Below are 91,744 nucleotides of genomic sequence, written 5' to 3' on the forward strand. Positions count from 1 at the left end.
AATCACTCGACAAGCAGGTTCGGGGTAGGAACCAAGGAGGGGGAAAATGGCGCAGCGGACGGGACTCGAACCCGCGACCCCCGGCGTGACAGGCCGGTATTCTAACCGACTGAACTACCGCTGCGCGTAACTTGCGAGAGTGGTGGGTGATGACGGGATCGAACCGCCGACCCTCTGCTTGTAAGGCAGATGCTCTCCCAGCTGAGCTAATCACCCTTCGTCTCGAAGTGGGGCGCATTCTACAGCCGGCAGAACCTAAGTCAATGCCCTGATTGAATTTTTTTTCATTTGCCGCGAAAAAAGTTCGCGGCGCGGTTGGAGGCGTTGGTTCTGGGCAGGGTTCGCGAGCAAGCTCGCTCCTACACAAGAGCCGTTGTAGGAGCGAGCTTGCTCGCGAACAGCCCAATGCCGGACTCTCCGCCAAAGAAAAAGGGCGACCCGCGGGCCGCCCTCCTCTTCCACCCCCGACACTCAGTCGAGGTAGATCATCTTGCGTGTCATGCCGCCATCGATCACCAGCTCCTGACCGGTGACGAAGCCGGCGCTATCGCCGATCAGCCAGGCCACCGCAGACGCAACATCCTCTACCGTGCCGACGCGACCGACCAGGTGCTGATCGTGGTCCAGTTCGGTCAGCGGCTCGGCCTCGCGCTCGCGCAGGTCGCGGGCGTCGATCCAGCCGGGGGAAATCGCGTTGACGCGGATATCCGGGCCCAGGCTGCTGGCCAGGGCATGAGTCAGCGACAGCAACCCGCCCTTGCTCGCCGCGTAGGCTTCGGAATTCGGCTCGGACTGATGCGCACGGGTCGAGGCGATGTTGACGATGGCGCCGCTGTGCGCGCGTAGGTACGGCGCGCAGTGCTTGGCCAGCAGCATCGGGCCGGTGAGGTTCACCGCCAGGGTGCGGCTCCACTCGTTGAGGCCGAGGCTTTCCAGCGGCGTGTTGTGCGGCCGGGCGATGGCAGCGTTGCTCACCAGCGCATCGAGGCGACCGAACTGGCCGATCAGCTCGGCCACGGCCGCAGCGACCTGCCCTTCACTGGCCACGTCCAGCGCGATGAAGCTGGCGCGCTCACCGAGCGCCGCCGCTACCCTCGGGCCGCGCTCGCGGTCGATGTCCGCCAGCACTACCTGCCAGCCCTCGGCGACCAGCCAGGCGGCGACGCCCAGGCCGATGCCGTGTGCTGCACCGGTGACCAGCACCACCTGGCCGTTGCCCAGGGCGTCCATGACGCTCACAGCGCCGCCAGGCCTCGCGCCAGATCGGCCGTGATGTCGTCGACATCTTCCAGGCCCACGGCGACGCGGATCAGGTTGTCACGGATGCCGGCGTTCTCGCGCTCGGCCGGCGACAGGCGACCGTGGGAGGTGGTGGCCGGATGGGCGATGGTGGTCTTGGTGTCGCCCAGGTTGGTGGTGATGGAGATCATCCGGGTGGCATCGATGCAGCGCCAGGCTGCCGCCTTGTCACCCTTCACCTCGAAGCTCACCACCGCGCCGAAGCCCTTCTGCTGACGCTTGGCCAGCTCGTGCTGCGGATGGCTGGTCAGGCCTGTGTAGTAGACGCGCTCGACGCCCGGCTGCTGCTCCAGCCACTCGGCGACCAGTTGCGCCGAGGCGCTGTGGGCCTGCATGCGCACGCGCAGGGTTTCCAGGCCCTTGATGAAAATCCAGGCGTTGAACGGGCTGAGAGTCGGGCCAGCGGTACGCAGGAAGCCGACGACCGGCTCCATCTGCGCGCGGCGACCGGCGACCACGCCGCCCATGGTGCGGCCCTGGCCGTCGATGTACTTGGTCGCGGAGTGGATCACCACGTCCGCGCCGAGTTTCAACGGCTGTTGCAGCGCCGGGGTGCAGAAGCAGTTGTCCACCGCCAGCAGCGCGCCCTTGGCGTGGGCGATCTCGGCCAGCGCGGCAATGTCCACCAGCTCGGCCAGCGGGTTGGACGGCGACTCGACGAAGAACAGCTTGGTGTTCGGCTTGCAGGCCGCTTCCCAGGCTTTCAGGTCGCTCAGCGGCGGGTAGTCCACCTCGATGCCGAAGCGCTTGAAATACTTCTCGAACAGGCTGATGGTGGAGCCGAACACGCTGCGCGAGACCAGCACGTGGTCACCGGCGCTGCACAGGCTCATCACCAGGGAGAGGATCGCCGACATGCCGGTGGACGTGGCCACCGCCTGCTCGGCGCCTTCCAGCGCGGCGATGCGCTCCTCGAAGGTGCGTACCGTGGGGTTGGTGTAGCGCGAGTAGACGTTGCCCGGCACTTCACCGGCGAAACGCGCGGCCGCATCGGCGGCACTGCGGAACACGTAGCTGGAGGTGGTGAACAGGCCTTCGCCGTGTTCCGCCTCCGGGGTGCGGCGTTGCCCGGCGCGCACTGCGAGGGTGTCGAAACCGACACCCTCCAGGTCGCTGTCCAGCCGGCCGGCTTCCCAATCCTGAGCCATGCCTGCTCTCCTTAGTCGTTATAGAGATCGATGATGGCGCTGACCGCGGCACCCTTGGTCTTGGTCACGTCGTTGCGCGCCTGGTCGATCTTGTTCAGATAGGCTTCGTCGACGTCGCCGGTGACGTACTCACCGTTGAACACGGCGCAGTCGAAGTGGTCGATCTTGATCTTGCCGCCTTCGGTGGATTCGATCAGGTCCTGCAGGTCCTGATAGATCAGCCAGTCGGCGCCGATCAGCTCGCCGACTTCCTCGGTGCTGCGGTTGTGCGCGATCAGTTCGTGGGCACTCGGCATGTCGATGCCGTAGACGTTGGGGTAGCGCACCGCCGGGGCGGCGGAGCAGAAGTAGACGTTCTTCGCGCCGGCCTCGCGGGCCATCTGGATGATCTGCTTGCAGGTGGTACCGCGAACGATGGAGTCGTCCACCAGCATCACGTTCTTGCCGCGGAATTCCAGCTCGATGGCGTTGAGCTTCTGGCGTACCGATTTCTTCCGCGCGGCCTGGCCGGGCATGATGAAGGTACGGCCGATGTAGCGGTTCTTCACGAAGCCTTCGCGGAACTTCACGCCCAGGCGGTTGGCCAGTTCCAGCGCGGCGGTGCGGCTGGTGTCCGGGATCGGGATGACCACGTCGATGTCGTGGTCAGGGCGCTCGCGCAGGATCTTGTCGGCCAGCTTCTCGCCCATGCGCAGGCGCGCCTTGTAGACCGAGATGCCGTCGATGATCGAGTCCGGGCGGGCCAGGTAGACGTGCTCGAAGATGCACGGCGCATACTGCGGGTTGGCCGCGCACTGGCGGGTATAGAGCTTGCCGTCTTCGGTGATGTACACCGCTTCGCCCGGCGCGAGATCGCGGATCAGGGTGAAGCCGAGGACGTCCAGGGCAACGCTTTCCGAGGCGATCATGTATTCAACGCCGTTCTCGGTGTGACGCTGGCCGAAGACGATCGGGCGGATCGCATGGGGGTCGCGGAAACCGACGATGCCGTAGCCGGTGATCATCGCCACCACGGCGTAGCCACCGACGCAGCGGGCATGCACACCGGCAACCGCGGCGAACACGTCTTCCTCGGTGGGCTGCAGCTTGTTGCGCACCGCCAGCTCATGGGCGAACACGTTGAGCAGCACTTCCGAGTCGGAGTTGGTGTTCACGTGGCGCAGGTCGGATTCGTAGATTTCCTTGGCCAGCTGCTCGACGTTGGTCAGGTTGCCGTTGTGCGCCAGGGTGATGCCGTACGGCGAGTTGACGTAGAACGGCTGCGCCTCGGCGGAGCTGGAGCTGCCCGCGGTCGGGTAGCGCACGTGGCCGATGCCGATCTTGCCGACCAGGCGCTGCATGTGCCGCTGCTGGAAGACGTCACGGACCAGGCCGTTGTCCTTGCGCAGGTACAGGCGGTCGTCCTGACAGGTGACAATCCCCGCAGCGTCCTGGCCACGATGCTGGAGAACGGTGAGCGCGTCATAGAGCGCCTGATTCACGTTCGACTTGCCCACGATACCGACGATGCCACACATGCGACGCAACCCCTAGTTGGTGTTCAGGCTAAAACAATTCCGTATTCGGCAGTATCCACCGGACCTGCCGTAGCGGCGACGGCTACCCGTCGCCTCCGCCCGCCCGTCACTGGGCCGGCAGCAAGGACCCCACTCCGGATGGCGGAGTGATGGTCACGCCGGACATCCACTGCCCGGCAAAAGTCAGGATGAAGTTCTTCGACCAGTCGGCGACCATCAGGAAATGCGGCATCAGCACCGATTGCTGCCACCACGGGTCCTGTTGCACCGGCGCAAGGCTCAGCAGGCCAACCAGCAGAACCACCAGCAGCACGCCACGGGCGCCGCCGAACACCATGCCGAGCACGCGGTCGGTGCCGGACATGCCGGTCACCCGCACCAGCTCGCTGATGAGGAAATTGACGAGTGCGCCCAGCAGCAGCGTGACGACGAAAAGAATGGCGCAAGCAGCGATGACACGCCCCGAGGGCAGCTGGATATAGGGTGCGAGATGCTCGGCCAGGGCGCCGCCGAACATCCAGGCGACCGCACCGGCTACGATCCAGGTGACCAGCGACAGGGCTTCCTTGACGAAACCACGGCTCAAGCTGATCAGGCTGGAAATGACGATGATGCCGATCATCGTCCAATCGACCCAAGTAAATGCCACGTTGCGGCCCAGAAACGGAAAGGCCCCGCATTTTAGCAGAGCCCTTCGATTAAGCGGAGCCCCAGATTGCGCCGGGGCTGATTGATTGAAACTAACGAGACGATTCAGCCGCGCTCGGGCTGGAAGCGCACCACGAAGCCGTTGAGCTTCTGCTGCTTGCCGAGCTGATCGCGCAGGCGATCGGCCTCGGCGCGCTCGACCACCGGGCCGACGAACACCCGGTTCATGCCGTCGAAGCTGCGCACGTAGGCGTTGTAGCCCTGGCTGCGCAGGGACTTCTGCAGTTCATCGGCGCGGGCGCGGTTGGACAGGCTGGCCAATTGCACCGACCAGCTTACCGGCAGGTTGTCGGCATCCAGGCGCTGGGCCGGTTGCTGCGGCGCCGCGCTGGCCTGGGCCGGTGCGGGCTGCGCTGCCGGGGCAGGCTTGGGTGACGGAGCGGCAGGCTGTGCTGCCGGCGCCTTGGGTGGCTGCGCCTGGGCCTGGGTTTGTGCCGGCTGGGTAGGCAGGCTGGTGATCGGCGCGGAAGGCGCCTGGGTCTGGGCCTGCTGCTGGGGTTCGGCGTTGTCCGCGTCGCCGGCCTGCGGCTCGGGAACCTCGGTGGGCTGCACCTCGACCGCGGGCATGGCCGGCGGCTTGGGCATGACCGGAGCCTCGACCACCACCTGGCGCACATCATCCTCGCGGGAGAACAGCATCGGCAGGAAGATCACTGCCAGTGCCAGCAGCACCAGCGCTCCGACTACCCGCTGCCTGAGCCCCTTATCGAGCAACGCCATCCAACAACTCCCCTTGGGTCTACTTTATTGAGCAGCCTTGGCGAGCCACTCCAGGGCATCCGCCACGCTGTAGAACGAACCGAACACCAGTATCTCGTCGTCGGCCACTGCCGCGTCGCACTGCGCTTCCAGCGCCGAAGCGATATCGGCGTGGCAACTGACACTGGCGCCACGGGCCAGCAATGCCGCTTCCAGCTCCTGCGCCGGACGACTGCGCCCAGTGGGCAGCGGCGCGACGGCCCAATCCTGCACGAAGCCGAGCAAGGGTGCCAGTACGCCGTCGAGATCCTTGTCCGCCAGCAGGCCGAATACTGCACGGCGCACACCCTTGGGCGGCGCGGCGCGCAGGCGGCTGGCGAGGTATTGCGCAGCGTGCGGATTATGTCCGACATCCAGCAGCAGATGGCGTTCCTCGCCATGCCGCTGCAGGGTGCGACGGTCCAGACGCCCAGTGACGCGGGTGCGCAGCAGCGCGGCGACCAGTTGCTCGGGCTGCCAGGGCAGGTCCAGCTGGGCATAGACCTGCAGCGCCAGCGCGGCATTTTCCATGGGCAGGTCGAGCAGCGGCAGGTTGTGCAGGCTCAGCATCTCGCCGCTGGCGGAGCGGCCACGCCAGTGCCAGTCGCCCTCGCCCATCGCCAGGTCGAAATCACGACCGCGCAGGATCAGCGGCGAACCGAGCTTACGTGCCTGCTCGAGGATCGGCGCCGGCGGCTCCAGGTCGCCACACACGGCCGGCTTGCCGGCACGGAAGATACCGGCCTTCTCGAAGGCCACGCTTTCGCGGGTATCGCCCAGCCAGTCGGCGTGGTCGATGCCGATGCTGGTGACCACGGCGACGTCGGAGTCGATCAGGTTGACCGCATCCAGGCGCCCGCCCAGGCCGACCTCCAGCACCACGGCGTCGAGGCTGGCGCGCTCGAACAGCCAGAAGGCCGCGAGGGTGCCCATCTCGAAGTAGGTCAGGGAGATTTCGCCACGGGCCGCCTCAACGGCGGCGAAGGCCTCGCAGAGCGCTTCGTCACTGGCTTCGACGCCATCGATGAGCACGCGCTCGTTGTAACGCAGCAGGTGCGGCGAGCTATACACGCCGACGCGCAGGCCCTGCTCGCCGAGCATGGCGGCGAGGAAGGCGCAGGTGGAACCCTTGCCGTTGGTGCCGGTGACGGTCACCACGCGGGGCGCGGGGCGCCCCAGGCCAAGCCGGCCAGCTACTTCACGGGAGCGATCCAGCCCCATGTCGATTGCCGTGGGGTGGAGTTGTTCGAGATAGCTGAGCCAGTCGGCAAGGGTACGTTGGGTCATCCTGCGAGCGCGGTACTTGGGGTGTTGGTGAATTTGGCCAGCAGGCTGGCGAGCCGCTGACGCATTTCCGAGCGGTGGACGATCATGTCGATGGCGCCGTGCTCCAGCAGGAACTCGCTGCGCTGGAAGCCTTCGGGCAGCTTCTCGCGCACGGTCTGCTCGATCACCCGCGGACCGGCGAAGCCGATCAGGGCACGCGGCTCGCCGACGATCACGTCGCCGAGCATTGCCAGGCTGGCGGACACGCCGCCGTAGACCGGGTCGGTCAGCACGGAGATGAACGGGATGCCTTCTTCGCGCAGGCGCGCCAGCGCGGCGGAGGTCTTGGCCATCTGCATCAGGGAGATCAGCGCCTCTTGCATGCGCGCGCCACCCGAGGCGGAGAAGCAGACCATCGGGCAACGATTTTCCAGGGCGTAGTTGGCGGCGCGCACGAAGCGCTCGCCGACGATGGAGCCCATGGAGCCGCCCATGAAGGAGAACTCGAAGGCACTGACCACGACCGGCAGGCCCATCAGCTTGCCGCTCATGGAGATCAGTGCGTCCTTCTCGCCGGTGTCTTTCTGCGCGGCGGTCAGGCGGTCCTTGTACTTCTTGCTGTCGCGGAACTTCAGGCGGTCCACCGGCTCCAGCTCGGCGCCCAGCTCTTCGCGGCCTTCCTCATCGAGGAAGATATCGATGCGCGCGCGGGCGCCGATACGCATGTGGTGATCGCACTTGGGGCAGACGTCGAGGGTCTTTTCCAGCTCCGGACGGTACAGCACCGCCTCGCAGGACGGGCACTTGTGCCACAGGCCTTCCGGTACCGAGCTCTTCTTCGCCTCGGAACGCATGATGGAAGGGATCAGCTTGTCTACCAGCCAGTTGCTCATGCTCTCGTCTCCAGTGCAGTGACACGGCGCGATGGGCTGCGCGTGCCGCTGAGCAAATTCATCGTCGCGGTTCCGACCTCAAGGCCGGAACCCCTCGCAAACAAAGGCGCCGCCTGGGGCGTCGCCACGGATACAGCACTCGATGCGGGTCGCCGGCGGGCAGGCTTGCCCATTGCGACGACTCCCAGCGCCACCCACGGGTAGCGATTGGGTAGTGGACGGCGGCAGGCCGCTCGTCGTCACATGAAGATTCCGCGTCACGCCACCGACCGGCACTGCGCGATGAAGTCGCGGATCTTCTGCGCATCCTTGATGCCCTTGCTCGCCTCCACCCCGCCGCTCACGTCCACGGCATAGGGGCGTACCTGGGCTATGGCGTCGGCCACGTTGCCGGCCGTCAGGCCGCCAGCCAGGATCAGCGGACGCTGCACGTCTTTCGGTACCAGCGACCAATCGAAAGCCAGCCCGGTTCCACCGGGAATGCCTTCCACATAGGTGTCGAGGAGGAAGCCGCTGGCCTGTGGATACTTGGCGATCTGCGCCGCCACATCGTCGCCCGGCTTCACCCGCAGGGCCTTGATGTAGCGCTTGTGCCAGCCGGAGCAGGCCTCGGGGGTCTCGTCACCGTGAAACTGCAGGACGTCCAGCGGCACCGCATCGAGGATTTCCCCCAGTTCGCAGCGACTGGCATCGACGAACAAGCCGACGGTACTGACGAAGGGCGGCAGCGCGGCAACGATCGCCCGCGCCTGCTGGATGCTCACCGCGCGCGGGCTCTTGGCGTAGAACACCAGGCCGATGGCGTCGGCGCCCGCCTCGGCGGCGGCCAGGGCATCCTCGACTCGGGTAATACCGCAGATTTTGATGCGAACGGCGGACAAGATGCAGCAACCTTCAGGCAAGTGATCGATCGATGGTAGCAAATGACCCTGGCATCGTCAGCCAAAGGTATCCGGCAAACTTGAAAGGAAATGTGGCCCCAGGTACCGCTCGGGCAACACGAACTCCTCCGGGTATTCGACGCTGACCAGGTACAGCCCGTAGGGATGCGCGGTGATGCCGCTGGCACGTCGATCGCGGGCAGCCAGCGCCTCGGCCGCCCACTCCACCGGGCGCTCGCCGGCGCCGATGGTCATCAGCATCCCGGCGAAGTTGCGCACCATGTGATGCAGGAAGGCGTTGGCGCGAACATCCAGCACGATGAAGCGCCCATGCTCGATCACCTCCAGGTGATGCACGGTCTTCATCGCCGACTTGGCCTGGCACTGCACCGCGCGGAACGAGGTGAAGTCATGGGTGCCGACCAGTGCCTTGGCCGCTTCGCGCATGCGCGAGACATCCAGCGGACGGTGGTTCCAGGTGACCTCCTCGGCCATGTGCGCCGGGCGGATCTGGTCGTTGTAGATCACATAGCGATAGCGCCGCGCCATGGCGGTGAAACGCGCGTGGAAATGCGCCGGCATCACCTTGGCCCAAGTCACGCTGATGTCGTTGGGCAGGTTGGCGTTGGTGCCCATGACCCAGGCGATCAGCGAGCGCTCGGCCGTGGTATCGAAATGCACCACCTGCCCGCTCGCATGCACCAGGGCATCGGTGCGCCCTGCGCACATCAGCGAAACCGGGTGATCCGCTACTCGCGACAGGGCTTTTTCCAGCGCGCCCTGCACGGTCGGCACACCATTTTCCTGGCGCTGCCAACCGCGATAACGCGAGCCTTTGAATTCGACGCCCAGGGCAATCCTGGAAACGCCAACGGCGGCCGATTCGGCCGCCGCTGAGGGTATTGCTTCAATCATCTGTGGGTGAGCCTTCCGGCTCAGGCGATACGCCCGAGCAGTTCACGCGCTTCCTGCTGCTGGTTGTCATTACCCTCGGCGAGTACTTCGTCGAGGATGTCGCGGGCGCCTTCGGTGTCGCCCATGTCGATGTAGGCACGCGCCAGGTCGAGCTTGGTGGCGGCTTCGTCGGCGCCGGAGAGGAAGTCGAAGTCATCCTCGTCGTCGCCACCGTCAGCCGGCAGGGCCAGTTCGTCGGCACTGAAGCTGTCTTCCACCGGCGGCAGAACCGGAGCCTGCGGCTCTTCGTTCTGCGCCGACAGGCGATCCAGTTCGGCGCTGACTTCGTCCAGCTGGGCGGCGAAGCTGTCGTCGGCCTTGGCGGCCGGCGCGGGCTCCTCGTCCGCCAGGGACAGGTCGAAATCGTCGGGCAGATCATCGATCTGCGGCGCCTTGGTTTCGCTCTCCAGGCTGAACTCCTCAGGGCTGACGCCGGACAGCGAGGCGGTGTCGTCATCCAGGCCGAGCAGGAAGTCGTCTTCCGCCGAAGCCAGGGTGCTGTCGTCGCCCTTGTGCAGGTCCTTGTCGAGGTCCAGGGAGAAGTCGCTCAGGTCGTCCATCAGCGACGGGCTCTCGACCTTGGCGGCCGGCTCTTCCGGCAGGTCCAGGTCGAAGGCGAAATCGTCCTCGGTCTTGGCGCTCGGCGCCTCGGCCGGCGCTTTGTCCAGGCTCAGATCGTCGTCCAGGTCGAAGCTGCCGAAGGACAGTTCGTCGTGTTGTGCAGCGGCCGGAGCGGCGGGTTTTTCTTCGCCCAGGTCCAGATCATCCAGGGCCAGGTCGAAGGCGTCATCCAGGTCGTTGTGCGGCTTGGCAGCGGGCTCGGCGGCCGGCGGGGTCGGTTCGACCTCGAAGTCGTCCAGGCTGAAGCTGTCCAGGTCATCCTTCTCGGCTAGAGCAGCGGCGGCCAGGCCACCACCCACGGCAGCCAGGGCGACCATGCCCGGGTAACGGGACTTCAGCTGCTCGACCTGCGGCTCGGCGCCGCCGATCTCGCGCAGTTCGTTTTCCTGGCGGGCGAAACCTTCGCGGTCACCGATCTCGGCGTAGACCTCCATCAGCTTCAGGCGCAGGTCGGTGCGTTGCGGCTCGTCGTAGATGGCGCCCTGCAGCAGCTCGGCGGCCTGGTTGAAGCGGCCGTAGGCGATGTAGATGTCGGCCTCGCCCAGCGCATCGCTGGTCTGCGCGGCGACGCGCTCCGGAGCGGCCTGCGCCGGGGCAGCAACTTCGGCGGCCTGGGATACGTCGAGGGTATCCAGCTCGCTGCCGGCCAGGGTCAGGTCGTCGTCCAGTGTCGGTTCGTCGTCATCGGCGCGGGCAGCGAGGTCTTCCTGCTCCTTCGCGGCGCGACGGCGGGAGATGATCATCAGCAGGACCAGCAGGGCCAGCAGTGCGCTGCCACCGATGACGGCCAGCCACATCGGGTTGGCGAGGAGCTCGTCGATGAAGCTGGTGGGCGCCTGCTCGACCGGTGCAGCAGCAGGCGCAGGCGCCGGCTTGGGCTGTTCGGCGGCGGGAGCCGGGGCCGGAGTGACCGGAGCGGGAGCTGGCGCAGGCGCCGACTGGGCTTCCGGTGCAGCAGGAGCGGCCGGAGCCACAGGCGCTGCGGCATTCTCGGCGGGAGCGGCAGGCTGCGCTTCGGCAGCCGGTGCGGCAGGCTGTACTGGCGCGTCGGCAGCGGCGCCCGGAGCGGGAGCGGCACCTTGTGCGGCCTTGTCGCTGCCCAGTTCGCTCTGCAGCTTGGCCAGCTGGGCGTCCTTGAGCGCGATGAGTTTCTGCAGCTTGTCCATCTGCCCTTGCAGATCGGTCATGCGGCCGGTCAGCTCGTCGTTCTCACGACGGGTGCTGTCGAGGCTTTCCTTGGTGACGGCCAGCTTGTCGGCAGTGGCCTGGCCGTCCTTGCTGCCCTTGTCGCCGCCCTTGGCCTTGCCGTTCTCGCCGGAGAGCAGGCGCAGGCTGTCCTTGTTCTCGGCCTGGGCCGGGGCGTTACCGGCGTTGGCACGTGCGGTGGCGTCGAGTTGGCGAGCGCCGCCGGTGGGCAGGCTGCGACCCTCGCGCCAGGCGGTGTACTGCTGGTTGACCTCGGCGATGGCTTCGGGCTGGGTACGACCCTTGATCTGCTCGGCATCGGGCAGGCGCAGCACCTGACCGCTCTTCAGGCGGTTGATGTTGCCGCCGAGGAAGGCGTCGGGGTTCAGGTCCTGGATCGCCAGCATGGTCTGCTGCACGGAAACGCTGCCATCCGGGCGCGCACGGGCGGCGATTTCCCAGAGGGTGTCGTTCTTGCCGGTGCGGTATTCGTTGCCTTCCAGGCGGCGCGGGGCCGGAGCCGGGGCGGCTTGGCGCGCGGGCGCGGGAGCAGCAGCCGGACGCGGCGCAGCAGTCGCCGACGGACGCACCACCGGGGCCGGAACGGCCATCGGTGCGCGCGGCACTGCAGCAGCGGTCTGCGGGGAATAGAGTGGCGGGTCGAGCAGCACGGTGTACTCGCGCAGCAACCGACCGTTTGGCCAGAGGACTTCCACGAGGAAGTTCAGGTAGGGTTCCTGCACCGGCCGGTCAGAGGTCACGCGAATGACGCTCTTGCCGTTGGGCTTGACGATGGGGGTGAACTTCAACCCGGTCAGGAAGTACTGACGGTCAACGCCGGCCTTGCTGAAGTCTTCCGGGGAAGCCAGCTTGGGGATCACCTCGGCCGAGGACAGATCACGCACTTCGACCAGGTCGATCTCGGCATCCAGCGGCTGGTTCAGCGCCGAACGCAGGTGGATGTCTCCCAGGCCCAGCGCGTGCGCCATGCCAGAGGTCAATGCCGAAGCAGCTGCGATTGCCTGCACCAGTTTGCGAAGCCGGACCATATAGTAATCCCTTGTTTTAATAGCTTTTTTCTGGATTAGAACAACGTCTATCGGGCGCCACTGCCCACTTCACCAGCCGTTTTCACGGTGGTGCTCTCCCCTGTCAGCGGCGTTCCCGGCCAGTATTGCCAAGCTAGAATACTTCTTCAAATATTCGGTAAGTATCTTTTACAGATAGTGTTTTATCAACAATTCGGCCAAGTTCACAGCATTCAGCGCTGCGCCTTTTCGCACATTATCTGACGCAATCCACAAATTCAGTTCACATGGATCTGTCAGACCAGTCCGTAGGCGGCCGACGTAGACACTATCCTGCCCCTGTGCATCGCCGATGACAGTCGGGTAATCGTCTTCAACCAGTTCGATGCCTTCCGCCGCTTCCAGTGCCGCACTCACCGCCGCCAGGGAAACCGGCGCTGCCGCCTTGATCGACAGCATCAGCACATCACCGAAGAACACCGGCGCCAGGCTGCAGGTGACACTCAGGCCATCCTTCAGCTCCGGGAACAGGCCGGCGAGCTCCGCCGCCACGCGCCGCTCCACGACGGAGTAGCCCTGTTCGTCCACTCCACCCAGCTGCGCCAGCATGTTGAAGGCAAACTGACGGTCCACCAGACGTGGTTCCAGAGGACGGGCATTGAGCAGCTCGGCGGTCTGCCGCGCCAGCTCCTGCACGCCCTCGCGCCCCAGCGCCGAGGCGGACAGGCAGGCGGCCACATTGAGTTGACGAAGCTCCAGCGTATCGCGCAATGCAGCGAGAACCTCGGCCACTTCAGCGGCAGGCGCTGCCGGCGCCGCGATCACCGCGGGAATCTGCACCTGGTCAAGGGCATCACCGCTCAAGCAGGCCAGGGCCAGGCTGGCAGCAGCGTTGTTCAGCGCAGCGCCGCTGAGGTCGATGACGCTGCAGCCCGCGCCAATGGCAAGGGCGGAGCAGTCGGCAGCCGCTTCGGCGCCGACCGAGAGGAAGGCCAGGCGAGCCTTGGAGAAGTCGAACTCATCGAGCTTGCCGACCCGGATATTGCGCCCGCGGAAGCCGATCGACTTGCCGGCGGACTCGCCGCTGGCCAGCAGATACAGGTTGGCGACCGGAAAGTCGCGCTCCTCCAGCAGTTCGACCAAAGCCTCGCCGACAAGTCCAGTGGCGCCTACTACGGCGATGTCGATGGTTTCAGGCATCCGGTGTCTCGCATTCGGTGGGAAAAGTAGCGCAGCACTTTACCGGCCCCACCGGCGGCGAAGCAATCCGGGGCTCCGCCGCCTATCGCCGCACCTTAAGGGCGCGGTTCGCCTGCGGTCGCCTGGGCGGTCAGCGGCGTGCCGGCCTGGGCGATGCCTTGGGCGGCATTCGCGCTGCCGGCATCGACAGCGCCGGCCTGGGGATTGGCTGCCGGGGCGTTGGCCGCGGGCGCCGCAGCGCCCTGGGCCTTGGCGCGCTCCTGCTCGGCCAGGCGCGCGAGCAGCCCGGCGATCTGCGAATCCTTCAGCTCGATCAGCTTGTTGAGCTTCTGTGTCTGGCCTTCCAGGTCGGAAATCCGGCTGCGCAGTTCGTCACCCTCACGGTGCGCACTGTCCAGCCCTTCCTGGGCGACAGCCAACTGCTCGGCTTCTAGCTTGCGCTGGTCCTTGCCGAGCTGGCCGGAGACCAGGCGCAGGTTGTCGCGCTCTTCGGCCTTGGCCGGTGCAGCGCCCGCCTCGGCCTTGTGAGTGGCGTCCAACTGGCGTCCTGGCTGGGCCAGTTGCGGATTGCGCTTGGCCTTCCACTGGGAGTTCTGGGTTTCCACGTGCGCCACGGCCTGGGCGTGGCTCTGCTCGCGCACTTGCTGCTCGCTGGGCAGGCGCAGCACCTGGCCGACCTTGAGGCGGTTGATGTTGCCCTCGACGAAGGCATCCGGGTTCATCCGCTGGATCGCCGCCATGGTCTGCATGACCGAGACACCGCCGGCCGGGCGGTTGCGCGAGGCGATATCCCACAGCGCGTCATTGCGCTGGATGCGATAGGAGTCGGCAGGAGTCGCCGCGCTCGCCGACTGCACCAGCGGCTGGGCCTGCGGCGCACGGGCTGCAGTCAGCGGCGCAACCGCCGGCGGCGTCACCGGGCTGGCGACATAGCTGGGCGGATCGAGCAGCACGGTGAATTCGCGCACCAGCCGGCCCTGGGGCCAGACCACCTGCAGCACGAAGTTGAGGTAAGGCTCGCGCACCGGGCGCGAGGTCTTCACATGGATGACCCCGCGACCATTCCTGCCGATATCCGGAGTGAAGGTCAGGCCACTGGTGACCACGTTGCGGTCTACGCCCAGGCGCTCGAAGTCGTCCGCCGAGGCCAGGCTGACCAGCACGTCGTCGGAGCTCAGGTCAGCCACGCCGCCCAACTCGATGCTGGCGGAGAGGTTCTGCCCCAGGGGCGCCCGCGAGGAGATCTCGCCCAGCTCCAGCGCACCCGCGATGCCGGGCATGAAGGCGGCGGCCACCGCCGTCGCCAGCAACATTCTGTGTAACCGAGCCATCCTCTCCCCCGCTGCTTGCATTCGGCCGGCACGAAAAGGCGCGCCGAAACCTGTCCCCATGGACGGGCAGCGAGGATAGCGACTGGTTCCCGGTGGCTTTTGCGGGTGCGTCACAGAAACTGGCGCCAGACGACCGGCGCCGGTACCAATCGACGGTTTTGTGCGGCGGTTCACCTGGCGTGGCGGAACTTTCCGTGTCGCACAAAGCACGACGCCGGCACAGGGCCGGCGTCGTGGGTGTCACTCAGGGAGCAATCAACGCTCGAGCAGGATGCGCAGCATGCGGCGCAGCGGCTCGGCAGCGCCCCACAACAGCTGGTCGCCGACCGTGAAGGCGCCCAGGTACTGAGTGCCCATGTTGAGCTTGCGCAGACGGCCGACCGGAACGCTCAGGGTGCCGGTGACGGCCGCCGGAGTCAGTTCGCGCATGCTGATCTCGCGCTGGTTCGGGATCAGCTTCACCCAGGGGTTGTGCTGGCTGATCATGCCTTCGATGTCCGCGATGGGGACATCCTTGTTCAGCTTGATGGTCAGCGCCTGGCTGTGGCAGCGCATGGCGCCGATGCGCACGCAGATGCCGTCCACCGGGATCGGGTTCTTGAAGCGGCCGAGAATCTTGTTGGTCTCCGCCTGGCCTTTCCACTCTTCGCGGCTCTGGCCGTTGGGCAGTTCCTTGTCGATCCACGGGATCAGGCTGCCGGCCAGCGGCGCGCCGAAGTTCTCGGTGGGCATGGCGTCGCTGCGAATGGCCTCGGCGACCTTGCGGTCGATGTCGAGGATGGCGCTGGACGGGTTGGCCAGGTCATCGGCGACGGAAGCGTTGATGGCGCCCATCTGCTTGATCAGCTCGCGCATGTTCTGCGCGCCGGCGCCCGAGGCCGCCTGGTAGGTCATGGCGCTCATCCACTCGACCAGGCCGGCTTCGAACAGGCCGCCCAGGGCCATCAGCATCAGGCTGACGGTGCAGTTGCCGCCGATGTAGTTCTTGGTGCCGGCGTCCAGCGAGTTGTCGATGACCTTGCGGTTCACCGGGTCGAGGACGATGACCGCGTCATCCTGCATGCGCAGGCTGGAGGCGGCGTCGATCCAGTAGCCCTGCCAGCCGGCTTCGCGCAGCTTGGGGAAGACTTCGCTGGTGTAGTCGCCGCCCTGGCAGGTCAGGATGACGTCGAGGGTTTTCAGTTCCTCGATGCTGTAGGCGTCCTTCAGGGGGGCAATGTCCTTGCCAATGGACGGACCTTCGCCACCCACGTTGGAGGTGGTGAAGAACACCGGCTCGATCAGGTCGAAGTCCCGCTCTTCCAGCATCCGCTGCATGAGCACCGAACCCACCATGCCACGCCAACCGATCAGACCTACACGCTTCATCGCTACTACACCTTCAAATATTTAGAGGGCCGTCGTTCCCGCCTTCCTACAAGAGCGCGGGAACGAGCGAGCCGGACAGATTACAGATTCCGCAGTGCTGCGACTACCGCGTCGCCCATTTCGCGGGTACCGACCTTGGTGCAGCCTTCGGACCAGATGTCACCGGTACGCAGGCCCTGGTCGAGCACCAGGCTTACGGCCTTCTCGATGGCGTCGGCGGCGGTGCCTTCGTTGAAGGTGTAACGCAGCATCATCGAGACCGAGAGGATGGTCGCCAGCGGGTTGGCGATGCCCTTGCCGGCGATGTCCGGGGCGGAACCGTGGCACGGCTCGTACATGCCCTTGTTGTTCGAATCCAGCGAGGCAGAAGGCAGCATGCCGATGGAGCCGGTGAGCATGGAAGCCTCATCCGACAGGATGTCGCCGAACATGTTGTCGGTCACCATCACGTCGAACTGCTTGGGCGCACGCACCAGCTGCATGGCAGCGTTGTCGACGTACATGTGCGACAGTTCGATGTCCGGGTAGTCCTTGGCGACTTCCTCGACCACTTCGCGCCACAGCTGGCTGGAGGCCAGGACGTTGGCCTTGTCCACCGAGCACAGCTTCTTGCCGCGCACGCGGGCCATGTCGAAGCCGACACGGGCGATGCGGCGGATTTCGCTTTCGCTGTACGGCAGGGTGTCGTACGCCTGGCGTTCGCCGTTCTCCAGCACGCGCTGCTCGCGCGGTTGGCCGAAGTAGATGCCGCCGGTCAGCTCGCGGACGATGAGGATGTCCAGGCCGGCGACCACTTCGGGCTTCAGGCTGGAGGCATCGGCCAGCTGCGGGTAAAGGATGGCCGGACGCAGGTTGCCGAACAGGCCCAGTTGCGAGCGGATTTTCAGCAGGCCGCGCTCGGGGCGGATGTCACGCTCGATCTTGTCCCACTTCGGTCCGCCCACGGCGCCCAGCAGCACGGCGTCGGAGTTGCGCGCGCGCTCCAGGGTCTCGTCGGCCAGCGGTACGCCGTGCTTGTCGATGGCGGCACCGCCGATCACATCTTCGGTCAGCTCGAAGCCCAGGGCGAACTTGTCGTTGGCCAGCTCCAGCACCTTGACCGCTTCGGCCATGATTTCCGGGCCGATACCGTCGCCGGGGAGAACCAGAATCTGTTTGCTCATCGCTTGTTTCCTTCGGAAAAGTTTAAAAGCCGCAGGCTCCTGCCCGGAGCCTGCGGCTTGAAGCTTGCAGCCGTTATTTGATGGCCCAGAGCACCAGCACGTCGGTGCTGAAGGAACCCTCGGCGTCGATCTCGAAATACTCGCGCACCTCATCGCCCATCGAAAGCTGCAGGGCACGAATGGCCTGGCGCATCACTTCGGGGGTGCGCATGCGCTCGACCCAGGAAGTGAACTCCAGGCGCAGGCGCTGGCGTTTGGCGGCAGTCACCGCAAGGCCCGCCTCGCCGACCAGACGCGCCCACTCCGACGGGGAGTAGTCACGCACGTGGCTGGTGTCGCGCAGGACCTCGACAGTCTGCAGATAGGTGTCGAGCAGAGGCAAGCCCGGCGCGGCGACATCGATGAAGCAGGCCACACCGCCCGGCTTGAGCACCCGACGTACTTCCCGCAGCGCCTGGCCGACATCCCGCCAGTGGTGCGCGGAATAGCGGCTGAAGACGAAGTCGAACTCGCCGTCGTCGAACGGCAGCTGCTCGGCCGCGCCACAGCGCGTGGCGATGTTGCCCAGGCCGCGCTCGGCGGCGGCCGAGGCCACCACGTCGAGCATCTGCTGGGACAGGTCGTAAGCCACCACCTCGCCGGCCAGCGGCGCGACGTTGAAGCTCACGTGCCCTGCCCCGCAACCCAGGTCCAGCACGCGCGCACCGGTAGTCGCCGACAGTCGCTCGCGTAGCTGGGCGAATTCCTCACCCTGGGCGTGTACGGCGCTGGTCAGGTAAGCGTTGGCCTGGGCGCCGAACTGGCGCTGGACCACTTGCTCGTGGCGACTCTCGGTCATGGTGCTCTCCTTACAGAGTGATGCGGCGCCGGTCAGGCGTCGCGGAACAACCAGGGCTGGTTCTGCTTGTAACCGGTTTCGAAGCTGCGGATGGCGTCGGCGTCCTGCAGGGTCAGGCCGATGTCGTCCAGGCCGTTGAGCAGGCAGTGCTTGCGGAACGCGTCCACTTCGAAGCTGTACTGCTTGCCGTCCGGGCGGGTCACGGTCTGCGCGGCGAGGTCGACGGTCAGTTGGTAACCCTCGGTGGCTTCGCACTGCAGGAACAGCTCGTCGACTTCTTCATCCTTCAGGATGATCGGCAGCAGGCCGTTCTTGAAGCTGTTGTTGAAGAAGATGTCGGCGAAGCTCGGCGCGATCACGGTGCGGAAGCCGTACTCGTCCAGCGCCCACGGCGCGTGCTCGCGGGAGGAGCCGCAACCGAAGTTCTCGCGGGCCAGCAGCACGCTGGCGCCCTGGTAGCGTGGGAAGTTGAGGACGAAGTCCTTGTTCACCGGACGCTTGGAGTTGTCCTGGTTCGGCTGGCCGACGTCGTGGTAGCGCCACTCGTCGAACAGGTTCGGGCCGAAGCCGGTGCGCTTGATCGACTTGAGGAATTGCTTGGGAATGATCTGGTCGGTGTCGACGTTGGCGCGGTCGAGCGGCGCAACGAGACCGGTGTGCTGGGTAAAGGCTTTCATGTTCGGTCTCCTCAGGCCTGCATCAATTCACGTACGTCGATGAAACGACCGGTCACGGCAGCCGCGGCAGCCATCGCCGGGCTCACCAGGTGGGTACGACCACCGGCGCCCTGGCGGCCTTCGAAGTTGCGGTTGGAGGTGGAAGCGCAATGCTCGCCGCTCTCCAGGCGGTCCGGGTTCATCGCCAGGCACATGGAGCAGCCCGGTTCACGCCATTCGAAGCCGGCTTCGATGAAGATCTTGTCCAGGCCTTCCTGTTCGGCCTGGGCCTTAACCAGGCCCGAACCCGGCACGACCAGCGCTTGCTTGACGGTGGCTGCGACCTTGCGGCCCTTGGCCACGGCGGCAGCGGCGCGCAGGTCTTCGATGCGCGAGTTGGTGCAGGAGCCGATGAACACGCGGTCCAGCTGGATATCGGTGATCGCCTGGTTGGCGTTCAGGCCCATGTACTTCAGCGCACGGACGATGGAGTCACGCTTGACCGCATCGGCTTCGGCCGCCGGGTCCGGCACGTTCTGATCCACCGCGAGGACCATCTCCGGGGAAGTACCCCAGCTGACCTGCGGTTTGATGTCCTCGGCACGCAGCTCGACGATGGTGTCGAAGTGCGCATCGGCGTCGGAAACCAGGTCGCTCCAGGCTTCCACGGCCTTGGCCCAGTCGTCGCCTTGCGGCGAGAACGGACGGCCCTTCACGTATTCGACGGTCTTCTCGTCGCACGCCACCATGCCGACGCGAGCGCCCGCTTCGATGGACATGTTGCAGATGGTCATGCGGCCTTCCATGGACAGGTCGCGGATGGCGCTGCCGGCAAATTCCAGGGCATGGCCGTTGCCGCCGGCTGTGCCGATCTTGCCGATCACCGCGAGGACGATGTCCTTGGCGGTCACGCCGAAGGGCAATTTGCCTTCCACGCGAACCTGCATGTTCTTCATCTTCTTGGCGACCAGGCACTGGGTGGCGAGCACGTGCTCCACCTCGGAGGTGCCGATGCCGTGGGCCAGCGCACCGAACGCGCCGTGGGTCGAGGTGTGCGAGTCGCCGCAGACCACGGTCATGCCCGGCAGGGTCGCGCCCTGCTCCGGGCCGACCACGTGAACGATGCCCTGGCGGACGTCGTTCATCTTGAATTCGAGGATGCCGAAGTCATCGCAGTTCTCGTCCAGGGTCTGGACCTGGATGCGCGACACTTCGTCGGCGATGGCCGCCAGGCCGCCCTTGCGCTCGACCAGGGTGGTCGGCACGTTGTGGTCCGGGGTGGCGATGTTCGCATCGATGCGCCACGGCTTGCGGCTGGCCAGGCGCAGGCCTTCGAAAGCCTGCGGCGAGGTCACTTCGTGGAGGATGTGACGGTCGATGTAGATGAGCGACGAACCATCGTCACGGCGCTTCACCTCGTGCATTTCCCAGAGTTTGTCGTAGAGCGTCTTGCCGGCCATCAGAGAGTCCTCATCAGCGTCTTTCTATGCCCCTAGGGCTTGTGGGGATGATGCTATGGCTTGTCGTCAAATAACTCAAATTCATATTTTTTATCCAAAGGATTCCCACAAGGAATACGGTGCGTTATAAAAGTCGGGCGCCGCTTCCAGAGCGCAGGGAGTCGACATGGACCTGACCAGCCTCAACACCTTCCTCGCCATCGCCGAATCCGGCAGCTTCTCCGAAGCCGGCGAGCGCCTGCACCTGACGCAACCGGCGATCAGCAAGCGCATCGCCGCCCTGGAAAACCAGCTGGGTGTGCGCCTGTTCGACCGCGTCGGCCGCGAAGTGACGCTGACCGAGTCCGGCCGCGCCCTGCTGCCGCGCGCCTACCAGATCCTCAATGTGCTGGACGACACCCGCCGCGCCCTGACCAACCTCAACGGCGAGGTAAGCGGCCGGCTGGTCCTGGCCACCAGTCACCACATCGGCCTGCACCGCCTGCCGCCGCTGCTGCGTGCCTTCACCAAGGCGCACCCGCAGGTGGCGCTGGACATCCAGTTCTGCGACTCGGAAGTCGCCTACGAAGAGATTCTCCACGGCCGCGCCGAACTGGCCGTGATCACCCTAGCCCCGGAAACCGCCGAGCCGGTGCGCGCCGTGCCGGTGTGGGACGACCCGCTGGACTTCGTCGCCGCTCCCGAGCACCCGCTTTCGGTGCAGGGCCCGGTGTTCCTCGCCGACGTCGCCCGCCACCCGGCGGTATTCCCCGGCGGCAACACCTTCACCCACCACATCGTGCGGCGCATGTTCGAGGCCGAGGGCCTGACGCCGAACATCGGCATGAGCACCAACTATATGGAGACCATCAAGATGATGGTTTCCATCGGCCTGGCCTGGAGCGTGCTGCCGCGCACCATGCTCGACGACAGCGTGGTGCGCCTGCCGCTGCAGGACATCCAGCTCAGCCGCCAGCTCGGCTACATCCTGCATACCGAGCGCACGCTATCCAATGCCGCCCGGGCCTTCATGCGCCTGCTCGACGCCCAGGCGGGCGAGCTTGCGCCTGTCGCGGCCTAACCTCTATTGTTCTGACAGAACTAGAAGAAGGGGCCCGAATGCCCGTCCGTAAGTCACTTCGCGATTTCCGGCCTGATCTGGCCGGCGCCGGCAGAGAAAGGGGGAGCGACGCATGACCCGCGATCGACAAACGCCCCCGCTCGCCTCCGATGGCCAGGACAAGTTCGCCAAAGCCTTTCATACCGCGCCCGACGCCATGGTCATCACCGACCGGGACAGCGGAAAGTTCCTCGACCTCAATGCCAGTTTCGTCGCCCGCTTCGGCTGGAGCCGCGACGAAGCCCTCGGCCGCACCTCCGTTCAGCTCGGTCTCTGGCACAGCCTCGAAGAACGCCAGCGGATGCTCGACAAGATCACCGCCGAGCGGCAGATCGATGGCTTCGACGTCACCCTGATCACCCGCAATGGCGAAGTCCGCAGCGCCCGCGTCTATGGCTGCCAGATCGAACAGGACGGCCGCCCCTGCCTGGTGCTGACCGTTCGCGACATGACCCGCATGCGCGCCCAGGAACGCGCCCTGCGCGACAGCCAGGAGCGCCTGGACCTGGCGCTGGACTCCGCGCAACTGGGCATCTGGGACTGGCACATCCCCAGCGGCCTGCTCTACGGCTCGGCCCGCGCCGCCGTGCTGCACGAATTGCCTGACCGGGATTTCCATGGGCCCTTCGGCGAGTTCTTCGCCTGCGTCGACAAGACCGACCGCCAGCGCATGCGCCAGGCCTACGCCCGGCTCGCCCGCGGGCCGGAAAACGACTACCAGTTCACCTACCGCGCCCAGCTCGACTCCGGCGAAGTGCGCTACCTGGAAAGCCGCGCGCGGCTGTACCGGGACCCACAAGGCAAGCCGCTGCGCATGGCCGGCACCCTGCTCGACATCACCGAGCGCGTGCTGCGCGAGCGCAGCCTGGAAGCCTCGGAGGAGAAGTTCGCCAGCCTGTTCCAGGGCAGCCCCGATCCGATCTGCGTGTCGCGGGTGCGCGACGGCGAGTTCGTCGAGGTGAACCCGAGCTTCTGCAGCACCTTCGGCTGGACCGCCGAGGACGTCATCGGCCGCTCCTCGCACCAGATCACCTTCTGGGCCGACCACCACCAGCGCTCGCGGCTGTTCGAGCAACTGATGCGCGACCACTCGCTGCAGAACATCGAGGTGCAGTTCCTCACCCGCGACGGCCAGAGCCTCACCTGCATGGTCGCCAGCCGGCTGATCTGGGTCGACCGCCAGCTGTGCATCCTCTCCAGTTTCCGCGACGTCACCCGCCGGCTGCAGGCCGAGGCCGCGCTCAAGGCCAGCCAGGAGAAGTTCGCCAAGGCGTTCCACTCCAGCCCCGACGCCATCACCATCACCGAGCGCGATACCGGGCGCTACATCGAGGTCAACGAAGGCTTCCACCGCCTCACCGGCTACCGCACCGACGAGGTGATCGGACAGACCGCCATGGGCATCAACATCTGGGCCGACCCGGACGAGCGGCTGAACATGCTCGCCGCGCTGAACCGCGACGGTTTCGTCCACCACCTGGAAATGCGCGGCCGCCACCGCGACGGCACGATCAAGACCGTGGACGTGTCGGTGGAGCCGATCGAGCTGGGCGGGGTCGATTGCCTGCTGCTCACCGCCCGCGACACCAGCGAGCTGCGCGAGGCCGAGGCGCGCATCCAGCACCTGGCCTACCACGACGCCCTGACCGACCTGCCCAACCGCGCCCTGCTGATGGACCGCCTCAAGCAGCAGATCTCCCTGCTGCAACGCCACAACCTGCGCGGCGCGCTGCTGTTCCTCGACCTCGACCACTTCAAGCACATCAACGACTCCCTCGGCCATCCGGTGGGCGATTCGATCCTGCAGATGGTCACCGCACGCCTGGAAGCCAGCGTGCGCCAGGAAGACACCGTGGCGCGCCTGGGTGGCGACGAGTTCGTGGTGCTGATCACCGGCATCGAGGGCAGCCGCGTGGAGACCGCCCAGCAGGTGCGCCAACTGGCGGAAAAGCTCCGCGACCTGCTGGCCGAGCCGATGCTGCTGGACGGCCACCGCCTGCAGATCACCCCGAGCATCGGCATCGCGCTGATCCCCGACGACGGTGCAACGCCGGACGACCTGCTCAAGCGCGCCGACATCGCCATGTACCGCGCCAAGGATGCCGGACGTAATACCGTGCAGCTGTTCCACGAATCCATGCAGCAGGCCGCCAGCGAGCGCCTGCGCCTGGAGAACGGCCTGCGCATGGCCCTCGCCCGCCGCGAATTCAACCTGCATTACCAGCCGCAGGTGGACGCCCGCGGCTCGCGCATCGTCGGCGCCGAGGCGCTGCTGCGCTGGCGCCATCCCACGCGCGGCCCGCAATCGCCGGCCAGTTTCATCCGTGTACTGGAAGACAGCGGGCTGATCGTCGAAGTCGGCCACTGGGTCATCGAGGAAGCCTGCCGCACCGGCGCACGGCTGCTCGCCGAAGGCCGCATCGAGCTGGGAAACTTCAGCCTGAGCGTGAACATCAGCCCGCGGCAGTTCCGTCAGAGCGACTTCGTCGAACGCGTGCTCGCCCTGCTGCACAAGACCCGGCTGCCGCCCAGCCTGCTGAAGCTGGAGATCACCGAGGGCATCGTCATCCAGCAGCTGGACGACACCATCGCGCGCATGGAGCGCCTGCGCGAGGCCGGCGTGCAGTTCGCCATGGACGACTTCGGCACCGGCTATTCGTCGCTGACCTACCTCAAGCGCCTGCCGGTGGACAGTCTGAAGATCGACCAGAGCTTCGTGCGCGATGCACCCAATGACGGCAACGACGCGGAAATCGTCCGCGCCATCATCGCCATGGGCAAGAGCCTGGGCCTGGAGCTGATCGCCGAGGGCGTGGAAACCCCGGAGCAGCTGGCGCTGCTGGCCGAGCAGGGTTGCCACCTGTACCAGGGCTACCTGTTCAGCCGGCCGGTGCCGCTGGATGAGTTCATCGCCCTGCTGCCGGGCTGCGAACAGCAGGCGACCTGAAGCCCGTCACTCGGCGGGCCGCAGCTCCGACATCACCACCATCACCTGGGCCTCTTCGGCTTCGCCGTCGTTGAGGTAGAGGTGGCCGACGCTGCTGTCGAAGTAGGCCGTCTCGCGCGGCCCGATGCTGACCGACTCGCCCGTCTCGAACTGGATGCGCACGCGGCCGGCCACCACCATGGCGAACTCCTGGCCGGGGTGGCGGACGAAATCGTCGAACTCGCCGACCTCGCGGGCGAAGATGCGCGCGTACAGCGGCGTCATGCTGCGCTGCGGGAAATCTCCGGCGATGGGGTAGTACTCGTAGCCGCCGGTGTCGTAGCCGGCGGCATCATCGATGTCGGTCTTCACGAAAGTCTTCAGCCCCATCAGCCCGCCGACGGACGGCGACGGGCGGAACAGCTGGGCGATATCCACCTGCAGCGCGCGGGCGGCGGCGGCCAGCTTGTCGTAGCTCACCGCGACCTGCGCCAGCTCCATCTTCGACAGGGTGGAAACCGCCACGCCAGACAGGTCGGAGAGTTGTTTCAGGGTCAGCTTCTGTTGCTTGCGAACTGCCCGCAGGCGCGCACCGACTTCATCTCGATCCAGTTGCTGGGGCTTGGGTAGTGCCTGGGCGGTTTCGCTCATGGGACATCTCGTGAGGGGGCCGACGAAAGTTTACCGGGCCTTGCCTTGGGTGCAAAAATTCTCATATCTTAGATTTCTCACATACGAGAAAATCTGCAGAAGGCCCTTGCAGTGAGCCATTTCGATTTCGTCATCATCGGCGCCGGCATTGCCGGCGCCTCCCTCGCCTACCGCCTGAGCGAGACCCACACGGTGCTGGTGCTGGWGCGCGAAGAGCAGCCCGGCTACCACTCCACCGGGCGTTCCGCTGCCATGTTCATGGAGGCCTACGGCACACCGCAGATCCAGGCGCTGACCCGCGCCAGCCGGGCCTTTTACGAAAGCCCGCCGGCCGGCTTCAGCGAGCACCCGATCCTCACCCCGCGCGGCTGCCTGTACGTTGGCGGCCCGGAGCACGTCGCGCTGCTCAGGCAGGCCGAGTCCACACCCGGCGTCGAGCGCATCAGCACCGAGCAGGCGCTGGAGATGCTCCCGGTCCTGCGTACCGATGCCCTCATCGGCGCGCTCTACGAGCCCGACGCCCGCGACCTCGACGTGCACGCCCTGCACCAGGGCTACCTGCGCGCGCTGCGCCAGCGCGGCGGCGAGCTGCGCTGCAACCGCGAGCTGCTGTCGGCCGAATTTACCGATGGCGCGTGGACGCTCGAACTCAGCCAGGGCGAAACCGTGCAGGCCGCGCAACTGGTCAACGCCGCCGGTGCCTGGGCCGATCACGTGGCCGAGCGCTGCGGCATCCGCCCTGTCGGCCTGCAACCGTGCCGCCGCACCGCCTTCACCTTCCCGGTACCCGACGGCATGGACATCAGCCGCTGGCCGACGGTGATCGGCATCGACGAAAGCTTCTACTTCAAGCCGGATGCCGGCCAGTTGCTCGGCTCGCCCGCAAACGCCGACCCGGTTCAAGCGCAGGACGTGCAGCCGGAGGAGCTCGACATCGCTCTGGGCGTGTACCACATCGAAGAGCACACCACCCTGGCGATCCGCCGGCCGAACCACAGCTGGGCCGGCCTGCGCTCGTTCGTCGCCGACGGCGACCTGGTGATCGGCCAGGACGCACAAAACCCGGCGTTCTTCTGGCTGGCCGCCCAGGGCGGCTACGGCATCCAGTCCGCCGACGGCGTGTCGCGCCTGGCCCAGTCGCTGCTGCTCGGCCAGCCACTACCCGAATCCCTGCGCCAGCAAGGCGTCGATCCCCAGCGCCTGAGCCCGGCGCGCCTGCGTTGAATTCCCCCGGAGACCTTAGAATGAGCGATATCCAGCGTTACCCCAGCACCCTGCCCTTCCCCTTCTCCCGCGCCGTGAAGGCCGGCGGCTTCCTGTTCCTGTCCGGGCAGATCCCGATGACCGCGGACGGCCAGGTGGTCAAGGGCGACATCCAGACCCAGACCGAAGCGGTGATGACCCGCATCGCCGAGAGCCTGGAAGCCTGCGGCGCCAACTACTCGCAGGTGGTGAAAGCCACCGTGTGGCTGTCCGACATGGCGCACTTCGCCGGCTTCAACGAGGTGTACAAGCGCTACTTCGAACAGGGCCTGCCGGTGCGCTCCTGCGTGGCGTCGGCCCTGGCGCTGGGCGTGGACGTCGAGGTTGAAGTCCAGGCTTACGTCGGCCAGGCCTGACCCTTTCCGGCCCTGCCGTGAGCGGGGCCGCTCCCATAACAACAACAGAGTCTCGATCATGAAAACCAGTCTCAAGCTCGGCGGGGCGTACATCGGTCTGGTGGTGGGCGTCGGCTTCGCCTCGGGCCAGGAGATCCTCCAGTTCTTCGGCGGCTTCGGCCTCATGGGCCTGGCCGGCGCGCTGGTGGCGCTGGCGCTGTTCGCCTTCCTGCTGATGAACCTCTACCAGATCGGCAGCCGCCTGCAGACCCAGTCGCACAAGGAAGCCATGGAGTACATCTGTGGCAAGCCGCTGGGCCGCGTCGTCGACCTGATGCTGACCTTCTTCCTGTTCGGCACCATGGTGGTGATGTTCGCCGGCGCCAACTCGTCCTTCGAGCAGCAACTGGGCATCGGCCACTCCATCGGCGGCATCGTCCTCGGCGTGCTGACCATCATCACCGTGTGCCTGGGCCTGAAGCGGGTGATCACCCTGATGAGCCTGATCACTCCGGTGCTGATGGTTATCGTGGCGATCATCGCCATCTATGCGCTGACACATATCCACAAGCCGCTGGCAGAGCTGGAGCAGATCGCCCTGGCGGTGCCGCACCCGGCGCCCAACTGGCTGCTCGGCGCGCTGCTCTACGTTTCCTACAACGTCGCCGCCACCGCGGCAGCCGTGGTGGTGATGGGCGGCAGCGTGGCCAACCTGCGTACCGCGGCAATGGGCGGTGTGTTCGGTGGCATCGGCGTGGGCGTGCTGATCCTCGCCATGGCCCTGGTGATGCTGGTGCAGATCGACGTGATCGGCGGCAGCGCCATCCCCACCCTGCTGCTGAGCAACAACATCGCGCCGTGGTTCGGCGACGTGATGCTGGCCTTGCTGCTGGTGAAGCTGTACTGCACCACCAGCGGTTTCGCCTACACCCTGGCCGCGCGCTGCGCTGCCTACGGCGTGCCGTTCCGGGTGGCGACCGTGGTCGCCGTGGTGCTCGCCTTCATCGCCAGCCAGGTCGGCTTCGTCAAGCTGGTGGGTCTGGTCTACCCGGCCATGGGCTACCTGGGCTTCGTGCTGATGGCCGCCATCGTCATCGCCTGGTGGCGCAATCGCTCGGCGCCGCTGCCGGACCAGCAAAAGGCCTGATCGGCCACTGATCGAGGCACCAACGAAAACGCCCGTCTCTTGCGAGACGGGCGTTTTGCTTGGCGGCTACAGCCCGGAAAGTGCCGGGTTGCTGCTTAGCCTTCGATGGCCGGGTTCTGGCCGTTGATGGCGATCCGCTTGGGCTTGGCTTCTTCCGGAACGATGCGCACCAGCTCGACGCTGAGCAGGCCGTTCTTCAGCGATGCGCCCTGGACCTCGATATGGTCGGCGAGGCGGAACGACAGCTTGAAGGCGCGCTGGGCGATGCCCTGGTGCAGGTAGGTGACGCTCTCGGAAGCCTTTTCGCGCTTGCCGCCATTGACGGTCAGCACACCGCGCTCCACTTGCAGTTCCAGGTCTTCCTCCTGCAGGCCGGCGGCGGCGATGACGATGCGGTACTGGTCGTCACCATGCTTCTCGACGTTGTAGGGCGGGTAGGAACTGCCGCCTTCACTGCGCAGGGCGGATTCGAACAGATCGTTGAAACGATCGAAGCCGACGGACTGGCGGAACAGCGGGGCGAGGGAAAGGACGTTGCTCATGCGAATCTCCTGAAATTTTCAGCAAGGTATGATCTGGAGCCTGACATCAGAACTCCGCTGCGGGACCCGTCTTCGGCCTCCCGCAGGAACATAGATTGGGCTGCTCGTTTTCATTTCAAGCCCCCTTCGCCACAGGACGATTTTCCATGGACAAGGTCATGCTGATCACCGGCGCCAGTCGCGGCATCGGCGCCGCCACCGCCCTGCTCGCCGCCGAGCGCGGCTTCGCCGTGGCGCTCAACTACCGGCGCGAACGTGAAGCGGCCGAAGCGCTGGTCGCGCAGATCAGCGCAGCCGGCGGCCAGGCACGCGCCTTTGCCGCCGACGTGGCGAACGAGGAAAACGTGCTGCGGCTGTTCCGCGAAGTGGACGCAGCCTTCGGCCGCCTCGACGTGCTGGTGAACAACGCCGGCATCCTGGAGCGCCAGATGCGCCTGGAAGACATGGACGTGGCACGCCTGCAGCGAGTGTTCGCGGTGAACGTCACCGGCACCTTCCTCTGCTGCCGCGAGGCGGTGAAGCACATGGCGCGCAAGCATGGCGGCGATGGCGGAAGCATCGTCAACGTTTCGTCCATGGCTTCGCGCCTGGGTTCACCCAACGAGTACATCGACTACGCCACCGCCAAGGGCGCGGTGGACAGCCTGACCATCGGCCTGGCCAAGGAAGTGGCGGCGGAGGGCATCCGCGTGAACGCCGTACGACCGGGGCTGATCAGGACCGAAATCCACGCCAGCGGCGGCGAGCCGGGACGCGTGGAGCGCCTGCAATCGGCGATTCCGCTGGGGCGCGGTGGTGACGCGGAAGAAGTGGCGCGGGCGATCCTGTTCCTGGCCTCGGACGAGTCCAGCTACAGCACCGGCAGTTTCGTCGACGTCAGCGGCGGGCGCTGAATCGTGGCCCACGCTTTTGCAGGAGCGAGCTTGCTCGCGAACCGCCCAACGCCAGCGTATCGGGATGAACTGCGTTCGCGAGCAAGCTCGCTCCTACGAAGAGCAGATCAGGCAGCGACTTCGATCTCGACCTGCAGCATCCGATCCAGCACTTCGCAGTCGTGCTCGCGGCGCACCTGGGCAAACAGCTCCACGGCCTCGGGATAGCTGCGGGTCAGCATCCCCAGCCACTGCTTCAGGCGCCCCGGCGCATAACGCGGCGCCAGCTTGCGCCGGGCCTGGCGCCAGAAGTCGTCGAGCAGCACGCGCACTTCCGCCCAGGGCATCGGCAGCACTTCGCGGCCATCGCGCCAGGCGGCAATCTGCCGGGCCAGGTCCGGGCGGGAAACCAGCCCGCGGCCGAGCATGATGTCGGCCACGCCGCTGATGGAGCGGCAGCGGTGGTAGTCGTCCAGGGTCCAGACTTCGCCGTTGGCGAACACCGGCACCTTCACCGCATCGGCCACCTTGGCCACCCACTCCCAGTGCGCCGGCGGCTTGTAGCCGTCGGCCTTGGTCCGCGCGTGTACCACCACATGGGCGGAACCGCCGTCAGCCAGGGCGCGAGCGCAGTCGATGGCGCCGTCCGGGCTGTCGTAGCCCAGGCGCATCTTCGAGGTCACCGGAATATGTGCAGGCACCGCGCGGCGCACCGCCTCGATGATGCTGAACATCAGCTCGGGTTCCTTCAGCAGCACAGCGCCGCCACGGGAGCGGTTCACCGTCTTGGCCGGGCAGCCGAAGTTCAGGTCGATCACCGGGGCGCCCAGTTCGCAGGCCTGCACGGCGTTTTCCGCCAATAGCTGCGGGTCGGAGCCGAGCAGTTGCACGCGCATCGGCACGCCGGCGCGGGTGCGGCTGCCGTGGGCCAGTTCCGGGGCGAGCGCCAGGAACGACGACGGCGGCAGCAGCCGGTCGTTGATGCGGATGAATTCGGTGACGCACCAGTCGATGCCGCCGACGCGGGTCAGCACATCGCGGAGGATGTCATCTACCAGCCCCTCCATCGGGGCCAGGGCGATCTGCACGGGGGAATCTCGGGCTATGGCGAAGGCCGCGGATTGTAGGGAATGCGCCGCGCCGGGAAAAGCGCGGCGCGACGGATCACGCGCCGGCGGCCACGGTTTCCGGGGAGAGCAGCGCGCGGCCATAGCCTTCGATGAACTCCACCGGCATGCGCTTGGGCTTGCCGCTGGACAGCTCGATGCAGACGAAGGTGGTCTGCGCGCGCAGCAGGGTCAGGGCATCCGCCGGACGCACCAGCTGGAAATGGCGGGTCATCTTCAGGCGCTGGTCGGACTGGACGATCCAGGTCGCCAGTTGCAGTTGTTCGCCTTCGTAGGCGGCAGCCAGGTAGTCCACCTCGTGGCGCACCACGGCCATGGCGCGATCCAGCCGGCGGTATTCGGCCAGGTCCAACCCCAGGCTCTGTGAATGACGCCAGGCGCAGCGCTCCAGCCAGCTGACGTAGACGGCGTTATTGGCGTGGCCGAGGCCGTCGATGTCCTCGGACTTGACCTCGATATCGATGACGAACGGATCGGGCAACTGCCAACTCATGAAGCGTGCTCCAGGCTTGCGGCCAGCGCGATCGCCTCGGCGGCCAGTTGGGTGATCTGGTCCCAGGCGCGGGCACGGACCAGGCTCGGCGGCGCAATCCAGGTACCGCCGACGCAGGCGACGTTGGGCAGGCGCAGGACGTTGAGCAGGTTTTCCTGGGTGATGCCGCCGGTCGGGCAGAAGCGGATGCCAGCGAAGGGCGCCTTCAGGCTCTTGAGCATCTTGATCGCGGCATTGCCATCAGCGGGGAACAGCTTCAGCGAGCGGTAGCCGTACTCCAGCGCCACCAGCACCTCGGAGGGAGTCATCACGCCCGGCAGGAACGGCAGCCTGGCATCGTCGGCAGCGGCCACCAGGCGTGGCGTGCATCCGGGGCTGACGGCGAACTGCGCGCCGGCGTCGCGGGCTTCCTGGAACTGCTCGGTGTGGATCAGCGTACCGGCGCCGACCACCATGTCCGGCAGTTCGCGGCGGATTTCGGCCACCGCTTCCAGCGCCTGCGGCGTGCGCAGGGTCACTTCCAGCACCCGCACGCCACCGTCGTACAGGGCACGAGCCAGGTCACCGGCCAGCGCCACGTCATCGATCACCAACACCGGCATGACCGGGCGCGCCTTCTGCAGCACCCAATCCAGCGACAGATTCATGCAATTCCCCCAATCGACCACCCGCGTGCGCAAGACCTCGCGCCCAGGCCGGGGCGGCCGGAAATGCCCGAAAGTCTACGCCAGCAAGCCCGGCCTGACGACCCGCAACGGGCCATCATGGAACGAAAACGGCGGCTTGTAGCCGCCGTTATCAGACTGGTGAATGACTCAGGAGGCCAACGCCAGGGGCTGTCGCCCTTCCACCTCTTCCAGCAGGGCCAGGATGGCCTCGTTGACCGTCGCATCGGCGAGAACGCGGTGGTGCCCGCCCTCCTTCAGGCGCAGAAGCCGGCTGCGTGGCCAGGCCTCATGGATGGTCGCGGACTCGCTCGCCCGCACGTAGCGGTCGTCCTCGGCGTGTACCACCAGGCCGGGGAAGTCCAGTTGATAGCGCGCAACATCCAGCTGCTTGGCGGCGATGCCGGTGCGCCCTTCGATCAGACGGATAAAGCGCGAACGCGCCACGGGCGACAGGCCGACCATCCGCGAGAAACCGCGCAGCACGCCCAGCACATTGCTCGGCGCGCCGATGGTCACCAGCGCCTCGGTGCGCAAGCCCAGCTGGGTCGCCAGCAAGGCGCTGGCACCACCCATGGAGTGACCGATCACGGCACGCAGCGGCGGCAGTTCGTCAGCCGCTTCCAGCAGGGCGCGGGCGAACAACACGAGGTCCGCCTCCTGCCCCGGCGAGCGACCATGCCCTGGCCCGTCGAGGGCGATCACCCCGTAGCCGGCGCCCACCAGTTTCTCGATCAGCGTGGCGAACTGCGTGGGGCGCCCTTCCCAGCCGTGCATCAGCAGCACCGCCGGGCCTTCACCCCAACGTAGAGCAGAGAGACCGAAGCGCAGAGTGACGCGCTCGGAACTGGCCAGCAGCGGCAGCTCCCAGTCACGCGGCGCGTATTGGTTGGGCGTCACGAACAGCTGACGCATGCGCTGCGCCGCCCATTTTGGCGCAACACGGCCCAGGGTGGCGTTGATTCCTCGAACCCAGCTCAGACTGTTCATTTGCCGTACCTCCTCAGATCACCGCTTTCTTCGCGGCGCGCAGGACACGATCGGACAGGTCGCCGGTGCCCAAAGCACGGGCCAGAGCCAGTCCGCCAATCATCAGGGCCATGTCGCTGAGCACGGTGTCGATTTCCTCGGGGCGGCCGGCCAGCGCCGCCACCATCAGCTCCACGTGCTCTTCCAGGGTCTGGCGGAAAGCTTCCGGCAGATCGGCGATCTCGTTCAGCGAACTGGGGATCGGGCAGCCCTCCTCCTCGGTATCGCGATGCTTGCGCGACAGGTAGTACTGCGCCGTCAGCGCGCGGCGCTCGGCAAAGCTCAGTTGCGGGTCGAAGCGCTTGAGCCCTTGGCGGCGCTTGGCGAGCAGCTCGCGGAAGGCTTCCAGCATCAGCGCGTCCTTGCTCTCGAAGTGCGAATAGAAGCCGCCCACCGTCAGCCCCGCCGCGGACATCACCTCGCCCACACTGGGGCCGACCGGCCCGTGCTGCAGCAATGCGCTGGTGGCGGCGGACAGGATGCGTTCGCGGGTCTGGGCTTTCTTGTCGCTCATGGCGGACCTCGGGCTCGATAAATATTATGAGGAGAATATTATTCTCATAATAAAAATCAGCAAGCAGAAAGCGTGACCGCTGGTCGGGGGAAATTTTTCGGAAGAGGAAAAAACAAAAGGGCCACTGAAAGTCTCAGTGGCCCTATAGGCATCGCAGAGCGATAAAAATGGCGTCCCCTAGGGGACTCGAACCCCTGTTACCGCCGTGAAAGGGCGGTGTCCTAGGCCACTAGACGAAGGGGACATGTCCTTCGAAGAAACCCACCTCAAGGTGGATTCTGGCTTCATCCCGTATGGGAATTTGGTGGAGCTAGACGGGATCGAACCGTCGACCTCTTGCATGCCATGCAAGCGCTCTCCCAGCTGAGCTATAGCCCCAGATGACTCTGGCAGACGACGCGAACGCATCGTCGCTGGATAAGTGGCGTCCCCTAGGGGACTCGAACCCCTGTTACCGCCGTGAAAGGGCGGTGTCCTAGGCCACTAGACGAAGGGGACGCAAAACCTTCGATTTCAGCCTTGCCAGGACAGACAAGACCTACTGGTAATTTGGTGGAGCTAGACGGGATCGAACCGTCGACCTCTTGCATGCCATGCAAGCGCTCTCCCAGCTGAGCTATAGCCCCAAAGTACCGCTGGATCTACCGTTCCGCTTCGCCCTGTCATTTCAGTTCGTCGCTGGAACGGGGCGCATCTTAGGGGTGAGGCGAACCCCTGTCAACAACATTTTTTCAGATTTCTTATTTTTTTCTCCCACAGAACAATCACTTATGTGACCGCCCGGATTTCCGCCCGGCGAAATCCGCGGCTCGCCCGCCCTCCTCCGGCTTGTCTGCCAAGCATGGCGCGAGCATGAAAAAGGCCGGGCGCCTCACAGCGACCGGCCTTTTTCAGTGTAGGAAAGTTCTCAGGAGCCGATGGCGTCGCGAATCTTTTCCCACTCCTTGGCTTCTTTCTTCGACGCACCGCCCAGCAGCTCCAGGGCCTGGCGCAGGCGATAGCGCGACAGGTCGGCGCCGAGGATTTCCATGGCGTCGAGCACCGATACCGAGCTGGCCTGGCCGGTGATGGCCGGGAACATCAGCGGCATCACGTCACGCAGCTTGAGGCCCAGGTGCTCGGCCACGGCCTGGATGGTCGCGGTGATGCGGTCCTTTTCCCACTGACGCAGCGCTTCGAGCTTCCACAGCACCAGTTGCAGCACCTGGCGCACCTGGGTGGCGTCGAGCTTCTTGTGTTCGAACAGCTTGGCGTCCAACTGCACGCCGCCACTGAAGAAGAAGCCGGCCAGCGGAGCGATCTGGCTGAAGTTCTCCACACGGCCTTGCACGTGCGGGGCGATCTTCATCAGGTACTCGGGGTTGAGTGCCCACTTCTGCACTTCCTTGGCGAAGTCCTCGACGGACAACTCGCGAATCCACTGGCCGTTCAGCCAGGAGAGCTTCTCGATGTCGAAGATCGGGCCGCCCAGCGATACGCGGGACAGGTCGAAGTGCTCGATCATCTCCGCCAGGCTGAACTTCTCGCGCTCGTCAGGCATGGACCAGCCCATGCGGCCAAGGTAGTTCAGCAGCGCCTGGGGCAGCAGGCCCATGCGCTCGTAGAAGGTGATCGAGGTGGGGTTCTTGCGCTTGGACAGCTTGCTCTTGTCCGGATTGCGCAGCAGCGGCATGTAGCAGAGCACCGGCTGTTCCCAGCCGAAATACTCGTACAGCTTGATCAGCTTGGGCGCCGAGGGTAGCCACTCTTCGCCGCGCAGGACGTGGGTGATGCCCATCAGGTGGTCGTCGACCACGTTGGCGAGGAAGTAGGTGGGCAGGCCGTCGGCCTTCATCAACACCTGCATGTCCATGCGGTCCCACGGGATTTCCACATCGCCACGGAGCATGTCCGGCACCACGCAGACGCCCTCGGTCGGCACCTTCATGCGCACCACGTGGGATTCGCCGGCGGCGATGCGCTTGGCCGATTCCTCTTTCGCCAGGTGCATGCAGTGGCCGTCGTAGCGCGGGGTTTCCTTGCGCGCCTGCTGTTCGGCGCGCAGCGCGTCGAGGCGCTCGGACGAGCAGAAGCAGGGGAAGGCGTGGCCTTTCTCGACCAGCTCGTCGCTGTACTGCTTATAGATGGCGCCCCGCTCGCTCTGCCGGTACGGGCCGTGCGGGCCGCCGACGTCCGGGCCCTCGTCCCACTCGATACCCAGCCAGCGCAGCGCGTCGAAGATCTGCTGTTCCGATTCGCGGGTCGAGCGCACCTGGTCGGTGTCTTCGATGCGCAGAATGAACTGACCGCCGTGCTGGCGGGCGAAGCAGAGGTTGAACAGCGCGATATACGCGGTGCCGACGTGCGGGTCGCCGGTGGGAGACGGCGCGATACGGGTGCGGACTGTGGTCATGAAGGCTCTCGTGTGCAGCAATTCTTCGTGTGAGGCGGACAGCGCGCGACGGCGCGCGCGCTCATGGGTGCGATGGTATCAGGCGGGCCGCCTTCGGCTCCAGCCAGCGACCGGGATCGATGGGCAGGTTGTTGATCAGGAAGTCGAGGAAGGCCTTCACCTTCATCGCCTGGAAGCGCCGTGACGGATAGACCGCGTAGAGCTCGCCGACCGGCAGCTGGATCTGCGGCAACACCCGCACCAGGCGGCCGCTGGCCAGTTGCTCGTCGACGATCAACTCGGGCAATGAGGCGATCCCCACCCCGGCCAGCGCGGCTTCGCGGGCAAAGGTGATGTTGTTGCAGGACAGCACCCGGTGGCACGGCACGGTTTCCCCACGCAGCGGCCAGTAGCGCTGGGAGTCGGCCTGCAGCAGCACGGCACGGTGGCCGGCCAGCTCCTCGACGGTTTCCGGGCGACCGTGGCGTTGCAGATATTCCGGGCTGGCACACAGGCAGCGATTGGTGACCAGCATGCGCCGGGCGATCAGGGTCGAATCCTCCGGCTGGCCGACCATGATGACGATATCCACGCCCTCCTCCAGCGGATCGACTGCGCGCGAGGTCAGCTCGACCTCGGCGGTGATCTGTGGATAAAGGTTCATGAAGTCGCCCAGCACCTTGGCCAGGTACATCTGGCCGAACTCGATGGGTGCGCTGATTCGCAGCAATCCCGAAGGCGCCTGCTGCAGCTGCATCACCGCCTGCTCGGCTTCGGCAAAGTCGTGCATGATCTGCCGGCAGCGGTCGTAGTAGGCCTGGCCCACTTCGGTCAGGCGCAGCTTGCGGGTGGTGCGGTTGATCAGGCGTACGCCCAGGCGCTCTTCCAGCAGCGCGATGCGTCGACTCACCGTGGACTTCTGCATCCCCAGGCTCTGCGCCGCCTGGGTGAAGCTGTGCAGTTCCACCACGCGAGTGAAGATCAGCGCATCATCCAGCCCCATGATTGTTCCCTATAAGCAACAAAGTTTCCGAAGTGTAGCGGCTACGTGCCGCCACGGAACACTGTTACATTGGCAAACATTTTTTCGGCCAACCAAACGCTCGTTTACCTATGCCCGCACAATTACAACGTCGTCTGACCGTTTTCCTCGTCATCCTTGCCGTGGTCGCCCTCGCCTTCCTGGCGCGCTGGTACTTCGTCGGCCGCTTCGTCGAGTCCACCGACAATGCCTACGTGCAGGGTGAAATCACCCGCATCGCCAGCCAGCTCGGCGCCCGCGTCGACGAGGTGCTGGTGCAGGACAACCAGCACGTGGAGAAGGGCCAGCTGCTGGTGAAGCTCGAAGCTGCCGATTTCCAGCTCGCCCTGGACCGCGCCAAGGCCACCCTGGCTACCCGCGAGGCGGAACTGGAGCAGGCGCGCAGCAAGCTCAAGGGCCAGACCAGCATGATCGCCGCCAGCGCGGCGGACGTGAATGCCAGCCAGGCTACCCTCGGCCGCACCGAGGTCGACCTCGGCCGCGCCCAGGCGCTGCGCAAGCCCGGCTACGTGTCGGAAGAACGCGTGACCACCCTGGCCGCCGACTCCAACGTCGCCCGCTCGCAAGTGGCCAAGGCCCAGGCCGATCTGCAAGCCCAGCGCGTGCAACGCGAAACCCTGGGCACCGATGTGCAGCGTCTGCAGGCGCAGATCGAAAGCGCCCGCGCTGACATCACCCAGGCCGAGATCAATCTGGCGCGCACCGAAATCCATGCACCGGTCAGCGGCCTGGTCGGCCAGCGTGGCGCCCGTGTCGGCCAGTACGTGCAGGTCGGCAGCCAGCTGCTGTCACTGGTGCCGGACGACGGCATCTGGGTCCAGGCCAACTTCAAGGAAACCCAGATCGGCAAGATGCGCCCCGGCCAGACCGTCCGCCTGGTGTTCGACTCCTTCCCCGACCAGCCCATCGAAGGCCAGCTGCAGAGCCTGTTCGCCGCTTCCGGCGCACAGTTCAGCCTGCTGCCGCCGGACAACGCCACCGGCAACTTCACCAAGGTGGTGCAGCGCATTCCGGTCAAGATCACCTTCGCCAACGACACCCCACTGCAAGGGCTGATCCGCCCGGGCATGTCCGTCGAGGCCGAGGTCGAGCTGCGTGGCCGGTGACCAGCTGATCCGGCCGGTCGGGGAACCGACCCGGCGCGACTGGATCGCCGTGTTCAGCGCCATGCTCGGCGCGTTCATGGCGGTGCTCGACATCCAGATCACCAACTCTTCGCTCAAGGACATCCAGGGTGCGCTGGCCGCTACCCTGGAGGAAGGCTCGTGGATTTCCACCTCCTACCTGGTGGCCGAGATCATCATGATCCCGCTCACCGCCTGGCTGGTGCAGCTGCTCTCGGCGCGCCGGCTGGCCTGGATGATCTCCGTCGGCTTCCTGTTCTCCTCGCTGCTCTGCTCGTTCGCCTGGAACCTGGAGAGCATGATCGTGTTCCGCGCCATGCAGGGCTTCACCGGCGGCGCGCTGATCCCCCTGGCCTTCACCCTGGCGCTGATCAAGCTGCCGGAGCACCACCGCCCCAAGGGCATGGCGCTGTTCGCCATCACCGCCACCTTCGCGCCCTCCATCGGCCCGACCCTGGGCGGCTGGCTGACGGAGAACTTCGGCTGGGAGTACATCTTCTACATCAACATCCCGCCGGGCCTGCTTATGATCGCCGGCCTGCTCTACGGCCTGGAGAAAAAGCCGCCGCACTGGGAACTGCTGAAAAGCACTGACTACGCCGGCATCGTCACCATGGCCATCGGCCTGGGCTGCCTGCAGGTGTTCCTCGAAGAGGGCCATCGCAAGGACTGGCTGGAGTCGAACCTGATCGTCAGCCTGGGCAGCATCGCCCTGGTCAGCCTGATCCTCTTCGTCATCCTGCAGACCTCGCGGCCCAACCCGCTGATCAACCTGGGGATTCTGCGCAACCGCAACTTCGGCCTGTCGAGCATTTCCAGCATCGGCCTGGGGATGGGACTGTACGGCTCGATCTACGTGCTGCCGCTGTACCTGGCGCAGATCCAGGGCTACAACGCCATGCAGATCGGCGAAGTAATCATGTGGATGGGCGTGCCGCAGTTGTTCCTCATCCCGCTGATTCCCAAGCTGATGAAGATCATCGAGCCGCGCCTGCTGTGTGCCATGGGCTTCGGCCTGTTCGGCATGGCGAGCTTCTTCTCCGGCGTGCTCAACCCGGACTTCGCCGGCCCGCAGTTCAACCAGATCCAGCTGCTGCGCGCCCTCGGCCAGCCGATGGTGATGGTCACCATCTCGCTGATCGCCACTGTCTACCTGCAGCCGCAGGACGCCGGCTCGGCCTCCAGCCTGTTCAACATCCTGCGCAATCTCGGCGGCGCCATCGGCATCGCCCTGCTGGCAACGCTGCTGGATAGCCGCGCCAAGGTCTACTACGACTACCTGCGTGAAGCGGTGGTGCCGGTGAACGGCGCGGTGGACGAGCGCCTGGCGCAGCTGACTTCGCAGCTGGGGACGCAGCAGGCGGCGCTGGGCAAGATCAGCGAGATCGTTCACCAGCAGGCGGCGATCATGGCGTACAACGATGCCTTCCACGCCATCGGCATCGTGCTGGCGATCAGCATGGTGGCGGTGCTGCTGACCCGCCGGTTGCCGGCAGGCATGGGCGCCGGGCCGGGTGCCGGCGCGCACTGAGCACGACCTTGTAGGAGCGAGCTTGCTCGCGAACCCCGCATCACACCGGTACATCCGAGTGCGGTGATGTTCGCGAGCAAGCTCGCTCCTACGAAAAGCCAGCCAAAGCCGGCCCGTCCTGCGTTCACCCCATCGACACCATGCGATCACGCAGCTTGCCGATCTCGTCGCGCACCCCGGCCGCGGCCTCGAACTCCAGGTCGCGGGCCAGCTGGTACATGCGCTCTTCCAGCTGCTTGATGCGTTTGCCGACCTCCTCCGGCGTGCGCAGCTCGTTCTCGTAGCGGCCGCTCTCCTCCGCCACTTTCGCCAGGCTGCGGCGCTTGCCCTTGGCGCCCGGCACCACGGCGCCTTCGAGGATGTCCTTGATGTCCTTCTTCACGCCCTGGGGCACGATGCCGTGCCTGGCGTTGAACTCCAGCTGCTTGGTGCGGCGGCGGTCGGTCTCGTTGATCGCCCGCTCCATCGAGCCGGTGATCTTGTCGGCGTAGAGGATCGCCTTGCCGTGCAGGTTCCGCGCGGCGCGGCCGATGGTCTGGATCAGCGAGCGTTCGGAGCGCAGGAAGCCTTCCTTGTCCGCATCGAGGATCGCCACCAGCGCCACCTCGGGCATGTCCAGGCCCTCGCGCAGCAGGTTGATACCCACCAGCACGTCGAACTTGCCCAGGCGCAGGTCGCGGATGATCTCCACCCGTTCCACTGTGTCGATGTCCGAGTGCAGGTAGCGCACGCGCACGTCGTGGTCACCCAGGTAGTCAGTGAGGTCCTCGGCCATGCGCTTGGTCAGGGTGGTCACCAGTACGCGCTGGTCCACTGCTACGCGCTTGCCGATTTCCGAAAGCAGGTCGTCCACCTGGGTAGTCGCCGGGCGGATTTCCACCTCCGGGTCGACCAGGCCGGTGGGGCGCACCACCTGCTCGATCACCCGGCCGGCGTGCTGTTCTTCGTAGGGGCCGGGGGTCGCCGAGACGAAGATGGTCTGCGGGCTGATCGCCTCCCACTCCTCGAAGCGCAACGGCCGGTTGTCCAGTGCCGAGGGCAGGCGGAAGCCGTATTCCACCAGGGTTTCCTTGCGCGAGCGGTCGCCTTTGTACATGGCACCGACCTGGGGAACGCTGACGTGGGATTCGTCGATCACCAGCAGGGCGTTGTCCGGCAGGTAGTCGTATAGGGTCGGCGGCGGCTCGCCGGGGCCGCGCCCGGAGAGGTAGCGCGAGTAGTTCTCGATGCCGTTGCAGTAACCCAGTTCAAGGATCATCTCGAGGTCGAAGCGGGTGCGCTGCTCCAGGCGCTGGGCTTCCACCAGCTTGTTGTTGGTGCGCAGGTAGTCCAGGCGCTGCTTGAGCTCGGCCTTGATGTGCTCCACCGCCTCCAGCAGCGTCTCCCGCGGGGTGACATAGTGGCTCTTGGGGTAGAAGGTGAAGCGCGGCAGCTTGGTCAGCACCTCGCCGGTCAGCGGGTCGAAGGCAGCAATGTTCTCCACTTCGTCGTCGAACAGTTCGATACGGATGGCTTCCAGGTCCGATTCCGCCGGGAAGACATCGATGACATCACCGCGCACGCGGAAGGTCGCGCGGGCGAAATCCATGTCGTTGCGGGTGTACTGCAGGCTGGTCAGGCGGCGCAGCAGCTCGCGCTGGTCCATCTTGTCGCCACGGTCCAGGTGCAGGACCATCTTCAGGTACGACGCCGGGTCACCCAGGCCGTAGATCGACGACACGGTGCAGACGATGATGGCGTCCTTGCGCTCCAGCAGCGCCTTGGTCGCCGACAGCCGCATCTGCTCGATGTGGTCGTTGATCGAGGAGTCCTTCTCGATGTACGTGTCCGAGGACGGCACGTAGGCCTCGGGCTGGTAGTAGTCGTAGTAGGAGACGAAGTACTCCACCGCGTTGTTCGGGAAGAAGGTCTTGAACTCGCCATAGAGCTGCGCGGCCAGCGTCTTGTTCGGCGCCAGCACCATGGTCGGGCGCTGCATCTGCGAAATGACGTTGGCGATGCTGAAGGTCTTGCCGGAACCGGTCACCCCCAGCAGCGTCTGGTGCGACAGGCCCGCCTCCAGCCCCTCGACCATCTGTCGGATGGCTTCTGGCTGGTCGCCGGCGGGCTGGAATCGCGAATCCAGTTGAAAAATCGACATGGGAACCTCGCATTGGCGTGTGACGCTTCGGTCGCCAAAGCGTCATACCAGTCGAAAAGCACGCGCGACAACTCGCCGCCTGCTGTAGAGGCCTATATAATACCGGCCCGTCGACGCAACCCCCAGCGCCGTGTGCGGGTGGGTTGCAATTGCACTTCACTCCCGCCTTAGAGCTGCTGCCAAAATGAGTCTGTTCTCCGCTGTCGAAATGGCCCCCCGCGACCCGATCCTGGGCCTGAACGAAGCTTTCAACGCCGATACCCGCCCGGGCAAGATCAACCTGGGCGTAGGCGTTTACTACAACGAGGAAGGCCGTCTCCCGTTGCTGCGTGCCGTGCAGGCCGCGGAGAAAGCCCGCATCGAGGCCCACGCCCCGCGTGGCTACCTGCCGATCGAAGGCATCGCTGCCTACGACTCGGGCGTGCAGAAGCTGCTGTTCGGTGCTGACTCCGAGCTGCTGGCCGAAGGCCGCGTGGTCACCACCCAGGCCGTCGGCGGTACCGGCGCGCTGAAGACCGGCGCCGACTTCCTCAAGCGCCTGCTGCCCAACGCCACCGTCGCCATCAGCGACCCGAGCTGGGAAAACCACCGCGCGCTGTTCGAAGCTGCCGGCTTCCCGGTGCAGAACTACCGCTACTACGACGCCGCCACCCAAGGCGTGAACCGTGCGGGCCTGCTGGAAGACCTCAACGCCCTGCCCTCGCAGTCCATCGTCGTGCTGCACGCCTGCTGCCACAACCCGACCGGCGTCGACCTGACCATGGACGACTGGAAGCAGGTCCTCGACGTGCTCAAGGCCAAGGGCCACGTGCCGTTCCTCGACATCGCCTACCAGGGCTTCGGTGACGGCATCGACGAAGACGCCTCCGCCGTGCGCCTGTTCGCCAAGTCGGGCCTGAACTTCTTCGTGTCCAGCTCCTTCTCCAAGTCGTTCTCGCTGTACGGCGAACGCGTTGGCGCCCTGTCGGTGGTGACCGACAGCCGCGAGGAGTCGACCCGCGTGCTGTCCCAGGTCAAGCGCGTGATCCGCACCAACTACTCCAACCCGCCGACCCACGGCGCCAGCGTCGTCGCCGCGGTGCTGAACAGCCCGGAACTGCGTGCGGTCTGGGAAGAAGAACTGGGCGAAATGCGCACCCGCATCCGCGCCATGCGTGAAGCCATGGTCGCCCAGCTGGCCGCCCWGGGCGCCAAGCGCGACTTCGGCTTCGTTGCCCAGCAGCGCGGCATGTTCTCCTACTCCGGCCTGACCGCCGAGCAGGTCGAGCGCCTGAAGAACGAGTTCGGCATCTACGCCGTCGGCACCGGCCGCATCTGCGTCGCCGCGCTGAACAACGGCAACCTGGACACCGTGACCCGCGCCATCGTCCAGGTGCTGTAACAAATTAAGGGGAAGTCGTCGGCACGATGTTGACTTCCCCTTTTTAATCAGTAAGATACGCCCCGTTGTTCCGCGATAGCTCAGTCGGTAGAGCAAATGACTGTTAATCATTGGGTCCCTGGTTCGAGTCCAGGTCGCGGAGCCAAATTCAAAGCCCTCGGCACATGCCGGGGGCTTTTTTATTGGGCGCTGGACTCTCTCCAGGGACTGCGTCCCAGGTGATTCCCCCTTCGGAGCCGCGCTGAAGCGCGTTCGGCTGACGCCGTCGAGTCCAGGTCGCGGAGCCAAAATTCAAAGCCCTCGGCACACGCCGGGGGCTTTTTTATTGGGCTTCTGGACTCTCTCCAGGGACTGCGTCCCAGGTGATTCCCCCTTCGGGGCCGCGCTGAAGCGCGTTCGGCTGACGCCGTCGAGTCCAGGTCGCGGAGCCAGAATTCAAAGCCCTCGGCACACGCCGGGGGCTTTTTTATTAGGGCACGAAAAAGCCGGTCATCGACCGGCTTTTTCATTTCCAAGAGCGAAGATTCAGAGCGAAACCCTGTCGCGGTTCTTGTCCAGGGTACCCTTGCCGATTCCCTTCACTTCCAGCAGCTGGTCGACCGTGGTGAACGGGCCGTGCGCAGTACGGTAGTCGACGATGGCCTGCGCCTTGACCTTGCCGATGCCCTTCATCGACTTCTGCAGCTCCTCGACAGACGCCGTATTGATGTTCACTGCATCGACCGACGAGACCGGCGCCTTGGCCGCTGGTGCTGGTGCCGACGCCTGGGTGACGGGCTGGGCCGCCGGTTCGGTTTTCGTGGCGGCCTGGGCGGCACCACCGAAGGAGAGACTCGCCAGCAGGAGCATGCTTGCAACGGAAAGCAGATGTCTTTTCATGAATCGTTTCCAGCCCTATGGGTTTCAAGGCAGGCGTCATCGCGCTGCCGGGAAACCATATCGCTGGAAACAGGCTTGAAAACGCCGGTTTAGAGAGTCGGCAGCAGTTTCCGCCGCCGCTGACAGGGCGCAGGGAATGGGCTGACAATGCTCACGGATGCGCCCGCGGGAATCCCTGCTAGCAGCCCCGGATCAGGGCTCCATGCGCCGCTGCTGGTGGATGAGGTCAACGATATCGCCTTCCGGGCAATAGCCGCTGACGGTTTCCCGCAGCAATTGCCGCACTCGAGCGTAGTTGCCTTGATCCACGGCCTTGAGCAGGTCAGCCAGCACCGGCTTGAAGCCCTCCCAGGGCATCAGTTCCTCGTTGGCCTTCATGATCATCGGGTGCTCGGTGGCGCTGACGTTGTCGCCGATCAGCAGCTCTTCGTAGAGCTTCTCACCAGGCCGCAGCCCGCTGAACTCGATGGAAATGTCGCCCTGTGGATTACGCTCGGATCGCACGCTCAGGCCGGACAGGTGAACCATCCGCTCGGCCAGTTCGAGGATCTTCACCGGCTGCCCCATGTCCAGCACGAACACGTCACCGCCGCGCCCCATGGAGCCTGCCTGGATCACCAACTGGGCGGCTTCGGGGATGGTCATGAAGTAACGGGTGATGCCCGGATGAGTCACCGTCACCGGACCGCCGCGGCGAATCTGCTCGCGGAACAGAGGAATCACCGAGCCGGACGAGCCCAGCACGTTGCCGAAGCGGACCATGGTGAAGCGGGTCTTGTTGACCTGGTGCACGCCCGACTTGTCGCCGAACAGCACCGGCGCCGACTCCTGGCTCAGGGCCTGCAGGATCATTTCCGCCAGGCGCTTGGTGCTGCCCATGACGTTGGTCGGCCGCACCGCCTTGTCAGTGGAGATCAGCACGAAATGCTCGACGCCGGCCTGCACCGCCACCTGCGCGGTATACAGCGTGCCCATCACGTTGTTGAGCACGCCTTCGGAAATGTTGTGCTCGACGATGGGCACATGCTTGTACGCCGCCGCGTGGTAGACCGTGGCAACCTTCCAGGTGCGCATCACGTCCAGCAGGCGCTCGGGATTGCGCACCGAGCCGAGGATAGGCACCAACTGCACCGCCAGGGACTCGCGCTTGATGCGGTTCTCCAGCTCCTGATGCACGCGGTACAGGTTGTATTCGCTGTGCTCGAAGAGCACGACCACGGTCGGGCTCGAACCGAGTATCTGCCGGCACAGCTCCGAACCGATGGAGCCGCCGGCGCCCGTCACCATCACCACTTCGCCGCGGATGCAGTGCTCGAACAACTCCTTGCGCGGAGCGACCGGGTCACGCCCGAGCAGGTCGGCGATGTCCACCTCCTGGATATCGTCCACCCGCACCCGGCCGTTGGCCAGCTCGATGAAGCCCGGAACGCTTCGCACGTGGACCGGATAGGGCTCCAGCAGGCCGAGGATTTCGCGACGACGCGAGCGCGTGGCAGACGGAATGGCCAGCAGCACTTCCTGGGCGCCGGTCTCGTCGATCATCTGCTGCAGGTGCTTGGGCTTGAACACACGCAAGCCGGCGATCACCCGGTTAGCGATTTCGTCGTCGTCGTCGATGAACGCCACTGGCCGCATCGCCCGCCCCAGGCGCAGCGCTGCAACCAACTGGTTACCCGCGGAACCAGCGCCATAAATGGCGACCTTGGGCAGGCCATCCTGCTGTTTGAGGAAAGGCATTGCCTGCACTGTGCTGTACCAGTCGCCCATGAAGTACTGACGCATGGCCAGGCGCAGACCACCGATCATCAGCAGGCTGAGCCACCAGTAGTTGAGCACCAGCGAACGCGGCACCGCCTCGGTGACCGAGCGATTCCAGTAGACCACCAGCGAGAGCAGCAGGGCCGAGACCGTGACCGCCTTCCAGATGGCGATCAGCGCGTCGTTGCCCAGGTAGCGCATGACTGCGCGGTACATGCCGAAACGGATGAACAGCGGGATGGCCACCAGCGGGGCGGCGACGAACAGCCAGCCATGCACGCGCAGCGGATAATCGAGATCGTCCGTGCCCAGGCGCACGATGAACGCGAGCCAGAGTGAGAACCACACCAGAGTGATGTCGGTCGCGACCTGCAGCAGCCGCTTGTATCGTCTCGGAAGCCTCAGCAGGCGTTCTCGAAGCATTAGCGCTTGTCCTTATCCTGAGCGGGAAAACGGAGCCTCCCGCTACATTGACCACCAAATCCGCTGGAGTTCAGCTCACTTCCTGATCATCCGGACGACCAGCACCCAGATGAGCTACGACAAGCACCAAGGGAGCATAGGCCACAATCAGTGCGAACAGACCGGAAACTTTCCCCAGGCCAGCCAGGGCCGCCCAGGGCAACAACCACAACAGATTGATCGCGGTGACCGCCAGCGACACCTTGAGATGGCTGCCATAACGCCGCGAAGCGCGCTGGTAGGCATGGCTGCGATGCGCCTCGTAGACGCGTTCACCCCGCAACAGGCGATGGATCAGGGTGAAGCTGGCGTCGACCACGAAGACACCGAGCAGGATCAGCCAGCTCCAGATCAACTGTGGCGCCACCGCGCCTGCCTGCAATGCCAGGCCACCGAGCATCAGCCCTAGGAAGCCACTGCCGGCATCGCCCATGAAGATTCGCGCCGGAGGGAAATTCCATATCAGGAACCCGGCCGACGCCATGCCCAGGATCAATGGCAGCCATGCCAGTTGCGCCATTCCCGACAGCCAGCAGCACAGCGCAGCGCCAGCGCAGACGCTGATGGCTTCCAGGCCAGCGATGCCATCGATGCCGTCCATGAAGTTGTACAGGTTGAGCAGCCAGACCAGGAACACCAGGGCCAGCAGGTCGCCGAACAATCCCAGGTCGAGCACGCCCCAGGGCACTGGCAAAGCCGGCAAGCCACCCAGCCAGTAGAGCAGCCAGCCAGCGGCAACAAAATGTCCCAGCAGCCGCCAGCGCGCGGGAATATGCCGATGATCGTCGAGGAAACCAATGGCCGCGACCAACGTGCCAGCGGGCAGCAGGGCCAACAGGCTGCGACTGTCTATCGCCCCCAGGATTCCGGCCACCGGCAGAAAGATCAGGAAACCGAGTACGATGGCGACGCCACCACCGCGCGGGGTTGGAATCTGGTGCGAGCTGCGCGCGTTGGGAATGTCCATGATGCTGCGCGCCAGGGCATAGCGCCGCACGCCGGCCGTCATGGCCCAGGACGCCAGCAATACGAGAAGCAGGAGAGCCCCCATGCTCATTGGCCTCTCCCTGCCTGGAAAGCCACAGCGGTCTCGCGCAGCGCTCGCTCAACGCTCACCGGCGGAGTCCAGCCCAGGCGCTTGCGCGCTGCCGAGATATCCACCTGCAAGGAACCCAACAGGCGCTGGATCTGCTGACTGCGGCCAGTCAGACGACCTAGCAGGTGCAGCGCCCAGGCCGGTACCGGCAGCAGGCGCGGGCGAACGCCCAGCGCCAGGCTCAGGCGATTGCACAGTTGCGCCGTCGACAGATCTTCACCGTCGCTGGCCAGGAACACCTGGCCAGCCGCCTGCGGATGACGCGCGCAGAGCAGCAGCAGATCGACCAGATTGTCCCGTGCCACCAGGCTGCGGCGATTATCGATAGAAGCGAATGGCAGCGGCAGGCGCCGCTGCAGGGCGCCCATCAGGCTGGCGAAATTGGCTTTCACACCGGGCCCGTAGACCAGTGGCGGACGCACCACCACCACTTCCAGGCCGGTTTTCCCGGCGATTTCGAACAGTGCCTGTTCGGCTTCCAGCTTCGACTGGCCGTAAGGGTCCTGGGGATTCGGCTGCGCATCGACCGTATAGGGATGTCCTGCCTCGGTCTCCTCGCCATTGACCTTGACCGAGCTGACGAACACCAGCCGCTTCACTCCCGCCTCGGCTGCCTGCTGCGCCAGATGGCGGGTCGCCTCGACATTCACTGCTCGGAATTCGGCCAGCGGATCGGCAGACTGCTCGTCCATCACATGGACCCGAGCCGCCGCGTGAATCACCACGTCGACGCCGCGCAAGGCCTCAACCCAGGACTGCGCCGCGGTCAACCCATCGATGCGCACGACTTCGACCTGCTCCGGCAACTCGCTGGCGGTGGCGCGAACGGCGGCGCGCACCTGCACGCCCTCCTCCTGGCACAAGCGCGCCAGCAAGCCTCGTCCGACGAAACCCGTCGCGCCCGTCAATAGAACCTTCAATCCAGTACCTGCAGAACCTGACGCCAGCGGCGTCTTCCATGTTTGAGCCCAGTCGCTAGAGCGGCGAGATCACCGGCCGCAGCGCATTCCAGGCGTGGCAGCTGGGACACTGCCAGTGCAGCTCGCGCCCGGCGAAGCCGCACTTGCCGCAGCGATAACGCGGCATTGTCTTATATAAGCCGATGATTATTGGAGCGATTTTTCCCGTAGCCGAACCTTTGTCACATTTGCCTTCGACCACTTCGAGGTATTCGCCCACGCCCTGCCAGGAAGGATGGCGCTCGACGCGCTCCAGCAGGCTGTCGCACCAGGCCGAATCCGCCGGCAGGCCGCTCTCGGCGAGCATGGCGAGGATCGCCGGTGGCACCTCTTCGCTGCCGGCCAGCTCGCGCAGGCAGGCCAGTATCTCGGGTTGGGCCAGTCCGTCATGGCGGCGCAGCACCGGAACTACCTCGCCGACGAAGGCCTTGGCATCGCGGGCCAGCTCACCAATGGTGGCGACCGCTGCGGCCTGATCCTTGCGCCACAATTCGCAGTCCAGGCGCATCAGCAGCGCGCGCACGCAGCGCTTGTCCACGCGGCGCGCTTCACGCAGCAATTCCTGCATGGCGCTGCGATCGCCGCTCTTGCGTTTTTCCTGGGCCAGCTCGCAGTAGTAGTTGGCCAGCGCCGCGCTCAGCTCCGGGCGGCTCGGCACCAGGCGGGCAGCCAGTTCGATGGCGCGCGACCAGTTCTTTTCGCGCTCGCAGATCAGCCGCTGCTCGTCCAGGGCCTCCAGGGAAATCGGCTCATCGCTCTGCTGGGTCAGTTCATCCAGCAGTTCCTCGGCGCTGCCCAGCAGGCCGCCGGCGATGTAGTCGCGGGCCAGCTCCAGGCGCACCTGGGCGACCAGTGAGCCGTCCTCGCCTGCGCGCCCGAGCAGGTCCTGATGGATGTGGATAGCCTTCTCGATATCGCCGCGGCGACGGAACAGGTTGCCGACATGCAGGTGGCTTTCGAGGGTCTCGGGGCTGACCACCAACCCCTGGGACAGGCTTTCCAGGGCATCGTCGGAATGGCGTTCCAGCAGGTTGTGCATGCTGTGGACGCGCGCCCGCAGGGTTTCTTGCGGCGCCGCCAGCGGCCGCGCAAGCGAACGGCGCCCCAGCCACCATCCGATGGCCAGGGCGCAGAAGAAGAACAGCGTGGCGATGACGCTAGGCATGATCCGTCAGCGACTTTTCACGCAGCGCGTCATTCTCCTTGCGGAAGCGGGTGACTTCGGAGCGCAGGCCGCTCATGCGGGCGTGCGTCTTGGCGCGGAAGGGAATGCTCAGCAGCAGGCCGATCACGCCGCCCAGGATGAAGGCAAGGGAAATGAAGACCACCAGCGGCCACTGCGGCGACTGCCAGCCAAGGAAGGTCAGTTGGGTCGATTGCAGGTTTTCCAGGACGAAAACCACGACGACGGCGGCCAGGACGACCAGCACCAGAATCAGCAGGAAACGCTTTGCCCGAAGCATGGACACTCCTTCTTGAAGACGGATACCCCGGGATCACTCGGGCTCGTTGACGCGGTCGCGCAGCTCCTTGCCGGGCTTGAAGTGCGGGACGAACTTGCCGTCCAGGCGCACGGATTCGCCGGTTTTCGGATTGCGGCCGGTGCGCGGCGCACGGTAATGCAACGAGAAGCTACCGAAACCCCGGATTTCGATGCGATCCCCAGTGGCCAGAGCCTGGGACATTTGCTCAAGCATGGTCTTGATCGCCAGCTCCACGTCCTTCGCGGAAAGCTGCCCCTGATGGGTGACGATTCTCTCGATCAACTCCGACTTGGTCATGGTTTTCCCTTCTTTTTCAAGCGGCTAGATCAGCTCTAGGTTCTTTTAGCATGCTGGTCATGCTTTGAACAGCCCGAACCGGAAGGATGTGTTTTCGTGCGGTCAAGTAGTTGGCAAATAAAAAATGGCCGATCCCCGGGGAAGGAATCGGCCACGGTCGCGTCCAGGAGCGGAAGGACGCGCAAACAGGAAACGGATCAGGCGATGGCGGCGAGCTGCGCCTTGGCCTTGGCCAGGCCCTTCTCGGCGAACTCGCCGCCCATGTTCAGGCCTTCGGCATGAATGAAGGTGACGTCATGGATGCCGACGAAGCCCAGCGCCTGGCGCAGGTAGGGTTCCTGGTGATCCAGCGCACCGCCGGCATAGACGCCGCCGCGGCTGGTCAGTACGAAGGCGCGCTTGCCGGTGAGCAGGCCCTGCGGGCCGGTCTCGGTGTACTTGAAGGTGACGCCAGCACGCAGCACATGGTCGAGCCAGGACTTCAGGGTGCTGGGGATGGCGAAGTTGTACATCGGCGCGGCCAGCACCAGGACATCGGCGGCCTGCAGTTCGGCGGTCAACTGGTTGGAGCGCTCCAGCGCGGCGCGCTCGATGTCGCTGTGCTCCTGCGCCGGCTTCATCCAGCCGCCCAGCAGGTTGGCATCCAGGTGTGGCACCTGCTCGATGGCCAGGTCGCGAATCTGGACCTGGTCAGCCGGGTGCGCGGCCTGCCACTGGGCGATGAACTCGCGGGTCAGCTGGCGGGAGACGGAACCTTCCTGACGGGCACTGCTTTCGATTACCAGGACGCGGGACATGGACTGGACCTCCATCGGTCATTGACTGTGTCGATGGAGGCCATCCTAGAGATGACTAAATCGATTAAAAAGCGGAAATAATCGCTACTAATTATCGAATTAATTGATTTCTAGCCGCGTAACTTCTAGTCTTTGGCGGTATAGAGACTCAGCCCGGCACACAGGTCAGCTTGATCCGCAGCTTGATCACCGCGCGGCTGAAGCTGGAGGTCAGGTTGGCCTGCTTGCCCGGCGCGATGCTGGCCTTGCGCACATGCGGGGTTTCCGGGCCGTTGACGAAGACCGCGGTGCAGGTCGCCTGCTCCTGGCCATTGTTGCGCAGCAGGATGGCGCCCATCTGGTCGCCGATGTCCTGGGTCTCGTAGTCCACCTGGGTGCCCTTGACGGACTTCTCCACTTCGATGGGATAGGCCAGGGCAGTCAGGGGCAACAATGCCAGAACGGCGCAACAGAATTTTTTCATGGCGGTCTCTTGTTGGTCTTGTCGAGACCGCCAGATTAGACAAGAGGAAGCGAGGATGAAAGCGCCCCGCGTTACCCTGGATCAGTGGAGAACCCTGCAGGCCGTGGTCGATCACGGCGGCTTCGCCCAGGCGGCGGAAGCCCTGCACCGTTCGCAGTCGTCGATCAGCTATACCGTGGCGCGCATGCAGGAGCAGCTCGGCGTGCCGCTGCTGCGCATCGACGGGCGCAAGGCCGTGCTCACCGAGGCCGGCGAAGTGCTGCTGCGGCGCTCACGGCAGCTGGTGAAATCCGCCGGCCAGCTGGAAGAGCTGGCCCATCACATGGAACAGGGCTGGGAGCCGGAAGTGCGTCTGGTGGTCGACGCCGCCTACCCCACCGTGCGCCTGGTTCGCTCGCTGTCTGCCTTCATGCCGCAGAGCCGCGGCTGTCGCGTGCTGCTGCGCGAAGAGGTGCTTTCCGGTGTCGAGGAAGCGCTGGTGCAGGGCCATGCCGACCTCGCCATCAGCGGCCTGAACATCCCCGGCCACCTGGGCGCCGACCTGTCCATCGTCGACTTCGTCGCTGTCGCCCACCCCGATCACGCCCTGCACCGCCTGCAACGCGAAGTAACTCACCAGGACCTGGAAACCCAGATGCAGGTGGTGATCCGCGACTCCGGCCGCCTGCAACCGCGCGATGTCGGCTGGCTCGGCGCCGAGCAACGCTGGACGGTAGGCAGCCTGGCCACCGCCGCCACTTTCGTCAGCAATGGCCTGGGCTTCGCCTGGCTGCCGCGGCACATGATCGAGCGCGAGCTGCGCGACGGCCAGCTCAAGCCGCTACTGATGAAACAGGGCGGCGTGCGCGAGAGCCGCTTCTATCTTTACCCGAACAAGGAAAAGCCGCTGGGCCCGGCCACGCAGATTCTCGTCGAGCTGCTGACCACCTTCGCCAACGTGCCCCTCGACGCCCACTTCGCCGCCCCGGAAAGCCCGGCCTGAATCGCCAGTCCTGAATAGCCAGGCTGCAAGGAAAAGGAGCCCGACATGCCGTTCTTCGACCACGCCGGTCACCGCCTGCACTACGAGGAAAGTGGCTTCGGCACGCCGGTGCTGCTGGTGCACGGGCTCGGCTCCAGCACCCGCGACTGGGAGTACCAGGTGCCGGAGCTGGAGAAGCGCCACCGGGTGATCGCCCTCGACGTACGCGGCCACGGCCAGTCGGACAAACCACGCCAGCGCTACAGCATCGCCGCCTTCGCCGAGGACGTGGTCGCCCTGCTCGATCACCTGAGCCTGGGCCGCGTGCATCTGGTCGGCATCAGCATGGGCGGCATGATCGGTTTCGAGCTGGCCACCCGCTGGCCGGAGCGGCTGAACAGCCTGACCATCGTCAACAGCGCCCCGGAAGTGAAACCACGCAGCTTGCGCGAGTACCTGGAAGTGGCGCGCCGGCTGTTCCTCGCCCACGTGCTGGGCCTGGACACGGTGGGCAAGGCACTGGGCAGGATGTTGTTCCCCAAGCCCGAACAGAGCGACCTGCGCCGCAAGATTCAGCAGCGCTGGCCGCAGAACGACAAGCGCGCCTACCTCTCCAGCCTGCACGCCATCATCGGCTGGGGTGTGCAGGAACGCCTGGCGCGCATAACCTGTCCAACCCTGGTGATCAGCGCCGACCGCGACTACACCCCGGTTTCGCTCAAGCAGGCCTATGTCGGGCGCATGCCCAACGCGCGCCTGGTGGTGATCGAGGACTCGCGCCACGCGACGCCGCTGGACCAGCCGGAAAGATTCAATACCACCCTGCTCGACTTCATCGAGCAGGTCGACCATCCCTAGAACCTTCAGGAAACATCCGCCAAATGACCCTGTTCAAACGCTTCCTGCTCGCTGCCTGCTCCCTGGTCCTGGCCGGCTCGGTATTCGCCGCCGACGCCAACAAGCCGCACGTGCTGATCTCCACCACCTCCGGTGAAATCGAAATCGAGCTGTACGCCGACAAGGCGCCGATTTCCGTGAAGAACTACCTGTCCTACGTCGACAGTGGCTTCTACAACGGCACCATCTTCCACCGCGTGATTCCCAACTTCATGATCCAGGGCGGCGGTTTCACCGAAGCCATGAAGGAGAAGGACACCCAGGCGCCGATCAAGAACGAGGCCGACAACGGCCTGCTCAACGAACGCGGCACCCTGGCCATGGCGCGCACCAGCGACGTCAACTCCGCCACCAGCCAGTTCTTCATCAACCTGAACGACAACGGCTTCCTCGACCACGGCGCCCGCGACTTCGGCTATGCCGTGTTCGGCAAGGTCGTTCGCGGCATGGGCGTGGTCGACCAGATCGCCGGGGTGAAGACCGACAACAAGGGCATGTTCCAGGACGTACCGACCACCTCGGTGGTCATCCTCTCCGCCAAGCGCCTGTGATTCTGCGCAACCACGGCTGACGGAGGCCATTCAAGGCGAGCCCGGGACGGGCTCGCCGACACAACCCGAGAGCCATCATGCTTTACCGTCGTTTCGAACGTCTGATCGATCCCTTCCGCGACGCCCCCGAGCGCATGCCGCCCTCCGACGTCGTGCGCTTCTACGTCTACTACCTGCGCCAGGTCTGGCCGGTCTTCCTCGCCCTGCTCTTCGTCGGCCTGATCGTCGCGCTGATCGAAGTGGCGCTGTTCAGCTATCTCGGGCGCATCGTCGACCTCGCCCAGGGTACCGCCCCCGCCGACTTCTTCACCGTGCACGGCCGCGAGCTGATCTGGATGGCCGTGGTGGCGCTGGTCCTGCGCCCGGTGTTCAACGGCCTGCACGACATGCTGGTGCACCAGAGCATCAACCCCAGCATGACCAACCTGATCCGCTGGCAGAACCACCGCTACGTGCTCAAGCAGAGCCTGGGCTTCTTCCAGAACGACTTCGCCGGGCGCATCGCCCAGCGCATCATGCAGACCGGCAACTCCCTGCGCGATTCCGCCGTGCAGGTGGTCGACGCCATCTGGCACGTGGTGATCTATACCGTCAGCGCCCTGGTGCTGTTCGCCGAAGCCGACTGGCGCCTGATGATCCCGCTGCTGCTCTGGGTGATCGGCTACGTCGGCGCGCTGGGCTACTTCATCCCGCAGGTGAAGCACCGCTCGGTGGTCGCCTCGGATTCGCGCTCCAAGCTCATGGGCCGGATCGTCGACGGCTACACCAACATCACTACCCTCAAGCTGTTCGCCCACACGCGCCAGGAAGAGGACTACGCCCGCGAAGCCATCGACGACCAGACCCGCAAGGCCCAGCGCGCCGGGCGCGTGGTGACCTCGATGGACGTCACCATCACCATCTTCAACGGCCTGCTGATCGCCGGCACCACGGGCCTGGCCCTGTGGCTGTGGACCCAGTCGCTGATCTCGGTGGGCGCCATCGCCCTGGCCACCGGCCTGGTCATCCGCATCAACAACATGTCCGGCTGGATCATGTGGGTGGTCGGCGGCATCTTCGAGAACGTCGGCCAGGTGCAGGACGGCATGCAGACCATCGCCCTGCCCCGCCAGGTGATCGACGCCCCCGACGCCAAGCCGCTGGTGGTCAAGCACGGCGAAGTGCGATTCGACCAGGTGAACTTCAGCTACGGCAAGGGTGGCGGCCTGATCAGCGGGCTCGACCTGACCGTGCGCCCCGGCGAGAAGATCGGCCTGGTCGGCCCCTCCGGCGCCGGCAAGTCGACCCTGGTGAACCTTCTGCTGCGCCTGTACGACCTGGAAGGCGGACGCATCCTGATCGACGGCCAGGACATCGCCCACGTGACCCAGGAGAGCCTGCGCGCGCAGATCGGCATGGTCACCCAGGACACCTCGCTGCTGCACCGTTCGATCCGCGACAACCTGCTCTATGGCCGCCCGGATGCCGGTGAGGCAGAACTGCAGGACGCGATCCAGAAAGCCCGAGCCTCGGAGTTCATCCCGCAACTGAGCGACGCCGAGGGCCGCTTCGGCCTCGACGCCCATGTCGGCGAGCGCGGCGTTAAGCTCTCCGGCGGCCAGCGCCAGCGCATCGCGATCACCCGCGTACTGCTCAAGGATGCGCCGATCCTTATCCTCGACGAAGCCACCTCGGCGCTCGACTCGGAAGTGGAAGCGGCGATCCAGGAAAGCCTGGAGACCCTGATGCAGGGCAAGACGGTGATCGCCATCGCCCACCGGCTCTCCACCATCGCGCGCATGGATCGCCTGGTGGTGCTGGAGCACGGCCGCGTGGTCGAGAGCGGCAGCCATGCAGAGCTGCTCGCCCATGGCGGGCTGTATGCGCGGCTGTGGCGGCACCAGACCGGTGGGTTCGTCGGGGTGGATTGATCCCCACCCTTCCCTGTAGGAGCGGAGCTTCTCCGCGATCATCGCGATAGCGGTGCCATCCCCAGGCACCGGCCTATCGGCCGGTTCGCGGATAAGATCCGCTCCTACAAAAAGCCGCAAGCGCCTGGCGGCTCAGGCCCTCACCCCGATCTCCACGTTGCCTGTAGGAGCGAGCTTGCTCGCGAACAAGCTTCCCGGCAGCTCCGATGCTCGGGCTGTTCGCGAGCAAGCTCGCTCCTACGAAAAACACTTCAAACGCGCATAAAAAAGCCCGGCACTGAGGCCGGGCATGTCCAGATCAGGACAGCTCAGTGTGTATCCAGCAACGCCAGCGCCTCGCGGCTCAGGCGTTCGACCGTGGCCCAGTCGCCACTGTCGATGGCGGCCTTGGGCAGCATCCAGCTGCCGCCCACGCACATCACGTTGGCCAGCCGGTAGTAGTCGTTGAGGTTGTCCGGGCCGACGCCGCCGGTGGGGCAGAAACGCACCTCCGGGAACGGCCCGCCGAACGCCTTGAGCGCCTCCACGCCGCCGGCGACCTTGGCCGGGAACAGCTTGAAGCGACGCAGGCCGTGGCGGTACGCCGCCATGATCTCCGACGCAGTGGCCACGCCGGGCAGCAGCGGCACCGGGCGCGTCACTGCGTACTGCAGCAGCTCGTCGGTGCAGCCGGGAGTGACGATGAACTTCGCCCCCGCCGCTTCCGCCTGGGCGAAGGTTTCCGCGTCGAGCACGGTGCCGGCGCCGATGATCAGTTGCGGGCGCTGCTCGCTCAGCTGGCGAATCGCGGTGAGGCCCAGCGACGTCCGCAAGGTCACTTCCAGAACGGTGATGCCGCCGGCTGCCAGAGCATCCGCCATGGGCAGGATGTCCGCCTCGCGGTCGATGGTGATCACCGGCAGGATGCGAGCACGCTGCGCGAGGGCATCGATCTGCTGGATGTGTTGTTCAGACATTGCGGTAACTCCGTGCCTCAGGGGCACCAGTGGATCGAAAGAGGTGCGCGCAGGAACGCGTTGACCGGCATGCGCTGGTCATCGTTGTCGCCGAGCGCCTGGCTCAGGGTGGCCAGCTTGGATTCGCCCTGGATCGCCAGGATCTGCACTCGCGCGCCTTGCAGCACGGAGCGCGTCAGGGTCAGGCGCTGATGCGGCACGGTCGGCGCCCACATCGGCAGGCAACGGCGCGTGCCGGCCGGATCGAGTGCCAGGGCCAGGTTGGCGCTGCCAGGGAACAGCGAGGCCGTGTGGCCGTCATCGCCCATACCCAGCACCAGCACATCGATCGGCAGCGTCAGCTCTTGCAGGTAGCGGTCGGCCTTGTCGGCCGCCTCTTCCAGGCTGGTCGCCGGTTGATAGATGCCGATGAACTGCGCCTTGGCCGCCGCCCCCTTGAACAGGTGACGACGCAGCAGCCCGGCGTTGCTGTCGGGATGCGACTCGGGCACCCAGCGTTCATCGGCCAGGCTGACGGCCACCTTCGACCAGTCCAGCACCGCGCCACTCAGGGCTTCGAGGAACGCCACCGGGCTGCGCCCGCCAGACACCACCAGCAGCGCGTGGCCACGCTCGATCAGCGCCTCGCGCAGCGCGTCGGCCACCGCGTCAGCCAGGCCGCGAGCCTGCTCGGCGGCGTTGTTCCAGGTCTTCCAGGCCATGCCTTCTTTCAGAGTCGGTTCAAAGATCGCCATACCAGTCCCTCCCGTCGCGTGCGATCAGGGCAACAGCCGCCTGCGGACCCCAGCTGCCGGCCGGATAGGGCTTGGGCTCCTCGCCCAGGCGCCCCCAGCCGTCGATCAGGCCGTCGCACCATGTCCAGGCGGCCTCGATCTCATCCTTGCGGACGAACAGGTTCTGGTTGCCTTGCGTGACTTCCAGCAACAGTCGCTCGTAGGCATCCGGCGTGCGGGCGGTCTGGAAGGTTTCGGAGAAATTCAGTTGCAGCGGGCCGGTGCGCAGTTGCATGCCCTTGCCCAGGCCCTGGTCCTTGGTCATCACCTGCAGGGAAATACCCTCGTCCGGCTGCAGGCGGATGATCAGGCGGTTGCTGATCAGCGAGCGCTGCTCCGGGGCGAAGATGTAGTGCGGCGGTTCCTTGAAGTGGATGACGATCTGCGACAGCTTCTGCGGCATGCGCTTGCCGGTGCGCAGGTAGAACGGCACGCCGGACCAGCGCCAGTTGCGGATATCCACGCGCAGGGCGACGAAGGTCTCGGCATCGCTGTTGGGGTTGGCGTTTTCCTCGGCGAGGTAGCCGGGCACCGCCTTGCCGTCGATGTAGCCGGCGGTGTACTGGCCGCGCACCACGCGGGTCGCCAGTTGTTCCGGAGCGATCGGCTCCAGCGCGCGCAGCACCTTCACCTTCTCGTCGCGGATGCTGTCGGCGGTGAGGTTGGCCGGCGGGTCCATGGCGATCAGGCAGAGCAGTTGCAGCAAGTGGTTCTGCACCATGTCGCGCAGCTGGCCGGCCTTGTCGAAGTAGCCCCAGCGGCCTTCGATGCCGACCTTCTCGGCCACGGTGATCTCCACGTGGGAGATGTGATTCTGGTTCCACTGGGTCTCGAACAGGCTGTTGGCGAAGCGCAGCGCGATGAGGTTCTGCACCGTCTCCTTGCCCAGGTAATGATCGATCCGGTAGATGCGGTTTTMCGGGAAGAAGCGCGCTACGGCGTCGTTCACCGCGCGGGACGACTCCAGGTCGTGGCCGATGGGCTTTTCCAGTACCACCCGGGTGCGTTCGGCGAGGCCGACGGCGGCGAGGTTCTCGCAGATGCCGCCGAACACCGAGGCGGCGGTGGCGAAGTAGGCCACCAGGGTCTGCTCGTCACCGACCAGTTCGGCCAGCGCCTGGTAGGAACCGGCGTCGAGGAAATCCATGCTCAGATGGTGCAGGCGCGCCTGGAAGCGGGCCCAGACAGCTTCGTCCCACTCCTTCGCCGGCACGAACTGGCGCAGGCGCTGCTCGATGGTCGCCAGCGGCTCCTCGCTGGCGCCGTCGTCGCGGGCCAGGGCGAGAATGCGGGTATCGCGGTGCAGCAGGTCTTCACGGTCGAGCTGATAGAGCGCCGGCAGCAGCTTGCGCAGCGCGAGATCACCCAGGGCGCCGAACAGCGCGAGGGTGCAGGGCAGAACGCGGACTTCAGGCATTTGTTGTTACCAACCAAATTTTGAACGATAGTAAGCCTTCCACGCCGGCATTAAGACAAATATGTAGTAATTAAACAACATATTTTTGCCGCTTCGCGCGGCTGTTGGTCGCTGCCGGCCTGAAAGTTAGGATAGCGCCGCTGACCGGCTCTACCCGGTCAACCGTCGATTACCCAAGGAGCACGGATGAAAAACCTGCTGGAGCAGATCCAGAGCCGTCTGGAACAGCTGAACAAGGCCGAGCGCAAGGTCGCCGAGGTGATCCTGCGCGACCCGCAGCAGGCCACGCGCTTCAGCATCGCCGCGCTGGCCCAGGCGTCCAGCGTCAGCGAGCCGACGGTGAACCGCTTCTGCCGCTCCTTCGGCATGAGCGGCTACCCGGAGCTGAAGATCCAGCTGGCCCAGAGCCTGGCCAGCGGCGCGGCCTTCGTGACCCAGGCGGTCGCCGCCGACGACGGCCCCGAGGCCTACACGCGGAAGATCTTCAGCAGCACCATCGCCTCGCTCGACAGCGCCCACAAGGTGCTCGACCCGAAGCTGATCGACCGCGCGGTCGACCTGCTGATCCAGGCCCGGCAGATCCACTTCTTCGGCCTCGGCGCTTCAAGCTCGGTGGCACTGGACGCGCAGCACAAGTTCTTCCGCTTCAACCTCGCGGTGTCGGCGCAGAGCGACGTGCTGATGCAACGGATGATCGCTTCGGTGGCGCACACCGGCGACCTGTTCGTGGTGATTTCCTATACCGGGCGCACCCGCGAGCTGGTGGACGTGGCGCACCTGGCGCGGCAGAACGGCGCCTCGGTGCTCGGCCTGACCGCCGCCGACTCGCCGCTGGCCCGCGCCAGCACCCTGAGCCTGGACATTCCGCTACCGGAAGACACTGACATCTATATGCCGATGACTTCGCGGATCATCCAGCTGACGGTGCTCGACGTGCTCGCCACCGGCGTGACCCTGCGCCGCGGCGTGGACTTCCAGCCGCACCTGCGCAAGATCAAGGAGAGCCTGGTGCCGACGCGCTACCAGCTCGATGAGGAAGACTGAGGGGCTTGCAATGGGCTCCGTGATGGCCCTCAGCGGCGCTGGGCCTATCGCGGACAGAGTCCGCTCCTACGTGAAGTTCTGCGCGGGGGCAGCCCTCTCCCCCCACCCTGGCTGCGCGCCCCGCTCCGAAGGGAGAGGGAGCTGTCCGTACCGGCTGACGCTTTGGTTTCAACCTGCGCCATACGGTCCCCTCTCCCTTCAGGGAGAGGGTTAGGGAGAGGGGAAACTCCGAGCGCGGATTATCAGAGAAAGACTGTTGCTCCTACGAGCGCCTCAGCAGAGGAGCAGACTTGCAGGAGCGAGCTTGCTCGCTCCTGCAGCCCGGCCAGCCAGTGGCGGTCAGCCGATCAGACCAACCCGGCCCGCAGGTTCAGCAGCATCCGCTCGCCCTGGCCGAGGATCAGCCCGCCAGCGCGATAACCGGCGGCGCCGATGCACAGGAAGCGCTCCGCTTCGCCCGGCTCGACCTGCTCCACCGCGCGGCTGCCGGGGTGCCAGATGACGCTGCCGGCACTGGTGTTCTTGTCGATGCGCAGGCGGCGCTGCCAGCCGGCGTCTTCCAGCACCAGCGAGCCGGTGTTGTAGAGCACCTGTTTGACCGCGCCACGGGGTGCCCAGGTGTTGGGCAGGTTGCTGGCCTTGCCGTCCAGCTCCATCCCGTGGACCACCGAGCGACGCAGCGAGCCCACGCGCCAGTAAGGCTGCAGGGCGAAGCTGAAGAGGCAGTCGCTGTCATCCTCGTGATAGCTGGAGAGCTCCATGTCCAGCTCCTGGCCCAGGCGCGCTTCCAGGCGCACGTGCCAGTCCTCGATGTCCAGCTGCCAGCTGACCACCACCTTCTGGTCGTCCGCCCAGGCGTCGAGCATGCGCCACTCGCGCTGGCGCGCCCAACCGTGCTGCGGCCAGTCGGCCTCAGTGGGGTGGCTGCCGAACCAGGGCCAGCAGACCGGGATGCCGCCACGAATCGGCGCCGTGCTCAGGCTCGGCCACTGGCTGGAGCACCACAGCAACGGGCGCGCGCCGCGCGGCTGGAAGTGCAGCAGTTGCGCGCCCTGGCGGCTGAACACCGCCTGGCATTGCGGGTGATCGATGAGCAGCAGGTCGCGACGCTGGAAGCGCACCCAGTCGAAGGGGCGCTTGCCCCGCATGGAATGAAAAAAGCGCTGCAGCGGATGCTCGAGCATTGTCCGGATGTCCTGATCCAATCCCTGCCCGGACATTCCGGGGCGTGAAGATCTCTGTAGTTTCACTACATCTTACAGAAAAGGCCGCGATTCTAACCGCAAAGCCTAGTCACGCGCAGCGCCCGCGCCAATGAAAAAAGGCCCGTCGCAAGGACGGGCCAGGTTCGCACCGGGGAGCAATCAGAAGCTGGACTGGATCTTCAGGCCGGCCACCACGGCGTTGTTGACCTCGTCCACGCCGCCGGGATGGCGGATGTACTGCAGGTTCGGCCGTACGGTGAGCCAATTGGTCACATGCACGCCGTAATACAGCTCGGCGTTGTACTCGGTGTCCTGGATGGGCTGGAACAGCGGGTTGTCGTAGTCGTCGATGCCATTGACCTGGTTCACCAGGCGCTGGCGATCCTGCACATCGTCGTTGACGTGGATGCGCGCCACGCCGAAGCCGATGTCGTCCTTGGGCCGCGCATCGAACGGGCCCTTGTAGACCACGCCCAGCTGCTGGTAGTTGTCGACGGTGTTGGTGGCCTTGTCGTGCACGGTGAAGTTGGCGAACAGGCTCAGACCGCGCGAGGTGTCGCCGTCATGGGCGGTGACCTGCTGCTGCGCCACTACCCACCAGCCGTGCTTGCCGCTGTGGGTCTTGGGCGCTTCGCCGGTGAGCGCCTGCGGGTTGCCGTTGACGTCGTCGTACACGTCGTCGGCCTCGGCCGTGCTGTAGTAGTAGCCCAGACGGTATTCGCCGGGCAGTTGCTGGGCGCCGACCTTGGGCATCCACACCAGCTCCACCGGCAGGATGGTGCCCTTGGTGCCGCTGCCGTTGAGCTTGAAGCCGTTGCCGGTTTCCAGGTTCGACGGGTTCTGGTTGTACGCGCCGACCTGGGCGTACCACTGGTCGTTGAAGTTCCACTTCACCCGCGCCGCCCACTGGCTGACCGGCCAGTTGTACCAGATGCCGCCGACCCAGTTGCCCACCTGCGAGCCGCAGAAGGCCAGGTTCTGGAAGTCGCAGGGGAAGCTGTTGAAGTCCTCGCCCTCGCCGAAGCGGCCGACCTTCACGTCCAGCGCACCGTCGAGATACTGCTGCTTGATCCACATCTGCGTCAGGCGCCAGGTCTGGCCACGGCCCCAGACTTCCTGCACGGAGCTGAACTGCCCGGCGCGCGGGTCGCTTATGCGGTCGTTGGAGAGGTTGCGGCCGCTACGCTCGGTGACCGTCAGCTGGAACTCGGTGGCGTCCCAGCCGAGGATCTTCTGCAGGTCCAGGTGGGTGCCGAGGGCGAACTGGTCGGAGTAGCGCGCCGTGGTGTGCTGGTCGTAGCCGCCGCCCAGGTTGCTGGCCGCTTCGCCGACGTAGTCGAGCTTGAAGTCGTAGCCCTTCTCCAGCAGTTCGGTGCGCTTGCCGCCCCAGTCACCCAGGCCCCATTTGGACTCGGATGAGAAGGCATCGGCGGCGTGGGCGACGTTGCCCGCGCAGCCCAGTGCGAGCAGGCAGCCCAGGGTTCGTGCGGCAGGCCGGTTGTTGTTGTTCTTGTGCATCTCCAGCGTCCTCGTTGTCTTGGTTTCTAGCGTAGTTACAGGCAGGGGTGTTTCAGGAATGCTTCTGGCGGGCCAGTGGTGTCACCTTGTTCGCGCCGTCGCCACGCGGCTCGGCGCGCAGGCGCTCGCCGCTCTGCGCATCGAACAGCAGCGCGCGAGCAGGATCGAAGCGCAGCTGCAGGGACGAGCCCGGCAGCGGTGTCTGGTCCGGCGCCAGGCGGCAGCAGACCTTGGCGCCATTGAGCGTGACGAAGGCCAGGGTGTCCGGGCCGGTGGGTTCGACCACCTCGACTTCGGCGCGCAGGTCGCTCGGGCCGTTGCCGCCCTCGCTGGCCAACTGCACCTGCTCCGGGCGCACGCCGAGGATCAGCTCGCGACCTTCCACCAGCCCGGCGTCCAGTTGCAGCGGCAGCTCGCAACGGTCCTGGCCGCTGTCCAGCAGGCCAACCAGCCGACCGCCCTGCTGCTGCACCTTGAGCGGGATGAAGTTCATCGGCGGCGAGCCGATGAAGCTGGCGACGAACAGGTTCGCCGGATCGTTGTAGATCTGCTGCGGGGTGCCGAACTGCTGGACGATGCCGTCTTTCATCACCGCCACCTTGTCGCCCAGGGTCATGGCCTCGATCTGGTCGTGGGTCACGTACACCGTGGTGGTCTTCAGGCGCTGGTGCATCAGCTTGATCTCGGTGCGCATCTCCACGCGCAGCTTGGCGTCGAGGTTCGACAGCGGTTCGTCGAACAGGTAGATCTTCGGCCGCCGCGCCAGCGCCCGACCCATGGCCACGCGCTGCTGCTGGCCGCCGGAGAGCTGCGAGGGCTTGCGTTCGAGCAGGTGCTCGATCTGCAGCAGCTTGGCCACGCGGGCCACCTCGGCGTCGATCTCGGTTTTCGGCAGCTTGCGGATCTTCAGGCCGAAGGCGATGTTCTCGCGCACGCTCATGGTCGGGTACAGCGCGTAGGACTGGAACACCATGGCGATGTCGCGATCCTTCGGGCTCATGCCGCTGATGTCCTGGCCGTCCACCAGGATGGCGCCACCGGTGAGGTTCTCCAGCCCGGCGATGCAGTTCATCAGGGTGGATTTGCCGCAGCCGGAGGGGCCGACCAGGATCAGGAATTCGCCCGAATCGATCGACAGGTTGATCGATTTAAGGGTGTCCGCCAGGCCCGCGCCGTAGGACTTGTGCAGGTTGTGCAGTTCAAGGGTGGACATCGGTGCTTACCTCAACCTTTGACGGCGCCGGCGGTGAGGCCGCGCACGAAGTACTTGCCGGCCAGTACGTAGACCACCAGCGTGGGCAGCGCGGCGATCATCGCCGCGGCCATGTCGACGTTGTATTCCTTCACCCCGGTGCTGATGTTCACCAGGTTGTTCAGCGCCACGGTGATCGGCTGGGCGTCGCCGCTGGCGAACACCACGCCGAACAGGAAGTCGTTCCAGATCTGGGTGAACTGCCAGATCAGGCAGACCATCACGATGGGCGTGGACATCGGCAGCAGGATGCGCAGAAAGATGGTGAAGAACCCCGCGCCGTCGAGGCGCGCGGCCTTCACCAGCGCATCCGGGATGGCCACGAAGTAGTTGCGGAAGAACAGCGTGGTGAAGGCCAGGCCGTAGATGCAGTGCACCATCACCAGGCCCGCGGTGGTATTGGCCAGGCCGAGCTTGCCGAGGGTGAAGGACATCGGCAGGAGGATCACCTGGAACGGCAGGAAGCAGCCGAACAGCAGCGCGCCGAAGAACAGCTGCGAGCCGCGGAAGCGCCACATCGACAGCACGTAGCCGTTCATGGCGCCGATGAAGGTGGAGATCAGCACCCCCGGCACGGTGATCTTCACCGAGTTCCAGAAGTAGTCGCCCACCGCGGCCCAGGCCTTCACCCAGCCAACGGCGGTGAACACGTCGGGCAGCGCCAGCAGGTTGCTGTTACGGATGTCCTCGGGCGACTTGAAGCTGGTCAGCAGCATCACCAGCAGCGGGATCACATAGAGCGCCACGGCGCCCCAGAGGGTCGCGTGCACCGCCAGGCGGCTCAGGCTGAACGACGGTTTCAGGGTCGAGTCATGCATGGCGCTTGCCCCGCAGTTCCGAGTACAGGTACGGCACGACGATGGCCAGCACGGCGCCCAGCATCAGCATCGCGCTGGCCGCGCCGAGGCCCATCTGGCCGCGAGTGAAGGTGTGGGCGTACATGAACATCGCCGGCAGGTCGGAGGAGTAGCCGGGGCCGCCGGCGGTCATCGCCGCGACCAGATCGAAGCTCTTGATGGCGATGTGCGCGAGGATCATCAGCGCGCTGAAGAACACCGGGCGCAGGCTTGGCAGGACGATGCGCAGGTAGATGGTCGGCAGGCTCGCGCCGTCCACCTGGGCGGCGCGCACGATGGCCGGATCGACCCCGCGCAGGCCGGCGAGGAACAGCGCCATGACGAAGCCCGAGGCCTGCCATACCGCAGCGATCACCAGGCAGTAGACGACCCGTTCCGGGTCCACCAGCCAGTCGAAGCGAAAGCCGGTCCAGCCCCAGTCGCGCAGCAGCTTGTCCAGGCCCAGGCCGGGGTTGAGCAGCCACTTCCAGGCGGTGCCGGTGACGATCATGGAAAGCGCCATGGGGTACAGGTACACCGTGCGGATGAAGCCTTCGCGGCGGATGCGCTGGTCCAGCAGCACCGCGAGGAACACACCGAGCGCCAGGCAGACGCCGATGAACAGGCCGCCGAACAGCAGCAGGTTCTTGCTCGCCACCCACCAGCGGTCGTTGTCCCACAGGCGCAGGTACTGGCTCAGCCCGGCCCAGCTGTAGGCCGGCATGAAGCGCGAATTGGTGAAGGACAGCAGCAGCGTCCAGCCGATATAGCCATACACGCAGACCAGCACCACGAGCATGCTCGGGGCCAGCACCAGCTTCGGCAGCCAGGCCTGCAGGCCATCGAGCAGCGAAGCGCGGGGCGCGGCGGCAGGAGTGAAAGTCGGAGATCGGGTCGCCATCTGCTTTCTCTTCGGATGAGTGAGCCCACCCGGGCTGCCAAGGCGGCCCGGAGTCGTTCTGTCAGGGGAAAGGCCGGCTCCGCTGCGGAGCCGGCGAGCGCCTTACTGCGCGGCGGCCTGGATGGCGGCGCCCAGTTGCTGCGCGGCCTTCTGCGGGTCGGCGGCGGGGTCGTTGAAGAAGTTGGTGACCACATCGAAGATCGCGCCCTGCACATAGCTGGAGGCAGCCATGCTGTGGGCCATGCTCGGCACCAGGTTGTTGCTGGCGGAGGCGGCCTTGAAGTCCTTCATCGACTGCTGGGCGCAGCTGTCGAAGGGCTTCATGTCGACGTCCAGGCGTACGGGGATCGAGCCCTTGTTCAGGCTGAAGTCCTTCTGGAACGACGGGTCGAGCACCGCGCGCGCCAGGTCTTCCTGGGCCTTGCGGTTCTCCGCGTTGCTCAGCTTGAACATCACCAGGGAGTCGATGTTGTAGTCGAAGGCCTGCTGCGTACCGGGGAACGGCAGGCACTGGTAGTCCTTGCCCGCCACCTTGCCGGCGGCGGTGAACTCGCTCTTGGCCCAGTCGCCCATGATCTGCATGCCAGCCTTGCCGTTGATGACCATGCCGGTGGCGACGTTCCACTCGCGGCCGGCGGCGTCGGCATCGACGTAGCTGTGCAGCTTCTTCAGCGCGGCGAAGACGTCAGCCATCTGCGCGCCGGTGAGGGTTTCCTTGTCCAGCTCGACGAAGGCCTTGCGGTAGCCCTCCGGGCCCATCTTGCTGAGCACCAGGTTCTCGAACAGGGTGCCGTCCTGCCACGGCTGGCTGCCGTGGGCCAGCGGCGTGAAGCCGGCGGCCTTGAGCTTGTCGGCGGCCGCGAACAGTTCATCGAGGGTGGTCGGCGGCGTGGCGCCAGCCTTCTTGAAGACTTCCGGGTTGATGTACAGCCAGTTCACCCGGTGCACGTTGACCGGCACGGCCACGTAGTCGCCCTTGTACTTCATGATCTGCGCCACCTGCGGCGGCAGCAGCTGGTCCCACTTGCCTTCGGCGGCGACATCGTTGAGGTCGGCGAGCAGGCCCAGTTCGCCCCACTCCTGGATGTCCGGCCCCTTGATCTGCGCGGCGGCCGGCGGGTTGCCGGAAACGGCGCGGGTCTTCAGCACGGTCATGGCCGCCTCGCCACCGCCACCGGCGACAGCGAAGTCCTTCCAGGTGTGGCCCTTGGCTTCGACGAGTTTCTTCAGGGTTTCGGCGGCGCGCTTCTCACCGGGGGACGTCCACCAGTGCAGCACTTCGACTTCACCGGCATGGGCCAGCAGGGGGGAGAGACAGAAAGAGGAAAGACAGATGGCGGCCGACAGGCGACGGATCGCATTCATGGGGAGCACCTTGTTCTTGTTATTGGAGGCAAGTCTGCGCTTGCGATGGTCCGAGTCTATCCAAGGCATTCCGTTCTCCGGGTAACGAAGCGATCTTCGATTGTCACTGGCCAGTGACATTTGGCGAATGTTCATGGGGAAAAATGACGGGAGCAGGAATCGCCCTACTCCACTTCCAGACGCGGCAACCTCAACGTCACCCGCAATCCGCCCTCGCGGCGGTTCTGCAGGGTCACTTCGCCACCGTGGGTGTGAGCGATGTTGCGCGCGATGCCTAGACCAAGGCCGTAGCCCTGGCCGCGCTCGGAAAGGCGGAAGCGCGGCTCGAAGACTTTCTCCAGGCGCTGTTCCGGCACGCCGGGGCCTTGGTCGTCGACGTGCAGGACCACCGCGTCGGCATCGTCCTCGATGCTCAGCTGGGCGCGGCCACCGTACTTCAGGGCGTTGTCCAGCAGGTTGCCGATGCAGCGCTTGAGCGCCAGCGGCTTGCCCGGATAGGGCTCCAGCGCTGCGCCCAGAACCTCGACGCGGCCGTCGGCGATGTAGGGGCCGGCGACGTATTGCAGCAGCTGGTTGAGGTCCACCGGTTCGACGTTCTCGTGGATGTCAGTGTCCTTCACGCACTGCAGCGCGCCCTTCACCAGCAGTTCCAGTTCGTCGAGGTCGTGGCTGAACTTGTCCTGTGCCTGCTCATCCTCCAGCAGCTCCACGCGCAGGCGCAGGCGGGTGATGGGCGTGCGCAGGTCGTGGGAAATGCCGCTGAACAATTGCGCACGTTCATTGACGTAGCGGTCGATGCGCTCGCGCATGGTGTTGAAGGCGCGGGACACTTCCACCAGTTCGCTCGCCCCGCTCTCTTCCAGCGGCTGCTCCTCGCCGCCCAGGGCGATGTCGCGGGCGGCGCGGGCCAGGCGCTTGAGCGGACGGCTCTGCCAGTGCACCAGCAGGCCGGTGAACAGCAGCAGCAGGAGGCTGGTGAAGACGATGGAGATGACCTGCTGCGGTGGCAGGCCTTCGGGCTCCAGGGTGACGTAGGGCGCCGGCATCAGGCTGGCGATGTACAGCCACTCGCTTTCACCGATGCGGATCTGCGTGACCAGCACCGGCGGGTTCACCGGTTCCAGAGTCAGCGCGTAGTGCGCCCAGGAGCGCGGCAGTTCCTCCAGCTTCAGCTCGCCGTTGAACAGCCGCAGGTCGTCCGGACTGACGAACTCCACCTGCAGCTCGACGTCCTTGCCCAGCTTCTGCTGCAGCACGTCCTGCACGATGTCGATCACCGCCTGCTTATTGGTGGTATCCGGCAGCGCGCGCAGGTTCAGTGGGCGCTCGTTGAGCGAGACGAAGAAGCGCGTGCCGCCCATGCTGCGCAACTGGTCGAGCACCAGCGGGCGATAGCCGATGGGCAGCGAGCGGAAGTAGCTGACGCTGGCGGCCATGGAGTAGGCCAGGCTGCGCGAGCTGGTGAGCAGGCCGTCACGCTGGCTGGTGCGCAGGTGGGAAATCCAGAACAGGCTCGACAGCCCCTGGGCGATCAGCACCGCCAGCAGGGTGAGCAGCAGCATGCGACCGAGCAGCGAGCGCGGCACCAGGGCCCAGCGGCGGCGCTCACTCATGGCCGGCGAGGTGCGGGCGAACCTGGGCGGCCAGCAGGTAGCCGCTGCCGCGCACGGTCTGGATCAGCCGCGCCGGTTTGTCGGTGTCGCGCAGGCGCTGGCGCAGGCGCGAGACGGCCATGTCGACGATGCGCTCCAGCGGCATCACCTCGCGGCCACGGGTGGCACTGGCGATGGTGTCGCGGTCGAGAATCTGCCGGGGGTTGTCGAGGAACAGCTTGAGCAGGGCGAAGTCGGCGCCGCTGAGGAAGTGTTCCTCGCCGTCTTCGTGGAACAGCCGGTGGCTGATGGTATCCAGCCGCCAGTCGTCGAAGGCGATGACCTCGCCGCCGCGCACCTGGGTGAACTGCGCACGGCGCAGCAGCGCCTTGATCCGCGCCAGCAGTTCGCGGGGGCTGAAGGGCTTGCCGAGGTAGTCGTCGGCGCCCAGCTCCAGGCCCACCACGCGGTCAGCCTCGTCGGAGCTGGCGGTGAGCATGATCACCGGCATGCAGGCGTGGCGCTGGTGCGAGCGAATCCAGCGGCACAGGCTGAAGCCGTCCTCGTCGGGCAGCATCACGTCGAGGATCGCCAGGGCGGCGTCCTCGTCGCACAGCGCGCGGCGGAAGCTCTCGCCATCGGCGACGCTGCGCACCTGGAAGCCGGCACGGCTGAGGTAGGTTTCCAGCAGCTCGCGGATTTCCTGGTCGTCGTCCACCAGCAGGATGGATTTGGCAGGCTGGTTCACTTCGGGCGTCCTTTCTTTTTGTTTTTAGGGATGGAGCAGTGAATCAGCCTTCGTTGCGCAGCGCCTGCTCCAGGGCGACGCCGGCGCCGAACAGGCCCGGATGGTCCGCCGTCATGACCCACACCGGCACCGGTTCCAGGTACGGCCCGCTGGTCTTGCCGCGGGTGCAGAAGGCTTCGGCAAAACCGCTGCGCTGGAAGCGTTCGAGGAAGCGCGGAACGATGCCGCCGGTGATGTACACGCCACCCAGCGCGCCCACCGTCAGCACGGCGTTGCCGGCGACCCGCGCCAGCCAGACGAAGAAGTGTTCCAGCACCGCGTCGGCGTAAGCATCGCCGGCCATGGCGCGCTCGCCGATCTCGGCGGCGGTGGTGCATTGCGGCTCCACGCCATCGAGCTGGCAGCTCATGCGATAGAGGTTTTCCAGGCCGCTGCCGGAGAGCACGCGCTCGGCCGAGACGTGGCCGTACTTCTCGCGCAGCAGTTGCCAGAGGGCGAAGTCGCGCTCGGAGGTTACCGGCAGGTCAACGTGGCCGCCTTCGCAGGGCAGCACTTCCCAGCCGCCATTCGGCAACGGCATCAGGCTGCCGACACCCAGGCCGGTGCCCGGGCCGATGATCAGCTTGGCGCGGCCTTCCAGCACTTTGCCGGGGCGTACCTGCACCAAATGTTCTTCGGAGAGACGCGAAGCCGCCCAGGCCATGGTGCTGAAGTCATTCACCAGCAGCAGGTGGCTCAGGCCCAGCTCGGCGCGGAAGGCGTCGCGCTTGATCACCCAGTGGTTGTTGGTGAACTTGAAATCACCGGCGCCGACCGGGCCAGCGCAGGCCAGGCAGACGTTGTCGACGGCCGACAGCGGCTGGCCGACGCGCTGCAGGTAGTCGCGCACGGCATCTTCCGGGCGCGGGTAATCGGCGCAGGCCAGGACCTGGATGGATTCGAGGACTTCACCCCGCCACAGGGCGAAGCGCGCGTTGGTGCCGCCGATGTCGCCGACCAGGGCGAAACCGTTCGAGGCGTGCTGAGCGTTGTTGGAATTCATTGCGGGCTCGGGCCTGGAAGTGGGGGAAAAGGTTCAGCGTAGGACAGCAGCGCGGAGCTCCCGTGCGGCGGACAGGCAGTCATGCCGCGCGGGAGGTTCCATCAGGCGCGCATTCAGCGCAAGCCGTCGAGCTCGGCGGTGAAGCTGCAGGCGCCCTGCTCGGCCGAACTGAAGGCGTTGCGCATGAAGGCGAACAGCTCGCGGCCCATGCCGATGTTATCCAGCACCGGGGTTTCCACGAGCGGACGGGCTTCCCATTCTGCCGCATCCACCAGCACGCGCAGCTCGCCGGTGGTGCCGTCGACACGCACCACGTCGCCGTCGCGCAGCTTGGCCAGCGGGCCGCCGTTGAGCGCCTCCGGGGAGACGTGGATCGCCGCCGGCACCTTGCCGGAAGCGCCGGACATGCGCCCGTCGGTGACCAGCGCCACCTTGAAGCCACGGTCCTGCAGCACGCCGAGGAACGGCGTGAGCTTGTGCAGCTCGGGCATGCCGTTGGCCCGCGGGCCCTGGAAGCGCACCACGGCCACCAGGTCGCGCTCCAGCTCGCCGGCCTTGAAGGCTGCAGCCAGGCTCGGCTGGTCGTGGAAGATGCGCACCGGGGCTTCGACTATCTGGTGCTCCAGCGCCACGGCGGAGACCTTCATCACGCCGCGGCCCAGATTACCTTCCATCAGGCGCAGGCCGCCTTCGGCGGAGAACGGCTTGTCGATGGGGCGCAGGATGTTCTCGTCCAAACTCGCCGCCGGGCCTTCGCGCCAGACCAGCTTGCCGCCGTCGAGGAAGGGTTCCTGCAGGTAGCGGCGCAGGCCCTTGCCGACCACGGTCTGCACGTCTTCATGCAGCAGGCCACCATCGAGCAGCTGGCGGATCAGGAAGGACATGCCGMCCGCCGCCTGGAAGTGGTTGATGTCGGCCTGACCGTTGGGATAGATGCGCGCCAGCATCGGCACGACTTCGGAGAGGTCGGCCATGTCCTGCCAGGTCAGCTGGATGCCAGCGGCCTGGGCGATGGCCAGCAGGTGCAGGGTGTGGTTGGTCGAGCCGCCGGTGGCCAGCAGCGCCACCACCGAGTTGACCATTGCCTTTTCGTCGACGATCTCCGCCATGGGCACGAACTGGCCGTTCTCCGGCGCCAGGCGCGCGGCCTGGCGGGCGGCTTCGCGGGTCAGCTCGTCGCGCAGCGGGGTGTTCGGGTTGACGAAGGAGGCGCCCGGCAGGTGCAGGCCCATCACTTCCACCAGCAGCTGGTTGGTGTTGGCGGTGCCATAGAAGGTACAGGTACCCGGCGCATGGTAGGAGGCCATCTCCGAGGTCAGCAGTTCCTCGCGGGTGGCCTTGCCTTCGGCGAACAGCTGGCGCACCGCGGCCTTCTCCTTGTTGGAGATACCGGTGGGCATCGGGCCGGCGGGCACGAACACCACCGGCAGGTGGCCGAAGCGCAGCGAGCCGATCAGCAGGCCGGGGACGATCTTGTCGCACACGCCCAGGCACAGCGCGGCGTCGAACATGTTATGCGACAGCGCGATGGCGGTGCCCATGGCGATCACGTCGCGGCTGGCCAGGGACAGTTCCATCCCCGGCTCGCCCTGGGTCACGCCGTCGCACATGGCCGGCACGCCGCCGGCGAACTGGCCGACCGAACCGATCTGCCGCAGGGCGTCCTTGATCAGCTCCGGGAAGCGTTCCAGCGGCTGGTGCGCGGAGAGCATGTCGTTGTACGCGGAGACGATGGCGACGTTGGCCTGGTTCATCAGCCGCAGCGCCTGTTTGTCGGATTCACCACAAGCCGCGACGCCGTGGGCGAGGTTGCCGCAGGGCAGCGTGCCGCGGTGCGGGCCCTTGGTGGCGGCTGCCTTGACCAGATCGAGGTAGCGCTGGCGGGTGGCCGCGCTGCGGGCCTGGATGCGCTGGGTGACTTCAAGCACACGAGGGTGCATGGCAGCATTCTCCTACAGACTATCGGTTGTTGTTTTTACAACATTATCGTTGATTACTCGGTGTTTACTTTTCTTCAACGTGGAAATTTAATGGTTTTTACCACAACAAAAGAAAAGAGACGACCTCAATGACTATACGCCTGGCAATCAACGGATTTGGCCGCATCGGTCGGAACGTGCTCCGTGCGCTCTACTCGGGGCCGTACCGCCAGCACCTGAAAGTGGTGGCGATCAACGACCTGGGCGACGCCGCGATCAACGCCCACCTGTTCCAGTACGACAGCGTGCATGGGCGCTTCGCCGGCCGTGTCGAACACGATGCCGAAAGCCTCAGGGTAGAGGGCGACCGCATTGCCGTCACGGCGATCCGCAACCCGGCTGAGTTGCCATGGGAAGCCCTGGGGGTGGATATCGTGCTGGAGTGCACCGGCCTGTTCACCTCCCGCGACAAGGCCGCCGCGCACCTGCAGGCCGGCGCGCGCCAGGTGCTGATCTCCGCCCCTGGCCAGGACGTGGACGCCACGGTGGTGTTCGGCGTCAACGAAGGCATCCTGCGCGCGGAGCACCGCATCGTCTCCAACGCTTCCTGCACCACCAACTGCCTGGCTCCGGTGGCTCAGGTACTGCACCGCGAGCTGGGCATCGAGCACGGGCTGATGACCACCATCCACGCCTACACCAACGACCAGAATCTTTCCGACGTCTACCACAGCGACCCGTACCGCGCGCGCTCGGCCACCCAGTCGATGATCCCGACCAAAACCGGCGCCGCCGAAGCCGTGGGCCTGGTGCTGCCGGAACTGGCCGGCAAGCTGACCGGCCTGGCGGTGCGCGTGCCGGTGATCAACGTGTCGCTGGTCGACCTCACGCTGCAGGTCGCCCGCGACACCAGCGCCCAGGAGGTCAACGAACTGCTGGAGCGCACCAGCGAGACTTCGACGATCCTCGGCTTCAACCGCCAGCCACTGGTCTCGGTGGACTTCAACCACGACCCGCGCTCGGCCATCTTCGACGCCAGTCATACGCGGGTGAACGGCCGGCTGGTGAAGGTGATGGCCTGGTACGACAACGAGTGGGGGTTCTCCAACCGCATGCTGGATACGGCGCGGGCGATGGTTCTGGCGCGGGGTTGAACTGGGTTCGCGAGCAAGCTCGCTCCTACGAAGAGCCCGTACTCTGCACCTGTAGGAGCGAGGGGGACGCCATCGTTATTGCTCGCGAACGGCCACCACGCCGACGTCTCACTCAGCGCTGTAGGGCGCATAACGCGCCAGCGTTATCCGCCATAGAAGATGCGGCGGATAACCCGTTCCGGGTTATTCGCCCTACGCTTGCTGCGTAGGGCCGACCATCGCAAGAACCCCTCACCCTAACCCTCTCCCAGAGGGAGAGGGGACTGTCCGGTGCAGGAATAAACGATGGTGTCAGCCGGCACGATCTGCCCCCTCTCCCTACGGGAGAGGGCTGGGTGAGGGCAAACCGCGGCGCGATGCCCCAGGAAACGTCGTTCAGCGATAAAGCCTTTTCCCCTGCGCCTCCAGCACCAGCAGGCGCATGTCCGCCTCGGCCAGGATCGCCTCCTGGCCCAGGTGGTCGACGCGCTTCCACGCCTTGATTTCCTCGCGACTGCGACCGCAGCCCAGGCAGATGCCCTCTTCGAACTCGCAGATCTTGATGCACGGACTCTTCACGGACTTCCTCGCAACTCATGGATGAATGTCGGTGGGCCTGCACAATGGACACCCGCGCGGCGCCAAGGTCCAACTCGATTTCCCCATCGGCGTCATCGACGCGGGCAATCGATGCGGGCCATTGAAGCCGGCGCGCCTTGCTAGAATCCGCCGTCCACGCTGTCCGACTGCGCCCATGCTCGCCCTCAAGCTCACCCTGGTTCCGCTGTTCCTGCTGCTGGTGTCCCTCTCCGGGCGCTGGTGGGGACCGGCCGTCGCCGGCTGCCTGGCCGCCCTGCCCGCCATCGCCGGCCCGATCCTCTACCTGATCACCGTGGAGCACGGCCGCGACTTTGGCGCCCAGGCCGCGCTGCTGGCGCTGGCGGCGATCTTCGCTGCGGAAGCATTCAACTTCGCCTATGCCTGGCTGTGCCGGAAGTACCGTTGGCCGCTGGCTCTGAGCGGCGCGATGCTGGCCTGGCTGGTGGCAGCCTGGGCCTTGACGCAACTCCCTGCCTCGCCCTTCTGGGCACTGATCGCCGCAGCACTGGGCGCACTGACCAGCCAGCTGTTCATGCCTCGCGCCGAACCGTCAGGCAGCATCGCCGCCCTCAGCCACTTCGAGCTGGGCCTGCGCATGCTCGCTGGCGCGCTGCTGACCCTGGCCGTCACGGCCCTCGCCGGCTGGGCCGGGCCGAGTTGGAGCGGCCTGCTGGCGGTGTTCCCGCTGCTCTCCATCGTGCTCTGCGTGTCGTCGCAGCGGCTGCATGGCGCCAGCTTCGTCATCGCCCTGCTGCGCGGCATGGTCAGCGGGCGCCCGGCCTTCGCGGCGTTCTGCCTGTGGCTGGCGTTGCGTCTGCCAGGCAACGAGACGCTGCCGAGCTTCGCCGAGGCGGCGCTGCTGGCCGTGCTGGTGCAAGGCGCGGTGCGCTGGCTGATCGGGCTCCGCTCCCGCAAGGCTGCCAGAGCCGCCTGAATGAAAAACGCCACGGCTGGATCAGCCGTGGCGTTTGCGTTTGCAGCAGCGAGTGACGCTTAGAGCAGCGTGAAGCTCTGCTCCTTCACGTTGTCCGAGTCCAGGCCAACGTAGACCTTGAACTCGCCGGGCTCCGAGGCGTAGCGCAGCTGGCTGTCGTAGAAGCGCAGGTCTTCCTCGCGGATCGGGAATTGCACCACCTTCGACTCGCCCGGCTGCAGCAGGATCTTGCTGAAGCCCTTGAGCTCCTTGACCGGGCGACTGATGGACGCGGCAACGTCGCGCAGGTAGAGCTGCACGGTGGTCTCGCCGGCAACCTTGCCGGTGTTCTTCACGGTCACGCTGGCGGTCAGCTGGTCACCCTTCTTCAGCTTGCTGCCGGACATCTTCACGTCCGAGACGCTGAAGTCGGTGTAGCTCAGGCCGTAGCCGAAGGGGTACAGCGGGCCGTTCTCCGAGTCGAAGTAGCGCGAGGTGTACTTGTTCGGGTGCTCGTGGTCGAACGGGCGGCCGGTGTTCAGGTGGTTGTAGTAGATCGGCACCTGGCCCACCGAGCGCGGGAAGGTCATGGTCAGCTTGCCCGACGGGTTGTAGTCGCCGAACAGCACATCGGCGATGGCGTTGCCGCCCTCGGTGCCGCTGAACCAGGTTTCCAGCACTGCGTCGGCGTTGGCGCTTTCCCAGCGCAGGTCCATCGGCCGGCCGTTCATCAGCACCAGCACCAGCGGCTTGCCGGTGGCCTTGAGGGCCTTGAGCAGCTCGATCTGGCTCTGCGCAATGTGCAGGTTGGTCTTGCTCGACGCCTCGTGGGCCATGCCCTGGGATTCGCCGACCACGGCCACGACCACGTCGGCCATCTTCGCCTTCTCGACGGCTTCGTCGATCATCGCCTGCGGGCTGCGCGAATCGACTTTCACGTCGTCGCTGTACTCGTTGAGGTATTTGACGATCTCCGGATCGTCGGTGACGTTGGCGCCCTTGGCGTAGAGCAGCGCGGCGTGGCCACGGGTGGCGGTGCCCATGCCTTCGAGCACGGTCACGGCCTGGAACGCCTTGCCGGCGGCGGACCAGCTGCCCATCACGTCGCGCTTGCTGTCGGCCAGCGGGCCGATCAGGGCGATCACGCCGTCACGCTTGAGCGGCAGCACGCCGCCCTGGTTCTTCAGCAGGACCATGCCCTTGCGCGCGATCTCGCGGGCGTCGGCACGGTGCAGGCGGTCCTCGGCGTCGGTGTCGACCGGGTCCGTGCCCTGCAGGTAGCGGTACGGGTCCTGGAACAGGCCCATGTCCCACTTGGCGGCGAGCACGTCGCGGCAGGCGCGGTCGATCTCGTCCTGGCTGATCAGCCCGGCCTTGAGCAGCTCGGGCATGTGCTTGCCGTAGAGGTCGTCGTTCATGTTCATTTCGACGCCGGCGTTGATCGCCGCCTGGGTGGCGTCGCGCTCGGTGGCGGCCACGCCGTGCTTGATCAGCTCCAGCACCGCGCCGTGGTCGCTCAGGGTCAGGCCCTTGTAGCCCCACTGGCCGCGCAGCAGATCCTGCAGCAGCCACTTGTTGGCGGTGGCCGGCACGCCGTTGATGCTGTTCAGCGAGACCATCACCGCGCCGGCGCCGGCGTCGATGGCCGCGCGGTACGGCGGCAGGTAGTCCTGGAACATGCGCTGCGGGCTCATGTCCACGGTGTTGTAGTCGCGGCCGCCTTCGCCGGCGCCGTACAGGGCGAAGTGCTTGACCCCGGCCATGATGGTTTCCGGCTGGTTCAGGCCCTTGCCCTGGTAGCCCTTGACCACCGCGGCGGCGACCTTGCTGGTCAGCCAGGCGTCTTCGCCGAAGCCTTCGGAGACACGACCCCAACGCGGATCGCGGGCGATGTCGACGGTGGGCGAATAGGTCAGGTTGAGGCCGTCGGCGCTGGCCTCGATGGCCGAGACACGGGCGCTGCGCTCGATGGCGGCCAGGTCCCAGCTCGCCGCCAGGCCCAGGCCGATGGGGAACACGGTGCGGTGGCCGTGGACCACGTCGTAGGCGAAGAACAGCGGGATCTTCAGCCGGCTCTTCATGGCCGCGTCCTGCAGGTCGCGGATGCCCGGACGGACCACGGTGTTGAACACCGCGCCGGTGGTGCCCTCGGCGATTTCCTTCAGCAGTACCGGCTTGGGATGGTCCGGGCCGACGCTGACCAGGCGCAACTGGCCGATCTTCTCTTCCAGCGTCATGCGCTGCATCAGGCTGTCGATGAAGGCGTCCTTCGACTGGCCGGCCAACGGCACGGCGGGTGCGCCAGCAGGCGCCTGGGCGGCGGAAAGCGAAGCGCTGCTCAGGCCCAGCAGGAGGCCGAGCCAGCAGATACGGCTGATTGGAGTTCTTTTCATTTGGGTACTCAGCCGCCTGCGCGAGGCGCCAGGCCGCTGTGGATTGTTGTCGAGGATCGTCGAAGGGACGGGGATTCCGGCTGCTCCCCCGGGTGTAGCGGCCGGCGCCTTTCGAACGCGGCACATAAGGTCGTCGCGCGGGGCGCGGAAGTCAATCACCGAACGGCTGGAAATCTCCGAGGATCGCGGCTCAATGGTCGCGATTGCGCGCGTTGAATTCCATTTCCTCGAGCATGGCTTCGCGCAGGGCGCGCTCCTCGTCCCACTCGTCCTCAGCGGGCGCGGCCGGTTCGGGGGCAGGCGGCGTAGCAGCGGGGGCCTCTACTGCGGTTTCGTCCTCAGTCGGAGCCTGTGCTTCATTCTGCGGCTCGACCTCGGGCAATGCATGGACGCCGCTGAAGTCGGCATCCACGCCGGTATCCTCGTCGTCGCTCGGCGGGCGGTCGATCAGGTCGTCGAAGTCGGTCTTCAGGCCCTGCTCCATCTCGTCCAGCTCGGCGAGCAGGCTGCGGAAGCTGGTCTCTTCCTTCGGCTCCTCCGGCGGCGCGGGCTCCGGCTCCTCGCCGGCATCGCGCACGGCCTGGTCGGCCAGGGCCTGCAGCGACGGCGGCACATAGTCCTCGTCGTATTCCTCGGGGCTCGGCAGGCTGGCCACCGGCGCCATGTCTTCGAGGATCGGCTGCGGCTCGGGCTCCATCAATTTCAGCTCGGCCAGCGGCGGCAGGTCTTCCAGGCTCTTCAGGTTGAAGTAGTCGAGGAAGGTGCGGGTGGTGGCGAGCATCGCCGGGCGACCAGGGACTTCGCGGTAGCCGACGATGCGGATCCACTCGCGTTCCATCAGCGTCTTGACGATCTGGGTGTTCACCGCGACGCCACGGATTTCCTCGATCTCGCCACGGGTGATGGGCTGGCGGTAGGCGATCAGCGCCAGGGTCTCCAGCAGCGCACGGGAATAGCGCTGCGGGCGCTCTTCCCAGAGCCGGCCGACCCAGGAGGCGAACTTCTCGCGCACCTGCAGGCGGTAGCCGGTGGCGACCTCCTTCAGCTCGAAGGCCCGCCCGGAGCAGGACAGGCTCAGCACCGCCAGCGCATCGCGGAACTGCTGCGGCTCGGGCCGCTCGGCCTCCTCGAACAGCTCGCCGAGGCGCTCCAGCGACATGGGCTTGCCGGCAGCCAGGAGGATGCCTTCGAGCAGGGTCGCCAGTTCTTGCGGGTCGGAGAGATTCATCAGGGGCTCGGGTCGGGGTTGAAGGTTTCGCCGTTCAGGCGGGAAAACTACTCAAAGCGCGGCGCCAGGGCAACGCTGGCGGATCAGAGCGGCTCGTCTTCCGGCTCGCCGTCCAGTGCCTGGTCGAGCGCTGCCTCGCCTTCCGGGCCGTCGAAGTGGCCGTCCTCGAAGGTCAGTTCGGCTGGCGGCTCCTCGCGTGGCTCGAAGACGTCTTCGTCGCCCTCTTCCAGCACTTCTTCCGATGTTTCCCCGAAGCGCGCGGCGCCTTCCTGCACTTCCGTGCGGGCGCGGACGTGGATAGGCGCGAAGGCTTCGTTCTGCACCAGTTCCACCAGCTGCTCCTTGACCAGCTCCAGCACCGCCATGAAGGTCACTACCACGCCCAGCTTGCCTTCCTCGACGCGGAACAGCGTGATGAAGGGCACGAAGCCCTCGCCTTTCAGGCGTTCGAGAATCTCGGTCATGCGCTCGCGGGTGGAGAGCATCTCGCGGGTGACCTGGTGGCTTTCGAACAGGTCGGCGCGGCGCAGCACCTCGGCCATGCACAGCATCAGCTCCTGCATGTCCACTTCCGGCAGCAGCCGGCGCGCCCGCGCATCGGGCGCAGCGACAGTGGGCACCACGTAGTCGCGGCCCAGGCGCGGCAGGTCGTCGAGGTCCTCGGCGGCCTTCTTGAAGCGCTCGTACTCCTGCAGGCGGCGGATCAGCTCGGCGCGCGGGTCTTCCTCTTCCTCCTCGGCCTCGGCCGAGCGCGGCAGCAGCATGCGCGACTTGATCTCGGCGAGCATGGCGGCCATCACCAGGTACTCGGCGGCCAGTTCCAGGCGCACCGACTTCATCAGCTCGACGTAGCCCATGTACTGGCGGGTGATCTCCGCCACGGGGATGTCGAGGATGTTGATGTTCTGTTTGCGGATCAGGTAGAGCAGCAGGTCGAGCGGGCCTTCGAAGGCTTCGAGGAACACCTCCAGGGCGTCCGGCGGGATGTACAGGTCCTGCGGCATCTCCGTCAGGGCCTCGCCGTAGACGAGCGCCAGCTGCACCGGCACCTGGTATTCAGGGGCGGCGGGGGCTTCCGGCTCGGTCAGGTCACTCATCGGCCACTCGTCAGGCGCTGGGGTTGGAAGGCGGCATTATCCCTGCTTTTGCCGGCGGCGCGAGGGGCTTTTGGCGGAATCACGCTGCGTAGCTTGCCTGTGCGTAGGAGCGGACTCTGTCCGCGATAGGCCCGCATCGCGCCGGAGACCAATCGCGGACGAAGTCCGCTCCTACGCACCCGGCAGATCCGCGTTCAGCGGTACGACAACCCCATGGCATGCCGCACTTCCGCCAGCGTCTCCCGCGCGGCCTCGCGGGCGCGTTCGGCGCCTTCAGCGAGGATGCTGCGCACCAGCTCGGGGTTGTCCTCGTAGTCCAGCGCGCGCTCCTGGATCGGCGCCAGTTCGTGGAGGATCGACTCGATCAGCGGTCGCTTGCAGTCCAGGCAGCCGATCCCGCCGCTGCGGCAGCCTTCCTGCACCCACTGCCGGCAGCCGTCGTCGGAGTAGATCAGGTGCCACTGCCACACCGGGCAGCGTTCCGGCTCCCCCGGATCGCGACGGTGGACGCGCGCAGGATCAGTGGGCATGCGCGCGATCTTCTCTTCGATCACTTCCGGGCTATCGCGCAGGGCGATGGCGTTGTGGTGCGACTTGGACATCTTCTGCCCATCCAGCCCCGGCATCTTCGGCGCATGGCTGGTGAGGGTCTGCGGCTCGGGCAGCAGCACGCGGCTGGTGCCTTCGAGGTAGCCGAACAGCCGATCGCGGTCGCCGAGGGTCAGGCTCTGCTGCTCCATAAGCAGCGCGCGGGCGGTTTCCAGCGCCTCGGCGTCGCCCTGCTCCTGCCAGGCGCGGCGCAGGTTGCTGTAGAGCTTGCCGGTCTTCTTGCCCAGGCGGGCGATGGCGGTCTGGGCGCGGTCCTCGAAGTCATCCTCGCCGCCGTAAAGATGGTTGAAGCGGCGGGCGATCTCGCGGGTGAATTCGACGTGGGCGAACTGGTCCGAGCCCACCGGCACCAGGCCCGCGCGGTAGATCAGGATGTCCGCAGCCTGCAGCAGCGGGTAGCCGAGGAAGCCGAAGGTGGAGAGGTCCTTGTGGACCATCCGCTCCTGCAACTCCTTGTAGGTCGGCACCCGTTCCAGCCAGGACAGCGGGCAGATCATCGACAACAGCAGCTGCAGCTCGGCGTGCTCGGGGACGTGGGACTGCACGAACAGCGTCGCGGCGCTGGGGCTGACGCCCACCGCCAGCCAGTCGATGGCCATGTCGCGCACATGCTGGCGGATGTTGGCGGTCTCGTCGTACTCGGTGGTCAGGGCATGCCAGTCGACGATGGAGAAATAGCATTCGTACTCGTGCTGCAGCTTCACCCAGTTCTGCAGCACACCGTGGTAATGGCCCAGGTGCAGGCGCCCGGTGGGGCGCATGCCGGACAGCACACGGCGCAGGGATTCGACGCTGGTCAAGCGGTCAACCTCGCGGGTTCGGCGATAGGACGAGGGAGTATAGCCAGCACGCCGGACGTGTTCAGGCGTTGACCATGAAGGGTTCCGGATCACCGCAGCCGACGCGCACCACCACCGGGTCTTCGTCGGTCAGGGCGATCACCGTGGACGCTTCGCCGCCGCCAAAACCGCCGTCGATGATCAGATCCACCAGATGCTCCAGCGAGTCGCGCATCTCGTACGGATCGTTCAGCGGCTCGGTCGCGCCGGGCAGGATCAGGCTCACGCTCATCAGCGGCTCACCCAGCTCCTCCAGCAGCGCCAGGGCGATCGGGCAGGCCGGCACGCGCAGGCCGATGGTGCGGCGCTTGGGGTGCAGCAGCATGCGCGGCACTTCGCGGGTGGCGTTGAGGATGAAGGTGTAGGGGCCGGGCGTGTGCGCCTTGAGCAGGCGGAACAGGCCGGTGTCGACCTTGGCGTACAGCCCCAGCTCGGACAGGTCGCGGCACACCAGGGTGAAGTTGTGCTTGTCGTCCAGCCGGCGGATGTGGCGGATGCGCTCCACCGCGGACTTCTCACCGATGCGGCAGCCCAGGGCGTAGGAGGAGTCGGTGGGATAGGCGATCACCCCACCCTGGCGAATGATCTCCACGGCCTGCTTGATCAGCCGCGCCTGGGGATTTTCCGGGTGGATCTGGAAGAACTGGCTCATGGTGTCTCCTGGGTCCCGAGGGCGTTCTCGGCACTGGCGAAACGCGGCCAGAGCGGCGCCAGGTCTTCCGGCACGCTCCGGTAAAGGCCCAGCTCCGACCAGTCGCTGGGGCCATGGAAGTCGCTGCCGGCGGTGACCATCAGGCCGAACTCGCGGGCGAGGATGCTCAGCACGCCGACCTGCTCGGCCGGCTGCGGGCCGTTGCAGACTTCCAGCGCATGACCGCCGGCGGCGATGAAATCGGCCACCAGCTTGCGCCGCTTGGTACGGGTGAAATCATAGTGGTACGGATGCGCCAGGCTGATCCAGGCACCCGCCGCGCGCAGGGTGCCGACGGCATCGGCAAGGCTCGGCCAGTGCTGCTTGACGTCGCCCAGCTTGCCGGCGCCCAGCCACTTGCGGAAGGCTTCGCCGCGATCCTTGACGTGGCCCTGGCGCACCAGGAACTCGGCGAAGTGCGGGCGCGCCGGGGCGTTCTCGCTGTCGCCCAGCTCCGCCTGGATCGCCCGTGCGCCGTCGAAGGCACCGGGCATGCCCTTGGCCTCCAGGCGCCGGCCGATCTCTTCGGCACGGGTCCAGCGGGCGCGGTGCAGGTCGCCCAGCGCCTTCACCAGCGGCTCAGCGGTGGCATCGAAGCCATAGCCCAGCACATGAATGGTCGCGCCACCCCAGGTACAGGACACCTCGACGCCATCCACCAGCTGCATGCCCAGCGCCTGCGCGGCGCGGCGCGCCTCGGGCAGGCCGTCGAGGGTGTCGTGGTCGGTCAGTGCCAGCACGCGCACGCCGCGCCCGTGGGCGCGCTCGACCAGGGCCGTCGGGCTGAGCTGTCCGTCGGACGCGGTGCTGTGGCAGTGCAGATCGACTCGCATGGGGCTTCCAGGGGCAATGCAGGGATAACGTTCTGTATAGACGTTTATGGGCCAACGCTCCCGCGGCAATGGGTTGAAACCATGATCTGCCGCAGCGTTGGGCGGATGACGCTTTCAGTTCACCCGCAGCTTGGTATTATGCCGGCTCTACTGGGCTGTGGCTGCCGTAATGAAGCAATTCATCGATTTCATTCCCCTGATTCTCTTCTTCATCGTCTACAAGCTCGACCCGCGCAACGTCGAACTCGCCGGCCAGAGCTTCTCGCTCGGCGGGATCTACAGCGCTACGGCCGTGCTGATCGCGGCTTCCGTGGTGGTCTACGGCATCCTCCTGATCAAGCAGCGCAAGCTCGACAAGGGCCAGTGGGTGACCCTCGCCGCCTGCCTGGTATTCGGCGGCATGACCCTGGCCTTCCATAGCGAAACCTTCCTCAAGTGGAAGGCACCGGTGGTGAACTGGCTGTTCGCCCTGGCCTTCGCCGGCAGTCACTTCATCGGTGGCCAGCCGCTGATCCAGCGGATCATGGGCCACGCGGTGCACCTCACCGATTCCCTCTGGGCGAAGCTGAACATCGCCTGGGTGCTGTTCTTCCTGATCTGCGGCTGTGTCCAGCTGTTCGTCGCCTTCACCTTCCAGAGCTACTGGGTGGACTTCAAGGTGTTCGGCAGCCTGGGCATGACCCTGCTGTTCCTGATCGGCCAGGGCGTGTTCCTGGCCCGCCACATGCACGATGAGCCTACCGGCGAAAAACCCAAGGACTGACATGCTCTACGCGATCATTGCCCGTGATATCACCGCTTCCCAAGAACGCCGCCTGGCCGCCCGTCCGGCGCACATCGCCCGCCTGGAGCAGCTGAAGGAAGAAGGCCGCCTGGTGCTGGCCGGTCCGCACCCGGCCATCGACAGCAACGACCCGGGCGCCGCCGGCTTCACCGGCAGCCTGATCGTCGCCGAGTTCGACTCCCTGGCCGCCGCCCAGACCTGGGCCGACGCCGATCCGTACCGCGCCGCCGGCGTCTACGCCGAAGTCGTGGTCAAGCCGTTCAAGAAAGTCCTGCCCTAACCCGCTCGCGCGCTGCACCCCGCGGCACGGAGCGCCACGGGGGTTCGCAGCCGGACACCGCCTCGGACGGCCGTGCACGGCGGATCATCATCGAACAAGGAGTCACGATGCGCCGCCTGCCCCTGCTTGCCTGCCTGATCCTGCCCCTGACTGCGCTGGCCGAAGATTCCACCCTGGAACCAACCGCGCCGGCGCTGTCCAATGCCGCAACGGCCGCCGAGCCCGCCAACGCCCCCAGCGCCGAGGCGGACGCAGTCATGGAAGCCGASCGCCGGATCAAGGAGCTGGAGAACCAGCTGGGGCTGAGCGAACAGCAGCGCCAGGCTCTCTCCGCGCAGTTGTCCAACCCCGACAACAGCCAGGACGAAGCGCGCATCGCCCGCCTGACCCAGGAAAACCAGCGACTGAAGCTGCAACTGCGCGAGGCCCAGGCCAACCAGCCGCCACGCCTGCTCAGCGAACAGCAGACCTGGTACGTGACCGGCGCAGGCACTGCCGTGCTGGCCTTCCTGCTCGGTGCGCTCAGCCGTGGCCGACGCCGCTCGCGCCGCGAATGGATCAATTGAAGAAGCGTCTGAATGAGTGAATTGCTGCTGATCGACGACGACGTCGAACTCTGCGAACTGCTGACCACCTGGCTGACCCAGGAAGGCTTCAGCATCCGCGCCGCCCACGATGGCGCCCAGGCCCGCGCCGCGCTGGGCAGTCGCGCACCGGATGCGGTCGTGCTCGACGTCATGCTGCCCGATGGCAGCGGCCTGGAGCTGCTCAAGTCGCTGCGCAGCGACCATCCGGACCTGCCGGTGCTGATGCTCTCTGCCCGCGGCGAGCCGCTGGACCGCATCCTCGGCCTGGAACTGGGCGCCGACGACTACCTGGCCAAACCCTGCGACCCCCGCGAGCTGACCGCCCGCCTGCGCGCCGTGCTGCGCCGCAGCCACCCGGCACAACCCACTGCGCAGCTGGAGCTGGGCGATCTGGCGCTGAACCTGTCCCGTGGCATCGTCGCCATCGGCAGCGAAGAGATCAGCCTGACCCTCTCCGAGAGCCGCATCCTCGAAGCCCTGCTGCGACAGCCGGGCGAACCGCTGGACAAGCAGGCCCTGGCGCAGCTCGCCCTGGGCCGCAAGCTGACCCTGTACGACCGCAGCCTGGACATGCACGTCAGCAACCTGCGCAAGAAGCTCGGCGGCCACCCCGACGGCCGCCCGCGCATCCTCGCCCTGCGCGGGCGCGGTTACTTCTACGCACCCTGAGCACAGGCCACGGGCCGCTCTGGCCCGGGCCTGGTAAAGATTCCAGGCAACACCTAACGCAATCTTTACCGAAGCTTTACGTGGGACTGACGGCTCTTGACCTTGCCGACCCTAGACTGGGCACATCCGGTAACGACCGGTCCCTGAAAGGAGAAACACCATGCGCAAGACCCTGACCGCCCTGCTGATCGCTGCCGCCCTGCCGACCGTCGCGCTGGCGGCCACTCCGGCGCCGACCGACGCTCCGCCACCCGCCCCGTTCATGAAAGACCATGGTCCGGGCATGCACGGCCCGCGTGGCGAACACGGCGGCATGTTCCGCGAACTGAACTTGACCCAGGACCAGCGCCAGCAAGTCGGCAAGCTGATGGGCGACTCGATGAAGGATCGCCGCGCGATCACCGAGAAGTACTGGAACAAGCTGCCCGAATCCGACCGCAAGGCCATGCAGGAAGAACTCAAGGCCAACCGCGAGAAGTCCGAGGCCAGCATCCGCGGCATCCTCACTCCCGAACAGCAGAAGAAGTTCGACGAGCTGAAGAAGCAGCGTGAACAACGCAAGGCCGAGTGGGCTGAATTCCAGACCTGGAAGGCCCAGAAAGACGGCACCAAGACCAACTGATCGCTCCAGCAAGAGCAGGCGCCGGGTTATCCCGGCGTCTTGCCGTGGGGCCCTGACAACGGATAGACCATGCGGCTGAACAGGAAGACCATGCGTTCACTCTTCTGGCGGATCCTCGCCGCCTTCTGGCTCGCCCTGCTGCTGGTGGCCGGACTGTCGATCCTGCTGGGCCGCGCCCTGAACCAGGACACTTGGGTGATCGCCCGTTATCCCGGCCTGCATGACATCGCCAAGCAATGGACCCTGCTCTACGAGACCCAGGGCCCGGCCGCCGCGCAACAGCTGCTGGAAAGCCGCCGGCAGCAATACGAACTCTCGGTGCAGGTGCTCGACGAGACCGGCCAGCGCCTGGTCAACGGCACCTACCTGCCACGCCCGCCGCGTCCGCGCGACAGCAATTTCGACCGCCAGGACCTGCCGCGCTTCCCCTGGCGCCAGCTGAGCCAGGAATACACCAGCAGCCGCACCGACCAGACCTACCTGTTCATCTACCGCATTCCGCACCCGACGCTGCAGGCCTGGCACCGCAGCAGCCTGCTCTGGCCGCTGAGCGCGCTGGGCATCGCGCTGGTGGTGCTGACCGTGTTCAGCCTGCTGCTGACGCTGTCCATCACCCGCCCGCTGAATCGCTTGCGCCGCGCCGTGCACGACCTCGGCCAGACCAGTTATCAACAGGACAGCCTCGCCCGCCTCTCCCGCCGCGGCGACGAACTGGGCGTGCTGGCCCGCGACTTCAACCGCATGGGCGCGCGCCTGCAGGGGCTGATCGGCAGCCAGCGCCAGTTGCTGCGCGATGTCTCCCACGAGCTGCGCTCACCACTGGCGCGCCTGCGCATCGCCCTGGCCCTGGCCGAACGCGCCGAGCCCGAACAGCGCGCCGCCATGTGGCCGCGCCTGGAGCAGGAATGCGATCGCCTGGAAGCGCTGATCAGCGAAATCCTCGCCCTCGCCCGCCTCGACGCCGAGCCCGGCCCGACCAGCCGCATCGACCTGCTGCCGCTGTTCGAACGCCTGCGCAACGACGCGCACCTGCTGCACCCGGAACAGAACATCCAGCTCGACGTCGCGCCGCAACTGGCCGTCGACGGCTGGCCCGACATGCTCGAACGCGCCCTCGACAACCTGCTGCGCAACGCCTCGCGCTTCAACCCGGCCGAGCAGCCGCTGCAAGTCCAGGCACGGATCGACGACGAACGCCTGCACATCAGCATCCGTGACCACGGCCCCGGCATCGCCGAGGAACACCTGGCGCAATTGGGTGAACCCTTCTTCCGCGCGCCCAACCAGAGCAGCCCCGGCCACGGCCTGGGCCTGGCCATCGCCCGCCGCGCCATCGAGCGTCATCACGGACGGTTGCGCCTGAGCAACCATCCCGACGGCGGTTTCCTGGCCAGCATCGACCTGCCGCTGCGCCGCCAGGCCGCCTGAACCGCGCGCACCTTCGGAGAGCAACCATGAGCCTACCCGCCTTCGCTACCCCGATCCCCGCCCTGCAACGGCCGCTGCCGCCGGCAGCGCTGCTGCGCAGCGAACCCTACGACGACCCGCAGTACCTGGTGCTGGCGGTGGAACTGGCGCGCCTCGCGACGCAGTGGCGCAAGCGCTGGCCCGGCCTGCGCCTGAGCCTGCCGCAGAGCGGCACCTGGCCGCTGGAAAGCTGGCCGGATGCGCTGGGCGATGCGCTGGATTCGTTGCTGGAAGCGGCGCTGACGCGCCAACCGTACGCGGCGCTGGAGCTGTCGCTCGGTTCAGCGCACGGTGAATTGCGCCTGGACCTGCAAGGCCATGACCCGCAGGCGCGGGCCTGGCTGCCGGCAGCCCTGCCGCCGGCGCGACGTCTGGCTGCCTGGCAGGGCGGCCAGCTGATCTGGCACGCCCCCCGGCTGAACAATCATGGCGGTGCCTGGCATGGCGGCGCCTGGAAGGTCCGCCTGGAACTGCCGCTCAGCCCCGCCAGGCGCTGACGAACTCGGCCGGGTCCAGCGGCGCCGGGCGGCGCAGCTCGCCAATCGGCGTGCCGAGGTAGATGAAGCCGACGATGCGCTCGCTCTCGGCCAGGCCCAGGCCTTCACGCACCAGCGGATCGAACGCCATGGCGCCGGTGCGCCACATCGCTCCCAGCCCCTCCACATATGCCGCCTGGACGATGCCATGGGCGGCGCAACCAGCTGCCAGCCACTGCTCGATCTCCGGCACCTTGGGGTGATCCTGCAGACGCGCTACCGCCACCACCAGCATCGGTGCGCGCAGCGGCATGGCACGGGCCTTGTCCAGTGCCTCGGGCTTGCCGTCCGGCTCGTTGGCCGCCACGGCGCGGGCGAACAGTTCACCCAGCTCCTTGCGAGCCTCGCCTTCCACCGTGAGGAAACGCCAGGGGCGCAGCTGCCCGTGGTCGGGGGCGCGCAGAGCCGAGCGGAACATGCGGTCCAGCTGCTCGGCGGACGGTGCCGGCTCGCYCAGGCGGGCGTGGGACACACGGTTGAGCAACGCGTCGAGAGCCTCCATGGGCTGCCTCCAGTCAATCTCGAAAGGCGCCATTGTAGACGCAAAGGGTTCGCATTTGCCCAGCGCCTGCGCGCAGCTCGCAGTCAGCGCTGTTTGTGCCGACGAACGTAGGCAGCTTCCAACCAACCGCTGCACGGGCCTGGCCAGATATCCACTTGGTTTACAGGCAACGGCCTACAGGTAAAATGGCCGATTCCCAGTAGATTCAGACTTCAGCGCATGGCCCTGCCGACACTACGCACCCTCGGATTCATCATCGGCATCTTTGTGATCACGCTGGCAGTCGCCATGCTGGTCCCCATGGCCACGCTGCTCTACTACGGCCGCGCCAACGAACTGCACCCCTTCATCTGGTCGGCGATCATCACCTTCACCTGCGGGCTGGGCATGGTCATTCCCGGGCGCCCGGAGCACGTGCACCTGCGCCCGCGAGACATGTACATGCTCACCGTGTCGAGCTGGGTGATCGTCTGCTTCTTCTCGTCCCTGCCCTTCATGTTCGCCCGGCACATCAGCTTCACCGACGCGATCTTCGAGAGCATGTCGGGGATCACCGCCACCGGCTCGACCATCCTCAGCGGGCTGGACAAGATGTCGCCGGGCATCCTCATCTGGCGCTCGCTGCTGCACTGGCTGGGCGGTATCGGCTTCATCGCCATGGCGGTAGCGATCCTGCCGATGCTGCGCATCGGCGGCATGCGCCTGTTCCAGACCGAATCCTCGGACCGCTCCGACAAGGTCATGCCGCGCTCACACATGGTGGCCAAGTACATAGTCGGGGTGTACGTCAGCATCACCATCCTCGGCACCCTGGCCTTCTGGTGGGCCGGCATGGGCCTGTTCGACTCGCTCAACCACGCCATGTCGGCGATCTCCACCGGCGGCTTCTCCACCTCCGACCAGTCCCTGGCCAAGTGGCACCAGCCGGCGGTGCACTGGGTCGCGGTGGTGGTGATGATCCTGGGCAGCATCCCCTTCGTGCTCTACGTCTCCACCCTGCGCGGCAACCGCCGGGCGCTGCTGCGCGACCACCAGGTGCACGGTTTCCTCGGCCTGCTGGTGTTCACCTGGCTGGTGATGGGCACCTGGTACTCGGTGACCTCCAGCCTACCTTGGCTGGACGCCTTCCGCATCGTCGCGGTGAACGTCACCTCGGTGGTCACCACCACCGGCTTCGCCCTGGGCGACTACAGCCTGTGGGGCCACTTCTCGATCATGCTGTTCTTCTACCTGGGCTTCATCGGCGGCTGCTCCGGCTCCACCGCCGGCGGCATCAAGATCTTCCGCTTCCAGGTGGCCTATACCCTGCTGCGCGCCAGCCTCTACCAGCTGATCCACCCGCGCGCGGTGATCCGCCAGAGCTATAACGGCCACCGCCTGGACGAAGAGATCGTGCGTTCGATCCTGACCTTCTCGTTCTTCTTCGGCGCCACCGTCGGCGGCCTGGCGCTGGGCCTGTCGTTCCTCGGCCTGGACTGGATGACTTCGCTCACCGGCGCGGCCAGCACCGTGGCCGGCGTCGGCCCGGGCATGGGCCCGATCATCGGCCCGTCGGGCAACTTCGCCTCGCTGCCGGACGCCGCCAAGTGGCTGCTCTGCGGCGGCATGCTGCTCGGCCGCCTGGAGATCATCACCGTGCTGGTGCTGTTCACCCCGGCCTTCTGGCGGCATTGATCACGCTGACGGCCCAATTGGCAGGATGAACACGCCGTAGGATGGCGTGGAGCGCAGCGATACCCATCATTCCGCGCACGCCAGGAACACCGGCGTGCGAAGCTGCCCTTGTAGGAGCGAGCTTGCTCGCGAACGGATTTCCCGGCAGCTCCGACGTCAGGCGGTTCGCGAGCAAGCTCGCTCCTACAACAGCTCAAAGCTCCTCGCGATACTCCCCCGGCGTCTTGCCGAACCAGCGGCGGAACGCGCGGAAAAAGTTGCTCGGCTCGGAGAACCCCAGCAGGTAGGCGATTTCCAGCAGCGTCATGCGCGGCGTGGCGAGGTACTGCTGGGCCAGCTCGCGGCGGGTGTCATCGAGCAGTTGCTGGTAGCTGGTGCCCTCTTCCTGCAGGCGCCGCTGCAGGGTGCGCTCGGACAGGTTGAGCGCCTGCGCCACGCTCTCGCGCTTGGGCTCGCCCTGGGGCAGCAGGCGGCACAGCACCTGGCGCGTCTGGTGGCTGAAGCGGCTGCTGACGAAGCGCGCCAGGTATTCCCCGGCAAAACGATCATGCAGCCGCGCCAGCTCCTCGTTGGCGGTGGGCAGCGGCGCCGCCATGTCGTCGTGGGAGAACAGCATCGCGCAGTCGGCATGACCAAAGCTCAGTGGCGCCTGGAACAACTCGCGGTACGGTTCGATATCCGGCGGCGCATCGCCGGCCAGGCGCACTTCCAATGGTTTGATCGCGCGCCCGGTGATCCAGCGCAGCATGGCGATCAGGCTGGCGATGGAGCACTCGGCGCTCTGCCGTGGCACCGGCAGCCGGTCGCCATGCACCACGATACGGAACAGACAGCCCTCGGGCAGGCGGCGGAAGGTCAGGTCGGCGCCTTCGGCGATGATCCGCTGATAGCGCTCCAGGCGCTCGAAGCCCTCGCCCAGGTTGCGGCTGGACATCAGCGCATAGCCCACCACCGGGAACGCCGGGGTGTGCACGCGGGCGATGTTCAGGCCGATGGCCGGGTTGCCGGACAGCTCCACGGCGCGATTCCACAGGCGGCTGAGCGAATCCTGGGGGATGCGCGCATCAGGGTCGTCGAGGGCGGCGAAATCCAGCCCCAGCTCGCTGAACAGCTGGCGGCCGTCGAGGCCCTCCAGCTCCAGCGACTGGACGATTCCACGCACCCAGCTCGACAGGGTTGTACGCTCAGGCATGCATATTCTTCTGGTTATGGTGGCGTTGCGCGCCAGCCACTTCGACGCGGACGGCGCAGGGGGATACTAAACTGGCCCCCTATGTCATCCGCAAGTCTGAAGGTGGCGTCCTACACTGGCGCCATCACAACAACAGGAGGTGCGCCATGAGCACCCAGACCGCTGATCGATTCCAGAGCTTCGCCGAGTTCTACCCGTACTACCTGCAGGAACACAGCAACGCCGTATGTCGCCGCCTGCACTACGTGGGCAGCCTGCTGGTGCTGTCGATCCTCGCCTACGCCATTTTCAGCGGCCACCTGCTGTGGCTGCTGGCCATGCCGCTGGCCGGCTACGGCTTCGCCTGGGTCGGCCACTTCGTGTTCGAGAAGAACCGCCCGGCCACTTTCAAGTACCCGCTGTGGTCGCTGATGGGCGACTGGGTGATGCTCAAGGATGCCTTCACCGGGCGCATTCGTTTCTGACATAGGGCGTTTCTAACGTAGCGCGTTTCTGACGTAGCGCCCCGTCAGCGCGCGGCGCTGCGCTGCGCCGTGCGCTCGAAGAGGATCGCCTGCACTTCCCCGCCTGCATGCTGCGCCACCCGCCGCCAGCTGCCCGGCACATCGGGAATCTCCTGGTCGTTGTAGCGGCTCATCACCAGCCACACGCGACCATCGTCCTGCGGCAGGTCGGCCAGGCGGTCGACGAAGGCATGCTGGCGGTCGTCGATCAGCGAACCAAAGCCGTAAAGCCCCGGCCGACCGGAGCTGCCGTCGGCCGCCGGAGCGGTATAAAGCAGTGGTTCGTGGCCGGTGCGGTTGTAGTAGCGGAAGGTCAGGTACCAGAGGATATCGTCCACCACCACCCGGTCGCCGGCGCGATAGTGCGCGTTGACGAAGGCCGCCATGCCGTCGAACTGCTCGTCCGGGTCGACCGCAATGGCCCGCCCAACCCCGATGCTTTGCAAGCCCAGCAGCGTGACCAACAACAGCGCCCCCAGCGCCCGACGCTCCTCCAGCAGGCGGTCCAGCGCCAGCGCCAGCAGCAGCGGCAAGGCCAGGGCGAAGGCGGTGAGATAGCGTTCGACGAACACCGGGGAAATGAACGACACGCCATACACCAGCAGCAGCGGCAGGCCGCAATACAGCGTCAGCAGCAGGCCGCCGCGCTGGCGGCTGCGGTCCCCGCGCAGCACCAGCGCAGCCGCCGCGATCAGCAGCAGCGGCACACCCAGCAGCGCCGGCCAGGGCAATTCGTTGCCATCGGACTGCGCCAGCCACTGCCAGAGCATCGACGGCAGCGAGCGCGCATCCACCGGCGGCTGCCAGCCCACGTCGCCGCCGGCTTCCAGCACCGCCATGTGGTGGATCAGGTCGAACATCCCCGGCAACCACGGCAGGAACAACGCGGCAATGGCCAGGTTGGCCAGCCACCAGTCACGCCGCCACAGCGGGATGCCAGGCAGCACCGCCAGCCAGAGCCACTGCACCAGGGCGCCGAACAGGCTGAAGTAGTGGGTATAGAA

Annotated in this window: 82 protein-coding genes, 7 tRNA genes and 2 pseudogenes; 26 read left to right on the forward strand and 65 right to left on the reverse strand. The window is 66.1% G+C overall.

Annotated elements, in window-relative coordinates; translation table 11 throughout:
• Window positions 1-47 precede the first annotated feature (47 nt).
• The 19 genes from QO207_RS22950 to leuC form a co-directional block, all read right to left on the reverse strand.
• Window positions 48-124, reverse strand: a tRNA-Asp gene (locus QO207_RS22950).
• A gap of 16 nt (window positions 125-140) precedes the next feature.
• Window positions 141-216, reverse strand: a tRNA-Val gene (locus QO207_RS22955).
• 255 nt (window positions 217-471) lie between these two features.
• Entirely contained in the window at window positions 472-1,230 is a 759-nt protein-coding gene (locus QO207_RS22960; protein ID WP_301534666.1) for an SDR family oxidoreductase, read from the reverse strand.
• 5 nt (window positions 1,231-1,235) lie between these two features.
• Window positions 1,236-2,447, reverse strand: a complete 1,212-nt coding sequence (locus tag QO207_RS22965; protein WP_301534599.1) for an O-succinylhomoserine sulfhydrylase — start codon at window positions 2,445-2,447, stop codon at window positions 1,236-1,238.
• Window positions 2,448-2,458: 11 nt separating this feature from the next.
• Window positions 2,459-3,964: an amidophosphoribosyltransferase gene (gene purF, locus QO207_RS22970; protein ID WP_138215004.1), complete on the reverse strand. Its 1,506-nt coding sequence runs from the start codon at window positions 3,962-3,964 to the stop codon at window positions 2,459-2,461.
• Between the two features lie 106 nt (window positions 3,965-4,070).
• Complete coding sequence (locus QO207_RS22975; RefSeq protein WP_301534600.1) at window positions 4,071-4,613, reverse strand: CvpA family protein; 543 nt, start codon at window positions 4,611-4,613, stop codon at window positions 4,071-4,073.
• Window positions 4,614-4,717: 104 nt separating this feature from the next.
• A complete protein-coding gene (locus tag QO207_RS22980; protein ID WP_301534601.1) occupies window positions 4,718-5,392 on the reverse strand; it encodes an SPOR domain-containing protein in 675 nt (224 codons plus the stop codon).
• Window positions 5,393-5,416: 24 nt separating this feature from the next.
• Window positions 5,417-6,697, reverse strand: a complete 1,281-nt coding sequence (gene folC, locus QO207_RS22985) for a bifunctional tetrahydrofolate synthase/dihydrofolate synthase (protein WP_301534602.1) — start codon at window positions 6,695-6,697, stop codon at window positions 5,417-5,419.
• The gene (gene accD, locus QO207_RS22990; RefSeq protein WP_301534603.1) at window positions 6,694-7,569 is read right to left on the reverse strand and encodes an acetyl-CoA carboxylase, carboxyltransferase subunit beta; all 876 of its coding nucleotides are present in this window, start codon (window positions 7,567-7,569) and stop codon (window positions 6,694-6,696) included. Before accD ends, folC begins: the two co-directional genes overlap by 4 nt.
• A gap of 257 nt (window positions 7,570-7,826) precedes the next feature.
• Window positions 7,827-8,450 (reverse strand): phosphoribosylanthranilate isomerase, encoded by a 624-nt coding sequence (locus QO207_RS22995; protein WP_301534604.1) that lies wholly within the window; start codon window positions 8,448-8,450, stop codon window positions 7,827-7,829.
• A 57-nt stretch (window positions 8,451-8,507) separates the two neighbouring features.
• Complete coding sequence (gene truA, locus QO207_RS23000) at window positions 8,508-9,365, reverse strand: tRNA pseudouridine(38-40) synthase TruA (protein WP_301534605.1); 858 nt, start codon at window positions 9,363-9,365, stop codon at window positions 8,508-8,510.
• 20 nt (window positions 9,366-9,385) lie between these two features.
• Window positions 9,386-12,259, reverse strand: coding sequence for a FimV/HubP family polar landmark protein (locus QO207_RS23005; RefSeq protein ID WP_301534606.1), 2,874 nt, complete (start codon window positions 12,257-12,259; stop codon window positions 9,386-9,388).
• A 168-nt stretch (window positions 12,260-12,427) separates the two neighbouring features.
• Window positions 12,428-13,438, reverse strand: a complete 1,011-nt coding sequence (locus QO207_RS23010) for an aspartate-semialdehyde dehydrogenase (protein ID WP_301534607.1) — start codon at window positions 13,436-13,438, stop codon at window positions 12,428-12,430.
• A gap of 95 nt (window positions 13,439-13,533) precedes the next feature.
• Window positions 13,534-14,751 carry a FimV family protein gene (locus QO207_RS23015; protein WP_301534608.1) on the reverse strand — a complete coding sequence of 406 codons (1,218 nt, stop codon included), beginning with the start codon at window positions 14,749-14,751 and terminating at the stop codon, window positions 13,534-13,536.
• 273 nt (window positions 14,752-15,024) lie between these two features.
• Entirely contained in the window at window positions 15,025-16,137 is a 1,113-nt protein-coding gene (gene asd, locus QO207_RS23020; protein WP_301534609.1) for an aspartate-semialdehyde dehydrogenase, read from the reverse strand.
• 80 nt (window positions 16,138-16,217) lie between these two features.
• On the reverse strand, window positions 16,218-17,300 hold the full coding sequence (gene leuB, locus QO207_RS23025) for a 3-isopropylmalate dehydrogenase (RefSeq protein ID WP_301534610.1): 1,083 nt from the start codon (window positions 17,298-17,300) through the stop codon (window positions 16,218-16,220).
• A 73-nt stretch (window positions 17,301-17,373) separates the two neighbouring features.
• A complete protein-coding gene (locus tag QO207_RS23030) occupies window positions 17,374-18,138 on the reverse strand; it encodes a class I SAM-dependent methyltransferase (RefSeq protein WP_301534611.1) in 765 nt (254 codons plus the stop codon).
• A gap of 32 nt (window positions 18,139-18,170) precedes the next feature.
• Complete coding sequence (leuD, locus tag QO207_RS23035) at window positions 18,171-18,815, reverse strand: 3-isopropylmalate dehydratase small subunit (RefSeq protein ID WP_301534612.1); 645 nt, start codon at window positions 18,813-18,815, stop codon at window positions 18,171-18,173.
• A gap of 11 nt (window positions 18,816-18,826) precedes the next feature.
• Window positions 18,827-20,254, reverse strand: coding sequence for a 3-isopropylmalate dehydratase large subunit (gene leuC / locus QO207_RS23040; RefSeq protein WP_301534613.1), 1,428 nt, complete (start codon window positions 20,252-20,254; stop codon window positions 18,827-18,829).
• A gap of 166 nt (window positions 20,255-20,420) precedes the next feature.
• On the opposite strand from leuC, the gene QO207_RS23045 reads away from it, so the two are divergent.
• Window positions 20,421-21,314 (forward strand): LysR family transcriptional regulator, encoded by an 894-nt coding sequence (locus tag QO207_RS23045; RefSeq protein ID WP_301534614.1) that lies wholly within the window; start codon window positions 20,421-20,423, stop codon window positions 21,312-21,314.
• A 112-nt stretch (window positions 21,315-21,426) separates the two neighbouring features.
• On the forward strand, window positions 21,427-24,300 hold the full coding sequence (locus QO207_RS23050) for a GGDEF domain-containing phosphodiesterase (protein WP_301534615.1): 2,874 nt from the start codon (window positions 21,427-21,429) through the stop codon (window positions 24,298-24,300).
• Between the two features lie 6 nt (window positions 24,301-24,306).
• On the opposite strand, the gene QO207_RS23055 is transcribed toward QO207_RS23050, so the two are convergent.
• Window positions 24,307-24,930 carry a helix-turn-helix domain-containing protein gene (locus QO207_RS23055; RefSeq protein ID WP_301534616.1) on the reverse strand — a complete coding sequence of 208 codons (624 nt, stop codon included), beginning with the start codon at window positions 24,928-24,930 and terminating at the stop codon, window positions 24,307-24,309.
• 111 nt (window positions 24,931-25,041) lie between these two features.
• On the opposite strand from QO207_RS23055, the gene QO207_RS23060 reads away from it, so the two are divergent.
• The 3 genes from QO207_RS23060 to QO207_RS23070 are packed head-to-tail and all read left to right on the forward strand — an operon-like array spanning window position 25,042 to window position 27,675.
• Complete coding sequence (locus QO207_RS23060) at window positions 25,042-26,154, forward strand: FAD-binding oxidoreductase (RefSeq protein WP_301534617.1); 1,113 nt, start codon at window positions 25,042-25,044, stop codon at window positions 26,152-26,154.
• A gap of 20 nt (window positions 26,155-26,174) precedes the next feature.
• Complete coding sequence (locus tag QO207_RS23065; protein ID WP_184589263.1) at window positions 26,175-26,549, forward strand: RidA family protein; 375 nt, start codon at window positions 26,175-26,177, stop codon at window positions 26,547-26,549.
• Window positions 26,550-26,607: 58 nt separating this feature from the next.
• On the forward strand, window positions 26,608-27,675 hold the full coding sequence (locus QO207_RS23070) for a hypothetical protein (RefSeq protein ID WP_301534618.1): 1,068 nt from the start codon (window positions 26,608-26,610) through the stop codon (window positions 27,673-27,675).
• Window positions 27,676-27,770: 95 nt separating this feature from the next.
• Here the strand turns inward: QO207_RS23070 and QO207_RS23075 are convergent, their stop codons facing one another.
• A complete protein-coding gene (locus tag QO207_RS23075) occupies window positions 27,771-28,217 on the reverse strand; it encodes an Hsp20 family protein (protein WP_081519355.1) in 447 nt (148 codons plus the stop codon).
• A gap of 146 nt (window positions 28,218-28,363) precedes the next feature.
• Here QO207_RS23075 and QO207_RS23080 point away from each other — a divergent pair, with 146 nt between their 5' ends.
• On the forward strand, window positions 28,364-29,110 hold the full coding sequence (locus QO207_RS23080) for an SDR family oxidoreductase (RefSeq protein WP_301534619.1): 747 nt from the start codon (window positions 28,364-28,366) through the stop codon (window positions 29,108-29,110).
• A 107-nt stretch (window positions 29,111-29,217) separates the two neighbouring features.
• On the opposite strand, the gene QO207_RS23085 is transcribed toward QO207_RS23080, so the two are convergent.
• The 11 genes from QO207_RS23085 to QO207_RS23135 all read right to left on the reverse strand — a co-directional run bounded on the left by QO207_RS23085 (window position 29,218) and on the right by QO207_RS23135 (window position 36,291).
• A complete protein-coding gene (locus tag QO207_RS23085; protein WP_301534620.1) occupies window positions 29,218-30,177 on the reverse strand; it encodes a tRNA-dihydrouridine synthase in 960 nt (319 codons plus the stop codon).
• Between the two features lie 76 nt (window positions 30,178-30,253).
• Window positions 30,254-30,709 carry a thioesterase family protein gene (locus QO207_RS23090; protein WP_138215021.1) on the reverse strand — a complete coding sequence of 152 codons (456 nt, stop codon included), beginning with the start codon at window positions 30,707-30,709 and terminating at the stop codon, window positions 30,254-30,256.
• A complete protein-coding gene (locus QO207_RS23095; RefSeq protein ID WP_301534621.1) occupies window positions 30,706-31,356 on the reverse strand; it encodes a bifunctional 4-hydroxy-2-oxoglutarate aldolase/2-dehydro-3-deoxy-phosphogluconate aldolase in 651 nt (216 codons plus the stop codon). Before QO207_RS23095 ends, QO207_RS23090 begins: the two co-directional genes overlap by 4 nt.
• Window positions 31,357-31,524: 168 nt before the next feature.
• Window positions 31,525-32,364 (reverse strand): alpha/beta fold hydrolase, encoded by an 840-nt coding sequence (locus QO207_RS23100; protein WP_301534622.1) that lies wholly within the window; start codon window positions 32,362-32,364, stop codon window positions 31,525-31,527.
• Window positions 32,365-32,377: 13 nt separating this feature from the next.
• Window positions 32,378-32,917: a TetR/AcrR family transcriptional regulator gene (locus tag QO207_RS23105; protein WP_301534623.1), complete on the reverse strand. Its 540-nt coding sequence runs from the start codon at window positions 32,915-32,917 to the stop codon at window positions 32,378-32,380.
• Between the two features lie 168 nt (window positions 32,918-33,085).
• Window positions 33,086-33,161, reverse strand: a tRNA-Glu gene (locus tag QO207_RS23110).
• A gap of 58 nt (window positions 33,162-33,219) precedes the next feature.
• Window positions 33,220-33,295, reverse strand: a tRNA-Ala gene (locus tag QO207_RS23115).
• Between the two features lie 44 nt (window positions 33,296-33,339).
• Window positions 33,340-33,415: transfer RNA gene (locus QO207_RS23120), tRNA-Glu, on the reverse strand.
• A 52-nt stretch (window positions 33,416-33,467) separates the two neighbouring features.
• Window positions 33,468-33,543, reverse strand: a tRNA-Ala gene (locus QO207_RS23125).
• 281 nt (window positions 33,544-33,824) lie between these two features.
• Window positions 33,825-35,309 carry a glutamate--tRNA ligase gene (gltX, locus tag QO207_RS23130; protein WP_081519348.1) on the reverse strand — a complete coding sequence of 495 codons (1,485 nt, stop codon included), beginning with the start codon at window positions 35,307-35,309 and terminating at the stop codon, window positions 33,825-33,827.
• A 61-nt stretch (window positions 35,310-35,370) separates the two neighbouring features.
• Window positions 35,371-36,291: a LysR family transcriptional regulator gene (locus QO207_RS23135; protein WP_301534624.1), complete on the reverse strand. Its 921-nt coding sequence runs from the start codon at window positions 36,289-36,291 to the stop codon at window positions 35,371-35,373.
• Window positions 36,292-36,401: 110 nt separating this feature from the next.
• Between QO207_RS23135 and QO207_RS23140 the strand changes: the two genes are divergently transcribed.
• Together QO207_RS23140 and QO207_RS23145 are read left to right on the forward strand one after the other, a co-directional pair.
• Window positions 36,402-37,436 (forward strand): HlyD family secretion protein, encoded by a 1,035-nt coding sequence (locus tag QO207_RS23140; RefSeq protein WP_301534625.1) that lies wholly within the window; start codon window positions 36,402-36,404, stop codon window positions 37,434-37,436.
• A gap of 49 nt (window positions 37,437-37,485) precedes the next feature.
• Window positions 37,486-38,985 (forward strand): MDR family MFS transporter, encoded by a 1,500-nt coding sequence (locus QO207_RS23145; protein WP_301534667.1) that lies wholly within the window; start codon window positions 37,486-37,488, stop codon window positions 38,983-38,985.
• A 124-nt stretch (window positions 38,986-39,109) separates the two neighbouring features.
• Here the strand turns inward: QO207_RS23145 and uvrB are convergent, their stop codons facing one another.
• A complete protein-coding gene (uvrB, locus tag QO207_RS23150; protein ID WP_301534626.1) occupies window positions 39,110-41,125 on the reverse strand; it encodes an excinuclease ABC subunit UvrB in 2,016 nt (671 codons plus the stop codon).
• Between the two features lie 184 nt (window positions 41,126-41,309).
• Between uvrB and QO207_RS23155 the strand changes: the two genes are divergently transcribed.
• Entirely contained in the window at window positions 41,310-42,506 is a 1,197-nt protein-coding gene (locus tag QO207_RS23155; protein ID WP_301534627.1) for an amino acid aminotransferase, read from the forward strand.
• A gap of 69 nt (window positions 42,507-42,575) precedes the next feature.
• A tRNA-Asn gene (locus QO207_RS23160) sits at window positions 42,576-42,651 on the forward strand.
• 380 nt (window positions 42,652-43,031) lie between these two features.
• Here QO207_RS23160 and QO207_RS23165 read toward each other — a convergent pair.
• From QO207_RS23165 to QO207_RS23205, 9 genes are all read right to left on the reverse strand, one after another.
• Window positions 43,032-43,385 (reverse strand): ComEA family DNA-binding protein, encoded by a 354-nt coding sequence (locus tag QO207_RS23165; RefSeq protein WP_301534628.1) that lies wholly within the window; start codon window positions 43,383-43,385, stop codon window positions 43,032-43,034.
• A gap of 192 nt (window positions 43,386-43,577) precedes the next feature.
• Window positions 43,578-45,566 carry a nucleoside-diphosphate sugar epimerase/dehydratase gene (locus QO207_RS23170; RefSeq protein WP_301534629.1) on the reverse strand — a complete coding sequence of 663 codons (1,989 nt, stop codon included), beginning with the start codon at window positions 45,564-45,566 and terminating at the stop codon, window positions 43,578-43,580.
• A gap of 70 nt (window positions 45,567-45,636) precedes the next feature.
• Window positions 45,637-46,662: a glycosyltransferase family 4 protein gene (locus tag QO207_RS23175; RefSeq protein WP_301534630.1), complete on the reverse strand. Its 1,026-nt coding sequence runs from the start codon at window positions 46,660-46,662 to the stop codon at window positions 45,637-45,639.
• Window positions 46,659-47,621: an SDR family oxidoreductase gene (locus QO207_RS23180; protein WP_301534631.1), complete on the reverse strand. Its 963-nt coding sequence runs from the start codon at window positions 47,619-47,621 to the stop codon at window positions 46,659-46,661. Before QO207_RS23180 ends, QO207_RS23175 begins: the two co-directional genes overlap by 4 nt.
• Before the next feature lie 55 nt (window positions 47,622-47,676).
• A complete protein-coding gene (locus QO207_RS23185; protein WP_301534632.1) occupies window positions 47,677-48,825 on the reverse strand; it encodes a tetratricopeptide repeat protein in 1,149 nt (382 codons plus the stop codon).
• A complete protein-coding gene (locus QO207_RS23190; RefSeq protein ID WP_301534633.1) occupies window positions 48,818-49,123 on the reverse strand; it encodes a LapA family protein in 306 nt (101 codons plus the stop codon). The genes QO207_RS23185 and QO207_RS23190 overlap by 8 nt, the downstream gene beginning before the upstream one ends.
• 33 nt (window positions 49,124-49,156) lie before the next feature.
• Window positions 49,157-49,441, reverse strand: coding sequence for an integration host factor subunit beta (gene ihfB, locus QO207_RS23195; RefSeq protein ID WP_015478091.1), 285 nt, complete (start codon window positions 49,439-49,441; stop codon window positions 49,157-49,159).
• Window positions 49,442-49,638: 197 nt separating this feature from the next.
• Complete coding sequence (locus tag QO207_RS23200; RefSeq protein WP_301534634.1) at window positions 49,639-50,238, reverse strand: FMN-dependent NADH-azoreductase; 600 nt, start codon at window positions 50,236-50,238, stop codon at window positions 49,639-49,641.
• A 148-nt stretch (window positions 50,239-50,386) separates the two neighbouring features.
• The gene (locus QO207_RS23205; RefSeq protein ID WP_301534635.1) at window positions 50,387-50,701 is read right to left on the reverse strand and encodes a 3-phosphoglycerate kinase; all 315 of its coding nucleotides are present in this window, start codon (window positions 50,699-50,701) and stop codon (window positions 50,387-50,389) included.
• A 55-nt stretch (window positions 50,702-50,756) separates the two neighbouring features.
• Between QO207_RS23205 and QO207_RS23210 the strand changes: the two genes are divergently transcribed.
• The 4 genes from QO207_RS23210 (at window position 50,757) to QO207_RS23225 (ending at window position 55,020) form a co-directional block, all read left to right on the forward strand.
• Window positions 50,757-51,683 (forward strand): LysR family transcriptional regulator, encoded by a 927-nt coding sequence (locus QO207_RS23210; protein WP_138520584.1) that lies wholly within the window; start codon window positions 50,757-50,759, stop codon window positions 51,681-51,683.
• Between the two features lie 45 nt (window positions 51,684-51,728).
• The gene (locus QO207_RS23215; RefSeq protein ID WP_301534636.1) at window positions 51,729-52,520 is read left to right on the forward strand and encodes an alpha/beta fold hydrolase; all 792 of its coding nucleotides are present in this window, start codon (window positions 51,729-51,731) and stop codon (window positions 52,518-52,520) included.
• Window positions 52,521-52,549: 29 nt separating this feature from the next.
• A complete protein-coding gene (locus tag QO207_RS23220) occupies window positions 52,550-53,110 on the forward strand; it encodes a peptidylprolyl isomerase (RefSeq protein ID WP_301534668.1) in 561 nt (186 codons plus the stop codon).
• Between the two features lie 77 nt (window positions 53,111-53,187).
• A complete protein-coding gene (locus tag QO207_RS23225) occupies window positions 53,188-55,020 on the forward strand; it encodes an ABC transporter ATP-binding protein (RefSeq protein WP_301534637.1) in 1,833 nt (610 codons plus the stop codon).
• Between the two features lie 308 nt (window positions 55,021-55,328).
• Here QO207_RS23225 and QO207_RS23230 read toward each other — a convergent pair whose 3' ends face one another.
• The 3 genes from QO207_RS23230 to zwf are packed head-to-tail and all read right to left on the reverse strand — an operon-like array spanning window position 55,329 to window position 58,166.
• Window positions 55,329-55,976, reverse strand: a complete 648-nt coding sequence (locus tag QO207_RS23230; protein WP_301534638.1) for a bifunctional 4-hydroxy-2-oxoglutarate aldolase/2-dehydro-3-deoxy-phosphogluconate aldolase — start codon at window positions 55,974-55,976, stop codon at window positions 55,329-55,331.
• A gap of 17 nt (window positions 55,977-55,993) precedes the next feature.
• Entirely contained in the window at window positions 55,994-56,710 is a 717-nt protein-coding gene (gene pgl / locus QO207_RS23235; RefSeq protein WP_301534639.1) for a 6-phosphogluconolactonase, read from the reverse strand.
• Window positions 56,697-58,166, reverse strand: a complete 1,470-nt coding sequence (gene zwf, locus QO207_RS23240; protein WP_301534640.1) for a glucose-6-phosphate dehydrogenase — start codon at window positions 58,164-58,166, stop codon at window positions 56,697-56,699. Before zwf ends, pgl begins: the two co-directional genes overlap by 14 nt.
• A 186-nt stretch (window positions 58,167-58,352) precedes the next feature.
• Between zwf and QO207_RS23245 the strand changes: the two genes are divergently transcribed.
• Entirely contained in the window at window positions 58,353-59,210 is an 858-nt protein-coding gene (locus tag QO207_RS23245) for a MurR/RpiR family transcriptional regulator (protein WP_301534641.1), read from the forward strand.
• Between the two features lie 347 nt (window positions 59,211-59,557).
• Here the strand turns inward: QO207_RS23245 and QO207_RS23250 are convergent, their stop codons facing one another.
• The 10 genes from QO207_RS23250 to edd form a co-directional block, all read right to left on the reverse strand.
• Window positions 59,558-60,394 carry a D-hexose-6-phosphate mutarotase gene (locus QO207_RS23250; RefSeq protein WP_301534642.1) on the reverse strand — a complete coding sequence of 279 codons (837 nt, stop codon included), beginning with the start codon at window positions 60,392-60,394 and terminating at the stop codon, window positions 59,558-59,560.
• A gap of 180 nt (window positions 60,395-60,574) precedes the next feature.
• Entirely contained in the window at window positions 60,575-61,933 is a 1,359-nt protein-coding gene (locus QO207_RS23255; protein WP_301534643.1) for a carbohydrate porin, read from the reverse strand.
• 52 nt (window positions 61,934-61,985) lie between these two features.
• Entirely contained in the window at window positions 61,986-63,146 is a 1,161-nt protein-coding gene (locus QO207_RS23260) for an ABC transporter ATP-binding protein (RefSeq protein ID WP_301534644.1), read from the reverse strand.
• Window positions 63,147-63,157: 11 nt separating this feature from the next.
• Window positions 63,158-64,003, reverse strand: coding sequence for a carbohydrate ABC transporter permease (locus QO207_RS23265; protein ID WP_301534645.1), 846 nt, complete (start codon window positions 64,001-64,003; stop codon window positions 63,158-63,160).
• A complete protein-coding gene (locus QO207_RS23270) occupies window positions 63,996-64,922 on the reverse strand; it encodes a carbohydrate ABC transporter permease (RefSeq protein WP_301534646.1) in 927 nt (308 codons plus the stop codon). Before QO207_RS23270 ends, QO207_RS23265 begins: the two co-directional genes overlap by 8 nt.
• Window positions 64,923-65,024: 102 nt before the next feature.
• Entirely contained in the window at window positions 65,025-66,287 is a 1,263-nt protein-coding gene (locus tag QO207_RS23275) for an ABC transporter substrate-binding protein (RefSeq protein ID WP_301534647.1), read from the reverse strand.
• A 164-nt stretch (window positions 66,288-66,451) separates the two neighbouring features.
• On the reverse strand, window positions 66,452-67,873 hold the full coding sequence (locus QO207_RS23280) for an ATP-binding protein (protein WP_301534669.1): 1,422 nt from the start codon (window positions 67,871-67,873) through the stop codon (window positions 66,452-66,454).
• 19 nt (window positions 67,874-67,892) lie between these two features.
• Window positions 67,893-68,627, reverse strand: coding sequence for a response regulator (locus QO207_RS23285; protein WP_301534648.1), 735 nt, complete (start codon window positions 68,625-68,627; stop codon window positions 67,893-67,895).
• A gap of 43 nt (window positions 68,628-68,670) precedes the next feature.
• Window positions 68,671-69,669, reverse strand: coding sequence for a glucokinase (locus QO207_RS23290; RefSeq protein WP_301534649.1), 999 nt, complete (start codon window positions 69,667-69,669; stop codon window positions 68,671-68,673).
• A gap of 113 nt (window positions 69,670-69,782) precedes the next feature.
• Window positions 69,783-71,609: a phosphogluconate dehydratase gene (gene edd / locus QO207_RS23295; protein ID WP_301534650.1), complete on the reverse strand. Its 1,827-nt coding sequence runs from the start codon at window positions 71,607-71,609 to the stop codon at window positions 69,783-69,785.
• 128 nt (window positions 71,610-71,737) lie between these two features.
• On the opposite strand from edd, the gene gap reads away from it, so the two are divergent.
• Window positions 71,738-72,742 (forward strand): type I glyceraldehyde-3-phosphate dehydrogenase, encoded by a 1,005-nt coding sequence (gene gap / locus QO207_RS23300; RefSeq protein ID WP_301534651.1) that lies wholly within the window; start codon window positions 71,738-71,740, stop codon window positions 72,740-72,742.
• 375 nt (window positions 72,743-73,117) lie between these two features.
• Here gap and QO207_RS23305 read toward each other — a convergent pair whose 3' ends face one another.
• Window positions 73,118-73,300 (reverse strand): DUF1289 domain-containing protein, encoded by a 183-nt coding sequence (locus tag QO207_RS23305; RefSeq protein WP_138212809.1) that lies wholly within the window; start codon window positions 73,298-73,300, stop codon window positions 73,118-73,120.
• Window positions 73,301-73,475: 175 nt separating this feature from the next.
• On the opposite strand from QO207_RS23305, the gene QO207_RS23310 reads away from it, so the two are divergent.
• Complete coding sequence (locus tag QO207_RS23310; RefSeq protein ID WP_301534652.1) at window positions 73,476-74,255, forward strand: hypothetical protein; 780 nt, start codon at window positions 73,476-73,478, stop codon at window positions 74,253-74,255.
• A 59-nt stretch (window positions 74,256-74,314) separates the two neighbouring features.
• On the opposite strand, the gene bglX is transcribed toward QO207_RS23310, so the two are convergent.
• The 6 genes and pseudogenes from bglX to QO207_RS23340 all read right to left on the reverse strand — a co-directional run bounded on the left by bglX (window position 74,315) and on the right by QO207_RS23340 (window position 81,924).
• Window positions 74,315-76,612 carry a beta-glucosidase BglX gene (gene bglX, locus QO207_RS23315; RefSeq protein ID WP_301534670.1) on the reverse strand — a complete coding sequence of 766 codons (2,298 nt, stop codon included), beginning with the start codon at window positions 76,610-76,612 and terminating at the stop codon, window positions 74,315-74,317.
• A gap of 205 nt (window positions 76,613-76,817) precedes the next feature.
• On the reverse strand, window positions 76,818-77,855 hold the full coding sequence (gene scpB / locus QO207_RS23320; protein WP_301534653.1) for an SMC-Scp complex subunit ScpB: 1,038 nt from the start codon (window positions 77,853-77,855) through the stop codon (window positions 76,818-76,820).
• Window positions 77,856-78,067: 212 nt separating this feature from the next.
• A pseudogene (locus QO207_RS23325) lies at window positions 78,068-78,826 on the reverse strand (ScpA family protein); the annotation flags it as partial.
• Window positions 78,827-79,146: 320 nt separating this feature from the next.
• Window positions 79,147-80,361 (reverse strand): tryptophan--tRNA ligase, encoded by a 1,215-nt coding sequence (locus tag QO207_RS23330; RefSeq protein WP_301534654.1) that lies wholly within the window; start codon window positions 80,359-80,361, stop codon window positions 79,147-79,149.
• Window positions 80,362-80,422: 61 nt separating this feature from the next.
• Window positions 80,423-81,052, reverse strand: a complete 630-nt coding sequence (locus QO207_RS23335) for an L-threonylcarbamoyladenylate synthase (RefSeq protein ID WP_301534655.1) — start codon at window positions 81,050-81,052, stop codon at window positions 80,423-80,425.
• Window positions 81,049-81,924 (reverse strand): PHP domain-containing protein, encoded by an 876-nt coding sequence (locus tag QO207_RS23340; RefSeq protein ID WP_301534656.1) that lies wholly within the window; start codon window positions 81,922-81,924, stop codon window positions 81,049-81,051. Before QO207_RS23340 ends, QO207_RS23335 begins: the two co-directional genes overlap by 4 nt.
• Window positions 81,925-82,093: 169 nt before the next feature.
• Here QO207_RS23340 and QO207_RS23345 point away from each other — a divergent pair, with 169 nt between their 5' ends.
• The 7 genes from QO207_RS23345 (at window position 82,094) to QO207_RS23375 (ending at window position 86,830) form a co-directional block, all read left to right on the forward strand.
• Window positions 82,094-82,687 (forward strand): septation protein A, encoded by a 594-nt coding sequence (locus QO207_RS23345; RefSeq protein WP_301534657.1) that lies wholly within the window; start codon window positions 82,094-82,096, stop codon window positions 82,685-82,687.
• A 1-nt stretch (window position 82,688) separates the two neighbouring features.
• A complete protein-coding gene (locus QO207_RS23350; RefSeq protein ID WP_192431999.1) occupies window positions 82,689-82,988 on the forward strand; it encodes a YciI family protein in 300 nt (99 codons plus the stop codon).
• A 107-nt stretch (window positions 82,989-83,095) separates the two neighbouring features.
• A complete protein-coding gene (locus tag QO207_RS23355; RefSeq protein ID WP_301534658.1) occupies window positions 83,096-83,554 on the forward strand; it encodes a translation initiation factor 2 (IF-2, GTPase) in 459 nt (152 codons plus the stop codon).
• 12 nt (window positions 83,555-83,566) lie between these two features.
• A complete protein-coding gene (locus tag QO207_RS23360; RefSeq protein ID WP_301534659.1) occupies window positions 83,567-84,244 on the forward strand; it encodes a response regulator transcription factor in 678 nt (225 codons plus the stop codon).
• 160 nt (window positions 84,245-84,404) lie between these two features.
• Window positions 84,405-84,866: a Spy/CpxP family protein refolding chaperone gene (locus tag QO207_RS23365; protein WP_301534660.1), complete on the forward strand. Its 462-nt coding sequence runs from the start codon at window positions 84,405-84,407 to the stop codon at window positions 84,864-84,866.
• A gap of 90 nt (window positions 84,867-84,956) precedes the next feature.
• The gene (locus QO207_RS23370) at window positions 84,957-86,294 is read left to right on the forward strand and encodes a cell wall metabolism sensor histidine kinase WalK (protein ID WP_301534661.1); all 1,338 of its coding nucleotides are present in this window, start codon (window positions 84,957-84,959) and stop codon (window positions 86,292-86,294) included.
• A 26-nt stretch (window positions 86,295-86,320) separates the two neighbouring features.
• On the forward strand, window positions 86,321-86,830 hold the full coding sequence (locus tag QO207_RS23375) for a hypothetical protein (protein ID WP_301534662.1): 510 nt from the start codon (window positions 86,321-86,323) through the stop codon (window positions 86,828-86,830).
• Here the strand turns inward: QO207_RS23375 and QO207_RS23380 are convergent.
• A complete protein-coding gene (locus QO207_RS23380) occupies window positions 86,811-87,371 on the reverse strand; it encodes a nitroreductase family protein (RefSeq protein ID WP_301534663.1) in 561 nt (186 codons plus the stop codon). The genes QO207_RS23375 and QO207_RS23380 overlap by 20 nt on opposite strands.
• A 219-nt stretch (window positions 87,372-87,590) precedes the next feature.
• On the opposite strand from QO207_RS23380, the gene QO207_RS23385 reads away from it, so the two are divergent.
• Window positions 87,591-89,045 carry a TrkH family potassium uptake protein gene (locus QO207_RS23385; RefSeq protein WP_301534664.1) on the forward strand — a complete coding sequence of 485 codons (1,455 nt, stop codon included), beginning with the start codon at window positions 87,591-87,593 and terminating at the stop codon, window positions 89,043-89,045.
• A gap of 193 nt (window positions 89,046-89,238) precedes the next feature.
• Here the strand turns inward: QO207_RS23385 and QO207_RS23390 are convergent, their stop codons facing one another.
• Window positions 89,239-90,237: an AraC family transcriptional regulator gene (locus QO207_RS23390; protein WP_301534665.1), complete on the reverse strand. Its 999-nt coding sequence runs from the start codon at window positions 90,235-90,237 to the stop codon at window positions 89,239-89,241.
• A gap of 146 nt (window positions 90,238-90,383) precedes the next feature.
• Here QO207_RS23390 and QO207_RS23395 point away from each other — a divergent pair, with 146 nt between their 5' ends.
• Entirely contained in the window at window positions 90,384-90,701 is a 318-nt protein-coding gene (locus QO207_RS23395; RefSeq protein ID WP_192430257.1) for an Mpo1-like protein, read from the forward strand.
• Between the two features lie 44 nt (window positions 90,702-90,745).
• Here the strand turns inward: QO207_RS23395 and QO207_RS23400 are convergent.
• Window positions 90,746-91,744 (reverse strand): annotated as a pseudogene (locus QO207_RS23400) (hypothetical protein); the annotation flags it as partial.

Source organism: Pseudomonas sp. CAN1 (assembly GCF_030462585.1).
Lineage (GTDB): Bacteria > Pseudomonadota > Gammaproteobacteria > Pseudomonadales > Pseudomonadaceae > Pseudomonas.

Coding starts and splice junctions, on each gene's coding strand:
- QO207_RS22960 (WP_301534666.1), bottom strand. CDS start 1,230: ATGGACGCCCTGGGCAACGGCCAGGTGGTGCTGGTCACCGGTGCAGCA.
- QO207_RS22965 (WP_301534599.1), bottom strand. CDS start 2,447: ATGGCTCAGGATTGGGAAGCCGGCCGGCTGGACAGCGACCTGGAGGGT.
- purF (WP_138215004.1), bottom strand. CDS start 3,964: ATGTGTGGCATCGTCGGTATCGTGGGCAAGTCGAACGTGAATCAGGCG.
- QO207_RS22980 (WP_301534601.1), bottom strand. CDS start 5,392: ATGGCGTTGCTCGATAAGGGGCTCAGGCAGCGGGTAGTCGGAGCGCTG.
- folC (WP_301534602.1), bottom strand. CDS start 6,697: ATGACCCAACGTACCCTTGCCGACTGGCTCAGCTATCTCGAACAACTC.
- accD (WP_301534603.1), bottom strand. CDS start 7,569: ATGAGCAACTGGCTGGTAGACAAGCTGATCCCTTCCATCATGCGTTCC.
- truA (WP_301534605.1), bottom strand. CDS start 9,365: ATGATTGAAGCAATACCCTCAGCGGCGGCCGAATCGGCCGCCGTTGGC.
- QO207_RS23005 (WP_301534606.1), bottom strand. CDS start 12,259: ATGGTCCGGCTTCGCAAACTGGTGCAGGCAATCGCAGCTGCTTCGGCA.
- QO207_RS23010 (WP_301534607.1), bottom strand. CDS start 13,438: ATGCCTGAAACCATCGACATCGCCGTAGTAGGCGCCACTGGACTTGTC.
- QO207_RS23015 (WP_301534608.1), bottom strand. CDS start 14,751: ATGTTGCTGGCGACGGCGGTGGCCGCCGCCTTCATGCCCGGCATCGCG.
- asd (WP_301534609.1), bottom strand. CDS start 16,137: ATGAAGCGTGTAGGTCTGATCGGTTGGCGTGGCATGGTGGGTTCGGTG.
- leuB (WP_301534610.1), bottom strand. CDS start 17,300: ATGAGCAAACAGATTCTGGTTCTCCCCGGCGACGGTATCGGCCCGGAA.
- QO207_RS23030 (WP_301534611.1), bottom strand. CDS start 18,138: ATGACCGAGAGTCGCCACGAGCAAGTGGTCCAGCGCCAGTTCGGCGCC.
- leuD (WP_301534612.1), bottom strand. CDS start 18,815: ATGAAAGCCTTTACCCAGCACACCGGTCTCGTTGCGCCGCTCGACCGC.
- leuC (WP_301534613.1), bottom strand. CDS start 20,254: ATGGCCGGCAAGACGCTCTACGACAAACTCTGGGAAATGCACGAGGTG.
- QO207_RS23045 (WP_301534614.1), top strand. CDS start 20,421: ATGGACCTGACCAGCCTCAACACCTTCCTCGCCATCGCCGAATCCGGC.
- QO207_RS23050 (WP_301534615.1), top strand. CDS start 21,427: ATGACCCGCGATCGACAAACGCCCCCGCTCGCCTCCGATGGCCAGGAC.
- QO207_RS23055 (WP_301534616.1), bottom strand. CDS start 24,930: ATGAGCGAAACCGCCCAGGCACTACCCAAGCCCCAGCAACTGGATCGA.
- QO207_RS23065 (WP_184589263.1), top strand. CDS start 26,175: ATGAGCGATATCCAGCGTTACCCCAGCACCCTGCCCTTCCCCTTCTCC.
- QO207_RS23070 (WP_301534618.1), top strand. CDS start 26,608: ATGAAAACCAGTCTCAAGCTCGGCGGGGCGTACATCGGTCTGGTGGTG.
- QO207_RS23075 (WP_081519355.1), bottom strand. CDS start 28,217: ATGAGCAACGTCCTTTCCCTCGCCCCGCTGTTCCGCCAGTCCGTCGGC.
- QO207_RS23080 (WP_301534619.1), top strand. CDS start 28,364: ATGGACAAGGTCATGCTGATCACCGGCGCCAGTCGCGGCATCGGCGCC.
- QO207_RS23090 (WP_138215021.1), bottom strand. CDS start 30,709: ATGAGTTGGCAGTTGCCCGATCCGTTCGTCATCGATATCGAGGTCAAG.
- QO207_RS23095 (WP_301534621.1), bottom strand. CDS start 31,356: ATGAATCTGTCGCTGGATTGGGTGCTGCAGAAGGCGCGCCCGGTCATG.
- QO207_RS23100 (WP_301534622.1), bottom strand. CDS start 32,364: ATGAACAGTCTGAGCTGGGTTCGAGGAATCAACGCCACCCTGGGCCGT.
- QO207_RS23105 (WP_301534623.1), bottom strand. CDS start 32,917: ATGAGCGACAAGAAAGCCCAGACCCGCGAACGCATCCTGTCCGCCGCC.
- gltX (WP_081519348.1), bottom strand. CDS start 35,309: ATGACCACAGTCCGCACCCGTATCGCGCCGTCTCCCACCGGCGACCCG.
- QO207_RS23135 (WP_301534624.1), bottom strand. CDS start 36,291: ATGGGGCTGGATGATGCGCTGATCTTCACTCGCGTGGTGGAACTGCAC.
- QO207_RS23140 (WP_301534625.1), top strand. CDS start 36,402: ATGCCCGCACAATTACAACGTCGTCTGACCGTTTTCCTCGTCATCCTT.
- uvrB (WP_301534626.1), bottom strand. CDS start 41,125: ATGTCGATTTTTCAACTGGATTCGCGATTCCAGCCCGCCGGCGACCAG.
- QO207_RS23165 (WP_301534628.1), bottom strand. CDS start 43,385: ATGAAAAGACATCTGCTTTCCGTTGCAAGCATGCTCCTGCTGGCGAGT.
- QO207_RS23170 (WP_301534629.1), bottom strand. CDS start 45,566: ATGCTTCGAGAACGCCTGCTGAGGCTTCCGAGACGATACAAGCGGCTG.
- QO207_RS23175 (WP_301534630.1), bottom strand. CDS start 46,662: ATGAGCATGGGGGCTCTCCTGCTTCTCGTATTGCTGGCGTCCTGGGCC.
- QO207_RS23185 (WP_301534632.1), bottom strand. CDS start 48,825: ATGCCTAGCGTCATCGCCACGCTGTTCTTCTTCTGCGCCCTGGCCATC.
- QO207_RS23190 (WP_301534633.1), bottom strand. CDS start 49,123: ATGCTTCGGGCAAAGCGTTTCCTGCTGATTCTGGTGCTGGTCGTCCTG.
- ihfB (WP_015478091.1), bottom strand. CDS start 49,441: ATGACCAAGTCGGAGTTGATCGAGAGAATCGTCACCCATCAGGGGCAG.
- QO207_RS23200 (WP_301534634.1), bottom strand. CDS start 50,238: ATGTCCCGCGTCCTGGTAATCGAAAGCAGTGCCCGTCAGGAAGGTTCC.
- QO207_RS23205 (WP_301534635.1), bottom strand. CDS start 50,701: ATGAAAAAATTCTGTTGCGCCGTTCTGGCATTGTTGCCCCTGACTGCC.
- QO207_RS23210 (WP_138520584.1), top strand. CDS start 50,757: ATGAAAGCGCCCCGCGTTACCCTGGATCAGTGGAGAACCCTGCAGGCC.
- QO207_RS23215 (WP_301534636.1), top strand. CDS start 51,729: ATGCCGTTCTTCGACCACGCCGGTCACCGCCTGCACTACGAGGAAAGT.
- QO207_RS23225 (WP_301534637.1), top strand. CDS start 53,188: ATGCTTTACCGTCGTTTCGAACGTCTGATCGATCCCTTCCGCGACGCC.
- QO207_RS23230 (WP_301534638.1), bottom strand. CDS start 55,976: ATGTCTGAACAACACATCCAGCAGATCGATGCCCTCGCGCAGCGTGCT.
- pgl (WP_301534639.1), bottom strand. CDS start 56,710: ATGGCGATCTTTGAACCGACTCTGAAAGAAGGCATGGCCTGGAAGACC.
- QO207_RS23245 (WP_301534641.1), top strand. CDS start 58,353: ATGAAAAACCTGCTGGAGCAGATCCAGAGCCGTCTGGAACAGCTGAAC.
- QO207_RS23250 (WP_301534642.1), bottom strand. CDS start 60,394: ATGCTCGAGCATCCGCTGCAGCGCTTTTTTCATTCCATGCGGGGCAAG.
- QO207_RS23255 (WP_301534643.1), bottom strand. CDS start 61,933: ATGCACAAGAACAACAACAACCGGCCTGCCGCACGAACCCTGGGCTGC.
- QO207_RS23260 (WP_301534644.1), bottom strand. CDS start 63,146: ATGTCCACCCTTGAACTGCACAACCTGCACAAGTCCTACGGCGCGGGC.
- QO207_RS23265 (WP_301534645.1), bottom strand. CDS start 64,003: ATGCATGACTCGACCCTGAAACCGTCGTTCAGCCTGAGCCGCCTGGCG.
- QO207_RS23270 (WP_301534646.1), bottom strand. CDS start 64,922: ATGGCGACCCGATCTCCGACTTTCACTCCTGCCGCCGCGCCCCGCGCT.
- QO207_RS23275 (WP_301534647.1), bottom strand. CDS start 66,287: ATGAATGCGATCCGTCGCCTGTCGGCCGCCATCTGTCTTTCCTCTTTC.
- QO207_RS23290 (WP_301534649.1), bottom strand. CDS start 69,669: ATGAATTCCAACAACGCTCAGCACGCCTCGAACGGTTTCGCCCTGGTC.
- gap (WP_301534651.1), top strand. CDS start 71,738: ATGACTATACGCCTGGCAATCAACGGATTTGGCCGCATCGGTCGGAAC.
- QO207_RS23310 (WP_301534652.1), top strand. CDS start 73,476: ATGCTCGCCCTCAAGCTCACCCTGGTTCCGCTGTTCCTGCTGCTGGTG.
- scpB (WP_301534653.1), bottom strand. CDS start 77,855: ATGAATCTCTCCGACCCGCAAGAACTGGCGACCCTGCTCGAAGGCATC.
- QO207_RS23335 (WP_301534655.1), bottom strand. CDS start 81,052: ATGAGCCAGTTCTTCCAGATCCACCCGGAAAATCCCCAGGCGCGGCTG.
- QO207_RS23340 (WP_301534656.1), bottom strand. CDS start 81,924: ATGCGAGTCGATCTGCACTGCCACAGCACCGCGTCCGACGGACAGCTC.
- QO207_RS23345 (WP_301534657.1), top strand. CDS start 82,094: ATGAAGCAATTCATCGATTTCATTCCCCTGATTCTCTTCTTCATCGTC.
- QO207_RS23350 (WP_192431999.1), top strand. CDS start 82,689: ATGCTCTACGCGATCATTGCCCGTGATATCACCGCTTCCCAAGAACGC.
- QO207_RS23360 (WP_301534659.1), top strand. CDS start 83,567: ATGAGTGAATTGCTGCTGATCGACGACGACGTCGAACTCTGCGAACTG.
- QO207_RS23365 (WP_301534660.1), top strand. CDS start 84,405: ATGCGCAAGACCCTGACCGCCCTGCTGATCGCTGCCGCCCTGCCGACC.
- QO207_RS23370 (WP_301534661.1), top strand. CDS start 84,957: ATGCGTTCACTCTTCTGGCGGATCCTCGCCGCCTTCTGGCTCGCCCTG.
- QO207_RS23375 (WP_301534662.1), top strand. CDS start 86,321: ATGAGCCTACCCGCCTTCGCTACCCCGATCCCCGCCCTGCAACGGCCG.
- QO207_RS23385 (WP_301534664.1), top strand. CDS start 87,591: ATGGCCCTGCCGACACTACGCACCCTCGGATTCATCATCGGCATCTTT.
- QO207_RS23390 (WP_301534665.1), bottom strand. CDS start 90,237: ATGCCTGAGCGTACAACCCTGTCGAGCTGGGTGCGTGGAATCGTCCAG.
- QO207_RS23395 (WP_192430257.1), top strand. CDS start 90,384: ATGAGCACCCAGACCGCTGATCGATTCCAGAGCTTCGCCGAGTTCTAC.